Origin of the sequence: Cytobacillus sp. Bva_UNVM-123, assembly GCF_046351715.2 — a bacterium.
Taxonomy (GTDB): Bacteria; Bacillota; Bacilli; order Bacillales; family Cytobacillaceae; genus Cytobacillus.
The window spans coordinates 2,881,074-2,996,416 of the sequence record NZ_CM177772.1; the positions used below are offsets into that span (position 1 = coordinate 2,881,074).

At 35.8% G+C, this 115,343-nt stretch carries 122 protein-coding genes, 1 other RNA gene and 1 riboswitch (1 of these 124 only partly in view); of the genes, 25 read left to right on the forward strand and 98 right to left on the reverse strand.

Features of this window, described 5'->3' with window-relative positions:
* Positions 1-354 precede the first annotated feature (354 nt).
* The 10 genes from KDN24_RS14400 to KDN24_RS14445 all read right to left on the reverse strand — a co-directional run bounded on the left by KDN24_RS14400 (position 355) and on the right by KDN24_RS14445 (position 12,969).
* A complete protein-coding gene (locus KDN24_RS14400) occupies positions 355-1,164 on the reverse strand; it encodes a class I SAM-dependent methyltransferase (RefSeq protein WP_409973583.1) in 810 nt (269 codons plus the stop codon).
* 53 nt (positions 1,165-1,217) lie between these two features.
* Positions 1,218-1,652, reverse strand: coding sequence for a BrxA/BrxB family bacilliredoxin (locus KDN24_RS14405; protein WP_409973582.1), 435 nt, complete (start codon positions 1,650-1,652; stop codon positions 1,218-1,220).
* Between the two features lie 15 nt (positions 1,653-1,667).
* Positions 1,668-2,795: a conserved virulence factor C family protein gene (locus tag KDN24_RS14410; RefSeq protein WP_409973581.1), complete on the reverse strand. Its 1,128-nt coding sequence runs from the start codon at positions 2,793-2,795 to the stop codon at positions 1,668-1,670.
* A gap of 90 nt (positions 2,796-2,885) precedes the next feature.
* Positions 2,886-4,763, reverse strand: a complete 1,878-nt coding sequence (locus tag KDN24_RS14415) for an ABC-F family ATP-binding cassette domain-containing protein (RefSeq protein ID WP_491348056.1) — start codon at positions 4,761-4,763, stop codon at positions 2,886-2,888.
* Positions 4,763-5,407, reverse strand: a complete 645-nt coding sequence (locus tag KDN24_RS14420; protein ID WP_409973579.1) for an HD domain-containing protein — start codon at positions 5,405-5,407, stop codon at positions 4,763-4,765. Before KDN24_RS14420 ends, KDN24_RS14415 begins: the two co-directional genes overlap by 1 nt.
* Before the next feature lie 87 nt (positions 5,408-5,494).
* Positions 5,495-6,337: a fatty acid kinase binding subunit FakB gene (gene fakB, locus KDN24_RS14425; RefSeq protein ID WP_409973578.1), complete on the reverse strand. Its 843-nt coding sequence runs from the start codon at positions 6,335-6,337 to the stop codon at positions 5,495-5,497.
* A gap of 79 nt (positions 6,338-6,416) precedes the next feature.
* Positions 6,417-7,271, reverse strand: a complete 855-nt coding sequence (locus KDN24_RS14430; protein ID WP_409973577.1) for an amidohydrolase family protein — start codon at positions 7,269-7,271, stop codon at positions 6,417-6,419.
* Between the two features lie 16 nt (positions 7,272-7,287).
* Positions 7,288-10,362 (reverse strand): GNAT family N-acetyltransferase, encoded by a 3,075-nt coding sequence (locus KDN24_RS14435; protein ID WP_409973576.1) that lies wholly within the window; start codon positions 10,360-10,362, stop codon positions 7,288-7,290.
* A gap of 376 nt (positions 10,363-10,738) precedes the next feature.
* Positions 10,739-11,266 carry a hypothetical protein gene (locus tag KDN24_RS14440; RefSeq protein WP_409973575.1) on the reverse strand — a complete coding sequence of 176 codons (528 nt, stop codon included), beginning with the start codon at positions 11,264-11,266 and terminating at the stop codon, positions 10,739-10,741.
* 14 nt (positions 11,267-11,280) lie between these two features.
* The gene (locus KDN24_RS14445) at positions 11,281-12,969 is read right to left on the reverse strand and encodes a formate--tetrahydrofolate ligase (protein ID WP_409973574.1); all 1,689 of its coding nucleotides are present in this window, start codon (positions 12,967-12,969) and stop codon (positions 11,281-11,283) included.
* A gap of 180 nt (positions 12,970-13,149) precedes the next feature.
* Here KDN24_RS14445 and metA point away from each other — a divergent pair, with 180 nt between their 5' ends.
* Entirely contained in the window at positions 13,150-14,058 is a 909-nt protein-coding gene (gene metA / locus KDN24_RS14450; RefSeq protein ID WP_409973573.1) for a homoserine O-acetyltransferase MetA, read from the forward strand.
* Positions 14,059-14,094: 36 nt separating this feature from the next.
* Here metA and KDN24_RS14455 read toward each other — a convergent pair whose 3' ends face one another.
* From KDN24_RS14455 to KDN24_RS14495, 9 genes are all read right to left on the reverse strand, one after another.
* Entirely contained in the window at positions 14,095-14,787 is a 693-nt protein-coding gene (locus KDN24_RS14455; RefSeq protein WP_409973572.1) for an AIM24 family protein, read from the reverse strand.
* The gene (locus KDN24_RS14460) at positions 14,787-15,488 is read right to left on the reverse strand and encodes a class I SAM-dependent methyltransferase (RefSeq protein ID WP_409973571.1); all 702 of its coding nucleotides are present in this window, start codon (positions 15,486-15,488) and stop codon (positions 14,787-14,789) included. Before KDN24_RS14460 ends, KDN24_RS14455 begins: the two co-directional genes overlap by 1 nt.
* 135 nt (positions 15,489-15,623) lie before the next feature.
* Positions 15,624-16,052, reverse strand: a complete 429-nt coding sequence (gene mntR, locus KDN24_RS14465; protein WP_409973570.1) for a transcriptional regulator MntR — start codon at positions 16,050-16,052, stop codon at positions 15,624-15,626.
* A gap of 205 nt (positions 16,053-16,257) precedes the next feature.
* Positions 16,258-18,411, reverse strand: a complete 2,154-nt coding sequence (locus tag KDN24_RS14470) for a DNA topoisomerase III (RefSeq protein WP_409973890.1) — start codon at positions 18,409-18,411, stop codon at positions 16,258-16,260.
* Positions 18,412-18,651: 240 nt separating this feature from the next.
* The gene (locus KDN24_RS14475) at positions 18,652-19,272 is read right to left on the reverse strand and encodes a nitroreductase family protein (protein ID WP_409973569.1); all 621 of its coding nucleotides are present in this window, start codon (positions 19,270-19,272) and stop codon (positions 18,652-18,654) included.
* Positions 19,273-19,432: 160 nt separating this feature from the next.
* Positions 19,433-20,311, reverse strand: coding sequence for a metal ABC transporter permease (locus KDN24_RS14480; RefSeq protein WP_409973568.1), 879 nt, complete (start codon positions 20,309-20,311; stop codon positions 19,433-19,435).
* Positions 20,301-21,233, reverse strand: coding sequence for a metal ABC transporter permease (locus KDN24_RS14485; protein WP_409973889.1), 933 nt, complete (start codon positions 21,231-21,233; stop codon positions 20,301-20,303). Before KDN24_RS14485 ends, KDN24_RS14480 begins: the two co-directional genes overlap by 11 nt.
* Positions 21,234-21,252: 19 nt before the next feature.
* The gene (locus tag KDN24_RS14490) at positions 21,253-22,002 is read right to left on the reverse strand and encodes a metal ABC transporter ATP-binding protein (RefSeq protein ID WP_409973567.1); all 750 of its coding nucleotides are present in this window, start codon (positions 22,000-22,002) and stop codon (positions 21,253-21,255) included.
* A 9-nt stretch (positions 22,003-22,011) separates the two neighbouring features.
* Positions 22,012-22,935 carry a metal ABC transporter solute-binding protein, Zn/Mn family gene (locus KDN24_RS14495; protein ID WP_409973566.1) on the reverse strand — a complete coding sequence of 308 codons (924 nt, stop codon included), beginning with the start codon at positions 22,933-22,935 and terminating at the stop codon, positions 22,012-22,014.
* Between the two features lie 381 nt (positions 22,936-23,316).
* On the opposite strand from KDN24_RS14495, the gene cspD reads away from it, so the two are divergent.
* The gene (gene cspD / locus KDN24_RS14500) at positions 23,317-23,517 is read left to right on the forward strand and encodes a cold-shock protein CspD (protein WP_057771282.1); all 201 of its coding nucleotides are present in this window, start codon (positions 23,317-23,319) and stop codon (positions 23,515-23,517) included.
* Between the two features lie 56 nt (positions 23,518-23,573).
* Here cspD and KDN24_RS14505 read toward each other — a convergent pair whose 3' ends face one another.
* Positions 23,574-23,759 (reverse strand): zinc-finger domain-containing protein, encoded by a 186-nt coding sequence (locus tag KDN24_RS14505; RefSeq protein ID WP_409973565.1) that lies wholly within the window; start codon positions 23,757-23,759, stop codon positions 23,574-23,576.
* A 33-nt stretch (positions 23,760-23,792) separates the two neighbouring features.
* A complete protein-coding gene (locus tag KDN24_RS14510; RefSeq protein ID WP_409973564.1) occupies positions 23,793-24,449 on the reverse strand; it encodes a reverse transcriptase-like protein in 657 nt (218 codons plus the stop codon).
* Positions 24,450-24,572: 123 nt separating this feature from the next.
* Between KDN24_RS14510 and KDN24_RS14515 the strand changes: the two genes are divergently transcribed.
* Positions 24,573-24,977, forward strand: a complete 405-nt coding sequence (locus tag KDN24_RS14515; protein ID WP_409973563.1) for a reverse transcriptase-like protein — start codon at positions 24,573-24,575, stop codon at positions 24,975-24,977.
* Positions 24,978-24,979: 2 nt separating this feature from the next.
* Positions 24,980-25,912 (forward strand): DMT family transporter, encoded by a 933-nt coding sequence (locus tag KDN24_RS14520; RefSeq protein WP_409973562.1) that lies wholly within the window; start codon positions 24,980-24,982, stop codon positions 25,910-25,912.
* A 36-nt stretch (positions 25,913-25,948) separates the two neighbouring features.
* On the opposite strand, the gene KDN24_RS14525 is transcribed toward KDN24_RS14520, so the two are convergent.
* Positions 25,949-26,233: a DUF6123 family protein gene (locus KDN24_RS14525; protein WP_409973561.1), complete on the reverse strand. Its 285-nt coding sequence runs from the start codon at positions 26,231-26,233 to the stop codon at positions 25,949-25,951.
* 136 nt (positions 26,234-26,369) lie between these two features.
* Here KDN24_RS14525 and sspL point away from each other — a divergent pair, with 136 nt between their 5' ends.
* Positions 26,370-26,504 (forward strand): small, acid-soluble spore protein L, encoded by a 135-nt coding sequence (sspL, locus tag KDN24_RS14530; RefSeq protein WP_409973560.1) that lies wholly within the window; start codon positions 26,370-26,372, stop codon positions 26,502-26,504.
* A gap of 35 nt (positions 26,505-26,539) precedes the next feature.
* Here sspL and KDN24_RS14535 read toward each other — a convergent pair whose 3' ends face one another.
* From KDN24_RS14535 to KDN24_RS14555, 5 genes are all read right to left on the reverse strand, one after another.
* Positions 26,540-27,400 carry a 5'-3' exonuclease gene (locus KDN24_RS14535; RefSeq protein ID WP_409973888.1) on the reverse strand — a complete coding sequence of 287 codons (861 nt, stop codon included), beginning with the start codon at positions 27,398-27,400 and terminating at the stop codon, positions 26,540-26,542.
* A 53-nt stretch (positions 27,401-27,453) separates the two neighbouring features.
* Positions 27,454-28,290 (reverse strand): sulfurtransferase, encoded by an 837-nt coding sequence (locus tag KDN24_RS14540; RefSeq protein ID WP_409973559.1) that lies wholly within the window; start codon positions 28,288-28,290, stop codon positions 27,454-27,456.
* 22 nt (positions 28,291-28,312) lie between these two features.
* A complete protein-coding gene (locus tag KDN24_RS14545; protein ID WP_409973558.1) occupies positions 28,313-31,981 on the reverse strand; it encodes a dynamin family protein in 3,669 nt (1,222 codons plus the stop codon).
* Positions 31,982-32,507: 526 nt separating this feature from the next.
* Positions 32,508-33,059 (reverse strand): isoprenylcysteine carboxyl methyltransferase family protein, encoded by a 552-nt coding sequence (locus KDN24_RS14550; protein ID WP_491348057.1) that lies wholly within the window; start codon positions 33,057-33,059, stop codon positions 32,508-32,510.
* A gap of 3 nt (positions 33,060-33,062) precedes the next feature.
* Positions 33,063-34,151, reverse strand: coding sequence for a type III polyketide synthase (locus KDN24_RS14555; RefSeq protein WP_409973556.1), 1,089 nt, complete (start codon positions 34,149-34,151; stop codon positions 33,063-33,065).
* A gap of 160 nt (positions 34,152-34,311) precedes the next feature.
* Here KDN24_RS14555 and KDN24_RS14560 point away from each other — a divergent pair, with 160 nt between their 5' ends.
* Positions 34,312-34,767, forward strand: a complete 456-nt coding sequence (locus KDN24_RS14560; protein ID WP_409973555.1) for a chemotaxis protein CheX — start codon at positions 34,312-34,314, stop codon at positions 34,765-34,767.
* Positions 34,768-34,809: 42 nt separating this feature from the next.
* On the opposite strand, the gene KDN24_RS14565 is transcribed toward KDN24_RS14560, so the two are convergent.
* Positions 34,810-34,968, reverse strand: a complete 159-nt coding sequence (locus tag KDN24_RS14565; RefSeq protein WP_409973554.1) for a hypothetical protein — start codon at positions 34,966-34,968, stop codon at positions 34,810-34,812.
* A gap of 255 nt (positions 34,969-35,223) precedes the next feature.
* Here KDN24_RS14565 and KDN24_RS14570 point away from each other — a divergent pair, with 255 nt between their 5' ends.
* Both KDN24_RS14570 and KDN24_RS14575 read left to right on the forward strand, forming a co-directional pair.
* Complete coding sequence (locus tag KDN24_RS14570) at positions 35,224-35,403, forward strand: hypothetical protein (protein ID WP_409973553.1); 180 nt, start codon at positions 35,224-35,226, stop codon at positions 35,401-35,403.
* Between the two features lie 97 nt (positions 35,404-35,500).
* Complete coding sequence (locus KDN24_RS14575) at positions 35,501-35,704, forward strand: transcription initiation factor TFIIIB (RefSeq protein WP_409973552.1); 204 nt, start codon at positions 35,501-35,503, stop codon at positions 35,702-35,704.
* Between the two features lie 210 nt (positions 35,705-35,914).
* Here the strand turns inward: KDN24_RS14575 and KDN24_RS14580 are convergent, their stop codons facing one another.
* Positions 35,915-37,225: a nucleobase:cation symporter-2 family protein gene (locus tag KDN24_RS14580; protein WP_409973551.1), complete on the reverse strand. Its 1,311-nt coding sequence runs from the start codon at positions 37,223-37,225 to the stop codon at positions 35,915-35,917.
* On the reverse strand, positions 37,222-37,818 hold the full coding sequence (locus tag KDN24_RS14585) for a xanthine phosphoribosyltransferase (RefSeq protein WP_409973550.1): 597 nt from the start codon (positions 37,816-37,818) through the stop codon (positions 37,222-37,224). Before KDN24_RS14585 ends, KDN24_RS14580 begins: the two co-directional genes overlap by 4 nt.
* A 137-nt stretch (positions 37,819-37,955) precedes the next feature.
* Positions 37,956-38,057, reverse strand: a riboswitch (purine riboswitch).
* Between the two features lie 304 nt (positions 38,058-38,361).
* Between KDN24_RS14585 and KDN24_RS14590 the strand changes: the two genes are divergently transcribed.
* The 3 genes from KDN24_RS14590 to KDN24_RS14600 are packed head-to-tail and all read left to right on the forward strand — an operon-like array spanning position 38,362 to position 40,658.
* The gene (locus tag KDN24_RS14590) at positions 38,362-38,511 is read left to right on the forward strand and encodes a cytochrome c oxidase subunit 2A (RefSeq protein WP_409973549.1); all 150 of its coding nucleotides are present in this window, start codon (positions 38,362-38,364) and stop codon (positions 38,509-38,511) included.
* A 21-nt stretch (positions 38,512-38,532) separates the two neighbouring features.
* Positions 38,533-39,009, forward strand: coding sequence for a cytochrome c oxidase subunit II (locus KDN24_RS14595; RefSeq protein ID WP_409973548.1), 477 nt, complete (start codon positions 38,533-38,535; stop codon positions 39,007-39,009).
* On the forward strand, positions 39,009-40,658 hold the full coding sequence (locus tag KDN24_RS14600) for a b(o/a)3-type cytochrome-c oxidase subunit 1 (RefSeq protein ID WP_409973547.1): 1,650 nt from the start codon (positions 39,009-39,011) through the stop codon (positions 40,656-40,658). Before KDN24_RS14595 ends, KDN24_RS14600 begins: the two co-directional genes overlap by 1 nt.
* Positions 40,659-40,712: 54 nt before the next feature.
* On the opposite strand, the gene KDN24_RS14605 is transcribed toward KDN24_RS14600, so the two are convergent.
* Complete coding sequence (locus tag KDN24_RS14605) at positions 40,713-41,609, reverse strand: DMT family transporter (protein WP_409973546.1); 897 nt, start codon at positions 41,607-41,609, stop codon at positions 40,713-40,715.
* 113 nt (positions 41,610-41,722) lie between these two features.
* The gene (locus tag KDN24_RS14610) at positions 41,723-41,956 is read right to left on the reverse strand and encodes a DUF2249 domain-containing protein (protein WP_409973545.1); all 234 of its coding nucleotides are present in this window, start codon (positions 41,954-41,956) and stop codon (positions 41,723-41,725) included.
* A gap of 184 nt (positions 41,957-42,140) precedes the next feature.
* On the opposite strand from KDN24_RS14610, the gene KDN24_RS14615 reads away from it, so the two are divergent.
* From KDN24_RS14615 to KDN24_RS14645, 7 genes are all read left to right on the forward strand, one after another.
* Complete coding sequence (locus KDN24_RS14615) at positions 42,141-43,307, forward strand: MFS transporter (protein WP_409973544.1); 1,167 nt, start codon at positions 42,141-42,143, stop codon at positions 43,305-43,307.
* Entirely contained in the window at positions 43,304-43,450 is a 147-nt protein-coding gene (locus KDN24_RS14620; RefSeq protein ID WP_409973543.1) for a hypothetical protein, read from the forward strand. Before KDN24_RS14615 ends, KDN24_RS14620 begins: the two co-directional genes overlap by 4 nt.
* Positions 43,451-43,594: 144 nt before the next feature.
* Entirely contained in the window at positions 43,595-44,284 is a 690-nt protein-coding gene (locus KDN24_RS14625) for a Crp/Fnr family transcriptional regulator (protein ID WP_409973542.1), read from the forward strand.
* 25 nt (positions 44,285-44,309) lie between these two features.
* Positions 44,310-44,543: a DUF2249 domain-containing protein gene (locus KDN24_RS14630; RefSeq protein ID WP_409973541.1), complete on the forward strand. Its 234-nt coding sequence runs from the start codon at positions 44,310-44,312 to the stop codon at positions 44,541-44,543.
* 4 nt (positions 44,544-44,547) lie between these two features.
* Entirely contained in the window at positions 44,548-44,754 is a 207-nt protein-coding gene (locus tag KDN24_RS14635) for a DUF2249 domain-containing protein (RefSeq protein ID WP_409973540.1), read from the forward strand.
* A 14-nt stretch (positions 44,755-44,768) separates the two neighbouring features.
* Complete coding sequence (locus tag KDN24_RS14640; RefSeq protein ID WP_409973539.1) at positions 44,769-46,013, forward strand: hypothetical protein; 1,245 nt, start codon at positions 44,769-44,771, stop codon at positions 46,011-46,013.
* A gap of 12 nt (positions 46,014-46,025) precedes the next feature.
* Positions 46,026-46,325 carry a metal-sulfur cluster assembly factor gene (locus KDN24_RS14645; RefSeq protein WP_409973538.1) on the forward strand — a complete coding sequence of 100 codons (300 nt, stop codon included), beginning with the start codon at positions 46,026-46,028 and terminating at the stop codon, positions 46,323-46,325.
* Between the two features lie 107 nt (positions 46,326-46,432).
* Here KDN24_RS14645 and KDN24_RS14650 read toward each other — a convergent pair whose 3' ends face one another.
* From KDN24_RS14650 to KDN24_RS14695, 10 genes are all read right to left on the reverse strand, one after another.
* On the reverse strand, positions 46,433-48,358 hold the full coding sequence (locus KDN24_RS14650) for an ATP-dependent DNA helicase (protein ID WP_409973537.1): 1,926 nt from the start codon (positions 48,356-48,358) through the stop codon (positions 46,433-46,435).
* A gap of 235 nt (positions 48,359-48,593) precedes the next feature.
* Complete coding sequence (locus KDN24_RS14655) at positions 48,594-48,764, reverse strand: hypothetical protein (RefSeq protein WP_409973536.1); 171 nt, start codon at positions 48,762-48,764, stop codon at positions 48,594-48,596.
* 82 nt (positions 48,765-48,846) lie between these two features.
* The gene (locus KDN24_RS14660) at positions 48,847-49,986 is read right to left on the reverse strand and encodes a THUMP domain-containing class I SAM-dependent RNA methyltransferase (RefSeq protein ID WP_409973535.1); all 1,140 of its coding nucleotides are present in this window, start codon (positions 49,984-49,986) and stop codon (positions 48,847-48,849) included.
* A gap of 10 nt (positions 49,987-49,996) precedes the next feature.
* Positions 49,997-52,027, reverse strand: coding sequence for a sensor domain-containing protein (locus tag KDN24_RS14665; protein WP_409973534.1), 2,031 nt, complete (start codon positions 52,025-52,027; stop codon positions 49,997-49,999).
* Positions 52,028-52,266: 239 nt separating this feature from the next.
* An RNA gene (rnpB, locus tag KDN24_RS14670) (RNase P RNA component class B) lies at positions 52,267-52,659 on the reverse strand.
* Positions 52,660-52,737: 78 nt separating this feature from the next.
* The gene (gene gpsB, locus KDN24_RS14675) at positions 52,738-53,049 is read right to left on the reverse strand and encodes a cell division regulator GpsB (RefSeq protein WP_409973533.1); all 312 of its coding nucleotides are present in this window, start codon (positions 53,047-53,049) and stop codon (positions 52,738-52,740) included.
* 77 nt (positions 53,050-53,126) lie between these two features.
* Positions 53,127-53,699, reverse strand: a complete 573-nt coding sequence (locus tag KDN24_RS14680) for an SLOG family protein (protein ID WP_409973532.1) — start codon at positions 53,697-53,699, stop codon at positions 53,127-53,129.
* A 103-nt stretch (positions 53,700-53,802) separates the two neighbouring features.
* Positions 53,803-54,084: a CotD family spore coat protein gene (locus KDN24_RS14685; RefSeq protein WP_409973531.1), complete on the reverse strand. Its 282-nt coding sequence runs from the start codon at positions 54,082-54,084 to the stop codon at positions 53,803-53,805.
* 77 nt (positions 54,085-54,161) lie between these two features.
* A complete protein-coding gene (locus KDN24_RS14690; RefSeq protein ID WP_409973530.1) occupies positions 54,162-55,445 on the reverse strand; it encodes a ribonuclease H-like domain-containing protein in 1,284 nt (427 codons plus the stop codon).
* Positions 55,420-57,714 carry a DEAD/DEAH box helicase gene (locus KDN24_RS14695; protein ID WP_409973529.1) on the reverse strand — a complete coding sequence of 765 codons (2,295 nt, stop codon included), beginning with the start codon at positions 57,712-57,714 and terminating at the stop codon, positions 55,420-55,422. Before KDN24_RS14695 ends, KDN24_RS14690 begins: the two co-directional genes overlap by 26 nt.
* A gap of 166 nt (positions 57,715-57,880) precedes the next feature.
* On the opposite strand from KDN24_RS14695, the gene KDN24_RS14700 reads away from it, so the two are divergent.
* The gene (locus KDN24_RS14700; RefSeq protein ID WP_409973528.1) at positions 57,881-58,573 is read left to right on the forward strand and encodes a Crp/Fnr family transcriptional regulator; all 693 of its coding nucleotides are present in this window, start codon (positions 57,881-57,883) and stop codon (positions 58,571-58,573) included.
* Positions 58,574-58,706: 133 nt separating this feature from the next.
* Here KDN24_RS14700 and hcp read toward each other — a convergent pair whose 3' ends face one another.
* On the reverse strand, positions 58,707-60,005 hold the full coding sequence (gene hcp / locus KDN24_RS14705) for a hydroxylamine reductase (RefSeq protein WP_409973527.1): 1,299 nt from the start codon (positions 60,003-60,005) through the stop codon (positions 58,707-58,709).
* A gap of 204 nt (positions 60,006-60,209) precedes the next feature.
* Here hcp and KDN24_RS14710 point away from each other — a divergent pair, with 204 nt between their 5' ends.
* A complete protein-coding gene (locus KDN24_RS14710) occupies positions 60,210-60,683 on the forward strand; it encodes an Hsp20/alpha crystallin family protein (protein ID WP_491348058.1) in 474 nt (157 codons plus the stop codon).
* A 46-nt stretch (positions 60,684-60,729) separates the two neighbouring features.
* Here KDN24_RS14710 and KDN24_RS14715 read toward each other — a convergent pair whose 3' ends face one another.
* From KDN24_RS14715 to KDN24_RS14725, 3 genes are all read right to left on the reverse strand, one after another.
* A complete protein-coding gene (locus tag KDN24_RS14715) occupies positions 60,730-63,129 on the reverse strand; it encodes an ABC transporter permease subunit (protein WP_409973525.1) in 2,400 nt (799 codons plus the stop codon).
* Entirely contained in the window at positions 63,122-63,985 is an 864-nt protein-coding gene (locus KDN24_RS14720; protein WP_409973524.1) for an ABC transporter permease subunit, read from the reverse strand. Before KDN24_RS14720 ends, KDN24_RS14715 begins: the two co-directional genes overlap by 8 nt.
* 188 nt (positions 63,986-64,173) lie before the next feature.
* Entirely contained in the window at positions 64,174-64,788 is a 615-nt protein-coding gene (locus KDN24_RS14725) for a YppG family protein (RefSeq protein ID WP_491348059.1), read from the reverse strand.
* Positions 64,789-64,998: 210 nt separating this feature from the next.
* On the opposite strand from KDN24_RS14725, the gene yppF reads away from it, so the two are divergent.
* Entirely contained in the window at positions 64,999-65,181 is a 183-nt protein-coding gene (gene yppF, locus KDN24_RS14730; RefSeq protein ID WP_409973522.1) for a YppF family protein, read from the forward strand.
* 33 nt (positions 65,182-65,214) lie between these two features.
* Here the strand turns inward: yppF and KDN24_RS14735 are convergent, their stop codons facing one another.
* From KDN24_RS14735 to KDN24_RS14745, 3 genes are all read right to left on the reverse strand, one after another.
* The gene (locus tag KDN24_RS14735) at positions 65,215-65,592 is read right to left on the reverse strand and encodes a YppE family protein (RefSeq protein ID WP_409973521.1); all 378 of its coding nucleotides are present in this window, start codon (positions 65,590-65,592) and stop codon (positions 65,215-65,217) included.
* Between the two features lie 61 nt (positions 65,593-65,653).
* Positions 65,654-65,911, reverse strand: a complete 258-nt coding sequence (locus tag KDN24_RS14740; protein ID WP_409973520.1) for a hypothetical protein — start codon at positions 65,909-65,911, stop codon at positions 65,654-65,656.
* Positions 65,912-66,046: 135 nt separating this feature from the next.
* Entirely contained in the window at positions 66,047-67,036 is a 990-nt protein-coding gene (locus tag KDN24_RS14745; protein WP_409973519.1) for a DUF2515 domain-containing protein, read from the reverse strand.
* A gap of 111 nt (positions 67,037-67,147) precedes the next feature.
* Between KDN24_RS14745 and recU the strand changes: the two genes are divergently transcribed.
* Positions 67,148-67,759: a Holliday junction resolvase RecU gene (recU, locus tag KDN24_RS14750; protein ID WP_409973518.1), complete on the forward strand. Its 612-nt coding sequence runs from the start codon at positions 67,148-67,150 to the stop codon at positions 67,757-67,759.
* Between the two features lie 44 nt (positions 67,760-67,803).
* Positions 67,804-70,365: a PBP1A family penicillin-binding protein gene (locus tag KDN24_RS14755; RefSeq protein WP_409973517.1), complete on the forward strand. Its 2,562-nt coding sequence runs from the start codon at positions 67,804-67,806 to the stop codon at positions 70,363-70,365.
* Positions 70,366-70,388: 23 nt separating this feature from the next.
* Here KDN24_RS14755 and KDN24_RS14760 read toward each other — a convergent pair whose 3' ends face one another.
* From KDN24_RS14760 to KDN24_RS14845, 18 genes are all read right to left on the reverse strand, one after another.
* Positions 70,389-70,913 (reverse strand): YpoC family protein, encoded by a 525-nt coding sequence (locus KDN24_RS14760; RefSeq protein ID WP_409973516.1) that lies wholly within the window; start codon positions 70,911-70,913, stop codon positions 70,389-70,391.
* Positions 70,910-71,566, reverse strand: coding sequence for an endonuclease III (nth, locus tag KDN24_RS14765; RefSeq protein ID WP_409973515.1), 657 nt, complete (start codon positions 71,564-71,566; stop codon positions 70,910-70,912). Before nth ends, KDN24_RS14760 begins: the two co-directional genes overlap by 4 nt.
* Positions 71,567-71,587: 21 nt before the next feature.
* A complete protein-coding gene (locus KDN24_RS14770) occupies positions 71,588-72,298 on the reverse strand; it encodes a DnaD domain protein (protein ID WP_409973514.1) in 711 nt (236 codons plus the stop codon).
* Between the two features lie 79 nt (positions 72,299-72,377).
* The gene (gene asnS / locus KDN24_RS14775) at positions 72,378-73,673 is read right to left on the reverse strand and encodes an asparagine--tRNA ligase (protein ID WP_409973513.1); all 1,296 of its coding nucleotides are present in this window, start codon (positions 73,671-73,673) and stop codon (positions 72,378-72,380) included.
* A 125-nt stretch (positions 73,674-73,798) separates the two neighbouring features.
* Positions 73,799-74,989 carry a pyridoxal phosphate-dependent aminotransferase gene (locus KDN24_RS14780; protein WP_409973512.1) on the reverse strand — a complete coding sequence of 397 codons (1,191 nt, stop codon included), beginning with the start codon at positions 74,987-74,989 and terminating at the stop codon, positions 73,799-73,801.
* Positions 74,990-75,004: 15 nt separating this feature from the next.
* Positions 75,005-75,478, reverse strand: a complete 474-nt coding sequence (locus KDN24_RS14785; protein ID WP_409973511.1) for a cell wall elongation regulator TseB-like domain-containing protein — start codon at positions 75,476-75,478, stop codon at positions 75,005-75,007.
* A 14-nt stretch (positions 75,479-75,492) separates the two neighbouring features.
* On the reverse strand, positions 75,493-75,663 hold the full coding sequence (locus KDN24_RS14790) for a YpmA family protein (protein ID WP_491348060.1): 171 nt from the start codon (positions 75,661-75,663) through the stop codon (positions 75,493-75,495).
* Between the two features lie 278 nt (positions 75,664-75,941).
* The gene (gene dinG / locus KDN24_RS14795; RefSeq protein ID WP_409973510.1) at positions 75,942-78,749 is read right to left on the reverse strand and encodes an ATP-dependent DNA helicase DinG, 3'-5' exoribonuclease type; all 2,808 of its coding nucleotides are present in this window, start codon (positions 78,747-78,749) and stop codon (positions 75,942-75,944) included.
* Positions 78,750-78,904: 155 nt separating this feature from the next.
* Positions 78,905-79,288, reverse strand: coding sequence for an aspartate 1-decarboxylase (gene panD / locus KDN24_RS14800; RefSeq protein WP_409973509.1), 384 nt, complete (start codon positions 79,286-79,288; stop codon positions 78,905-78,907).
* A 12-nt stretch (positions 79,289-79,300) separates the two neighbouring features.
* Positions 79,301-80,152 carry a pantoate--beta-alanine ligase gene (gene panC, locus KDN24_RS14805; protein WP_491348061.1) on the reverse strand — a complete coding sequence of 284 codons (852 nt, stop codon included), beginning with the start codon at positions 80,150-80,152 and terminating at the stop codon, positions 79,301-79,303.
* Between the two features lie 39 nt (positions 80,153-80,191).
* The gene (gene panB / locus KDN24_RS14810) at positions 80,192-81,022 is read right to left on the reverse strand and encodes a 3-methyl-2-oxobutanoate hydroxymethyltransferase (RefSeq protein WP_409973507.1); all 831 of its coding nucleotides are present in this window, start codon (positions 81,020-81,022) and stop codon (positions 80,192-80,194) included.
* A 326-nt stretch (positions 81,023-81,348) separates the two neighbouring features.
* A complete protein-coding gene (locus KDN24_RS14815) occupies positions 81,349-82,329 on the reverse strand; it encodes a biotin--[acetyl-CoA-carboxylase] ligase (protein WP_409973506.1) in 981 nt (326 codons plus the stop codon).
* Positions 82,314-83,510, reverse strand: a complete 1,197-nt coding sequence (locus KDN24_RS14820) for a CCA tRNA nucleotidyltransferase (RefSeq protein WP_409973505.1) — start codon at positions 83,508-83,510, stop codon at positions 82,314-82,316. Before KDN24_RS14820 ends, KDN24_RS14815 begins: the two co-directional genes overlap by 16 nt.
* Positions 83,507-84,652 carry an N-acetyl-alpha-D-glucosaminyl L-malate synthase BshA gene (gene bshA, locus KDN24_RS14825; protein ID WP_409973504.1) on the reverse strand — a complete coding sequence of 382 codons (1,146 nt, stop codon included), beginning with the start codon at positions 84,650-84,652 and terminating at the stop codon, positions 83,507-83,509. The genes KDN24_RS14820 and bshA overlap by 4 nt, the downstream gene beginning before the upstream one ends.
* Complete coding sequence (gene bshB1 / locus KDN24_RS14830; RefSeq protein ID WP_409973503.1) at positions 84,652-85,386, reverse strand: bacillithiol biosynthesis deacetylase BshB1; 735 nt, start codon at positions 85,384-85,386, stop codon at positions 84,652-84,654. Before bshB1 ends, bshA begins: the two co-directional genes overlap by 1 nt.
* On the reverse strand, positions 85,346-85,777 hold the full coding sequence (mgsA, locus tag KDN24_RS14835) for a methylglyoxal synthase (RefSeq protein WP_409973502.1): 432 nt from the start codon (positions 85,775-85,777) through the stop codon (positions 85,346-85,348). The genes bshB1 and mgsA overlap by 41 nt, the downstream gene beginning before the upstream one ends.
* 76 nt (positions 85,778-85,853) lie before the next feature.
* Positions 85,854-86,654 carry a 4-hydroxy-tetrahydrodipicolinate reductase gene (gene dapB / locus KDN24_RS14840; protein WP_409973501.1) on the reverse strand — a complete coding sequence of 267 codons (801 nt, stop codon included), beginning with the start codon at positions 86,652-86,654 and terminating at the stop codon, positions 85,854-85,856.
* A gap of 13 nt (positions 86,655-86,667) precedes the next feature.
* The gene (locus KDN24_RS14845; protein ID WP_409973887.1) at positions 86,668-86,982 is read right to left on the reverse strand and encodes a nucleotide pyrophosphohydrolase; all 315 of its coding nucleotides are present in this window, start codon (positions 86,980-86,982) and stop codon (positions 86,668-86,670) included.
* 244 nt (positions 86,983-87,226) lie between these two features.
* Here KDN24_RS14845 and KDN24_RS14850 point away from each other — a divergent pair, with 244 nt between their 5' ends.
* Complete coding sequence (locus KDN24_RS14850; protein WP_409973500.1) at positions 87,227-88,096, forward strand: YitT family protein; 870 nt, start codon at positions 87,227-87,229, stop codon at positions 88,094-88,096.
* Positions 88,097-88,118: 22 nt separating this feature from the next.
* Here KDN24_RS14850 and KDN24_RS14855 read toward each other — a convergent pair whose 3' ends face one another.
* The 30 genes from KDN24_RS14855 to KDN24_RS15000 form a co-directional block, all read right to left on the reverse strand.
* Complete coding sequence (locus tag KDN24_RS14855) at positions 88,119-88,745, reverse strand: zinc metallopeptidase (protein WP_491348487.1); 627 nt, start codon at positions 88,743-88,745, stop codon at positions 88,119-88,121.
* Positions 88,746-88,877: 132 nt separating this feature from the next.
* Positions 88,878-89,672, reverse strand: a complete 795-nt coding sequence (gene ypjB, locus KDN24_RS14860; RefSeq protein ID WP_409973498.1) for a sporulation protein YpjB — start codon at positions 89,670-89,672, stop codon at positions 88,878-88,880.
* A gap of 110 nt (positions 89,673-89,782) precedes the next feature.
* Positions 89,783-90,376 (reverse strand): lipoprotein heptaprenylglyceryl N-acetyltransferase LhaT, encoded by a 594-nt coding sequence (lhaT, locus tag KDN24_RS14865; protein WP_409973497.1) that lies wholly within the window; start codon positions 90,374-90,376, stop codon positions 89,783-89,785.
* 72 nt (positions 90,377-90,448) lie between these two features.
* Positions 90,449-91,210: a menaquinol-cytochrome c reductase cytochrome b/c subunit gene (locus KDN24_RS14870; RefSeq protein WP_409973496.1), complete on the reverse strand. Its 762-nt coding sequence runs from the start codon at positions 91,208-91,210 to the stop codon at positions 90,449-90,451.
* Positions 91,211-91,251: 41 nt separating this feature from the next.
* On the reverse strand, positions 91,252-91,926 hold the full coding sequence (qcrB, locus tag KDN24_RS14875) for a menaquinol-cytochrome c reductase cytochrome b subunit (protein WP_409973495.1): 675 nt from the start codon (positions 91,924-91,926) through the stop codon (positions 91,252-91,254).
* A 3-nt stretch (positions 91,927-91,929) separates the two neighbouring features.
* Complete coding sequence (locus KDN24_RS14880; protein WP_409973494.1) at positions 91,930-92,436, reverse strand: Rieske (2Fe-2S) protein; 507 nt, start codon at positions 92,434-92,436, stop codon at positions 91,930-91,932.
* A 148-nt stretch (positions 92,437-92,584) separates the two neighbouring features.
* Positions 92,585-93,049 (reverse strand): YpiF family protein, encoded by a 465-nt coding sequence (locus KDN24_RS14885; RefSeq protein ID WP_491348062.1) that lies wholly within the window; start codon positions 93,047-93,049, stop codon positions 92,585-92,587.
* A 103-nt stretch (positions 93,050-93,152) separates the two neighbouring features.
* Entirely contained in the window at positions 93,153-93,698 is a 546-nt protein-coding gene (locus KDN24_RS14890) for a ReoY family proteolytic degradation factor (protein ID WP_409973492.1), read from the reverse strand.
* A gap of 32 nt (positions 93,699-93,730) precedes the next feature.
* On the reverse strand, positions 93,731-94,987 hold the full coding sequence (locus KDN24_RS14895; protein WP_409973491.1) for a tetratricopeptide repeat protein: 1,257 nt from the start codon (positions 94,985-94,987) through the stop codon (positions 93,731-93,733).
* An 18-nt stretch (positions 94,988-95,005) separates the two neighbouring features.
* Complete coding sequence (locus tag KDN24_RS14900; protein ID WP_409973490.1) at positions 95,006-95,911, reverse strand: hypothetical protein; 906 nt, start codon at positions 95,909-95,911, stop codon at positions 95,006-95,008.
* A gap of 102 nt (positions 95,912-96,013) precedes the next feature.
* Positions 96,014-97,297 carry a 3-phosphoshikimate 1-carboxyvinyltransferase gene (aroA, locus tag KDN24_RS14905; RefSeq protein WP_409973489.1) on the reverse strand — a complete coding sequence of 428 codons (1,284 nt, stop codon included), beginning with the start codon at positions 97,295-97,297 and terminating at the stop codon, positions 96,014-96,016.
* Positions 97,298-97,370: 73 nt separating this feature from the next.
* A complete protein-coding gene (locus KDN24_RS14910; protein ID WP_409973488.1) occupies positions 97,371-98,477 on the reverse strand; it encodes a prephenate dehydrogenase in 1,107 nt (368 codons plus the stop codon).
* Positions 98,478-98,560: 83 nt separating this feature from the next.
* Complete coding sequence (gene hisC / locus KDN24_RS14915; RefSeq protein WP_409973487.1) at positions 98,561-99,661, reverse strand: histidinol-phosphate transaminase; 1,101 nt, start codon at positions 99,659-99,661, stop codon at positions 98,561-98,563.
* 25 nt (positions 99,662-99,686) lie between these two features.
* Positions 99,687-100,061 carry a chorismate mutase gene (gene aroH, locus KDN24_RS14920; RefSeq protein WP_409973486.1) on the reverse strand — a complete coding sequence of 125 codons (375 nt, stop codon included), beginning with the start codon at positions 100,059-100,061 and terminating at the stop codon, positions 99,687-99,689.
* 33 nt (positions 100,062-100,094) lie between these two features.
* Complete coding sequence (gene aroB / locus KDN24_RS14925) at positions 100,095-101,159, reverse strand: 3-dehydroquinate synthase (RefSeq protein WP_409973485.1); 1,065 nt, start codon at positions 101,157-101,159, stop codon at positions 100,095-100,097.
* Complete coding sequence (aroC, locus tag KDN24_RS14930; RefSeq protein WP_409973484.1) at positions 101,160-102,332, reverse strand: chorismate synthase; 1,173 nt, start codon at positions 102,330-102,332, stop codon at positions 101,160-101,162.
* A gap of 85 nt (positions 102,333-102,417) precedes the next feature.
* The gene (locus tag KDN24_RS14935) at positions 102,418-103,191 is read right to left on the reverse strand and encodes a CheR family methyltransferase (RefSeq protein ID WP_409973483.1); all 774 of its coding nucleotides are present in this window, start codon (positions 103,189-103,191) and stop codon (positions 102,418-102,420) included.
* Positions 103,192-103,336: 145 nt separating this feature from the next.
* Positions 103,337-103,783 carry a nucleoside-diphosphate kinase gene (gene ndk / locus KDN24_RS14940; RefSeq protein ID WP_409973482.1) on the reverse strand — a complete coding sequence of 149 codons (447 nt, stop codon included), beginning with the start codon at positions 103,781-103,783 and terminating at the stop codon, positions 103,337-103,339.
* A 111-nt stretch (positions 103,784-103,894) separates the two neighbouring features.
* On the reverse strand, positions 103,895-104,857 hold the full coding sequence (gene hepT / locus KDN24_RS14945; protein ID WP_409973481.1) for a heptaprenyl diphosphate synthase component II: 963 nt from the start codon (positions 104,855-104,857) through the stop codon (positions 103,895-103,897).
* Positions 104,858-104,886: 29 nt separating this feature from the next.
* Positions 104,887-105,594: a demethylmenaquinone methyltransferase gene (locus tag KDN24_RS14950; protein WP_409973480.1), complete on the reverse strand. Its 708-nt coding sequence runs from the start codon at positions 105,592-105,594 to the stop codon at positions 104,887-104,889.
* A 4-nt stretch (positions 105,595-105,598) separates the two neighbouring features.
* Positions 105,599-106,420: a heptaprenyl diphosphate synthase component 1 gene (locus tag KDN24_RS14955; protein ID WP_409973479.1), complete on the reverse strand. Its 822-nt coding sequence runs from the start codon at positions 106,418-106,420 to the stop codon at positions 105,599-105,601.
* A 122-nt stretch (positions 106,421-106,542) separates the two neighbouring features.
* Positions 106,543-106,779, reverse strand: coding sequence for a trp RNA-binding attenuation protein MtrB (gene mtrB, locus KDN24_RS14960; RefSeq protein ID WP_409973478.1), 237 nt, complete (start codon positions 106,777-106,779; stop codon positions 106,543-106,545).
* 70 nt (positions 106,780-106,849) lie between these two features.
* The gene (gene folE / locus KDN24_RS14965) at positions 106,850-107,416 is read right to left on the reverse strand and encodes a GTP cyclohydrolase I FolE (protein WP_409973477.1); all 567 of its coding nucleotides are present in this window, start codon (positions 107,414-107,416) and stop codon (positions 106,850-106,852) included.
* A gap of 191 nt (positions 107,417-107,607) precedes the next feature.
* Complete coding sequence (hbs, locus tag KDN24_RS14970) at positions 107,608-107,880, reverse strand: non-specific DNA-binding protein Hbs (protein WP_409973476.1); 273 nt, start codon at positions 107,878-107,880, stop codon at positions 107,608-107,610.
* A 338-nt stretch (positions 107,881-108,218) separates the two neighbouring features.
* Positions 108,219-109,697 (reverse strand): stage IV sporulation protein A, encoded by a 1,479-nt coding sequence (gene spoIVA, locus KDN24_RS14975; protein WP_409973475.1) that lies wholly within the window; start codon positions 109,695-109,697, stop codon positions 108,219-108,221.
* 224 nt (positions 109,698-109,921) lie between these two features.
* A complete protein-coding gene (locus KDN24_RS14980) occupies positions 109,922-110,635 on the reverse strand; it encodes a YphF family lipoprotein (RefSeq protein ID WP_409973474.1) in 714 nt (237 codons plus the stop codon).
* Between the two features lie 44 nt (positions 110,636-110,679).
* Positions 110,680-110,883, reverse strand: a complete 204-nt coding sequence (locus KDN24_RS14985) for a DUF2768 domain-containing protein (RefSeq protein WP_409973473.1) — start codon at positions 110,881-110,883, stop codon at positions 110,680-110,682.
* A 224-nt stretch (positions 110,884-111,107) separates the two neighbouring features.
* Entirely contained in the window at positions 111,108-112,085 is a 978-nt protein-coding gene (locus KDN24_RS14990; protein WP_491348488.1) for an NAD(P)H-dependent glycerol-3-phosphate dehydrogenase, read from the reverse strand.
* Between the two features lie 92 nt (positions 112,086-112,177).
* Positions 112,178-113,488, reverse strand: coding sequence for a ribosome biogenesis GTPase Der (der, locus tag KDN24_RS14995; RefSeq protein ID WP_491348063.1), 1,311 nt, complete (start codon positions 113,486-113,488; stop codon positions 112,178-112,180).
* Positions 113,489-113,637: 149 nt separating this feature from the next.
* On the reverse strand, positions 113,638-114,246 hold the full coding sequence (locus tag KDN24_RS15000; protein WP_409973471.1) for a YphA family membrane protein: 609 nt from the start codon (positions 114,244-114,246) through the stop codon (positions 113,638-113,640).
* A 117-nt stretch (positions 114,247-114,363) separates the two neighbouring features.
* On the opposite strand from KDN24_RS15000, the gene KDN24_RS15005 reads away from it, so the two are divergent.
* On the forward strand, positions 114,364-114,504 hold the full coding sequence (locus tag KDN24_RS15005) for a YpzI family protein (protein ID WP_409973470.1): 141 nt from the start codon (positions 114,364-114,366) through the stop codon (positions 114,502-114,504).
* Positions 114,505-114,587: 83 nt separating this feature from the next.
* Here the strand turns inward: KDN24_RS15005 and fni are convergent, their stop codons facing one another.
* Positions 114,588-115,343, reverse strand: the 3' portion of a protein-coding gene (fni, locus tag KDN24_RS15010; RefSeq protein ID WP_409973469.1) for a type 2 isopentenyl-diphosphate Delta-isomerase. 303 nt of this gene lie beyond the right edge of the window; only the last 756 of its 1,059 coding nucleotides appear in the window; the start codon falls outside the window, past its right edge; the stop codon is at positions 114,588-114,590.

Consider the following 115,343-nt stretch of genomic DNA (forward strand, 5'->3'; position numbering starts at 1 on the left):
CATTTGTTTCATCACTTTTTAAAGCTTTTCTTCAGGATGAACGATATTGACTCTATTATACTTTTTATTACGATAAAATGGAAAAATAGATTCAACTTTTAATAAAAAAATAATATGATTTAACATTTTCAATAGATTTATCATTGCAAACCGATGAATAATATGATAAATATAACGTATAATCTAAATATGCAGAATAATCTTAATTATAAGTATATTAAATGAGGTGATTTATTCATGGATTGGTCTTTCATCATTGTTCTACTATCTTTATTTTTACTCGGATATTTTGTTTATCTCGCCATTGCAGATTAAATGAAGCTTTCGATAGGTTAAGGAAAAAGAGTACAATCTTCAATGAAACTTAAGCCCTTTTTCCTTAACATTATCCATTTTTTCAATAACTCCATAATGAAACTTCGCTGTTTTTCTCTTATAAACATTGAATTGAAACTTTTCAAAACGAGAACTGCGATAATGATCCTTTAGAACAACTCTTTCTTTTGCAACTCTTACCGCTTCATCCATCAACTCTTGTGTAATTTCTTCATAAACCGCAAACCTACTTAATGCTTTTATTCCATCTGATTCAAGAATATGTTCTTCAAACATCGGATCAAAATATACACAATCATAGCTATTATTAGGCAAACTTTTCAGCGTCGATAATGCCAGACCATTGATGACATTAATCCGAGTCATTGCTTGATTCATCAACTCTTCACTAGCATCCCATCGTTGCAAACCGTTTTGCACAATATAACTCAAATATTGATTTCCTTCTACACCAGTCACTTTCCCACTTTCCCCGACAATATAGCTTGCAACAATACTATCTGAAGCGAGACCTAAAGTACAGTCAAGAATAGTACTACCGGTTTTGAGACAGCCTGCTTGAATGAATGGATCATGTTCCCCTTTCATTAAGCGTTTTATGCGAAACATGGCAGAATTCGGATGAAAAAAGAATGGTTCCTTCTCGCCAAACGGATAAAGCTCAAGTCGCTCTTTTCCAACAACGATACAATCCTCACCCTCCGCAAGTTGTATTGCTTGAACAGACCGCTTTTTTCTCTCAATAAATCGGCCGTTTAATTGTTTGGCAATTTTTATGGCCTCTACTGTCATGTCAATATTTGTTCTTCCTGCTGTCGTAATAATCATTTAACTCATCAACCCCTATAATTGCCAAAAGAAAAGAACGCCATTAGACGTTCTTAGCAATTTACTTCAAAAGCAGCAAGTAGATTTTGCATAATTTCTTCCATTGAGTGATCTTCAATGTCATGGCGATGGATAAAATGTACAACTTTATTATCTTTTAATAATGCCATTGATGGTGAAGATGGCTCATAGCCCTCGAAGTAATCTCGCATTTTCGCTGTAGCTTCTTTCTCTTGACCTGCAAATACTGTCACAAGCTGATCTGGTTTCTTCTCTGCTCTCAATACTGCTTGAGTTGCAGCAGGTCGTGCTAAGCCTGCAGCACAACCACATACAGAGTTAATAAATACGAGTGAAGTACCTTTAACATCAACCATAAACTTCTCTACTTCTTCAGGCGTTAATAATTCACTAAAACCAGCTTGAGTTAGTTCCTTCCTCATTGGTTTAACCATTTCTCTCATATATTCTTCATATGCCATTGACATTCTCTTTCGCCTCCGTTAATTTTTTCTTGCTTCCGTCATTTGCTTCCAAACAGAGCCTTTCGCTTCTTTTCCTTGCTCTATTCTTTCAATTGCTAGCTTAATTTGCAAACTTACTTCAAACTCAGAATCCTCTTGAGCTGCTTTAAGTGCAGTTAAAGCATTTACATCTCCAATTTCATAGAGAAACATTGCAGCACGCCAACGGACTAGCTTACTGCTATCTTTTAACGCTTCCATCATCTCATTCATTGCTTCTTTAAATCCTAGATCAGATAAACAATCTCCAGCAGTTCTTCTTACTGTAACTGTTTTATCTTTTAAAGCTTTGTAGAGAAATGGCAATACCTCTTTATCTTCTATCATTCCAAGATAAACCGTTGCCAGTCTTCTGATTGACGTTTTTTCATCTTGTAAAGCTTTTTCTAAAACAGGTAGATCTTCAAGGGTCGGATCATCCATCTGTTCTAACAATTGATAGCGAACGCGCCAATCGGGATTTTCTAAATCATTTAGCTTGAGCTTCAAACGTTGACGAGCATGTTTTTCTAGTCCTTCTTTAGAAGACTTTGCTTGTTCAACGAGTCCTTGCAAGCGACTTTCAGGATAGGCGGCCACTAATTCTTCTACTACATCATTTCCAATTTGATCAAAATCCCCGTAACGAACTCCAACTTCGATCCATTTTCGAACGAGAATTACATTATCATCTTTGTTTTGAGCCTCAGACCTTGCCTGAATAAAAAAATCTGGTAACCCGAAACGCCGTTCTTCTGTGCCATCAGTTAGCTTTACTTGCATCGGAATTTCCTTGTACTTTTGGACGAAGACCTTAATTTCACCAAAGTGCTCATTTACACGACTTTGTGAATCGTGATCAGCCTCTGTCTCTTCCCCAAATGCGTTACGTACTTGAGGCAATAAATCTTTCCAATCATATTTTGCATTTCTTTCAACTGCTAAAAAATCTGCAACATGATATACACCTTTTACTCCTTCAATCGCTAAAATTGCTTGAATGACAGTTGGCGCCCCATCACTGTTCTCTTTTTTATAATTATTGCTTTTTCCCATTGGAAGCTCTTCGTCTAAAATAACCTTCATCGTATTCGGACTTGGCGTTGGTTCGATTGCATTTATCTTCATAAATCTCCCACCTCAGCTTAATAAACCTATAATTACTATGTTAACTTATATAATTTTAACATAAGTATATTTACTAATCACTTGTGGGGACTACTCAGCAAGCTCAGAAAGATATGTCCACCGTTCTATTAAGCCTTCTAGCTCAACATTTAGTTTCGTTTCTTCTTCCATTAACACTTGTGCTGTTTCAAAATCACTTCCTGTCTTAGCCATCTCAGAAGATATTTCTTCTAATCGAGCCTCAACTTTAGCAATATGATCCTCAATTCCTTCCCACTCTCGTTGTTCATTATAAGATAATTTTTTCTTTTTTGGCTTCTCTTGTTCTTTGACAACTTTATTCACTGTTTTCACTTGAATAACAGGCTTTTCACGTTCTTTTTCAAGAAAATCAGTATAGTTTCCGTAAAATGTGTCAATTTTTCCTTGGCCTTGAAGAATAAACAGCTGTTCAGCAAGCTTATCTAAAAAATAGCGATCATGGGAAACAGTAATGACGACACCAGAAAATTCCTCCAAATAATCTTCAAGCACTGTTAATGTTTGTGTATCAAGATTATTTGTCGGTTCATCAAGCAGGAGGACATTTGGTTCTGACATTAATATTTTCAATAAATACAGTCTCCGCTTTTCGCCACCAGAAAGCTTGCGAATCGGTGTGCCATGAGTAAAGGATGGAAAGAGAAATCGTTCGAGCATTTGAGCAGCAGAAATTGTCTTCCCATCAGACGTTTCCACTATTTGCGCAGTTTCTTTTAAATACTCAATCATTCTCTTATTCTCGTCCATATCCTCACTTTCCTGTGTATAATATGCGAGCTTAACCGTTTGTCCAACTATTCTTTCCCCATCATCTAACGGAATTTTACCTGCTAGAATATTAAGTAACGTAGATTTTCCAGTTCCATTATTGCCAATAATGCCAATTCGATCTCCTGGCTTCACAAGCAAATCAAAAGAATTCAAAATGATTTGCTCTCCATATTTCTTCGATGCAGATTTTAATTCAAAAACTTGTTTGCCAAGTCTGCTCCCATTTAAAGACATATCAAGCTTTTCGACAGCCTTTACTGAAGCAAGCTGATGATCGAGATTTTCGAAGCGATCAATTCTCGCTTTTTGCTTCGTTGTTCTTGCTTTTGCTCCCCTTCTCATCCATTCAAGTTCTCTACGATAAAGATTTTTTCTTTTTTCGATGGTTGCAGCTTCGTTTTCCTCTCGTATTGCTTTCGCTTCTAAGAATGCCCCATAGTTTCCCTTATAACTATAAAGTTTACCTCCATCAAGTTCAAACATCCGATTCGTAACACGATCTAGGAAATAACGATCATGAGTTACAAGTAATAGTGCACCTTGATAGCGACTTAAATATTCTTCAAGCCATTTCACCGATTCGAAATCAAGATGATTTGTCGGCTCATCTAAAATAAGTAAATCAGCTGATTGAATTAAGCTTTGGGCAAGGGCTACTCTTTTCTTTTGCCCACCTGAGAGCTCTCCGATTTTTTTGTCAAAATCCTCAATTCCGAGCTTTGTCAAAATTGTTTTTGCGTTTGTACTTGCTTCCCACGCGTGTAAAGCATCCATTTTCTTTTGTAATTGAAAAAGTTTATCTTGAATAGTATGATCGTTCGGTGATCGATCTAATTCAATTAATGTCTGTTCGTATTGCCTTAGTAGTACAAGTACTGGGGCATCGCCAGCAAATACTTGTGCGAGAACAGTTAAACTAGAATCTAAATCAGGCTGCTGAGCTGAGTAAGAGATCGTGTAATCCTTCGCACAAATTATTTCTCCAGAATCAGGAAGGTCAACCCCAGCCACAATTTTGAGTAAGGAGGACTTGCCTGTTCCGTTTACACCAATTAACCCAACCCGTTCCTTTTCCGCAATCGAAAACGAAATACTGGAAAAAAGCTCTTTTTCACCATATGTTTTTGTGATATTTTCAACTGAAATCATTTTCATTACTGACCATTCCATTCATAAAAAAATTGTTCAAGGAACTTTTCCATCCATTGATGACGTTCTTCAGCCATTTTCTTAGCTGTATTCGTATTTAATTTATCTTTAAGCTTTAATAGCTTTTCATAAAAATGGTGGACAGAAGTTGATTTTCCATTGCGATACTCATCCTCTGTCATCATGTCTCTAACAGCAATATTCGGATCATAGAGTGCTTGACCCTTACTGCCGCCGTAAGCAAATGTTCGCGCGATTCCAATTGCTCCTATCGCATCTAATCGATCGGCATCTTGAACAATTTCTGCCTCAATACTCATTGCCTTTGTATTATTTCCACCTTTAAATGAAATAGAACTGATAATGCCGGCAATCTCATTACTTCTTCTCTGATCTAGCTGGATAAGTTCCAAAAACTCAGCTAGTTTTCTTTCTCCAGCTTCCTTGGAAGGATTCAACTTTTCATCTGGTATATCGTGGAGTAAGGCAGCCATTTCGATAATAAAATGATCCCCTTTATTTTCTCTTTCTGCTATGTAAAGAGCATTGCTGCGTACACGTTTAATATGATACCAATCATGGCCCGTACTATCATTTCCAAGTGTCCTTTGTACAAAATGCTCCGTTCTCTTAATCATTTCTTTATTCATCTAAAACGCCACCTTCATGTTTCACTTCATTATCATTTTAACACGAAGGAAGCTTTTCTAAAAAAATATCGGCATAATCTATTTACATTAGCTGTTAAACCAGCTAATTCCTAACGTATTCTCACCTGCGTGAACACCGATTGCTGCACCAAGTGGATAGATGCTAAATTGAATAGTAGGAAATTGCATGAGTAGCTCTTCCTTCCATTTCAATGCTTCAATCTCATGTAGTCCATACAGTATATACGCTTCTTTTACGCTTTCTCGATTGTTTGCCTCTTGTAGAAGCTTAATAATTTTATCCTTCGCTTTTCGTTCACTTCTCACTTTTTCTTTAATGAGTAATGTTCCATCTTCAATTGAAATAATTGGTTTTATATTCATCATGCTTCCAAGATAAAATTGCAATCCTGATAAACGACCACTTCGATGAAGCTGTTCCAAACTCCCAATTAGGACGTACGTTTCGTTTGTTTCACGAAAATCTTCTAGCTCTCTTTTAATTTGCTCAACATTTAATCCAGATTCTGCCCATTCGATTCCCTTTTTTAATATTTTTGTCAATGGATAGGTAAGGATTTTTGAATCAATCGTTAAAATGGGCATATCAATTAATTGTGATGCCTGTTCACTAGAAGAAACCGTTCCACTCAGTTTACTAGAAATGAGAACTGCAATAATTACATCATAACGATCTTTTAAGCTTTCATATAGGAAACGGAATGCTCCGATTGAAGGCTGGGATGTTTTTGGAGGAGTTTTTAATTCTTTTAGCTGTTCATAAAGTTGGACTGGGGTTAAATCTACACCATCCGTATATTCTTGTTCATCAAGTAATATTGTAATTGGAATACTGTAGACATCAGGATGATTCAAGAGCTCTTCATCTTTAAATGCAGTACTATCAATTACCCATGCTATTTTAGTCATGTTTTATACCTACTTTCCAGCTCGAAAAAGAATCCGGAGGTTAGCATATAAAATGCCAACCTCCAGTCTAACAAAAGCATTATAAAATAAAATTTTTAATTTTTGGAAATACCTTTAATGCATTATGGAAAAAAACTTCCTCATAATACTGCTTTGGAATAAGATTTTTAATAAATTTAATATAGGGGCCAACTGGCACAAGCGGCCAGTCAGTTCCAAATAATAATTTATCATAAGAATTAGCAAACTCAAGTGCATGTCTTAAATGATCTAAAAATCTACCTTCGCTATATTTGTTAAGTTCTTTTTCAGTTCCGACGATGATTCCTGATAAATCAGCAAAAACATTGCGATTTTTGTAAATAATTTCGGCTGCCGTTAAAGTCCAAGGATCCCCAAAATGGGCCATCATAAAATTTACATTTCGATGCTTTACAGCAACCTCATCAATTGTGAGCGGATGGGAATATTTTAATAATCCCCTTTCTGAATAGGTATCACCAGTATGAAATACGACTGGAAGACCGTATTTTTCAGCTAATTGATAAACAGGCTCATACACTTCATCATACGCATAAAAAGGATAATAGCCTAAATAGATTTTCAAACCAACTACATTTGGCTTCTGAACTTCTAATTCAAGCTTTTCTAAAGCAGCTGCATTCATATCATAAGGATTGATCCCTGGACAATAGACTATTTGATTAGGTAACTCAGTGGCTAAATCCAGTCCCATTGGCGTAGCTACTTCGTCATCAGGGAAACCTATATTTTTTGTTTCTGTTAATCCCATAGCAATACTGAGTACGACATTTACTTCATTATATTCCTTCATAAAACCATTTGCCGAATAATCAACGAATGAAAGTTCCTTTGCTGTTTGATGAAAGGATTGAATATCTGAAAAATGAATATGTGCGTCAATAATTTTCATATTTTCTCCTTTAAAACTAAAATTCAATTTGTTGAAGATTTTGCAGCACGGTAGTAGACAGCTCTCTCTGATCAAATAATATAAAGCTTGGTTTAATACTCGCTTTCGCTGTCTGCGTATTTACAAATTGAAATATTTCTTTATTCATATAGCCCTCTAACAAATGACTATCTGCCCCTTTTATCATATACATTTTTTCATCCCTTGATTGAGATTGTATAAGACTAGCTATATTCATCGTTAGCAATTGTTCTTCTTTTCCAACATGGAATTGTTTATCTTCGCCATTTTCTAATGGGACTACAGTTAAATCTTGTAAAGGGTTTCCTTTTATAAACAAATCAGTATTCCAAACCTCATCTATAAGAGATTTCCCACCAGAATCAATAATTTTTACAAAATACGCTAAAACCGGTACACCTGGAAGAAGTGCAAAATATTGAGTATATTGTAGTCCCTTCCATTTCGGATGATTGCTTATCATTGTCGTTAACGCAATACTTTTCCATCTATTACCTTTCACATCAGTTAATTCAATAATTTCGTGCGTTGTTTTTTCTTTCATTAGAGAAAAAGCATTTAATTGTGAAGGCATTGATTTCATTCCACCAGCCCACGGATTCCACCAGCCCTTTGCTGTAAGCTTTGGAAAGGAAGTATCAAACCATTCATTTTTGTTATATGCAAGTGAGTAGAGTCCTGGAAAAAACGTTGGTGCTGTTTTAATTGTGATAATTCCGTTATTTAGTACATAAGAAGTAATATTGTCTGTTTCCTCGATATACGACTTGACTTCTCCTTTTGTTTTGATAAGTAAATGTTCTAAATAAGTGTTTCTGCTCTCACTTTTCAATGAACATGACAGCACTGAGATAGGAGTGGCATGTTCGAGTGGTATTCGATCACAATAAATGGTTTTCGCTTCTTCCTCAACTATTTCATTCATGCTCATGCTTTCATTATTTAAGGAAACCTCAAACTGGCCCTTCAAGTAGTTTGTGCGATAAGACTTAAACTGAAAGGAAACATGATCTGAATCAGATAAAATCATGTTAGCCCCTTCTATAGTTAGAGACTGCTCTACCTTTGTGAGAGTCCGATTTACTCTTGGGTTCTGTTCAGCAAATGCCTCCAGCTCCTGCCAAGTTCTAAATGCCCCAACTGATAGGAAACTAGGATCTGTTACATGCTTATCCCCAGGATTCAGTAATCCAAGTTTAAATTCTAAATATAATTGCCAGCTTTCAAAATTCGCTTTACACTTTTTTGACCAGCAAAAACCTATTGCTTCCCCATCATCCTCTGAAAAATACCAATTGCTTGATACACTGTTTGAGTGAATATCACCAAATTCAAGCTGTTTTGTATTTGAGAATTCGATTACCTCATTTTCAAGCGGGATATATGGATGTTTCTTATCATGATAAATGGATTCATTTAAAAATAACTCACTATATGTCTGCTCACCAATGTTTTCAACCTCAGCCCATCGCTTTACAAGCCCTTCACCAAAAAGAGCAATATATAATGTCAGTGATATTCCTTTAAAATCTTTCGAATAAAATACCATCTTAAAGGTTACAGCAGTCTCATCACAGTGCCATTCAACCTTATTCGGTTTTTGCTTCGAAAATTCAGTCGAATAAGGCTTTCCTAGTTTCGGAACAAAAAAAGCAAAGGTTTGATCGAAAAGTTGATTTCTCCCTGCAGTCATCAAGTAGTCCATTTTTCGAATATTTACTTGATAAATACCATTATAAATATGCCAATAATCCTTTGATTCCCCTCCAAATTTTTCTCCGCAGCCCTTTAAAGCGATTCCGACATTTTTATTTTGAAAGCTTAACTCTGTCCCGTCAGCTTTCATTGCTTTAACATTTACCTCAGGTTGATAAAAACCAAATTGATTAACGATGACCGGAATTTTCACTAGCTTTCGTTCATTTTTCTTAATGAAAATAGAATGAACATTACTGTTTAATTGAAGAAATTCTGTTTCAGAAAAGCAAATTTCAAATTCGGCATCTTCTTTTAAGCTATTTTCCATTTCAAGCTCTATCACTGAATCTTGACCAAGAAAACTAAGATTTCCATCCATTTTTGCTGAAATTTTTGCAGGTTGTTTCGGGAATACCCCTAGCCTTAATTCACATTCTTGCCCATCGATGGCTACACATACAGATAAATAAGGGTGTGTTTTCCATACACTCGGTTCATCTCCCTTTAGGAAAATAACCTCGTTTGTAATCGTCACATTGTTATCGACTTGCATTTCTTCTTGTAGTGACAAATTAACCCGTTCGTGTTGCTTTCCCCTCACCTTTAAGGATACCGGTTTATTTAACTTGTTGATAAATTTAATTTCAAACTTCTGAACTTCTTCTTCAATCACTTCATGTTCGGCTAGACGAAGCTCAAGAAAGAATTCATCGGTATCTATTAAACTAATTCCTCTCCCTGTCCGTTCAAAACGCACCCTTGCCTTCGCCTGTTCATTTTTCCATTCATATTCATAGAAAGAAAATCCATTTTCTTTAAAACCATCAGGCTTAACTTCTATTTCTCGAACACTATTATCATACCAATTTAGCTTCGAAAATAGCGGCTTTAATAGCGGCGTATTTATGACTGCAGGGATGAAATTCATTAAATGTGTTGTGTCATCTCTATCTTCCCAGAAAAATCCACATTTTTTATAAAGGGGAACCGCTTTTACATTTCCTGGCCAAGTGTATAAATCAAGACGTGGCCATCCGAGTTCAATTGTTTTTTCTATTGCTTTCATGAGAAGCATTTTGCCAATTTTCTTTCCATGATAATCAGGTCTTACATTGAGAAGAGGAATATATAATGAACCAGTATCTTCCTTATATTCCGATAAACCACAATAACCAACAACCTCTTCCCCATCTAGTGCAAGATACAAACTAATATTGCCTGAGTTCTCTTCCTTCGTTAATACTTGTTCTTCTGTATGCACTTTTGTATCTCCGCCCCAACTATCACGGCTGAGATTCCACATTCTAGCAATTCCACGTGCCAATCCTTTATGATATTCCTTAATTACGATCGTATTTGTCATCTGACCCATTATGTTTTCCTCCCTAACTAGGTTACATCCTGTCTATCTTTATCGATACCTTCACCTTTTAAAATTATTGTCATCATTTTACATCTCCTCCTTATATTATTTGAATGTTTTCCACATTCTTCTATATCGTATTAGCTGGACGCTTGAATGTAAAGATAGTTTTGAAATTTATCATCTTTTTTATTTTTCAATAAAAAAGGGTGTCCCAATATTTTTTTTTCTATGCTCTTATGAATCTGTCCGTTGATTTCCGTTCCAGACGCTTCGCTTTCCTTGGAGCAAGCGGTGGGCCTTTAACAAGTAAATCATTCTTAAGAAAAAGACTGGCTCTAAAAAGTCGTTTTTAACGACCTTTTGGGTCAGCCTCTTCATATTTTTATATGGCAGCTCTTAATTTAGCTATACTATCGATCATGTAATCGACCATTGCAGTTAGATCATCCACTTGATCCTCATAAATTAAACGATTAAATGTGACAGCAGCCTCATATGTGACTTCATTTTTTTCAGAAAATGGTGCTCGTTTAGTCATCATGTTAATTATTCGATCTTGGCCCCATATTTCTTTAAGGACACGTTCGATAGTTTGAGCAAATGAAATGTTTTCTTTATGTACAAAGGAAAACTCAATTTGGATTTGGCAGCCTGCAAGCTTGGCGGAATGAGCAATGGGCAATAATTCTGCTGCTAAGTTTGCTAATCCTGCCTCCAATATAAATGTACACCATACATCAACTTTCATATCTTTCAGATCAGAAAAGGTAATATCGTACCTTCTTGAAAGCTTTGCTGAATTAAAGATATCATTTCTGTCCTTAATTCGAATCTCACCAGTTAAGTCACGATCATAAAGCTCGCCTTCTATAACGACCTTCATGTTTTCAAATGCTGTTGGATCAAACATGTTCGATAAACCTATTAAAATAATCCGATCGCATTTCCATTTTCATCTACGTCCATTTTTAACGCAGCTGGTGCTTTTGGCAGACCTGGCATCGTCATAACATCACCTGTTAATGCGACGATAAATCCAGCACCAATAGACGGCTTTAACTCTCTTATCGAAAGCGTGAACCCTGTTGGACGTCCAAGCTTCGTCGGATCATCTGATAGTGAATACTGTGTTTTTGCCATACATATTGGCAAATGGCTCCAACCAAATTGATCGAATTCTTGCAGTTGTTTTTTTGCTTTCGATGAAAACTCAACTTTATCAGCCCCATAAACCTTTTGCGCAATTGTTAATATTTTCTCTTCAAGCGACTCAGAAAGATCATATAATGGCTGGAAGTTTGACTCCTGTTTCTCGATTACTTCAAGAAGCTTATTTGCAAGGTCTACTCCACCTGCCCCACCTTTTTCCCATACTTCTGTTAAGGAAACTGGAATATTTGCTTGACCACAAAGCTCTATTAAGGTATTAACTTCTTGTTCAGTATCTGAAACAAAACGGTTTACAGCGACAACGAATGGTAATCCGAAGCTTTCAATTGTTTCAATATGCTTCTGTAAATTTGCAAAGCCTTTTGTTAAAGCCTGTATATTTTCTTGACTAAGTTCATTTTTTGGAACGCCGCCGTGCATTTTTAATGCTCTAATTGTTGCAACGATTACAACCGCCTCAGGCTTAATTCCAGCACTTCTAGCTTTAATATGTAAAAATTTCTCTGCACCAAGGTCAGCTCCAAAGCCACCCTCTGTTACAACGTAATCAGCAAGTTTTGAGGCTGCATTTGTAGCAATCACACTATTGCAGCCATGTGCAATATTTGCGAAAGGGCCACCATGGATAAACGCAGGTGTATGTTCAATTGTTTGTACTAAATTAGGCTTTACTGCCTCTTTTAAAAACATTGTTAATGCGCCTTCAACACCTAAATCAGCTACAGTAACAGGCTGTTTATCGAAATTGTACGCAATGACCATTTGACCTAATCTTTGCTTTAGATTTTGCAAATCAGTAGATAAACATAAGACGGCCATGATTTCTGAAGCGACAGTAATGTCAAAGCCATCTTCACGAGGTACACCTTGAACAGGTCCACCTAAACCAATAATAACTTTTCTTAGTGCACGATCATTCATATCTAGAGCTCGTTTCCAAACAATCCTTCTTTGATCAATCTTCAGCTGATTTCCTTGTTGAAGATGATTATCAATAAATGCTGCTAACGCATTATTTGCAGTTGTAATGGCATGTAAATCACCCGTAAAATGCAAGTTAATATCTTCCATTGGCAAAACTTGCGAATATCCTCCTCCTGTTGCCCCACCTTTTACCCCCATCGTTGGTCCAAGCGAAGGTTCACGCATCGCGATTATTGCTTTTTTACCAATTTGAGTCAATGCATCTCCAAGCCCTACTGTGACAGTCGATTTCCCTTCACCCGCAGGAGTTGGATTAATAGAAGTAACGAGAATGATTTTTCCGCTTTTCTTTGTTTGTAATTTCTTTAAAGCTCCTGTTGTTAATTTTGCCTTATACTTTCCAAATAATTCAAGATCATTTTCATGGAGGCCGATTTTTCCAGCAATATCCACGATTGGTTTCATTGGTGATTGTTGAGCGATTTCAATGTCTGATTTGTAAACAGGTAATACATTCATTTCTAATCCCCCTTGCATCCAATTTTAGAAAACGTTTACTACGTTTATTATTGTAACATTCATTCCGATTTAAGTAGATATGAATTTTAAGATTTTTTGTCAAAGCAAATAAGCATTGATACAGGAACCAATCGTCTTTATAATAGATTTAATTGAATTTTCACACAGGGGGATGATGATTTGCCTATTAAAATTCCTAAACTCCTTCCCGCAAGAGAGATTTTAGAGGAAGAAAATATATTCATAATGGATGAGGGTCGGGCCGAAACTCAAGATATACGCCCATTAAATATACTAATTCTGAACTTAATGCCTCAAAAAGAAAAAACGGAAGCACAACTATTAAGACTTTTAGGAAACACACCTTTACAAGTTAATATTTCTTTTTTAAAAATGGCAACACATGAATCGAAAAATACAAGCCAAATGCATTTAGACCAGTTCTACACTACTTTTCCAAAAATCAAAGACCGAAAATTTGATGGAATGATTATTACGGGGGCGCCCATTGAGCTGCTTCCTTTTGAGAAAGTTGATTATTGGGATGAATTAAAAGAGATTATGAAGTGGACAAATACGAATGTAACTTCCACACTTCATATTTGTTGGGGAGCACAAGCTGCACTATACTACCATTTCAATATTGATAAATATGAACTGCCTCGAAAATGCTCAGGTGTTTATAGGCATTATGTAAGTGATCGGTCTGAAAAATTATTAAGAGGATTTGATGATCTATTTCTCGCCCCTCACTCAAGATATACAGATATTTACTTAGATGAGCTTCAACATCATTCTGACATAAAATTACTTGCTGTTTCAGAAGAAGCTGGACCATTTATTATAAGTGCTAATAATGGTAAACAAATTATGTTAACTGGACATTTTGAATATGAAGCCCATACTTTAGCCGAGGAATATAGAAGAGATACCTCTAAAGGTTTGGATGTTCAAGTCCCCGAACATTATTTTCCAAATGATGACCCAGAAAAACAGCCATTAAATCAATGGCGCTCACATGCCCATTTGCTTTTCTCGAATTGGCTAAATTATTATGTTTACCAAGAAACTCCTTTTGAATGGAAATAAATAAGAAAGTTAATAAAGCCCAGCAGATGCCGGGCTTTACTTTTGTTCAGAAAAATATACTTCTTCAAATGGCTGAACCACGACAAAACCATTTCCAGAAAACTTCATTTGGATAGATTCACCACTGCCTCTACCGATAAAAGTTTTAAAAGACACGTCCGTTACAAATTCTGGCTGTAATGTTCCAGACCAAGCGACTGTTGCATTTGGGTCTGTAAAAACTGGATTATTCGGACTGACAAGCAAAGTTAACGGCTCATAATGAGATGTAATTGCGACCATGCCCGTTCCTTCTAAACGTACATTAAAAAGACCGCCTGCCATCATCCCTGCAACCCTTCTCATCAATTTAATATCCCAATTAATGGATGGCTCAAATGCTAACAGATCATTGCCATTTACAAAGATGGAATCGCCTTGTAAATTTAAAATTGAAATTTTCTTCCCTTGGTCAGCAACATAAAGTTTTCCTTGACCAGTTGCCTTCATTAATGAAGTTCCTTCACCAGTTAATGCCTTTTTGAATAATTTTCCTATGCCATGTTCAAAAATACCTTCTCTTTCAAATTTTATATTTCCACGATAGGAAATCATCGCACCTGCCTTTGCCCATATTTGATTGGTTAAATTTATTTCAAGTATTCTCGGTGATTCAAGTTCAAATAAACCTTCTCCCTTATCTTGTTGCTGAGTTTTGCTCACAAATTCCTCGATCGAATAACGACTCATCAATCATTCACCCTTTCTTGTTTATCATTTCTTAAAATAAATAGCCACATAAATGAGAGTGATTGTCTTAATTCAATAGACAATGAGCCAATTGGCATTCCATCTACTCCTCGTTTATAAACACCTTTGCCATCGATTATTTTCCAATTATTTTCAGAAGCCAGCCTTGCAAACTCCCAAGGCATCATCGTATTACAAATAACTTTTTCATCATACAAACGATGGTAGCTATTTGTCCTCGGACCCGCAGTTGGGCCAAGAATCCCTATACAGGCGAACCCACATGGCTTTACAACCCTTTGCATTTCCTTAAGTACTTTAAGTGGCTTCTCAGTCCATTCTAATGAATTAATTGCAAGCGCTGCGTCAAACAAATTACTTGAAAATGGCAGCTCTGCGATATCTCCCTTTTTAAATTTGGCATTTGTTTCACTATTTACAAGTTCAGCCTTATGGATCATCTCCTCTGAAATATCTACACCCATTACTTTATAACCTAGTTTTGCTAATTTAAAAGAACCGTATCCATCTCCACACCCTACATCACAAACTACACTACCCGTATGGATATATTTTGAGAAATAAGGGATAATTTCCTTCCTGCTTCCTGTCTCCCACATTTCTTGGCTTTTTGAATTCCAACTACTCGATCTTTCATCCCATTGCTTTTCTGCCTCTTCTATCCAATTAAACCGATTCATTCTATCCCTCTTTAACTTTAAATTAGCAAGTCTGACTATACATTTCCTTGATTTTACCATATTTAAGGCATTCGCTATAGAAAAATGTTGACATAAAAAAAGTGATATCTCTGATACCACTTTTAGAAAAAAATATTAATTTTCTTGTTCCTCATTTTTCTTCTGGATTTCTCTTAATAAATTGACTCGTGACTCGTCTTCTTCAAAATATTCAACTAAATCACCAATTCGATCAATGGCATCCCAGCTTAAATGATGCTCGATTCCTTCAACATCTTCATAAATATTTTCTTCTTTTACTCCGATTAAGCGTAAAAGCTGTTCAAGTAAGTCATGACGATATACAAGTCTCTTCCCAATTTTCTTACCTTTTGATGTTAATATTAGCCCTCTGTATTTTTCATATACTAGATATTCATCTTTATCAAGTTTCTGAACCATTTTTGTTACAGAGGAGGGATGAACAGAAAGGGCTTCCGCAATATCGGAAACACGGGCATACCCTTTCTCATCAATTAATATATAAATTTGTTCAATATAGTCTTCCATACTTGGTGTTGGCATCCTATACCCTCCTATAAGAACTAGCAACTTTGTCCCACTATTAGTCACTTATTACACTATATGATATTAGCTTTATATCGTGATGAATCTTTATTTAAATGTACATTTTTTTATTATGTCTTGCATTTTATTCATTTCAGCCTCTAAAAAGTTTACTACACTTACTTATTAGAGACAAGGCGCACCTTCACAAATAAATGACATTTTAGTCATTTTGAAACACAAATTTCACTTTTTGTTCTGCTATATCCCATGCTAGTTTTGCAGAAAATGTCTTTTCCTTCCCCGTAAAACCTTCAATTAATTCAGTCATCTCATCATTTAACAGCTGTTTTACTAATTTTTGGGTGAGCGCTTTACCTGCAATTATTTTTGAAAGTGTAAAATCACACTTTGTTTTTTGATAATTCGAACACCCATAAAAATTTCCTTTGTCTATTATTTTCCCATCACACAGCTTACAATTGCCGAGAGAGGTGGTCGTTTTTTGCTTAAATTGTCTAGGAGTGAAAGCGTCTTTGTCTTTTTCTGTAAAAATCCAAGTCTCAGTATTTTTTATTGCGGCATCAATAATATGGGAAACCATTTTATTCGTTTGTTCCATAAATTGTTTTGGGGAAGCTTCCCCATCGGAAATATCTTTTAATCGCTGTTCCCATTTTGCTGTCATTTCAGGAGAAGCTAAAATTTCAGATCCAATTGCACTTACTAATATTTTTGCTTTTGAAGTAGCGTAAACAAGATTTCTTGAAATATTAATATAGTTGCGATCTTTTAGCATCGTAATAATTCCTGCTCTTGTAGCTTCTGTACCAAGTCCCTCTGTTTTCATAAGAACCTTCTCTAGCTCTTTATCTTCAATATGTTTTCCTGCCGTCTTCATTAACGTAATTAACTGACCTTCTGTATACCTTTTTGGGGGCTGGGTTTTACTTTCTTTCACTTCAACTTTTGTTACCTTGCCTTTTTCATGACTCTCTAAATAGGGAAGTTCAGTTTCTTTATCCTTTTCATATGGAGGGATAACTTTTCTCCAACCTTCCTCTAGCTGAACCTTTCCTTTTGACTGAAACTCTGCTCTACCATCAACCAGCGTTTTGACAGTTGTATACTCTATGATGGATTTCCCGTAATGGGCGGCAATCACGCTTTTAACAATTAAGTCGTAAAGTTTTTTTTCATCTGGAGGAAGCTTTTCTATATTTGGCACTTGCTCAGTTGGAATAATCGCATAGTGATCCGTAACCTTCTTTTCATCAACATACCGTTTATTATTAAGAAGTGAATGTACAGGCAACGGAAAAAATGGTGTATAGTCCTCATAAGCTGCTAGTTTGTTTAAAATCTCAGGGAAAAGTTCTGCTTCTCCATGTGTAACATGTCTTGAATCTGAACGAGGATAAGAAACATTCCCTTTTTGATAAAGCTTTTGCAGCACGTCTAACGTTTTTTTCGGTGGAAACTTAAATCGACGATTCGCCTCTGCCTGCAAAGAAGATAAATTATAAAGAAATGGTGGAAGAAATTCTTTTTTTTCTGCTTGAACTTCAGCAATTACAGCTTCCTTTTTCTCACAAAAGCTCATAATTTTCTCAGCCATTCCTTTCGATTTAATTCTCGTTTCCCCTTCCTTCGTCCACTTTCCATTGTATTTTTTTCCATTTATATTAAACTGAGCTTGAACTTCCCAAAATGGTTCTGAGACAAAGTTCTCAATTTCAGTTTCTTTTTTAACGATTAAGGCAAGTGTTGGAGTTTGTACTCTTCCCACTGAAAACACATCTGAAAAGCCTCGCTGCTGTAAAAGTAAACTATACAAACGAGAAGCGTTCATCCCAACAATCCAATCTGCACAGGCTCTCGTATAAGCTTCATAAAAAAGATTCCTTGTTTCTGATTCATCTAATAATGAGCGAAATCCTTCTTTAATTGCTTTAGGAGTTAAAGATGAAATCCATAGCCTTTTTATGGGCAGTCTTGATTTCGTAAGGCGGAGAATGTTTCTAATGATTAGTTCACCTTCACGCCCAGCATCTCCTGCATGAATAACTTCTGTTAAAGCTGAGTTAGAAAGAAGATTTTTAATAATATTAAATTGTTTTACTTTATCCTTTGTCACTTCATATTCAAATTGTCCTGGAATAATTGGTAAAGTAGATAAAGACCATTTTTTCCATTGTGGGTTGTATTTTTCAGGTGCAGAAAGCTGACAAAGATGCCCAATTGCCCATGTTACATAAGCACCATCTGGAAAGACATCATTAGGGAAAATTTCAATATACCCTTGGTGCTTTTTCATTTTAAAAACAGAAGCCAATGTCACTCCTTGGTCAGGTTTTTCCGCAATAACGAGTTTCATACTTGTGTTCACTTCCACTTTCCTAAGAAAATTCTCGAGTTACTATATTTAATATTACTTAATTGTCATGAAAAGGACTAGCACAAACTTTTTTCTAAATATAAAAAGGTTACAAAATAACAACAGTTATGAATGCCCGTTGTTATTTTGTAACCTAGAAATGACGTTCACTAGTTACTGTTTTGCTTTTTTCACCCATTCAGCAACTGTCACCGTTCTTTTTGCTTGGTGCTTTGGTTTCTAAATAAAAGTGACAAATTCATCCACTGGCTTACGATAACCTCTTGGATTTCTGCTGGAGGTTTTCTCCTTTCCAAGTGTTATCATTAATACAGGCTCATATTGATCTTCTATGTTCAACGCCTCTTTCACAGCATGAGGGTCAAATCCAATCATTGGGCATGTGTCCCAGCCCTTTTCTTTAGCAGCAAGCATAAAAAGCATAGCTGAAAGGGAAGCATTTCGAATGGCCTCATCGTGTTGAAAGCTTTCTCCTCTCATTTCATACATCGAAACTGTATCTTCGACCATATGGTCATATTCTTGTTTATTAATAATACCGAGCATCAGTAAGCCTTCATATATTTTCCCAGCATTTTTATAAGCTTTTTTATCACCTAATACGAGAATTACAGCTGATGATGTCTTTACTTTATATTGACCATATGCTGCACTTCTTATTTTCTCTTTCGTTTCAGGTTCCGTAACGACAATATACTTAGTATGCTGCAAATTAAATGCAGATGGAGCAAGCTTTACAAGCTCAAAGATTTTCGTCAATTCTTCTTTTGAAATCGGGTTATTCTCCAAAAAATTACTTGCAGAGCGCCTTTCTTTAATTAACTGTTCAAATTCAGACATTATTTATTCTCCCCTAAAATTTTTTATCCATTTATCTCTAAATAAAATATCTTTAATTCGAGATAATAATAAGACAATCACATTTATTTGTCAACATCATTTCTTCATTTAACAAAATAATATTAAAAAAGGCCCTTCACAAAAGTGAAAGAGCCTTTCATTATTCTATCTTCAATTTTTTTAAAGATAACTTTTTAAATAAGAATCCTTTCGTTGGCGAGAGAAAGAAAACAAGTGCAAATATGATTCCGTTTACTGTCGCCATACTTCCTGAAATCGAAACATCCTGCCAGCTTGCCAAATAGTACCCGATAATTGCTGCTGCCACTCCGAATATAGCACTGAGCAGAAGCATTATACTTAATTTATCTGTTAATAAATATGCACTTGCCCCTGGAGCAATAAGCATAGCTACAACCAAGATTGCTCCCACACTGTCAAAGGAAGCGACAGTTGTGATCGATACCATCCCCATAAGCAGATAATGAATAAGCAGAACTGGAATTCCAATCGCCGCTGCCATTGCAGGATCAAAAGATGTAATTTTTAATTCTTTATAAAATAACCAGATGACCAAAAGATCGATCACTAAAACAGTTGATAACATGAGAAATGCTTTTGGCAGCTCCGGTAGAAATCCCCATTTTACTAAATCCCATGGCACAAAAGTGATTTCCCCCATTAAGGCATGGTCAACATCTAAATGGACATCATTAGCAAATAATGTAATGAGGATGACACCTACTGCAAATAAAAATGTAAAAACAACACCAATTGAGGCATCCTCTTGGATTCCCGAACTATGAAAAACTTGCACAAGAAATGCGGTCAGCAAACCGACTGCTGCTGCACCTATAAGCATATAAACACCGCTCATACTTTGACTAATAATAAATGCGAGTACAATTCCGAGAAGTACAGTATGGCTAATCGCATCTGCAAGCATCGAAAGCTTTCTTAGTATTAAAAAACAGCCAGTAATTCCACATGTTATTCCTGCTAATGAGCCGACAATTAATATCCATCCTTCATAGCTCATTAAAACCGCCCCTTTTTTCCTTATGAATTAACAAATCCTTTCTTATTTCTTTATGGAATTTAATTCTTTTCAACCATTTTGTCACGATACCCCTTTGAGGGGCAAAGAGCATCGAAAGTAAGAAAAGGAATGTTGCCGCAACGACAATGAGCGGTCCAGTTGCTAATCCTTCACGAAGTGTACTAATGAATGTTCCAGTCATTCCAGCAATCGCGCCAAATACTCCTGAAATAACGACCATTTTACCTAGTGATTCTGTCCAATAGCGCGCTGCAATCGATGGGGTGATTAAGAGCGCAGCCATTAAGATGACACCCACTGCTTGTATTCCAATCACAACAGCAGCGACTAAAAGTGTAAGAAACAAGAAATTTAAAAAACTTGTTGGCAAACCCAGCCCTTTTGCAAATTCTGGATCAAATGTCAAAACCTTTAACTCTTTAAAAATCAAGGCAGTTACAATGATTAAAACGATTGCAGTTCCAGCCATTAACTTGACATCATTCCCAACAAGTGAAGCCGCCTGCCCAAAAATAAAGTCATTTAATCCACTTTTATTCCCTGAGGGAGATTGTGCAACTTTCGTTAATAGCACAATTCCAAATCCAAAAAAGACAGATAATACTAAACCTATCGCTGCATCCTCTTTCAAAATGGATGTTGAAGTGATAAATTGGATACAATACGCAGCCAATAGTCCAGTAATAGTAGCCCCTATTAAAAGGGCTATTAGCGATTTTTCACCAATAAATAAAAAGGCGATACATATCCCTGGTAAAGCTGCATGAGCAACCGCGTCTCCTATTAAACTCTGTTTTCTTAATAGAGCTATACTCCCAAGAACACCACTTGCAATCCCTAAAAGCATCGTACCGAGCATTACCCATTGAGTGTTCGCATCATATATAATCATTCTTAACATCTCATTCAAATGAATCACCTCATCTCTTCTCAACTACAAGCTGATCTTTTTCAAGAAAAGCTAGCTTCCCACCATATGTTTTATGCAAATTTTCAATTGTAAATGTTTCTTCGGTCGGACCTGAAGCAATCATCTCAACATTTAATAAAATGACATGATCAAAATAATCCTTAACCGTCTGTAAATCATGATGTACGACAAGCACTGTTTTTCCTTGATTTTTCAATTCATTTAAAAGTTTAATAATTGCCCGCTCTGTAGCCGCATCGACACCGACAAATGGTTCATCCATGAAATAAATCTTCGAATCCTGTGCTAATGCTCTAGCTAAGAATACTCTTTGCTGTTGCCCACCGGAAAGCTGGCTTATTTGCCGTTTCGCAAAAGCTTCCATTCCAACTTTGCGCAAGCATTCATTTGCGAATGCAACATCTTTTTTCCCTGGCCTTTTAAACCAGCCAATGTGTCCATATCTTCCCATTAACACAACATCCAATGCATTTGTCGGAAAGTCCCAGTCGACTGACCCACGCTGTGGTACATACCCAACTACTCTGTCTTTAGGAAAGTAGTCCTTTCCATAAATTTCAACTTCACCTGCAGCCCTTGGAATTAACCCTAATACTGCTTTTATTAATGTTGATTTCCCAGCTCCGTTCGGGCCGATAATACCAATTAACTGACCCTCTGGCACTTCGAAACTAACATCCGTTAATACAGGCTTCTTTTGATATGCAACAGTTAAATTTTTCACCTTTAATGGATTCATTCTATTCACCTACTTTAGTGCTTCCACAATTGTTTTTACATTATATTTATACATCCCAATATAGGTACCTTCTTCAGTTCCTTCTTCACCCATTGCATCTGAGAAGAGCTCGCCTCCAATAACGACATTATGGCCTTTTTTCTTTGCCCCTTCTATAACCGCATTAATTGAACGTTCAGAAATGCTTGACTCAATAAATACTGCTTTTATCTTGCGATCAACTAGAGTATCGACTAATTTTTGCACATCTCCTAGACCATATTCAGAATCTGTACTTAAACCTTGCAGCCCCAATACTTCCATCCTATATGCTCTTCCAAAATAACTAAAGGCGTCATGAGCTGTAACGAGCACCTTTTGCTCGGACGGAATCTTCTCCATTTCTTCAGTCGCAAATTGATTTAAATCATCCAACTTCTGAAAATAGGTTTCTGCGTTTTTTTCATAGTAAGACTTATTATCTGGGTCTACTTTTATTAATCCAAGCTCAACTTGTTTCACAGCTAATTTCCATAAATCAATATCAAACCATATATGTGGATCAATCGCATTATTCCCATCTAGATCTGTTAATAACATTTCCATATCTATGGAGTCACCAATCGCGATTGTTGGTTTTTCTTTATTCATTTTCTCTAATACATCAAGCATTTTCCCTTCAAGATAAAGACCGTTATAAAAAATAATGTCTGCTTTTTGAAGCTTTGAAATATCACCTTGAGTGGCTTTATAAAGATGAGGATCTGTTCCCGGTCCCATTAAACTTTGAACTTCTACTTTTTCTCCGCCAATATTCACAACTGCATCAGCAATTTGGCTAGTTGTTGTTGTCACAGTAAGTTTTTCACTTTGCTCTGTACTTGATGATTGCTTCCCACATGCGCTTAGGAATAATAACGTAATAACTAAGTAAATTCCTAGCATTCTCTTCATATTAAAACCTCTCCCTCTTCGTTCAAAATCCACTCTATTAATGAGTGTATGCATATATTTTCCGTTCGTGCATGATATTTTGATACGATCCTATTTATTTTATTAAACCATAAATGTTTCCCTTATGCAACATTTTAACCATACCACAAACTTTGTCAATATAAAAGATTATTATTTTAATATTTAAAATATTAAATCGTTTTTTGTGAATTTTTCCCTGTTTTCCTTGACGACAGTCGTGCATTCGTGTATATTAAAGTCATCATTTAACAGAATATATTTCCGTTATTTCAAAAATTATCTGTTTGTATTTTGTTAGGTGATAATATTTATCTTAGGTACACTTATTGTGCCTTGAATGGCTTAGGAGGAAACGTTAATATGCAAAACGGTAAAGTAAAATGGTTTAACAATGAAAAAGGTTTCGGTTTTATCGAAGTTGAAGGTGGAGACGATGTATTCGTACACTTCACAGCAATTACAGGAGATGGCTTCAAATCTTTAGAAGAAGGCCAAGAAGTTTCTTTTGAAATCGTTGAAGGAAACCGTGGACCTCAAGCTGCAAACGTTGTAAAACTTTAATCCTTAATTAAACAGGCTGGCAATTATGCCAGCCTTTATTTATTGTTTGAATGTATTCACGATAATTTGCTTCCAATCGTTTTAATTTTTTCTCCAATTGTGCATTTGGAAATGCAAAATTGATGGGCATAACATCGTCCATTCTCTTCCTTATGATGCTTATACAAAAAACATTCACTACAATAGTGTACAAACAGCTCTTCGATTTCATTAAAAATTTGTTTTCGTTCCAACCTATTCACACCTTTCTTCTTCAAACTAGCTTAAGGATAAAATTAAATAATTTGCATCTTACTATTGATCTTTTTTCCTTCCAGCGCCTGAGAAGCTAATTTATCAGCCTCTTTATTATCCATTCTCGTAATAGGGCTAAATCTTGCATCAAGAGACAGTGTTTTAATTTTTTCTTCAATTCGGTCTAGCCAGCGATTTAACTCTTCGTCATAGCATGGCCATTCTCCTTTAAGCTGCATTAACACACCTTGAGAATCCCCCTTAAATTCACATGTCATATGATTAGCCCCTAAATCATCAAGTAAATTAACAGAATAATGCATTGCAGCATATTCTGCTTCATTATTGTTTTCAATCCCATCCAAAAGTTCATTCACACGGAGACGAAATTTCTTTTTCCCTTGTTTATAATAAATGACAACCCCAATTCCGGCTTGTTTTGTATATTTATTAAACCCACCATCGAAATAAATGATTACATCATGTGGCTCATCTTCAATTTCAATAAGCAGCTTTTTCAATTCTTTCGTCTTCCATGATATCCCTTTTTCATCATAGTAAAACAATTCTACAGCTTTTTCGCTTTTCTCAATATCCTCGCCAACTAATAACGCAAGCTCATCTTCAAGCCAGTCAGATGTAAAATGGACAGCATCTTTTCCTTTAAGTTTATATTTCCACTCCAATTTATATTTCATATTTTTTCAGCCTTTCTAAATTTTCACTTTGTGTTACACTAATTTTATCTTATTTTTATCTTACCCACTGTGCATTTATATAAAAATAGATGAATACAATTGCATTTATTGGAGGAATTAGGATTGATTGAAGTATACATAGACGGAGCAAGTGCAGGCAACCCTGGTCCAAGCGGAGCCGGCATTTTTATAAAAAACAACGGTCATGTCGAAAGATTTTCAATCCCCCTTGGTGAGATGGAAAACCATCAAGCAGAATATTGGGCATTAATTAAAGCTTTAGAAATTTGTCTTGAAAAAAAATATCAAATTGTCTCATTCCGAACGGACTCCCAAGCTGTAAACCGAGCAATTGAAAAGGAATTCGTTAAAAACAAAACGTATGAACCTCTTCTGGAAAGAATATTGTCTTTAAGCAGGCAATTTGATTTATTCTTTATAAAATGGATTCCTAGCTCCGAAAACAAAGTAGCTGATGAATTGGCAAAAACCGCTATCCAGAAAAACAAACAGAAAGGATGTTTATAGCCTTGAAAAAAAAATCAAGTTTATTTGCTGATTCAAGCTTACTAATTGTTGCATTCATTTGGGGTGCCACTTTCGTTCTTGTACAAAATGCAATCGCTTTTCTTGAACCATTTTCGTTCAATGGTGTTCGTTTTACAATTGCTGCTATACTACTTGGTGGATGGCTGCTTATTTTTGAGAAAAGTCAACTTAAACAATTAAATAGGCAATTAATTTTTTCTGGAATAATAATTGGTTTTTGGTTATTTATTGGTTATGCTTTTCAAACACTTGGTTTATTATATACCTCGTCTTCCAAAGCTGGATTTATTACAGGTTTAAGTGTCGTTATGGTTCCACTCTTTTCATTTCTTCTTTTGAAAATAAAGCCAGGGAGGAATGCGATAATAGGAGTATCTATAGCTACATTTGGTCTTTATTTATTAACGATGACTGATAAAGTTTCATTAAATATTGGAGATGGTTTCGTTTTTATTGGAGCAGTCGGCTTCGCCTTGCAAATTATTTTCACTGGCAAATATAGCAGTCGATTTCCTTCGCTGTTACTAACCGTTATTCAAATTTTAACTGTTGCTATACTTTCGATAATATTTGCATTATTAACTGAGAATTGGAAACAAGCAATCCAACCTGATATTCTCCTTCAAGGTGATGTTTTGATTGCATTAATTATTACGGCTGTTTTTGCAACCGCCATTGCTTTTTTTGCGCAAACAAATTTTCAAAAGTACACATCTCCGACTAGAGTCTCATTAATCTTTGCAACAGAGCCAGTATTTGCTGCTGGTACTGCATTTCTCTGGGCAAACGAGCGTCTTTCCTCAAGTGCCATGATTGGTTGTCTACTTATTTTTGCTGGGATGATTTTTGCAGAAATCAAAGGGAAAACGAAAAAAACCGCTCCTATTAAAAAGAAATATGAGAAAGCAGTGTAAAAGAAAGAAATCGGCGAAGTTGCCGATTTCTTTCTTTTAAATGGACAGTAATTCTTTTTCTCTTACATATTGAATTGCTTCAACTCGTGTCTTTATATTATTTTCTACGAGCATTTCAAGTAATGAAACATAAAAGCTTCCATCAAATCTTTTCTGTGCCTTTAATGTTAATTCTATCGCTGTATTTGTTAATTCATCAGTAGCACTTGTATATTGTTTCCCAAAATAAATGAACCCAATCGCGTCCTCTTGAAACTGAAAGCCTTTGCTTTGTAAAAAGCACAAATAATCATCCACAGTTTTCTCAGACAATTCATCCATTCCCCCTTACAGCCAAACCCTCCTAAATTCTACCCTATAATCAAAAGATAATCTATCTATTATTAAAAAATTAAAGAGTGTATCGCTTCTAAATGGTCATACTATAGATGAATTCATCTTAAGAGGAGGACATGACATGGGTAAAAGAGAGCGAAATCGCGGTAAAAATGCTTCTGGGGTAAATCCACAAGGCTATGGTCAAGATGTTGAGTTTTCAGAGGAGCCAAAAAGCAAATTAGAGAATGCAGCTAAAAAGAAAAATACGAAATAAGAAAAGCGCAAGCCAGTGGAGCTTGCGCAAAATATTTAAGCATATTCCTTAAGATCAAGGAAACGCTCAAGACCTCTTAGTTCAATATCTGTGAATTTCTTTAATACTTTATCACGACTCATATTAAAAAGAGCATGATCAATTGTATATTCGATTGGAACATCACATTTTATTTCTGCAAGCTGTCTACTTAAATGGAGCATATCAAGATCATTTTCTATTTTTGCACGCTGTCCTTTTGTTAAATAATCAAGATTCGCTAATACACCTTCTACATCGTTATATTGCTGCAGGAGCTTTAATGCTGTCTTTTCACCAATTCCTTTTACACCTGGATAATTATCACTTGAATCTCCCATAAATGCCTTTAAATCAATCATTTGTTTAGGAGTAATTCCTTTCTCGGCAAAAAAAGTCCCTTCATTATGAACAACATAATTGCCATATCCCTTTTGCAATAGCGCAACTGAAATATTTTCATCGATAAGCTGTAAAATATCTTGATCTCCAGTCAGGATTTTAATTTTAGCGTCTTGGGTACTTTTGGCGATTGTTCCAATGCAATCGTCTGCTTCATAGCCAACTAACCCGATATTCGGAATGTCAAATGCGTCAACTACTTCTTTAACGAGATCAAATTGCGGTACTAGCTCAATAGGTGCATCAGGGCGATTCGATTTATACCCATCATACATGTTTGTCCGGAATGTTTTACTTCCCATATCCCAGCAGACTGCAACATATGTTGGTCTAAATGAAGATATGGCTGTCAAAAAGTGTTTGACGAAGCCATTTATTCCATTCGTAGGAATTCCTTTTGAATTAATCATAAATTGCCCTGTAACGGCTGTTGCGTAATACGCTCTAAATAGAAGAGCCATCCCATCAATTAGCATGAATAAAGGTTTTTTTTCGTTAGTCACACTCTTCTCTCCAATTCTAATCCTTTTTATTCTCCTGTTTCGATTTCATTTTCATCATAAGAAATCCAGTCACTAAAGCTTCCTGCATATAATTTTATTCGTTGATAGCCAGCAGACTTTAATGCCATAAAATTTGGCGTTGCAGTTACTCCGGAGCCACAGTAAACAATAATCTCCTTATTTTTATCGATGTCAGTAAATCTCTTTTCCTGTTGCTCGCTTGTTTTAAAATAACCATTTTCATAGCCTTCCGTCCAAACTTTGTTCATAGCCCCAGGAATATGACCAGCTTTTTTATCAATCGCTTCTTCAATTCCTAAGTAGCGATTTTTATCCCGTGAATCAATTAAGATTGTCTTATTATTCTTGTCCAACACAATTTTCTTTACATCTTCAATTGAGGCAAAAATAGCTTCATTCTTCTTTAGCTCAAACTCAGTTACCTCATATGTTGGAACTTCACTATTTACAGGGTAACAAGCTTCCTTCCAAGCTTTGTACCCACCATTTAATACAAATGTTTTTTCATGGCCGACATAATTTAATAGCCACCAAAGACGAGTTGCATAGGAACCCTCTCCACCATCATATGCAATCACAATTGTATCTTTATGAATACCAGCTGACTGCAATGTTTGCTTAAATTGTTCCAGCTCTGGAAGAGGGTGTCTTCCTCCATGAGTTGAAACGGGACTAGCTAAATCCTTACTTAAATGAAAGTAAACAGCTCCAGGGATATGATCCTGTAAATACAAAGAATTACCTTCTTCAGAATCCCCTAGATTATAGCGACAATCTACGATTCTTATATTTTCATCTTTTAAATGATCGTGCAGCCATTGGATATCAACAACTAAATTCAACCCTTTCCTCTCCCTTCTTTTTTCAGTTTGCCTTTATATCTAGACTTGCAATCGCCTTTTCTTTTGCTTGCAGCTGCTCAATTGGATAGTCATCACTTAAAATAGCGGCGATTCCATCATAATACTCATCTACCTGCTCGATAAGAACTGTAAGCATAGATTCGAATTCCTTCTCAAACTGATGAAGATAATGATTCTTCAACCGAATGTTTTCAGATTGCAAATAATTATCTGTAGGAATTTGCATATTTTGTTTAAGCTCTTCACTTAATAATCTTCTTTCATTTTTTTCAAAAAATGATTTTGGATTTTTAAAATAGGCTAACGCCTTTTTAAATTGAGCTCTATCCTCATTTTCGAATGCTGTTTCAAATTCGAGACTTTGTAAGCTCTTTATCTCATATGGACTGAAACTCAGCTCCTGATTAATTTCTGCAGTAGCTTTACTCACAGTCATGTTTGCTTCTTTTATTAATTTTCCCATAAACACTTCTAATCTTAACGTTGTTGCTCTAAGTTCCTGTGCAAAATCGTAGCCAATATTTTGCAAATAGTCATCTAAAGCTGTTTCTATTACTTTCTTCAAATTACGTCCATCATCTTTTAACAGGGCAGGATTAAATGCTTCCTTAACAAAATCATTATGTCGGAAAAACACTCTTTGTTTCAAATAGAACACAAGCTCATCTGCTTCTTGTACTAATCTTTGCGTTAAGATTTTCACTTCTTGGTTTTTAATAAGTTCATAAATAGATTTTTGTTCTAACTCTAATTGACTGCGTTTCTCAGCTTTTAATTCCTTATGTTCAAGCGAGGTTTGAATAAATTTTCGGAGCTGTTCCATTACTCTCTGCCATTCTAGTTGTGCTGCAGCTATTGATATCTCCATCAAATCTTGTGAAATAAATGAATAAAAGCTCTCTTCAAATGGCTGAATATTCGATTGTTGTTCCAGCCTATTTTCAAGCTTCTCCGTTAACGCTGCTAAGCTTGAAATCCCAAACAGACTCGGTTTGCGGATTCCATATTGAAGTAGCTGTTCACTAACATATTCCATGACGGCTCGCTTTTCTTCATCATTATTCGCAAGGTCAATAGCATTAACGATAAAAAACATTTTATCTAATTCAAATGCATCTTTTACACGACCTAATTGAATGAGAAACTCTCGATCTGCTTTCGAAAAGGCATGATTATAGTAAGTCACAAATAAAATTGCGTCTGCATTTTTAATATAATCAAATGCGACCCCGGTATGTCTTGCATTTATTGAGTCAGCACCAGGAGTATCTACAAGGGTAATTCCCTTTTGTGTTAATTCACAGTCAAAATACACGTCAATCATTTCTACAAAACATGATTTCTCTTCAATCGCGACATAATCCTTTAATTCCTCAAGATCTGTTTTAACTATTTTTCCTAATAACGTTCGGAAAGAGTCATACCCAAGTAGAAAGGCTTGAAGGAAAGCAAAATGTGTCTTTTCGTTCGCTTCGAAGTCTGTTTTACTGCTAATAACTTTCTTTATTTTTACAACGGCATCCTCAAAGCTAGTCGCAACCATGTCAAAAGCATTTAATGAATGATTCACATCTGCAAATAAACTTTCTGATGCCTTCACTTTAACTAACACTGTACCATGTGGATATTCGTCTGTAACGGGCATGATTTTATTAATCGCTGCTGTCGTTGGATTTGGTGAAACAGGAAGAACCTTGTCACCAATTAGTGCATTGGCAAAGGAGGATTTCCCTGCACTAAAAGCTCCGAAAAGCGCAACTGTAAATTGTTTTGAGATTAAAGTATCTGCTTTTTGTAATAGCTGTTCAGACATTTTTTTGAAGCCTGGAATATCATGAACAGCATTAGCTGTGAATGTTAATTTATCTACTAATTGTGAGATTAATTCTGCTGTAGATTTTTTTGTTTGTTCTTCACTTTGTTGAACATGTACTTGTTCAACGAAGGAATCATTGTTATTCGCAGTTAACTCATTCGATTGGTAAATAATTTCAGCATCTTCTATTTCCTCTGTCAGCAGATCATGAATCTTTTCGTTATAGTGACTCAGTGGATAGTCCCCTACAAGTAATTTCTCCATCTCCTCTTTACAGAAACGAAGACCTTCTTTATGCTTCTCTAAGCCAAGGAAAGCATTTACATATTCTTTTAGCTCTTTTACATCTGCGTCAATGCGGCTTTCCTTATCATGATTTTTTCGTTTGAGTGCATTCATACATAATTCCTTTAGCTCAACAATACTTTTTTTAGCTAATTTTTTGATGCCCTCAGCAACATCATTCGTAAAATTAAGAACATAGTCCCCTGATAAGAGTGCCCCTTCTTTAACCGCGTTTTCAAGTAACCCATTGTCAAAAGTAAATGTATAATCCTGTATTTTTACTAAAATAACAGAGTCATGAATTTCTTGCTCATTCAATACTCGTAAGAATAACTCTCGTAAATGCCATTCAAGCTGTGTCTTAGCCTTTTCCGATAAATCATCGTAAAGAAGTTTCAAACGTACCCGTCTTTCATCTTCTGTTTTCTGCCGCGAAAAGAAGAGCCCAACCTTAAAGTTTTTTTGACGAGACTCAATATAAGCCTTCGCTAAATCTCTTGTTTGAAAAGGCATTAAGTAAGCATTTTTTAAAATATCATCGATTTGATTGTTTATTGAATTTTCAAGCAGATGTAAAGAAGCTTGAATATTGGTTCTTTCTTTTTCAAGAGCTTTCATTCTTTCTGGTAGTATTTCACGTTCTTCACTCGTGAGAGCCATTAGCTTCTCTTCAAATTTTACAACCTGCTCCCCATGCTTCTCTTCTTGAAAAACGAAATGCTCGGTTACAAGCTTTTTTAAAGATTGAAAAATCGACGTTGGAATTAGCTCTTTTCGATTTACAATTACACTTCCAATAAATTTTTGTAACTCTGAAAACTCATTTTCAACATGTTGATTATTTTTTAATGAAGTGTAAAAAATTCTTGCTGGTTTAACACCCCATGAAGCAAATGAACTTCGGACACTTTCCTTAAATTGTTCAAAACTTAATTCATCTTCACGATGTTTATCAATTTGGTTAATAATTAAATAGACTTGCTTCCCAGCCGCAGTTAATTCTCTCGTGAATAAAAAATTTAATTCGGATTGAACATGATTGTAATCCATTACATAAAAAACGAGATCAGCTAAATGCAATGCGGATTCTGTTGCAATTCGGTGTGCATCATCTGTAGAATCAATCCCTGGAGTATCCATGATGGTTACACCACTCGGTAAGCTCGAATTAGAGTAGCTGATCTCAATCGAATGAATTTGATCGCCATCCTTGCAATATGATTTAACTTGATCGTAATCATAAGGTGACGGATACAGCCTAGGCGCCCCTTCTTTAAATATCACCTTAGCGTAATCCTCACCTGTCTTGATTTTGACGAGATTAGCACTCGTCGGAATCGGACTAGACGGCAATAAATCATCTCCAACGATTTTGTTAATCATACTTGATTTACCTGCTGAAAAATGACCGCAAAAACCGATGGAATACTCTTGTTTCTGTAATTTTAGAGCCAAGTCCCGAGCTCTTTCAGCCGTTTGGCTATCCCCTTGTAAAGTAAAAAATTCGTATAAAGCCGCGATTTTACTCATTAAATCCGCAGTATCTTGTTGTAATACTGTTTGACCCATGAATGCTTATCCCCTTGTTTATATAATTGTCGAGTAACAGTTTCATATTTACATCTATTTTAAATGACTTTTCGACTAATTCCAATGGAAAGTGATTCTGTAGTGCCAAAAGGATAAGATTAATCCTGTTCAGAAGAAAAAGCCAAACGAGCTCGCTAACGATTCTCAAATTATTTTAATTAATAAAGCGTAAAATGAAATAAAAAAAACTAAGGTATTTGCTAAATCTTTTCTGCAAATACCTTAGTTTTTTCAGCAATTATTTAATTGTTCATAAAAAAAGTAACATAGAACGTCTATTAGGTTAATTATCTCGTTTGCGGTTTAGCAATATTCTTTAAAACATATTTCATTATAAATGCATAAGCTGTTACTGTACCAGCAATAAAAACGGCTACCATATGTAACAACACCTTCCTAATTGGAATGATATTGAGAATAATTTTCAAACTCAATTAGAGTTTATCATGCGTGATAATCATTTTCAATAAACTTTTTACTTTATTCAAAAAAAGTTCACCATTTCTTACACTTTTTTTACATTCTCTGAAGTGGGTCGAAATGCTTCTTCATATGCGGTTAATTGCTTTAATGCTTTTTCTTCAGCTGGAATACGAATGGCTAAAATGACTGCATTCAACAAGGAAAATAACACTGCTGTTATATATGCTTGAAAAAAAAGTGGGATAATTAAAAATTCAATCGTGACAATTAAATAATTTGGGTGTTTTACAAATCGATACGGCCCTTTTTTTACGACATCAGCATTAGGCAAAACGAGAATTTTTGTATTCCAAAACATTCCCAGTGAATAGAGAGCCCATAGCCTACCTGCTTGAGTAATTAAAAATAAGAAGAGCAAAAACAACCAATTTGTGGATAAATCTTTATTTAAAGTTATGACTTCAACAATGAAAGCGACAAAGAATAAACTATGTGTCATTACGATAAATGAGTAATGATCTTGTCCAAATTCTATCGCTCCTTTCTGCTTCAAGTAACGCTCATTTCTTTTTGCAATAATAAGTTCAGTAAGTCGCTGCATAATGATTAGTGTTATAAAGAACAAGAAAATCACGAACTATTCCTCCCATTTTATAAGGAGTAATTCAGAGCTAAATCCAGGTCCTAGCGCCGTAGCTAAGCCATATTCCCCTGCTTCTCCGAGCTCCATAAATCGTTTCATCACATATAGAATGGTTGCTGAAGACATATTGCCGAATTCCCTTAAAACATTAAGTGAGATACTCGTCATTTCTTCACCTATCTTTAAAGAATTTACGTAAGCATCAATTACCTTCCTTCCCCCTGGATGGGCAATAAAATGTTTGATCCTATTCATGTCCAAATTTTCTTCCTGTAAAAACTCATTTACGTTTGGCTTCAACCAGCTCTCAATAATAGAAGGAATGTCTTTTGAAAAAACAACGTAAAGCCCATCATCTTTCACTTCCCATCCCATTACATCTAATGAATGAGGAAAAAGTGTTGATTGTGTCGCTTTAATTACTGGTGCAGCTAATCGCTTTTGAAATACATCTCGATTTACTTGAGCTCCTGACACGAGTGCACAGGCCACGCCATCCGCAAATAGTGATGTACCAATTAAATTGCTTTTCGAGTGATCATTCCGTTGGAATGTAAGACTGCATAATTCTATTGATAGAACTAAAACACTTGCTTGAGGGAAAGCAAGGCAATGTTCATATGCGCGTGCCAATCCTGAAGCTCCTCCTGCACAACCAAGCCCCCATATAGGAATCCTTTTCGTATGAGGAGAGAATGGAAGCCTATTCATAATACGTGCTTCAATACTAGGAGTTGCGATACCAGAGCTTGAAATGAAATAGATAGCATCAATTTCTTGAAGCGAAAATTCGTTTTTTAGAAAAAGTTCATTTGTTATGCAGTTTTTTATTGCTTGCACCCCTAATTCAACTGCACATTCAATATAAGCATCATTTCTTTCCTGAAATGATCGATCAGTTTTATACCATTCAAGTTCCTTTGCTAAATGCCGTTTATCAATTTGTCCATTGCTAAACACTTTCAGCAACCGGTCAATATCATAAAATGAATCTGAAAATAAATCTTTTGCAAATTGCCTTACTTCTTCTTGTCCTAATACATAGGCTGGCAAGGCCTCCGAAATTGAAACAATATATGACATATTGACTCTCTCCTTTAGTATTTATATCATTTACCAAAATATTGAAGAGTATGCGATCGTCTATAAATTATAAAAATATTTAAAAAATCAATAAATTGATATTCTCGTCCCTATTTATTGTGTTAAAATAGTCCTAGTTAAAAAGTTGGGGGAATAGAGTGTGACATTAACAAAAAGTGTAACAGACATCTTAAATGGGACTATTGAATCAGTAAAGACTGTTTTACCATTAGAAATCATCGTTGAGAAACCATCTTTATTTACTGAATCTTATACACAGCATTCAATTGGTGTCTTGATTGGAATGACCGGTGACGCCAAAGGCCGAATTATCATTGATGGGAATGAAATAGTATTCGGGAAAATTGGAGAAGCGATGTTTGGGATGGTCCTTGAAGGAGAAATGCTTGAATCCTTTGCTGGTGAGCTAGGGAATATGATAGCAGGCTCGCTATCAACATTTATTTCCCAAAAAGGATTTGAAATGGATATTACACCTCCAACCGTATTAGTAGGTCAAACAAAGGTCAATGGTTTCACGAAAGCTTTTCGACTACCTATCACCATTACAAATGTAGGTACTTTATTAATAATATTAATGGTCGAAATAAATTAAACGGCACAATGATTTGTGCCGTTTTTTTAGTAGGAAAATGATTCACATATCCCAATCCTGCTCAGTTATGTCATTTTTAAATGGATTTTTCTGTTTTTGGACTTCGATAATAATTTTTTTCTTCGCAATAATATCACATACCTGGCATAATTCTTCCTTATTATAAAGAAGACAGCAACGCTCACAATAATATTTCTCCATTCCATCCACATCCTCATATCAGTTAAATCATTATATTTTTTAACTCATCACCTTGTGATTAGAAATGCTTGACATTCCATGCCCTTTTAGCGAATGCTTTGCTTTTTTTATGCGATATGATAAATTGTAAAGCTATGATAGAAAAGAGAAAAAATTAAAATGAACCAACATTACTAATCCATGATAAAATGGATGAAATCTATAGAGAATCCAGTGAAAAAAGATTTGATTTATATGAACAGAAGAGGTTTATCAATGAAGATCTATAAGTTAAAATCACCATTTAAAGGATATGAAAAGGAAACGAAATTTTTTCTTATTGCTGAATCAGAGTTTATTGGTGTAAAAGAGTATGTATTACGAACACGGGATTTAACCGATAGAATTGTTGTTAATGAAAAGGAATTAATAAATCATTTTCTTGAAGTGAAATAAAGAATGGCGAAACTAATCATTCCTTCGGTTCGTACATATAGATAATAGCAAAATATTAAAAATTCATCACGAAAGTTTGAAAAGGAGGAAGTTTCAATTGGTAAATTCAATAAAAATAAAAGAGTGCTCGAAATGTGGCGGAACTGAACTAGGAAAGGGACTGCTTAATGGTTATGCAAATATGATTCCTAAGGGTAAAATTTTAGGTTCATCTATAGAATCTATTATTTGTACAGATTGTGGATATATAATCGAAAGCTATGTAACAAAACCAAGTAGATTTAAAGATACTATATATTGAGTAGACATCAAAAATAAAAAATTAAAATTAAATCAGTATCTTGTACTGTAAACATAATACTCGTTTACGGTTTCATAACAAAAAACGTCACCCCCCAAAATCTTATCTATATCGTAAATAGATAAGAAAGGTTGATGACGTTCTAACATATTTTTACTTAAAATAAGTCGGGGATGTTAAGCATATTTCTTTACTTGTTCAATCTTACTATCATTGATGAATATTCGATTCCTTCATTTTAATAGGCTGTTTATGCTTAATTTTTATTTCATTGAATAAAATATTCATAAAGATCGCTGTTAAGCTTCCTGCAACAATTCCATTTTCAGTTAAAATGCGAATGTTTTCTGGTACTTGAGCGAATAATCCTGGAACAACAGATACTCCTAGACCCATTCCGACTGAACATGCGATTATTAACAAGTTTTCCTGTGAGGCAAATTCAACTTTGCTTAACATTTTAATTCCAGATGCAACAACCATTCCGAACATGGCAATCATTGCACCACCTAGAACTGAAGCAGGGATGACTGTTGTGACCGCCCCAATTTTCGGAATAAATCCTAAAAGAATTAACATGGCTGCGGCAGTATAGATAACATTGTTTGTTCGCACACCTGATATTTGAATAAGCCCAACGTTTTGGGAGTACGTCGTATATGGAAAAGAATTGAAAAGTGCACCGAAAATACTCGCTAACCCTTCTGCACGATATCCATTTACGAGATCTTTCTCCTCTATTTTCTTTTCACAAATATCGCCAAGTGCAAAGTATACACCTGAAGATTCAACTAAGCTTACTAGTGCAACTAGTATCATCGTAATAATCGGTGTAATTTCAAATGTCGGCAGCCCGAAGTAAAATGGAACTGGTAAGTGTCCCCATGATGCATCACTAACAGCACTAAAATCCACTTTCCCCATAAAATAAGCAACAATCGTTCCAGCAATTAACCCAATTAAAATGGAGATCGAGCGAATAAATCCTTTTGAAAAGCGAAATAATAGGATGATAAATAATAAAGTTCCAAATGCAAGTGCAATATTTGACAATGAACCAAAATCTGCGCTGTCTTGCCCCCCTGCCATATTAGTCATTGCTACAGGCACGAGCGTAATTCCAATGATCGTTACAACAGATCCCGTAACGACTGGAGGGAAGAATCTTACAAGCTTCCCAAAATATTTAGCAATGATTACGACAAATATACCTGAAACAAGGATCGCCCCATAAATAGAGGAGATTCCATATTGATTACCGATTGCGATAATCGGACCGACAGCGGTAAAAGTACAACCTAGCACAATCGGCAATCCAATCCCGAAAAATTTATTTCGCCAAACTTGAAGAATGGTTGCTAAACCACTAGTCATAATATCAATTGACACTAAATATGTTAGCTGCTCTTTTGTTAATCCGAGGGAGCCGCCAATAATAAGCGGCACAATAACAGCTCCAGCGTACATCGCTAATACGTGTTGAATCCCTAACGAGGCAATTTTAAAGGAATTTTGTTTCATCGTATTGGCTCCTCCGTTTTATCCTGAATGAAAGCGACCTCTCCATTACTTAAAGAAGCAATTCTTGCTAGTGACTTCACTCTAAACCCTTTTTCTCGAAGCTCTTCTCCCCCACTTTGGAAACTTTTTTCAATTACAATCCCGATACCAGCCACCTCAGCATTTGCTTGTCTTGCGATTTCTACTAATCCTAAAGCAGCTTGTCCATTCGCAAGAAAGTCATCAATAATTAACACACGATCATGTTCGTTAATAAATTTTTTTGAAACAGATATTTCATTTGCTTCTTGCTTTGTAAATGAATAAACGGTCGATGTATAAAGTTCATTTATTAAGGTTAAAGATTTTCTTTTTCTAGCAAAAATAACGGGAACATTTAATTTTAATCCTGCCATTACAGAAGGAGCGATACCTGATGATTCAATTGTCAATATTTTTGTAATTCCATCTTTTTCAAAAAGCTGTGCAAATTCTTGTCCGATCGCTAACATTAAATGTGGGTCAATTTGATGATTCAAAAATGAATCTACTTTTAATACTGAATCTGAAAGAATGATACCTTCTTTTTTAATTGTGTTCAAAAGCAATTCCATGCTTTTCCTCCCCTAGTTGTTATTTTTTTAAAAACAAAAAGCCTAAAGACAATTGCATTCACGCCATAATAGAGTGAATCAATGACCTTTAGGCTTTAATAAATAAAGACGACGGTATATAGAGAGGCTACTCACCTCTCTATTCATTGTTCACACATAGTCAGGTCATTTACGGCAACCCGGTAGAAACTTGCAGGCCATATCCCTGCGATTATATGAGTGAAAGCTTATTTAATTTAACAATAAAGGTATTATACCACCCCTTTTTAAGAAATCAACTATATTTTATTTTATGAATTATCAAAATCCACACCACATTCTTTGTCAAGTTTTAATTTAAACTTCACATTTTATTCACAATTACATAGTTGTTTTTGTGACATACATCACTGAAACATCAATTTTCCACTGTTATTATAGTGTTAACATACATTATGAATAATTTGTGAACTCAAAAAAACAATCTAGATTCTTCTAGATAGTCTTGTATTATGAAATTGTAATCATTTACTTTTTCCAATTATTCGAAGGGAGGGAAAGAAAATGGCAAATCCAGAACTCAATCGAAAAACTGAAACAGAAATTGAAGACCAATCATCTTTAAAGGGGACGTTAGCTTCCGTACTTATACTAGGAGTCATCCTAATTGTAACGTGGGCTGGGGTATATTCACTATTTTTAGATCGTTCTTAAAATTGAAAGGGGAAAAAAGCCATGCATATGCATAAGTTTGAGAAAATTTGGCTTATTTTTGGTATAGGATCGCTCTTAGTATTCCTTACAGTTATCGGTGTTAGCGCTTTCTATCTTGGAAACCAGCCACCAAGCTGTTTAGCAACAATCGATCCTGAAAAGGTTGATACACAAGAACCATTTAATGAGCCAGGACTTAAAAAAGTAGAGGGTAAGGAATGGGATTATGAATTAGTTTTCGTTGCTTCTGCTTTCCATTATGAGCCTGGTGAAGTTCAAGTACCTCTTGGTGCAAAAGTAAAAGTTATTGCTACGACAAAAGATGTCATTCATGGATTTGAAGTAGCTGGAACAAACGTTAACATGATGTTGGAGCCTGGCTACATAAGTGAACTTATTTATACGTTTAATAAACCAGGTGAATTTTTAGTTCTTTGTAATGAATACTGTGGTGTCGGGCATCACATGATGACGTCGAAAATCGAGGTGGTTGAATAATGTTAAACGAAAAATTTAAAGTTGACCCTCGTGATGCAAAACTATCGATGGCACACCTCCATGTTGCTTTCGTTGCTCTAGCAATCGGCGGACTTGCAGGATTATTACAAGTTTTGGTGCGCTCAGGAAAGTTTACTCTGCCTTTTGGCATTGGATATTATCAAGTTTTAACTGTTCATGGTGTTGTTTTAGGACTCGTACTTACAACTTTCTTTATTATTGGATTTATGATGGCTTCCGTTAGTAAAACTTCTGGTACCTTTACAAATCGCCAACGTTCTATAGGTTGGGTCGGTTTTTGGCTAAAATTAGTTGGTACTGCAATGGCAGCAACTATGGTTCTATTAAATGAGGCTACTGTTCTATTTACATTCTATGTACCTCTTAAAGCACATTATTTATTTTATATCGGATTGACACTTGTCGTTGTTGGGACATGGCTTGACAGTGCAACCATTTATATGAAATATAGCCAATGGAAAAAAGCCAATCGTGGACAACCAAGTCCATTGCTTACTTTTATGTCAGTCATCACATTAATTATGTGGAATGTAGCAACAATTGGCGTAGCAACAACTATGTTATTCCAAATTATTCCTTGGTCTTTAGGATTAGTAGATACAATCAACGTTGGTGTCAGCCGTACACTATTCTGGTATTTCGGTCACCCACTTGTTTATTTCTGGTTATTGCCTGCCTATATGGCATGGTATGTAATCGTTCCAAAAATCATTGGCGGAAAAATCTTCTCAGATTCATTAGCACGTATGTCTTTCGTTCTATTACTATTATTCTCAATTCCAGTTGGTTTCCACCATCAATTGTTAGAGCCAGGAATTGACCCAGCTTGGAAATTCTTACAAGTTGTCCTAACATTCTTAGTTGTTATCCCTTCTATGATGACAGCATTCTCACTATTCGCTACTTTCGAAAGCTTCGGCCGCTCGAAAGGTGCAAAAGGACTTTTCGGTTGGCTTAAAAAGCTTCCATGGAAAGATGCTAGATTTACAGTACCATTCATTGGAATGCTTGCCTTTATCCCAGGCGGAGCTGGTGGTATCGTTAACGCATCCCACCAAATGAACCAAGTAGTTCATAATACTATTTGGGTAACTGGACACTTCCATTTAACTGTAGCAACGGCTGTTATATTAACTTTCTTTGGGATTTCATACTGGTTAATCCCACATTTAACAGGCAGAAAATTCACGAAGAAAATGAATAAGCTTGCTTTAATTCAAGGTTATACATGGGCAATAGGAATGTTCTTTATGTCAGGTGCTATGCATGCTGCAGGGCTTTTAGGAGCTCCACGTCGTTCTGCATTCTCTGATTATGGTGGAGCTGCACAAGCGGCAGAATGGGTACCATACCAAATCGCTCAGGCAGTTGGTGGATCAATTCTATTCTTCTCGATTATTATTATGCTTTATATTGTCGTAAATCTTGCGTTCTTTGCACCAAAAGGTGATGAAGAATTCCCAGTGGCTGAAGTTTCAAATGAAGCTGAAAAAACGCCAATGGTTTTCGACAACTGGAAATTATGGCTTGGGATTACAGCTGCTTTAATCTTATTTGCTTACACCTTGCCACTTATCGATTTATTCCAAAATGCACCTCCAGGAGCTAAAGGATTTAAGCTCTGGTAATGATCGTTCAAAACACTCCTATCTTTCAAGATAGGAGTGTTTTTTAATTATTCCCTATGCTGAACTGACTTGCTTTTTCTTTATTGAGATATTAACGATGACTACCGAGAAAAGGATGAATAATGCACCAACTATTTGAATAAACCCAAGCCTCTCTCCATAAAGCAACAACCCTAACAAAGTTGCGATTACAGGCTCTATCGTTGCAATAATAGCAGCCCTACTCCCCTCTGTTTGTTCAAGACCCCAAGTATATAGCAAAAAGGCGAGAACGGTTGGCAAAAGCGCTAATCCAATTCCATAAAACAAAGCATGTACATTCAATAGCAGTTCAGAGTTTCTCCAAAGCTGAGTAGTGGGAATTAATACAATGGCTGCAATACTGAACGTATATAAGGTAATTGTAAATGGCTCATACTTCTTAAGTGCGAACTTTCCAAAAATTGTATATAAGGCATATCCTAAGCCAGAGCATAATCCTGTAATAATGCCAAAAAGTGTAATTGCGCTCTCTCCTATTGTCACCCCTGCAATTAATATACAGCCAATAATCGTTCCCACTACAGCAACTATCTTGTTTACAGTTAAACTCTCCTTTAAGAAAAAAAAGGATAAAATTGTTACAAATGCTGGAGCAGTATATAAAAGAATGACTGCTATTGAAATATTCATTTGACTTATCGTTGTAAAATAGCAGAAATTAAAAAAGGCTATGCTTAATATACCTGTTCCGATAAAGTAACGAATATCGACCACCTTCTGCAGCTTCAATTCATTTCTAAAACAGACTAAACCAATTATTAGTAGGATAAGGGCAGAATATGTAACCCGAATGGCTACTATTTCCATAGGAGAAAACCCAAGATCACTTAAGCCTTTTACAAAAAAAGCAATAATTCCCCATAAGCTTGCTCCTAAAGCAATCGATAAATAAGGAAGAATCTTCTTCATTCATTTACAAGCCCCCTTTAATCCAAAGATTCTTCTATTCTACCATATTCTTCTGAATAATTGGTTTTCGAGCAAAAAAAGGACAATTCAATTGCCCTTTTTTAAGTAATCATTTACTTTTTACCGATTGCTACTCTCCAAGTATCCGGACCTTGTTCAAGATATTCCCATGTAAAGAGATTTTCTCTTTCCATCATAAATTGATATTGTAATGGTCTTGGATCATGATCATTAATTAGCTGCATAGCTTCACCTGACCGCAATGAATCAAATGTCCGAAATATGGTCGGATGCTTTTCCCGAGGGGGGTAATCTGGTGCGATAATTGTTTTCGCAAATTCCTGCATTTTTTACTCCTCCTTTATTAATTGTGATGAACAATTATATTGTAAATAAATGATTCATAAAGTTTAGTGAGGGGGCTCACATTCTTATTATGATTTTGATCGTACCTATATAATTCGATTAGTAGCCGATAACTGATTTCTCCTAGTATAATGAAATAGAAAGAATATTACATTGGGAGATGCTATGAAACAATTTATTTTATTTATCGTATTAATATCTTTTATTGATATGTTTTCACAATTGCCTATCATGAGTCCGTTTGCGAAGAGCCTAGGGGCAACACCTGCATTAATTGGATTGACTGTAGGAATGTATTCGTTCACCAATATGTTTGGAAATATTATTGCAGGGCTTTGGATTGACAAGCAAGGAGCAAAAAAAGTTCTCATCTATGGACTTCTTTGGACAGGTGGAATTCTGCTTCTTTATACGATAGTGACAACAGCAAATCAACTAGTAGCTGTCCGTTTTATTCATGGTTTATTTAGCGGACTTCTTGTGCCTGCTGCCTTTACGCTCATTTCTAATTATGGAAAACAGAATAGGCAAGGAAAATCAATGGCTATTTCTGGTGTGGCTGTCGGCATTTCGGCTATTATTGGCCCTGCATTCGGGGGAATTATTGCTTCAAAATACAGTATCGAATGGGTATTTATCATTATTGCCATTACGATGCTTGCCACAGCACTTATTGCTTTATTTGTCCTGCAAAATAAAAAAACAGTTGTGACAAGAAAAATCGAACCACCCGTTAAAACATTATTCACTATTTTAAACTCCCCGATGCTGTTAATAAGCTATACAGGTGCTTTTTCACTCATGTTTGCCCAAGGTGTATTAGCTTATATGCTTCCTTTACAGGTGGAATCATTACAATTCGAGAGCCATTTCAGTGGGATTCTATTAAGTACTTTCGGAATTACGGCCATTTTAATTTTTGGGTTACCAACGAACAAAATGTTTGATCTTTACAAACAACAAAATATGATGATGATCGGAATGAGCATCATTGGGATTGCCCTCATTCTGCTAAGTTTCGCCACATCCCTTTTATTTTTGTTTATTTGCATGATTCTTTATGGTACTGGCTTTGCATTTTTGTTTCCTTCAATATCAGCTATGCTAGTTAAGCATACAAATGAAGAAACAAGAGGAAAAGCTTTCGGACTTTTTTATGCCTTTTTTTCACTTGGTGTTGTAGTAGGTTCTGCCTTAACAGGTGTTTTAGCCGTATCATTCGGAACAGGCTTCATTATGGCGGCATGCATTTTATTTATGACTACATTTAGCACCTTCTATTATTTAAAAAGAAAAGCATTTGTTAAAGAAAGCTTGGAGGAGTACGAATGAAAGAACTTGTTGCTAAATGTGTCATTTGTGAAAAGGAGCTATATTGCTTGGATGGCTTTTTCAATGGAACATTTTCAAATGAACATCAACCTTTATGTTTTGAATGTGCCAATCAAAAAGAAATGGAAAAATCCGCAGATTAGATTAATCTGCGGATTTTTTAATAAGCATAATTGAGAATGAGAATCAAAAAAATAAATGTATGATCCAGGTCACATAATTACTTCATTTAAGGTGATAAACTACCATTATAAAAGCAATTATTTCCTGTTAGAAGGTGATACTAATTGAGAATAGCCGATGTTCAGAGAAGACTAAAAGCGGTTCCACTCTTTAGAGAATTAGAGCAAGAAGAACTGAAACATATTGTTGAAATTGCGCAATCACGGCTATATAAGCAAAAACTATATGTGTTTATGCAAGAAGATCCACTCGATCGCGTTTTTTTCATTAATAGTGGGAAAGTAAAAATTTTCAAAACAGACTCCTCTGGCAGAGAGCAAATTATTTCTGTTCTAGAGGCTGGCGAAATGTTTCCACACGCAGGTTTTTTCAGACGCGGCCATTATCCTGCACATGCGGCAGTCATTGAAGATGCTCAGTTAATCGTCATACCGATCGATCATTTCGAGCAAATTCTTCTCTCCTATCCGGAATTATGTATAAAAATATTTAATGTTTTAGGGGGAAAAATTGTCGACTTACAAGACCGCCTTGAAGAGCAAATTCTTTATAATACGTATGAACAATTTATAAGGCTGCTCTTAAGACTTAGCAAAACAAATGGTGCAAAAGTAAATGATATTTATAAAATCACGACTCATTTTACGAATAGAGAACTTGCAAACATGATCGGCACTTCTAGAGAAACCGTTAGCAGGACAATTAGTCAATTAAAGAAAAAGAAATTCCTTTTTATCGATGGAGAGGGCTTTTATTTAATTAATCGAGAACTTCTAAAACAGGAACTTTTATAAAAATAAGAATGAAGGAGCGCTAAAAATGGATAGTAGAATAGTAGAATTGGATGTTAGAGAGGACATAAAAAATAAGCTGGAACCATTCCAAAAAATTATGCAAGCGATCACTTCTTTGGAAAAGGATGATGTTTTTATCCTTCATGCCCCTTTTAAACCAGTTCCTCTGTTGCCCATCATGAAAGGAAAAGGTTTTGTTTACGAATTAGAAGAGCTTGAAAAGAAACATTGGAAAATCACTTTTACGAAAAGAGGTTAGTCAAATGAAATTAGATAATCGTGGGCTCGAACCACCTCAACCAATGATGAGAACACTCGCTGCACTTGAGACGTTAGCTTCAGGTGAAACGCTATCTATTATTAATGACCGTCGCCCTATGTTTCTGTATGAACAGCTTGAGGAAATGGGTCTAAAGCATATCACAACCGAACAAGAAGATGGAAGCTTCCTCATTGAAATTACGAAATAAAGCAGGTGATGAAGATGATTTCTTCACAGTCAGGCAATGAAACAAATATTAAACTTCCTTTTTCCTTTATTTTTACGAGTATTGTTGCCCTAATGGGATCACAAATTTTACTATTCTTTCAGAGTGATTTCATTATTCATGGACAGTTCCGAGTACCTGGGATCTGGTCTGCAGCCCATTTATTCATTCTTGGCTGGGCTTTAATGATTGCGATGGGGGCAATGTATCAGCTTGTTCCTGTTGCTTTTCTAACACCGATATGGAATGAAAAATTCGGATTTATTCAATTTGGTGTTACAGCTATTGGAATTTTTTCATTTGCGCATTATTTATTTTATAATCCACAAAAAGCATTATTACCAGGAATTATCACCGTAGCAGGAATTCTCATGTTTCTCTTTCAAATGTTTATGACATTGCGGAAACAAGCGAAGCCTAATATTTTAACCTTATATGTTGGCACCGCACTTATTGCCTTGCTAGCGACTATCTTTCTAGGGATAACATTACTATTAAGCATGAAAACTGGTTTCATGGCACATCACTATCAGGGCTTATTTAAGAGTCATTTACTGCTTGGTACAGCTGGTTGGTTCACTATGCTAATCTTTGGATTCTCATATAAAATGGTGCCGATGTTCTCGCTATCACATGGCTATAGCATGAAACTAGCAAACTTTGTTTATCCCATTTATATTGGCGGATTAGTCATTGCAATGATTTCGTTTTTCATGGGTAAATCGGGTTTATTCACTATGGCTATATTCCTTCTATTCGTCGGATTTTCATGTTTTATGTACCATATTTCACTAATATTAAAAAAACGTGTTAAAAAGAAGCTTGATCGCTCCTTTACATTTGCGCTTATCGCAATTGCAAGTGGTTGGATTATTCACTTATCTGCATTTCTAACGGCCATTTTTGGGGTTTTTCATAAAACAGTTGGGGCTTTATTATATTTGTACTTATTTCTTTGGATTGCCTTTAGTATTATTGGTTATTTATACAAAATTGTCCCTTTCCTTTGGTGGACAGCTAAATATAGTAAAGAAATCGGCAAAAAAGAAGTACCTGCATTAAAGGATATGATTAATGAACGTGCAGCCATCCCTGTTTTTGCTGGATTGATGGCTGCTACTATCGGGATCGCTCTTTCCGTCTTCTTAGAAAGCAAACTCATATTTTTAACTAGTCAAACTTTATTTACACTTGCATGCTTCACGTTTTGTTTCACCATTGCCAAAATAGTTACAAAATAGGAGGAGTTCATTATGACAGTAAAAGAAAAAGTATTAGAGAATTTAAAAAGAGTTATGGATCCGGAATTAAACATAAATGTAGTTGATTTAGGATTAATATATGAGGTTAACCTACCAGATGAAGATACCGTACATGTGACAATGACTTTAACGACACCAGGCTGCCCACTCCATGACAGTATTGTAAGTGGAGTAAAACATTGCCTATTAGAAATGGAAGGGATCACAGCTGTTGATGTAGATCTTGTTTGGGAGCCATCATGGACACCGGAAAAAATGACACCAGAAGGATTAAAACAGCTAGGGAGATGAATTTGGATCATGGCGCAAATGAACTGAACTTGCTTCAATTGAGACTAATAAAAGCGAATTGGATTGAGCCCTCTATCAATTGATAGAGGGCGCTTGTGCTTTTCGATCTATCCTACTTCGACCGTTGTTGGAAGAACATTTTTCACTAAGTCAATTACTTCCTGCTGTTCATTATGATTAAGCAAAATATGAATAGTCCCCTTATCCTCATGCGTTCTAATTAGTCTTCCGATCCCTTGCCGTAAACGTAAAATCATATATGGAAGGTCAACTTGATAAAAAGGATTCTTCACACTTTCACGTTTTGCGGTAAATACTGGATCATGTGGTGGAAATGGGAGCGAGAAAAGAAAAACATTTTCAAGCGCTTTGCCTGGAATATCGAGACCTTCCCATAAATGAACTGCACAAAGTATAGAATTCTCTTCATTTTGAAAATAAGAGACAAGTGTACTAATTTCTGCATCTCCTTCAAAATAGATCGGAAGTGTTGTTTTTCCATGTAAATATTCTTTAAAGCGAATAAGTTCAGTCTTATTGGCAAATAAAACTAAAGCCTTTCCTTCTGTTTTTTCCATTTGTTCATGTATATATTGCATTTTCGAAATATAATCATTCTCTTGGAATGTTGGCGTATAAATGACCATATTTTCTTCATAGTCAAATGGAGAAGCGACAGAGAAGCTTAAATAACTTTCAATTCCAAGACCACTTGCCATATAATCAAAGGATTGATTTTCTGCTAAAGTTGCCGAGGAGAAAATAAAAGGCTTCTTCTGTGAAAAGACCTCTTCCCTCATAATATCTTTAACCATTCTTGGCATGATGACAAGAGTTCGTTCACCATTATTCTCTTCGAACCAATTAATCCCTTTTAATTCTTTAAGAAAGAGTGACAATGAATAAGTTATTTGTTCTAAATATTCTTCAACAATTTTTAAATCATAGTCATTTATCACATACATTTCACTTTCAAAGACGAGCTCTTCCTCTAATGAACTGATTAATTCAAATAGTTTTTTTCCTTCAGCCAAAACTTGAGGTGTTTTTGTGATTGTTTTTTTATCTGAGCCGTCAGGTGCTGAAGATGCTTTCGTTAATGTATTAAAAAATTGTTCATTTTGAATAATAACATGTTCAATGATATGTAAGGTTTTTTCCCTTACATCATTTTCCATTAATCTAGTCAAAAGCGATTCAAGTATTTGTTCGGTTAGTCGATATGTTAATGCTTTTTGTGAAGCGTACTCTAATAAATGTCCCTCATCGAAAACAACACATGAACTTTCTGGTAATAATGGCAGCTGACCTTCACGTTTTCTCGAATCCTTTGTCCAAATATGCTCCATGTAAAAATCATGGGAACAAATGATTATATCCTTCGCATTGCGGTAATAATCTCGATTTAATGTTTGACCACACCGATGCCGTTTCTCACAAGAAAAGCAATCTTGAAAAGGGTCCCAGGCAATATTAGCCCATTTTTCATCATTAAGTTCTGGGTAATCCTTTCGATCGCCATATCTCTCAAATATTTGCATGGACGAACCTGAATGAACGAAATCTGGTAGACCATCGTAAATCGAATTATAGGCTTCAAAATCCTCACTTGCGACATGTGTATCAAGCTTATTTAAACATAAATATTGATCTCTTGACTTCGCCAGTCTCACATCAATATTTAATGATAATGCTTTTTCGATTTTAGCAATATCACCTTCTTTTTTAACAAGCTGCTCGATCAAAGTTTCATCAGCACAAGCGATTATTGCCGGCTTGTTCGTATAGCGAGCATATGCGATTGCATAAAGTAAATAAACGATTGTTTTTCCTGTGCCGACACCAGCTTCTGCAAAAATAACCTTCTTTTCTTTAAACGCCTTTTCTAATTGAAATGCCATAAAAATCTGTTCATCACGTATTTCAAAGCCATTTTCTGGCAAAATATCATAAAAAACATCCCCGATCCATTCGCTTAATTTATCATAAAATGAATCACTTTTTGATAAGGCAAATGGCAATCTGTTTTGCATAGTACCCCTCCATAAAAAAATATTATTCTACATACTCTATTTGAAAACTGGAGGCGCCTATGCGTCAGCCGAGCTATTCGATAGAGAATCTTCATGACATCCCTGTATCATTATTACTTAAATGTTCCTTTATTAAACAAAAAGGCCATTCAATCATTCTATCGTATAATCAAAAAGTGTCAAGAAAAAAAGACCTGACAAATTTAGTCAGATCTGATCAATAAGAATCACATCTCTATTTATATTTTAACAAGAATGAAAAGGACATTGCCTGCTGGAGTTCATTTTGCGCATTCTCTAGCTGCGTAAGCGCGATAGCCGACGAACTTGCTTCAGCCTTAACCAATTCAAGCGTATTTGTTAATACTTGGGATATTCTATTAAAATCAATCATAGAGTGATTCAACAGGAGCCCTCCTATCCATTTTTATGATATGTATATCATATTCAGAAGGAGCAGCTTATATGTGTTTAAAGATTTAGCGCTGTTATTTAACTTTTGGAGGACGTTTTCCCCAATATTGATAATAATCTGTTCGGATAAAACCATTAAATAATTTCCGTTTTTTTGTAGCCTGTTTGCCATAAAATTCTTCAAAATTTTCATTTGATGTAAGAATGTAAATGGACCATGTTTCTAAAGGTAAAAAAGCTTTTCCCATCTCGAAATACATTTTTTGTACGGCTTCTTTGTCACCAAGTCTTTCACCATAAGGAGGATTCCCCACAATGACTCCGTATTCCTTCATTGTTGTAAAATCACGAACTTGCATTTGTTTAAACTTCACTAAATCACCAAGACCTGCTTCAAAAGCATTTTCCTCTGCTATTTTTACCATTCGATGATCAATATCAGCTCCAATAATATCTAAAGGCTGATCATAATTTGCAAGGTCCTCAGCTTCTATTCTCGCTTCATCCCATACTTTTTCAGAAATCCATTTCCATGTTTCTGAGACAAATTCTCGATTAAATCCTGGTGCAATGTTTTGACCGATTAAAGCCGCTTCAATTGGAATGGTTCCAGAGCCGCAAAAAGGGTCGACAAATGGTTTATCTGGTGTCCAATTAGTAAGCATAACAAGTGCTGCAGCAAGCGTTTCTTTTAGTGGCGCCTCCCCTTGGCCTGTTCGATAACCTCGTTTATGCAAACCACTACCGGTTGCATCGATAGTCAATAAAGCAACATCCTTTAAAAGAGAAACTTCAATTTTATAGAGAGGTCCATTTTCATCAAACCATCCTGTTTTTTTGTAATGTTTCCTCAGTCTTTCGACAATCGCCTTTTTAACAATTGCTTGACAATCAGACACACTAAAAAGTGTTGATTTTACAGATTTTCCTGTTACCGGAAATTCAGCATCCTCAGATAAAAATTGTTCCCATGGAAGAGCTTTTGTTTTTTCGAAAAGCTCATCAAAAGTCGTTGCTTTAAATTCGCCAATTTTTATTTTAATTCTATCTGCCGTGCGAAGCCACATATTCGCACGAGCAATGGCTAATTCATCACCTTTAAATGAAATACGGCCATTTTCGACCTCACACTCGTATCCTAACCCACGCACTTCTTTCGCAACAAGGGCTTCAAGGCCCATTGCAGATGTTGCTATAATATTAAAGCTTGTCATATTTTCACCCTTATAATAATTCTGGTTCCCACATTTTCAAAAACTCCAAAAGCTTCGTTAATTTGAGAGGCTTCGTAATATAAAAGCCTTGAATGCTGTTACAATTTTCTTTTTTTAAATACTCATACTGCCGCTTATTCTCAACCCCTTCAGCCACAACGGATAAATGCAATCGATGTGCCATCCTTATGATAGCTTCAACAATTGAACTGTCATCCTTGTAGACAGTTAGACCGCGAACAAAGCTTTGATCAATTTTCAACGTATCAATCGGAAAACGATTTAAATAGCTTAATGAGGAGTAGCCTGTACCAAAATCATCAATAGATAATTTTATCCCAAGCTGCTTAAGCTTTACAAGTTTATCAACCGTTTCGACTGCTTTTGGCATAATCATGCTTTCTGTTAGTTCTAATTCGATACAATATGGATTCACATTCGTATGACGGAAAATATCAGAAATCCCTTTCACAAAACTATCTTGATTGAAATAGATAGCCGAGATATTTAGACTCATTCTTAAGAGAGGGTAACCATTTAAATGAAGTAAGTTTAAATCTTCACATGCTTTTTGAATAATCCAATTACTTATTTGGATAATTAAACCTGTTTCCTCTGCTAAAGGAATAAACTCTGCTGGTGAAATCATCCCTAGGTCTTGTTGATTCCACCGCACAAGCGCTTCTACACTCACAATTTCACTTGTTTCCATATCAACAATCGGATGATATTCAAGAAAAAATTCGTCCCTCTCAAGCGCTTTACGCAAATAATTTTCTGTTATCCTCTGGATCGATTCATTACTATGCATTTCCTCATGATATAGTTCATAATGATTTCTGCCACCTGCTTTTGCGGTATACATCGCTTTATCAGCATTTCGCAGCAATGTCTCCATATCAGTCCCGTCCATAGGGTATATGCTAATGCCAATACTTGTAGAAACATATACTTCCTGTGTATTTAGAAAAAAAGATTTTGAAAACGCCTCAATAATCCGTTTTGCGATATGTATAGCTTCTTTTGGGTGTTTAATATTTGGCAAAACGATGACAAATTCATCACCCCCAAGCCGTGCAATCATATCTTTGTTTTTTATTAAGCCTTTAAGTCTTGAGGATACATTTTTTAAAAGTAAATCCCCATAATTATGTCCAAGTGTATCATTGATTTGCTTAAAGCGATCTAAATCAAGAAAGAGAATCGCAAGCTGTTGACCATATTTTTCAGCCGTTTGGATTAATCCCTCTAACCGCTTATTCAAACTATAACGATTTGCAACACCTGTCAAGGAATCATAATGAGCTAAATATCTAAGTTGCTCCTCTGCATATTTACGATCGGTAATATCGCTAAACACAGCAACATAATTTATAAGATTTCCGAAATCATCTTTAATTGCACTAATCGTCAGCCATTCTGGATAAATCTCTTCATTTTTTCGTTTATTCCAAATTTCTCCTTTCCAATAGCCTTGTTCGTGAACATGTTTCCACATTGTCTTATAAAATTGCTTATCATGTACCCCAGATTGCAGTATGTTTGGATTTTTACCGACCACTTCCTCTGAACTATATCCAGTTACAATTTCAAATGCGGGATTTACTGAAATAATTCTTCCACGAGGATTCGTCACCATAATCCCTTCACTTGTATTTTCCAGAACTTTTGTAGCAAGTTTAATGGCATTTTTTGAACTTTGCTCGTTTGTTATTTCACGTATAACAACAAGATAATTAATTATATACTTATTTTCGTCGATAATCTGTTTAATATTTAACCACGCATGAAAAAACTCTCCGTTTTTCCTTCTTTTCCAAACCTCTCCTTCCCATTTTTCGTTTGCTCGAAGTTCAGAAAGAAGAATATGAAAATTGTTAACATCTTTAAATAAAGTAGAAAAGCTGGCACCCTTTGCTTCTTCGTCTGAATAATGAATTATTTTTTGTGCCCAAGGATTTACGGAGATGATGGATAAATCATTATTCAAAACAATGATTCCCTCTTGTATATGATTAAAGACAAATTCTGACAATATCATTGTTTTTCCATCCTTATTCATTTCCTATTCTACCTATTTCTCCTATTATCATGTTGCAAATAGCAATAATATTCGATAAAAACATTAAACGCATATTTTAAATATATTTCAAGTATGTTTGGACTTATTTTTACTAGATATATTCTTTAATGATATATTTTTTTTCTCGAGAATACAAGAAAGCTCCCCTTAAAAAGGAGAGCTTATCAAAATTATTCAAAATTTGCTCACTAATAACGTTCTATAAGCCATGTTTTGTTCCTTTGTACTACAAACGACCTTAGTCTCGTACACAGGTGGTAATCATCTATCTACAGGTAAATAAAACCTGTCTTTCTCCTCGTTCATTTCCTTAGAGAAAGTGCCCCTACCATAATTTGGGTTTCTCGCTCGTGGGGTTTACCTCGTTCCACCCTCTTCATTTCTAAAGAGGCTTCGTCACTGTGGCACTTTCAAGGTATTCATACCATATCAATTAAGACTTAGGTATTTTCCCTGCCGTCAGCTAATTATATTAGCTGCCCTAGCTTATGATTTGGCTAGGCACGAACACTACGGACATCTCAGCCCGTGCGAGCATGGACTTTCCTCTACAATTCACTTGTAGCTCATTGCAGCGATTACCCGAACGCTATTAATGACAACATTTATTATATGTGACTTCTACTTGAATAGCAAATGTTTTCAGTAAGAAATTGAGAGAATACATGTCAATCGTACAATTTATTACCAAAAACGTGTTTTTCTAAATTGGACAAACGCTTTAATATATCAAAATTTGTTGTTCCAGCAGTTTGAGCAGCTGGAGCTGGAGCTGGACGTCTAGAAGCTTCTTCAAGCTGCTTCTTTAATCTCATGTTTTCTTGCTGTAAATCTTCAATCTCCTGATGGAACGTTTCATAATCTTTAATAATCCAGTCTAAAAACTTATCGACTTCCTCAGGTTTATACCCACGCATCGCCGTTTTAAATTCTTTTTCCAAAATATCTTTCGCTGTTAATTTTACTTTATCAGAAAGCACGCAAATCACCTCTAAGTATCACGATCATCATTACTATTTTTTCAAAGATATGCATTTTTGTCAATTTTTCTTTCGGATTAATTTTCTACATCATCGTTTTGATTCATTTGCTCTTCCTCTACGAGTAACTGCAATTCATAAAAATCAATTAATCGAATATCATATTCACCTTGTTCTTGATGACTTCTGGCAGTCTCATAAAGATATTTTGGACTCCCCTCTTTCTCAGGATCATAGAACATAAGAAGTGCATTGCTTTTCTCAAGAAAAAATTGATTTTTCAACCGAAACTGTGAAGGATTTTCATATCGTTTGTGGGATACTGAATCGATAAAATCCGCTTGAGCAAGAATGGATTCATACCATTCCTTATTCACCTCATTCCAAGACTCCTCTTGGTCCAAAAAAGGAGTAATTACGGCAAGCTGCAGATCCGCATAGCCTTCTAATTGTAAGTCAAACACGACTTCAGCAGCCCATAGTTCTGTTCCAAGCTGACCGCTGATTAATACCCATTCTAATCCATTTTCTAATAAGGCTAAAAGATTGTTTTTCAATGCCTTTTTTATGTATACGACTGCAGGGTCATTATTCTTAAATATTCCGATTTCATATGGTTTATATCCTGAAATTATTGCGACCTTCGCCATATTAAATGCTCCTCAATTAAAAACTTTAGCATTTAGAAAATGCCTTTATTTATCTTATATGATAGGAGAAAACAAGGGCAATATGCCCTTGTTCTCATCCTTATTATCCAAAAAAAGGTCCGGGGCCAAATCCTGGTCTAGGAACACCAAATCCTCCAGGGACTGGGCCAGGTACTGCAGCAAATTGCTGGTTTGTTACTTCATTCACGACCGACTGCGTATGCGGGAAGTAATGCTGGTGTTGAAAATGAATGTGATTAACTGTTGTCGTATGGGACGGATGAATGTGTGGCACGATATTATTTTGGAAAGTATGGTTTACACAGCATTTTGTCGGACTTACGGTAGCAGGAAAAACATTAGTTGGTCTTGGTCCGCAATACATTTAAAGATCCCCTTTCATCAAAATTATTTACACTACAACCTATGATGAATAAGGGAATCTTGTACTAATGAATATACCTATTTTTCTTGCTTTGATAATTTCTTTATGAGTCTCATCTTTCTTTTGTGTATGTCCGTTTGAAAAGCATGAAATTTAGGGCTTTTGTCAGTGAAAGCTTCTCGACATTTTTTTTCCGCCTTTTCCGTAAAGAACAGGGATTGAGTCAAGTCTATTTCTCGATGTTCATATAATTTAGCAAGCTCAATACAAGCCTCTAGTCCAAGTTTTTGTTCTCCCTTTTCAGCAACTTCTATCCATAATTCAGCGCATTTTTTCCACATTTTTTGTTTCTTGTATTCGAAAGCAAGAGCATGTTTTGCATATTGTGCATGACTATCATTACTATCAGTTATCGTAGAAAAGGCTTTTTTGGCTACAGTTGAATCTCCTAATTGGGAAAACCAACGGCCAATTTCATATACTTCTCTTGTTGATTGATTATTATCGAGCCCTAGTAGCTGATAGGAAATATGGGTATACAAACTAATTAAAGACAATATATCTTGTTCGTTATGCTTTAAAACCCCTATCATTCCTTCAGGGTCCTTCCTTTCTACAAAATCGAAATAGATCATCGGTGCAAGAAAGCCAGGTATATCATCCTTTCGTTCGATTCCTAATACTTCTTTTTCAACAATAGATAATTTCAAACGCTCTAATTTATGTTTCCACATTCTTCTTGAAGCATGGTAGAGATCAAAATGTCCAAACGGAGGAAGCTTCGGTACATTTTCTCTTATTAACGTATGACGTGTTTTTACTTGCGGCCAATCAAAGGCTTTGCCATTATACGTAATCATCGTATGATAATTAATGCTCTCAAGAAAGCTTTGATATAACGGAATTTCTGCCCCAGGATGCGGCAGTATGTGCTGCTTTAATTTTATTTTATTTTCCGTTAAGCTTGCATGACCAAGAATAAAGATAGAATTCCCAACCCCACCACCTAATCCTGTCGTTTCGGTATCAAAGAAAAAAAGACTTTCAGGCTGATACCCTTTCGTTGAAAGAGGATGAGAGATAGTAGAGTTATTCCACGCATTAACAGCTGATTGAAAATGTGAAAAAGAATAAAGTCCATTTTTAAATTGAAGAGAATACTCCTTCTCTCTTACGAGACAAAAACTGTTATCAAAAAAATATGGGTATACATTCTCTTTTTCCCACTTATCGAGAAATGGGATTTCAAACGAATTCGCTGAAATATTTTCAAGAAGCTGCTCTTTCTTATTCTGATTAGGTGTAAGATGAGGTTTTAACCTGTTTAGTTTATTTTTAATGGACATGACTATCACCATCATGACCGATTTCCGCCACAAATTTTCCTAATATCGTTAATACATCTTCTTTCGCACTTTGGGACGCAACATCTGTTCCGATGCACGATGGACATCCACTTTCACATGGACATTTTCGAACCATCATCCTTGCTTCTCTTAAGACATATTCGAAATTCTCATATATTTTCTCACTTAATCCTACCCCACCAGGATAACGATCATAGAAGAAAATAGTAGGTTTTTCATTATGAGCAGCTTTCACTTGTGGTACGACATGAATATCCTGTGGATCACACATCACAAAGAGCGGTGCTATATGTCGTAATACATGTGCTGTCCCAATTATTCCTTGTTCCGCTCGACTTTGTTTCAATATATCCTCATTTAACGAGACCCAAGCAGAGCTTGTATGTAATTCTTCTTCAGGCAGACTAATTGGTCCAGAGCCGATATTTTCATGGGTCTCAAACTTTATTTTTTTAAAAATAGTTGCCATCGCCGTAACACATACATCCCCATATCCTATTTCTCCACTTAGTGTATTGCGATGTTTATCCACTTCTAACACTTTTAGTCCGACTGCAAGATTTGCATCTGTATAATAATCTACGTCCACTTCACGAACAAAAGCTTTTTTTTCTTCCCAGTCTAGCAGCTCGACTTGATATTGGATTCCTTGATGTAGATAAATTGCCTCATCATGCAAAAGTGTCATCGCAGAAAATCGATCCATTTCACCAATTACTTTCACCTTTGCAATATTCGAACGATCTATAATGACAATATTCTCTTGGGAAGCTGAACGAAGACTAATATTGTGCGCTGGGAACGCATCATTCATCCAGTAATATTTTTCACCATTTTGATATAGGACTCTTTCTTCAACTAAATATTCAAGTACTTCCTCGGTTTCAAAAGTACCGAATTTCTCGCCTTCTGAAAACGGTAGCTCATACGCCGCACATTTAATATGATCAATAACAATGATTAAATTATCAGGATTAATTCGAGCTGTCTCAGGACTTTTATTGAAAAAATAATCAGGGTTTTGAATCACATATTGGTCAAGCGGACTGCTACTTGCCACAAGGATGACAAGTGATTCACTATGCCTTCTTCCAGCTCGCCCCGCCTGTTGCCAAGTACTTGCAATCGACCCGGGGTAGCCAGTCATCACACATACTTGCAGCTGTCCAATATCAACTCCTAATTCAAGCGCATTCGTACTAACAACACCATATATTTCACCTGTTCGAAGACCGCGTTCTATCTCTCTTCTTTCTTTAGGTAAATAACCGCCCCGATAGCCTCGAATTGCTTTTGGGCCTAATTGATGTTTAATTAGCTCCTGTAAATATGATAGCAATATTTCTACCCTAACTCTACTTCTTGCAAAAACAATCGTTTGAATTTTATTTTTTAATAAATGCCCTGCAAGCATTCTTGCCTCTAGAATAGCACTTCTTCTAATATTTAATGGTATATTAACTACTGGAGGATTATAAAAAGCAAAATGCTTCCTCCCGCTTGGTGCCCCATTATTATCAATAAGTTCAACCGATTTTTCGATGAGCTTTTCTGCTAGCTCACGAGGATTTGCAATTGTTGCAGAAGTACAAATAAAAATAGGGTCACTCCCATAAAAACGACAGATTCTTCGAAGGCGGCGGATCACATTTCCCACATGACTACCAAAAACACCCCGATAAATATGAAGTTCATCAATGACAACAAATTTCAAGTTCTCAAATAATGACACCCATTTCGTATGATGGGGCAAAATAGCAGAATGAAGCATATCAGGATTTGTCATGACTACATGACCCGCTCTTCGTATCTTTTGACGTATATTTGTTGATGTATCCCCATCATAAGTATAGCTGTTAATATTCAACCCAGTTTCTTCAATGATTTCATTAAGTTCACTTTTTTGGTCTGAAGCAAGCGCCTTTGTCGGAAACAGGTAAAGTGCTCTTGCATTATCATCATTAATAATTGTTTGCAGAACAGGGAGATTATAGCATAGTGTTTTTCCTGAAGCCGTCGGCGTTACAGCAACAATACTTTTCCCTTCCATTGTCCTTTCATAAGCAGACTTTTGATGCGAATATAAAGATGTAACACCTCGTTTTTGTAAAGCAGCTTTAAGCGATGAATTAATATTTAATGGCAGGTCTTTCATCTTCGCCTCTTTTTCTTCCACAGTGTGCCAATGTACAATATTATCTTTATATTGAGCCGTAGCTTTCAATTCATCAATAATCTCCTGCAAATTTCTCCGAACTTTCATCTCATTCACCTCATACCTATTATTCTAGCGAATAAGCGTTCGTAATTAAAGGTATATTGATCATATTCTTTCATATAATGTTCATAAACTTAAAGTTCATATCGCTTATGATAGGTATTTTTTTGTTACAATAGTGTTAACAATGGAATACCACTGAGGTGAGATGATGGAATTAGCAGAAATAAAAAGAGTCCTTTCGCAATTTTCGCTCTTTAAAGAGCTAAATGATTCGGAAATGGATAAAATCGTTGATATTTCAATCACAAGGGAATGGAAAAAGGGCAGCCATGTCTTCATGCAGGATGACCCGCTTGAAAATGTGTATTTCATAAATAGTGGTAGAATTAAAATATATAAAAGTGATATTAACGGCAGAGAACAAATTGTTACAATTGCCAAAAAAGGGGAAATGTTTCCCCATGTTGGTTTTTTCCGTAAAGGTGGCTATCCTGCTTTTTCAGAGGTTCTAGAAAACTCAACTTTAATTGTTGTGCCTATTGATCATTTTGAGAAAGTTTTGATTGATAATCCCGAGCTTTGTATTAAAGTTTTTAAAGTACTCGGAGAGAAAATTATCGATCTACAAGACCGACTAGAAGAAAAAATTCTTAATAACACATACGAACAAATTATTAAACTTCTTGTCCGCTTAGCAAGAAGTCACGGACAAAAACTGAATGATGAAACATATCTTTTAAAAGCCGAATTTACGAATAAAGATCTTGCCAACATGATCGGAACGACAAGAGAAACGGTTAGCAGAACTTTAACTAAGCTGAAAAAAGACAAATTGATTGAAGCAGACAAAGCTGGGAATTTTATCATTAATCCTGATAAACTATTCGAAGAAATTATATAGCTTGAGATGAACAAGACATTGTGGCTATCAGGTTATCCAAAAAAGATTAATAAGGTGCAAAAAGCAGGTAGATAAAAACATTCCGTTTTATCCACCTGCTTTAATTTTGAGAATTTAGAAATAGCTTTATTTATTATACATGTGATAGTTGAAGCATCTCTGCCATATCTTCTTGTGCAGTGCCGATAAGCTTTAAATTAAATGTTTCTTGAAGAACAGACAATACTCCTTCTGAAATAAATTCTGGTGGCTTTGGCCCAATGCGAATATCTTGAATTCCTAAGCTAAATAATCCGAGAAGAATGGCAACCGCTTTTTGCTCGAACCATGAAAGTACAATACTGACAGGTAGTTCGTTAATCTCACATTCAAATGCGTCAGCTAATGCTTTTGCAATTTTTACTGTTGAGCCTGAATTGTTACATTGACCTAAGTCAATATAACGTGGAATTTCTGTACCTGGTACAACGCCATAGTCAACATCATTAAAGCGGAATTTACCACAAGAGGTCGTTAGTATGACTGTTTCTGGAGGTAATGACGTCGCTAGCTCACGATAGTAGTCTCCACCCTTCCCTGGTGCATCACAGCCTGCGATAACGAAGAAACGCTTAATCTTCCCTTCTTTAACAGCTGCAATTACTTCAGGAGCTAATCCTAATACTGTTTCATGATGGAAACCTGTAAGAAGTGTCTCCTCAGATTCAATATTCGCTTCAGGCAATTCAAGTGCTCGATTAATTAATGGACTGAAATCATCATTTACAATTTTTATGACATTTTCAAGACCAGCAACTTCATAAGTGAACATTCGATCTGCGTATGACCCTTTAATTGGCATTACACAGTTCGTAGTGGCTAATATGGCCCCTGGGAATTTTTCAAATAATCGACGTTGATCATACCATGCTTTCCCAATGTTCCCTTTTAAATGGGCATATTTCTTTAGTTGTGGATACCCATGTGCAGGCAGCATTTCAGAATGCGTATAAATATTAATTCCTTTACCTTCAGTTTGTTTCAACAGCTCCTCTAAAGCGAATAAATTATGTCCAGTAACGACGATGCATTTACCTTCAATTTTGTTTTGAGAAACACGAATAGGCTCAGGTATTCCTAATCTTTTCGTATGTGCCTCATCCAACATTTCCATCACTCTAACAGCTGAACTGCCCACTTTCATTGCCATATCAATATGCTCTTGAACATTAAAGTTGGAGTTTGTTAATGTCATATATAAAGCTTCATGTGTTGTCGCATCAACAAATGGATCTGTGTAGCCTAATTGGTTAGCGTGAGTGCGATATGCTGCAATTCCTTTTAATGCAAAAATGATCGTATCTTGTAGACTCGCAATCGTTTCATCTTTTCCACATACACCAACTACTTTACATCCCCCTGTTGGTGTTTGTTCACATTGGTAGCAAAACATTATGTATCTCCTTCTTTCCATCGCTTTTTACATTGTTCAGCTTACATTCCAAATCACGCATTAAGTGTGATTCAGATCACTCCTGCAATAGTTGTCAAAAATCGTTCAAAAAATTATGTCGAAATTTTAACAACGAACAAACGCCTAATAACCTTCATATAATGGAATGAAATAAATACTCAATAGAAGTGTCAGAAAGGAGCAATGACAGTGAATAAACGAAGTAAAGGTGAAAATAGTGAGTCATTTGGAGATCTAATGAAGTCAATGAATCAATTATTCCATGAAAAGCCTGTAAAAGGTTTTTTGCAATCAATAGATGAATTTTTTAAAAATCCTTTCCCCATGTCAGCACCATTTCAAGTAAACACGCAAGAAACAGTAAATGAATATGTCATAACTGCAGAGCTTCCAGGTGTAAATCGTGAACAAATTCAAATAGATGTATTGGAAAATTACATGACGATTTCTGTACATGCAATTGAATCATTCACCGAGGAAGATGATAACAAAAACATCGTCAAGAGAAGACAATCCATGCATAAATCATCACGAACAATTGCGCTTCCACAACCGATTTTAGAAAACAAAGTAAAAGCCTCTTACAAAAATGGGCTGTTGAAAATTCGAGTTCCGAAGCAAAAAGGGAAGCAAATTTCTATCGGTGGTACTGAATAAAAAATAGGGGCTGACCACTATACAAGTGTCAGACCCCACATAATCTTTATTTTGAAGTATTCAGCCAGCCACTAAAATAGCCTGTCGGAACATTGAAATAGGATTTCGCGAAGCGAATGAATTCTTGTGTATCCACTTCCTTATAACGAAAATGCTCATAATAGTCAGAAAGAAATTGCATACTTACTGTTTTTACATCATCTCCCTTTTCTCTGTATTTATCCTTCATGATCTTTAGCAATTCAACGGCAGGCTGTCCATATACATAGCCGGAATTTTTCAATTGATCCAATGATACATTTGAATGTTGTCTTCCTAGCTCTAGCTCTCTAATAATTTGTAGTCGCCGATTCGACATTCTGAATGCCATATATTCCGATTCATTTTTATCGATATAAAAATACAATGAGGTCGCAAATTCTGTAATCCCTTCGTCTATCCATGCTTCATGATATTGATCATTTATAACGACCCCGTAAAAATATTGATGTGCAATTTCATGAACGATCGAAATATTATAAAAATGAGTATCCTGGATATAAGGATTTATTGTGACGATCCCGGGGTATTCCATAAAGACTCCATTATCAAGGATAATATCTAATTGTTTATGAGGGTATTCTCCGATATTTTCCTGATAAAATATCAAGGCGCTTTTAGCTAAATCTATTGTATCATCAATATTTTTATCATGATCTTTTTTTGTAAATAAGCGGATATTTACTCCATCATTTGCATTTGTCTCATACATGTCCATGTTTTTCATAATCGCGATGAAAAAGTCCCTAACTTTGTTTATTTTTACTGTTCCTTCTGTTTTGCCAATTTCTGCATCTCGAGCAGCCGTCGAAACGAAGGAATAGCCTTTCGGAATCTTATAAGACACTTTAAAATTAGAAAAATCTGTGTGATACGTTTCTAAACGATCTGAATAATCTTCCTTATTCCATTTGCCATTTTGAAATGTAGCAAGCATTGGATACCATTGAGCTAAATAATAATTATCTTTCTCCTTAGAAAACCTGACTCCACCTTCTGGAACGGTGAAAGAATAATCAATTTTCACTTTATATTTTGTTTTGTTTTTCAGTTCATCTGGGATATGTATTGTTAATGTATCATGGTTTAAATCGTACTGAACTTTCTGATTATTAATGTTAATTTCTTTCATTTCTATTTCTGAAAAGCCTTTCACATCTGAAAATTGATGACCTTTTATAAAAGCGTTCGGGATAAAATAAAATACGAGTTCATTCCACGCTACGTCTGACTTATTTTTTACATGAATTGTTGCTGCTGTTTCAAAATGACCGCTCTCATCCATTGATAATTTCAAATCATAATTCGCTTTATTATTATTTTTTACACCTATGTCTGCATCTCTAGTTAGATATACATAAGAGCCAGCTCCAATAAAAATAAAAATGAGCAAGACAAAAGCAAGCTTTTCTCCACTAAAAGTCCAAAATCTCCTATTACTGCCAAATTGTTTTCTTACCGGATTAAAATTTGCAGATTGACCTGTTTTAATCCAAGGTGTCTTCGCATAATTTGATTGAAAACGATTTTTCAAGCCGTTTGCCAGCATGCTAAATGAAATCGTTGTAAATAATAGAACAATTAATGGGACAATCAAAATATGAGTATTTCCATAAATGTTTCCCCGCGCTTGCCCAACTAAACCAGATAGCTCTTTTGTAACGGAAAGATATATTAGTGGATCAAAACGGACAGTTGTCCCTCCAATAAAAATATTCATTAATGCAAGTTGACCCATAATCGTAATGACATAAACAATTTCTAAAATAAACGTAACTAATAAAGACTCTTTCAATAAAGGGAAGATATGCTTCCAAATAAGTCGATTTCTTCTCGCTCCTAATACTTTAGCAGCTTCTATATAATCAGATTTGTAAAGCTCAGCCGTTTTTAATCTGATAGATGAAACAATACTTGGGATACTTATGACAGAAGCAATAATAATAAAATAGCTTACTAAAGTGCTAACTTGTAAATGACTATTAAAACTAATCGGTCTCATGAAGAAATAAAGGATTAAAAATAATGGAACATAGCTCCAAGCATTTTCAAATGCAATGATCCAGGTTGGCGTCTTTTTCCAAGTCCCGATATACAAGCCCAATATTGTGCCAAAGAGCATTTTTATTATCGTTACACATAATGCGATAAACACTGTATACCTTATCCCATACAAGATCATCGTTAATAAATCATAGCCCCATTTATCTGTCCCCAATGAATAGCTTTCATCCTTAAACGGCGCTAATGGAGGTGAGAGAACTTTACCATTTGTATACTGTGTCTCAAGCATCTCTGTTAAAGTGTGAGGTGCCATCATCGGTCCAAATAAACAAAGAAATAGTAACGCGGAAACGAATACAATTCCGATATAGAATGGATAATTTAGCTTGAATAGTTTATTCATATATAAATCCTCGTTTAAAAAGATAAAATAGTATTCTTACTGATAAATAGACAATTGCTGATATAATGAGCAACGAAAATAATCCAATAGCAATTGGCTGAATTTCATTACTTTGAAAGATAAATTTTGTAATACCTGAAACATTCATTATGTATTCAATAATAAAGAGATTTCCGATTGCTAAAGAGATTACTTTTACGAGCTCTGCTTTAATAAACGGTTCAATATTTTTATAAACATGTTGAAAATTAATATAATTCAAACGCAGTCCTTTCGCGACAGCTGTACGAATATAATCTTCCCCACTCGTTTGATAATATTTTACCGCAATAAGTTTAAATAAATATAAGGTTGGCGCAATACTAACTTGCAGGGTAGGAAACCATATGTTTAATACTCCTGCATCAGGACGTAGTGACATGATACGAACGCCTGTTAATTTATAAAATTTTACCGCCAAGATTAAAGAAATAATAATGATAATGAAGTCCGGAATCGTCGATAGAATATTCAATATGTAATTAAACACCCTTGTTAGTCGGAAGCGGCTAATAAATATCCCAAAGATTAAACTCACCACAACTGCCACATTTACTCCCACCAACATGAGCTTTAGACTCATAAAAAAATTATCCGCAATATCTGAAGCAATTTCTCTCCTTTGCATTCCTAATTGATAAGTACCAAGATTTCCATGGCTTAATTCACTTATAAAGCTTGTATAAACATCAGGCAGCTTCTCAAAATTCCACTTCAATTGCTTTTCTGTTTGGTCGATTTCGATCATCATTGGCAGAGAAGCTAGAGTAAGGATTAAGAGGATGATTATCACAATTTGTTGTAAAATTCTTAGCATATAAGCTCCTCCTTTTGAATCATTTTTTCATTCTCATTCTAAACTGTCAATAATTTTTCGAAAATTTTCCATAAAAATACCTGTGGGAAGAAGTCACAGTCAACGAGTTGATCCAAAAAAGTCAGATCTAAATGACACCCTCTTCACCACAGGCGATCCCAAAATCGCTATTTTCATTTTAATTAAAATTAAAGTTTAATCATTCCTCCTAAACCTTTAACCATTGAAGAGACTTGATTTACGGCACTCATCATTGACCCAGCAGTATTCATCATTTTATTAAAATCCAATGACCCATCTTGAGATTTAAATGAGTTAATAATGGATTGAACACCAGAAGGTTGTTTTGGAATAAATGATTGTTTCGGATAAGGGTTCATATATGGATTAGGTGAAAAAGATTGCTGAGAATTCATGGAAAATTGATCATGTTCAGGTTCTAAAGGATTTTGAAAAACATTTTGAGCATAATTATTTGGTGCATTTTGATGTTGTTGTTGAATTTGATGTTGTTGTTGAATTTGATGTTGTTGTTGAAAATGATAGTTAGGTGTTGGATATTGATTGTACATTGGCATTGGAGAAGGCTGATATGGATGATTACTTAAATGGGACCCTCCGAAAGCTTGATTTCCCTGAATATATGGATTCCAATTTCCTAACTCATTCCCATACATAGGATAAGGATATTGACGCAAATGATGTTCGGGATACATCCTCATCAAATAAGGATTCATGCTTGGTAAGTGTGCAAATGGTACTTGATTATGAAAGGTGGCTCTCTGTTTCCTTTTGCCAAACATAGGTTACACCCTCTTTATAAATATATTTCTATACTTCAATTTATGTTCCTATCGCCCATTTTGTGAATGCTTTGCAATCATACATTATGTCTAACTATGAAAAAAAATGTCGGAAGTCTAAAAATTTCAAAAACAAAAAAAGTTCACGTCTTTATGTTAATATAAAAAAAAGAAATTAACGCTCTACCAATTTTTGAGGAGGGAATTAGCATGAATGTTCACGAACTAGCAATGGAGTTTTTTCAAAAGCGAAAACACAATCCAGAAAATGTAAATGAATTACTAGACTTTACTAAAAAGTCGTATATTCACAATGATATTTCGATTTCGGTTTATCGGAATCTTGTTCGTGAGCTTGAAGCACAAGGAGCAGAAGTTCCTGATTCTTTTTAAGCTTTGCCATCATGTAAAAAGGGAGCCCATATTTCAAGGCTCCCTTTCCTCTTTAGATACTAACGCAATTATGTTATTCAAAATATACTTTATTGATGTCACTATATTCGTAAATCTCGTACGACTTGTTTCGGGAAAAAAGGCTTGAACAGCTATAGCCTCAATTTGGTCATATGTGGAATCAATTTGCGCAACATGCATGTTTTTTGGCTTTCTCGTCTCAATCCAGTTTAAAGCTACTATTCTCCATTGGTCATTAATATGTTTTACTTTATCTGCAAAAGGCTTTACTTCAGTATAAAAGTCTCCAGCCTTCCCTGTCTTTTTTACATCCTCAAACTTTTCTGCGACTGTATTAACCAAAGATAATAATTGAATGGTTAATTTTTTTAACTCGTTTTTCTCTTTCATCAAACTCAACTCCATACTTGATAACCCGATTACTGTGACATAATCTTATCGTATATTTGCTTTAATAGCCAAGTTTGAGTTTGAGATTTTTTGAATGCTCGATTTTTATTGAATGACAAACACCGGGGAGAAGGGTTTCATTTTTTTCCAACTTTTCTACTTTTGCACTTAAATCACGAAGTTTAGCTAAATAGCTATTTTCCCAGTTAACCTTTGAAGAAATACTGGATTCTAGCAAGTTTTCCGCAGCTTCTATTTGAGCATATATTTCCGTTAACTTCATCATCACTGTCTCTTTATCCACGACCTGAACATTCATTATTACCCCTCCTTACTTAAATAGTATGACTACCTATTCTCTATCATTTTATTCTTTCCTTCACGAGTGACAAAACTAGAAATGATTCGCCAAAGATAGTATATTTTTGCATTCTCAGCCTTTCAATTCGACAGGTCATTTCATCATACTTAGAATATAAATGGCTTTGTTCATTTGTCTTTGCTTATTTAAATACCAATCCGTCATTTCAATTGGATATTTTTGCAATCCAGCAAACTTCAACCATCTTCGTTTTATCGGTGTTTTTGCTGACCAATCTTTCATATATTGTTTGCGATGCTTTATAGCGGGGTATGTACATCTTAAAAATGGCGTTGTTCTTTTTGTACCATTATTAAAATAATACTCATAATCATATCTCGAACCTGTATGAACGGTTCTGCACGCAAATTCAAAGAAGTTTGGAAATAGCTCTTTTTTAAATAAAATATGTGCTAGTCTTTTTCCTAAATTAATCCGTTCTGTTACTGATTTAAACCCATGAACACTCGCACCATATAATTCACCATGACAAGTTGGAAAAATAACCGCACTAAAATGAAACCAATCTTGAAATAAAAAAATCGGTGAATAAAATACTTTCATTTTATAATGTGGATGTTTAATGACTGGCTGTTGAATAACATTTTGCTCATTGATAATTAATGAATACAATAACCTCTTTACATTCTTTTCTTTCCAAAAACAGTTCCATTCTTGTTCCATAAATGAAGATACATGGAAAAAGCTTAATAAATGAAACATAGGTCGCTTTATTTTCGTCGAATATTGATAGAGCAGTAGTTGAGGATAAGCATCTTGGAAAATTAACCAATTTGCCCGTTCATATGTTAAGAAAAGTTTAGTTCGAAATTTTTTCTTTATTATTTTCGGAAGTGATAGTCCTTCAAGGTCGCACATGTTCCAACCGGCATTACGGGACACCATACTTGCAAGAAACGACCAGCATATTTCAGGGAATTTAATATAGTAATCAAAATAGGCTTCTGTCCGTGAAATATTATCAACATTACAGGCTTTTGTCATATGTTTAATTTTTTGTATGAGTTCTGCTTCATCTTTATCAAGTGTACTCGAACATGTCTTTTTATTTAGTGGAAACATGATTATCCTCCAATAGCTGCATATCTTTTACCTTTTACAGAACAGAAATTTTTATTCAACCAAAATTTCTCGAGATTTGGTATGATAAGTGTAGCTTGTGAGGTGACAACAATGAATTTCCATTATCCGAATGGCAAAAGATATGTTCCGGTAAAAAAGGAAGCGATAAAATTAAAGCAAGAGAAAAAATGGTCATTTGGTAATCGTGGTATGACTTTGGAGGAAGATATTAATGAAACAAATGATTATTATTTAGTACACGAGATTGCTGTCATTCATAAAAAGCCTACACCTGTTCAAATTGTCCAAGTTGACTATCCAAAAAGAAGTGCAGCAGTCATTAAAGAAGCCTATTTCAAACTAGCATCAACAACTGATTATAATGGTGTCTATAAAGGTCGCTACATTGATTTTGAGGCAAAAGAAACACAAAATAAAACATCATTCCCATTAAAAAACTTCCATGAGCACCAAATAAAACATATGGAAGCAGTTGTGAAACAAAAAGGAATATGTTTTGTTCTTTTACGATTTTCGAGTACTGAAGAAATTTTTCTCTTAGAAGCGAACTATTTGCTTAAATTTTGGCAAAGGATGAAAGAAGGCGGAAGAAAATCGATAACGAAAGAAGAAATAATCGAAAACGGTCATTTAATTCCACTAGGCTATCAGCCTAGAATTGACTATATAAAAAAAATCGATTATCTTTATAACTTAAAATAAACTGTAGAAAAACAGAGCAATCATTCTAGAAAGGATGAACATATATGGCAGAAAAATACCAATCAAGAGAGGAGCGCCGAAAACAACATGCCACAAAGCCGAAAAATAATCGGAAGAAACAGCCAAAAGGAATCTTTAAGAAGATTTTCTTGACTCTAATCGCTCTTGGCATTGTAGGTATTATTGCTGGCGCTGGAACCTTTGCTTATATGGTAAAGGATGCACCTAAACTAGATGAAAAACAATTAAAGGATCCCATTCCTTCAAAGATTTTAGATAAAGATCAAAATGTTATCACAGAAGTTGGGTCAGAACGACGAGACTATGTTAATTATGAGGATATTCCGAAATTAGTCGAAAATGCATTCCTTGCAACAGAAGATGTTCGCTTTTATAAGCATCACGGGATGGATTTAAAACGACTAGCGGGAGCAGTCGTAGCCAATTTCACAAGAGGTTTTGGGGCAGAAGGAGCAAGTACGATTACACAGCAAGTTGTGAAAAACTCCTTTCTTAACAATAACAAAACCTTAAGTAGAAAAGCCCAAGAGGCTTGGCTATCCTTCCAGTTGGAAAGAAAATATACAAAAGAAGAAATTTTCGAAATGTATGTTAATAAAATATGGATGGCTGAACGTAGTCATGGAGTATTAACTGCTTCTCATATTTATTTTGGTAAAGATCTTGATCAATTAGAGTTGCATGAAGCTGCATTGCTCGCAGGAATGCCGCAAAGCCCTGAAAATTATAATCCTTTTAAGCATCCTGATAGAGCAGAAAAGAGGAGAAATATTGTACTTTCATTGATGAATCAGCATGGGTTCATCACAAAGGAAGAGATGGAAGCTGCAAAGGCAATTCCTGTTGAATCTAGCCTTGTTAAGGAAGAAGATCGTAAACATAATGATGCTCCATATGATTCCTTTGTCGATATTGTAATAGACGAAATTAGTAATAAATATCCTGATTTAGATATTTCTTCAGACGGATTAACCATCTATACAACATTGGATACAAATGCACAAGATTATGTTGAAAAAATGTTGAATTCAAATGATATCGTTCAATTTCCAGATGATGAATTTCAAGCTGGGATTACCCTGCTTGATACGAAAACAGGAGAAATTAGAGCAATTGGAGGCGGTCGAAACTTAAAAGTTAAACGCGGTTTCAACTTTGCCCAAGACACGAGAAGACAAGCAGGTTCTACCTTTAAACCGATTGCCGATTATGGCCCTGCGATTGAATATTTAAAATGGGGTACTTATTATACACTTGATGATAAGCCGTACACTTACTCTAATGGAGTAAAAATCAATAACTGGGATCGAAAACATATGGGCGTTATGTCAATGCGGGAAGCGTTAGCTCGTTCACGTAATATTCCAGCACTGCAAACATTGCAAAAAGTTGGCCTAGATAAGGCTAAAGATTTTGCTAATGGATTAGGATTTTCAATAGATGAGATGGTTGAATCTCATTCCATTGGAACGTTTCCAGTATCGCCAATCCAAATGGCTGGAGCATACAGTGCATTCGGTAATAATGGATTTTACACAGAGCCGCATTCTATTACCGCTATTGAAATGCGAGACGGCTCAAAAATAAATGTCTCTCCAGACACGAAGCCTGTTATGAAGGATTATACAGCTTTTATGGTTACAGATATGCTGAAAAGTGTTGTGAAAGACTCTTACGGTACAGGGAAATTAGCAAATGTTTCTGGGCTTCATTTGGCTGGAAAAACGGGGACAACAAACTATGACGCTAAGCAAATTCAAGATTGGAATATCCAAAAAGGTGGAATCCCTGATGCTTGGTTTGCCGGCTATACAACTAATTACACCGCTGCAGTATGGACTGGCTATAAAGATATGAAAAATTCAATTGCACCAGGTAAAGATCAACAAATTGCTCAGCGCCTATTCAAAAACTTAATGCAGCATGTATCGCAAGGGATCGATACGCCTGATTTTACTGTACCGAATAGTGTTGAGAAGGTTGCCATTGAGAAAGGGTCAAATCCTGCAAAACTGGCTAGTGATTTTACACCTGATAACGAAATTATCCGTGAGTATGCCGTAAAAGGCTATGCTCCAACAGACGTTTCGGAAAAATACGATAAATTAGAGGCGCCTAGTCAACTTAAAGCTGCATATGACGCTGAGATGAATCAAATTTTATTAACATGGGATTATCCTAAGGAATTAGAAAATGTTCAATTCGAAGTTTCCGTCGCTCTCGACGATGGGTCTGAACAAGTTTTACAAGTAATTTCAGAAAATGGATTGAAAGTTGCTAATCCGATTCCAGGAGGTATATATCAATTTAAAGTTGTGGCCATGAGAGAGGATCAACGAAGTGATCCGGCAGTTGTGAAAGTAGAAATTCCATTGCAAGATGCGGATCATGATAATGACTGGGGCGATGATCAAGGTTCAGGAGACGATAATAGCACCCCTGGAAACGGGAATGGAAACGGGAATGGAAATGGGAACGGAAACGGGAATGGAAATGGGAACGGGTCAGATGATCATATCGATAACCCTGATAATACACAAGATCCCCCTTCTGACGATACTTCTCCGGATTCGGGAAATAGTTAATTTCAGTAAAAAAAGCGTCAAGCTCATTGCTTAGACGCTTTTTTTACTGCTAATTTTTTAACATATTGTTTCTCCATTTCAACCATTAATTCACTTAACTGTATAAAGGAATGATAAAAAGCAGGACGTTCAATAATGAAGGATAATCTTTCTCCTATATTGACTGGGCGAAAAGCTAGTTTATTTATGAAATCAGCTTCAAAAAACTGAACCGGAGATTCATTTGCCCAATATATAAATTCCAACAGGAGGCTAATTCCTTTTTTCATTGGTTCTAAAGCTTGTTTATAGTTCCTATTTAAAAATAATTCATCGAGAGTACTTTTTATTTTCTTCCATTCTGACATAAGAAGTGAAATGCACTCCTCTTTCATTTCCCATGGCCTCATTGCATCAATTCCAGAATAATAGGCAGCTTCATATAGAAATGGAATATTTACATTCATTGTTTGCAATGCCTTCCGCTCAACTATTAACTTTTCTTTTGCTAAAAAAAAGAATGGATGCTCTAATTCATGCGGAATGTTTATTGTAATCTCCTCTGTCACTGTCCATTCTTCTCCTTTATCCTTTTCTTTCCTTCTCTACATACGTTAAGCAAAGGGCAAATTGTACATTGAGGATTTTGTGCTTTACAATGATATCTGCCAAAAAAGATCATGCGATGATGGGTAACAGACCACTCTTCAAGTGGGATCTTTTTCATTAATGTTTTTTCAACTTCTAGAACAGAATCCTTCCAACGACAAAAGGCTAATCTTTTGCTAACACGTTCCACATGAGTGTCAACTGCAATTGCAGGTACGCCAAATGCGACAGAAACGACAACATTTGCTGTCTTTCTTCCAACACCTGGAAGCTTCATTAATTCATCTCGGTCTCGTGGAACCTCTCCATCATAATCAGTTAATATTAATTGACATAGTTTTTGAATATTTTTCGCCTTATTGCGGAATAAACCAATAGAACGAATATCTTGCTGTAATTCCTCTAGTGAAACATTTAAATAATCTTGAGGAGTTTTATATTTTTGGAAGAGCTGTTCAGTTACTTTATTAACGAGAACATCTGTACATTGTGCCGAAAGGGCAACTGCGATGACAAGCTCAAATGGATTTGTATGATTCAATTCACAATGGGCATTCGGAAACATTTCCCCCATTTTATCAAGGCAAAATCGAATTTGACTCTTATTTAACAATTTCTCTCACCACTTACTAATTTATTGCTCTAACCAATTATAAAACGGAATTGTCTTCACTGCTTGTGATGTTCCTTCAGATTGTTTCGAGCGCTGTTGTATTTGATTCTGCCTAAATTTTTTCCCATAACTTTTCGCTTGCTCAATTGTTTTAATTCCATTTTTCTTCCATTCAAATAAGATTCTATCAATATAACGGAAGTTTAATTTACCTGACATAACAGCCTCTCTGAGTGCTGCTTTAATAATATGTGGATCATGATGATCATCGTCCATCCATAATGCAAGTGTTTCACATTCAAAAGGTGATAACGGTCGACCGAATTCTTGTTCAAAGCATGTATATAAATCAGTCTCATTTTTTTGATTCATCATTACCGCTTCTTGTTTGTTTTTCATGAGGAATTGATCAATTAACTTTTCCCATAATGGTTCAATCTCGTATTTTTCATATCGAATTCCATCTGCTAAGTAACCTTCTTTTATTTCTATAAACCCTTTCTGAATTAATTTACGCAAAATTTCCGTACATTCGGAGACAGAGATTGTCATGCGGGATGATAATTCGGTAGGAGTAGGAAATTCATTTCCGTTTTCAATAAAGGAGATTACATGCAATATGAGTATTAGTTCATGCTCATTTAAATTCATTTCTTTATATTGAGATAATAAAACTCCAGGGATCGTAACATGTCCTTCTCGAAGCCATTTCATCATATTTGTTTTAGCCATTCCTGACACCTCAATTTAAGTATAGCATGAATTATATTCACTAGTAAGATGAAAAAAATCCGCCGAAGCGGATTATAGCTTATGGATATAGACGGTTTAATAAACGTGGGAATGGGATTGTTTCCCTTACATGCTCAACTCCACTAATCCAAGCAACCGTTCTTTCAAGTCCAAGACCGAAACCAGAATGTGGAACAGAACCGTATTGACGAAGCTCTAAATACCATTTATAAGCGTCCATTTCTAAATGATGCTCTTCCAAACGTTTCTTTAATAGCTCAAAGTCGTGAATCCGTTCTGAACCACCAATAATTTCACCATAGCCTTCAGGAGCAATTAAGTCCGCACATAATACTACATCATCACGTTCTGGATGAGGCTGCATATAAAACGGCTTTAACGAAGTAGGATAATGTGTAATAAATACTGGCTTATCAAAGCTTTCAGCAATAGCAGTTTCATGTGGCGCGCCGAAATCATCGCCCCATACAATATCATCAAATCCTTTTTCTTGGAGAAACTTAACAGCATCATCATATGTGATTCGAGGGAAAGGCGCTTTTACTTGTTCAAGTTTTGCCGTATCACGACCTAATGTTTTAAGTTCAATACTGCAATTTTTTAAGACAGATTGAACAATATAAGAAACATAATCCTCTTGGAGCTTTAAGCTTTCCTCATGCTCATAAAACGCCATTTCAGGCTCAATCATCCAAAATTCGATTAAATGACGGCGGGTTTTTGATTTTTCTGCACGGAAAGTTGGACCAAATGAAAATACTTTCCCAAGTGCCATAGCTGCAGCTTCCATATATAACTGGCCGCTTTGAGAAAGATAAGCATCTTCATCAAAATATTTCGTATGGAATAATTCAGACGTTCCTTCAGGTGCACTTCCTGTTAAAATAGGTGGGTCTACCTTAACAAAACCTTGTTCATTGTAGAACTCATAAGTAGCTCTAATAATTTCATTACGAATTTTCATCACTGCATGCTGACGACGAGAACGGAGCCATAAGTGACGATTATCCATTAAAAACTCAGTTCCGTGTTCTTTTGGTGTAATTGGATAATCTACTGCAGCGTGGATAACCTCAATGCCAGTAACAAGTAGTTCATATCCTAGTGGAGAACGTTCATCTTTCTGAATCTTACCCGTAACATATAAAGAAGACTCTTGTGTTATTGATTTAGCTGCTTGAAATACTTCTTCAGCCACTTCTGTCTTAACGACGACTCCTTGGATAAATCCTGTTCCATCACGCAATTGCAGAAAAGCAATTTTTCCGCTAGAACGTTTATTCGCAATCCATGCACCGATTACGACTTCTTGATCTACATATTTGTAAACTTCAGATATTGTTGTTTTAACCACAAATATTCCCTCCAAAAACTAGTAAATCTTTCGCTATGTATCCTTTATATTATACTCTTCGAAGTTCAGACAAGCAATATTGCTTAAAAAAACAGCAGCTGAAAATACTCAGCTGCCATTTTCAATTATTTCATTTTACTTTTGACAAATTGCTGTATCCGTACTAGAGCATTCTCCAATAGCTCTAAAGATGTTGCATATGATAGACGAATATTATTCGGTGCACCAAAGCCTGTTCCTGGAATTACAGCTACCATCGCTTCTTCCAACAATGCAGTTGAGAACGCATCAACATCTTCGTAACCAGTTAATTCTAAAGCTTGTTTAACATTAGGAAATAAATAAAATGCACCTTGCGGCTTAATACAAGTAAAGCCTGGGATATTAATTAATTTGTCGTAAATCGTGTTTAATCTTACTTCAAAGGCAGCACTCATTTCTAAAACCATTTCCTTTGGACCTGCGTATGCTGCAATTGCTCCATATTGAGCGTTTGTCGTTGGATTCGATGTGCTATGGCTAGCTAGGTTTGTCATCGCTTTAATAAGCTTTGAGTTACCAGCTGCATAACCGATTCTCCAACCTGTCATTGAGTGTGATTTTGACACTCCATTAATAATTATGGTTTGTTCTTTTAATTGCGATGAAAGCTCTGCAATTGATACGTGCTTAAAACTGCCATAAACTAATTTCTCATAAATCTCGTCTGATACAATAAGAATATTATGCTTTAAGCATACTTCACCTAATGCTACTAATTCTTCTTCCGAGTAAAGCATTCCAGTAGGATTGCTTGGGGAATTAATAATAATCGCTTTCGTTTTGTTTGTAATGGAGGCAGTTAACTGCTCGGGTGTAATCTTGTATTCATTTTCTTCTTTCCCCTCAACATAAACAGGAACACCATCAGCTAATTTTACTTGTTCAGGATAACTTACCCAATATGGAGTTGGAATAATGACTTCATCACCTTCATTCAAAAGTGATTGAAACAAAGTATAAAGGACGTGCTTTGCACCGCTTCCGACAATAATTTGGCTTAGGTCATATTCGATTCCTTGATCCCGCTTAAATTTATTGATAATTTCTTTTTTCAAAGCTGGAAGACCTGCAGAAGGCGTATACTTAGTATGACCTTCAAGCATTGATTTGTGGGCAGCCTCGATTATATGCTGAGGGGTATTAAAGTCAGGTTCCCCTGCCCCTAACCCAATCACATCGAATCCTTGTGCTTTAAGCTCTTTTGCCTTTGCAGTAATAGCGAGCGTTGAAGAAGGTGTTAATGCCGTAACTCTATGTGCAAGCTCTAAATCCAATTCCTTTCCCTCCACTTATAAGTTCTCAATTTTTTTAAGCCAATCTCCACTTTTGAAATCAACATAATAATAATTTATTAAGTCCCCATTTGAACGATAATAAATTTCCCATACAGGGAAATCTTTTAACATGCCTAGGCGAACGGAAATAATTTCTTGAGGATCTTTTTCTTCTTTTAGTTTATTTATTGCTTCTTGTTTTGTAATCCCATCCGCCTGTTTTCGTACAATAATTTTTCCTTCTTTTTCTGGTACCCATACATAAATGCCTGTCCCACTGTCATCCTTGCCCTTTATGACATAATAGGTGTCTTGACCGTTATATAAAGTAAAGTCCTCAGCTTCTACTAACTCTGTTTTTTCAAGTGCAGTCTGAATGGCTTTTTGCTTAGCTTCCTTGACAGGATTTACAGCATTTACATAAATAATTGAAGCTACTCCAATACAAGCAACAATGGTAATAATGCTAATTATAATAAATTTCTTCACATTTTTCACTCTACTTATGTTCGATAAATTGTAAAAACAGCTTTATTTTGATCCTCTTTATCAAGTGCTAACCCGAACATTAAATCCTTTTCTTTTAATGTCCTATTTAAGATATCGACAATCTTATACAAATCTGAACTGTGCATGATTTTTACTGTCGATAAAACCTCAATCTTGCTTTCCATTCTGGAATTCCTCCTCAAGGACTTTCAATATTTGTTACTAATATGCTTGTTCGTTCAGGACATGCTATAAGTACGTAACAAGAAATACGTATGTATGCTTAGCTTAGCCAGTATATCCTGTTTAGCGGAGCTAGACACTTACCTAACTCATAAAAGCCCATACTTTATTTTTCTATAGTACAGTATAACAGCTTAGAGTTAACCCTTAAATATATCATCAAAAATTTTTTCTTCTAATCCACAACTTCGTTTTGCTGCGCTCAAAAGCGCAGCATTTTTTATAGCCATTTCTTAATCATTTCCACAATCTCTCCAATTTTCCTTTTTTCAACTGGAATAGAAGGAATGGATTCCAAGAAGGATTTTCCATATTTTGTTGTTATGACCCTACGGTCAAAAATGAATATAAATCCACGATCCGTTTTCGTTCTAATTAGTCTGCCAAAACCTTGTTTAAACCTAATGATGGCCTCAGGTAATGAATAATTAGAAAATGGATTCCCTCCATTGTTTTTAATTTCCTCACACTTTGCTTCCATAATTGGGTCATCCGGTGGTGAAAATGGCAGTCGCACAATGATTAAACAACTTAAATCTTCTCCCGGAATATCTATCCCTTCCCAAAAGCTACTCGTACCCAATAAGATTGCTTTATCAAAGCGTTGGAAATTCCGTGTTAGTCTTGAACGGCTACCACTCGATATTCCTTGGGCTATTATGGCATAATCATCAAGAAAACCGGATTCCTTTATTAAGTCATACGTCTTTCTCAACATGTCATGAGAAGTAAATAATATGAGCATCCTTCCCTTTGTCGCTTCTGCAATTGATATAATGTGCTCACTAATGGCTGCCACATATTCTTCAAGTGAAACAGCATTTACTTCGGGCAAATCATCTGGAACAATTAGTTTTACCTGTTTATCATAGTTGAAAGGGGATTGAATTTGCATAGTTGAACAATCAGATGATTGAAGTCCTAGCTGCTCTCCCATATAGTTAAAAGAATTTTTAACTGACAATGTAGCCGAGGTAATCACGACACTATTCTTATTTTTGAAAAATTGCTCTTTTAAATATTCAGCAACTGAAATAGGCTGCGTAAAAAGAGTTGTTGCATTTTGTGTTGATCTCACATCTATTTCAATCCATTTTACATATTCACGTAATGATTGTAAAAATAATTTTCTAATGATGAGTATTTCTTCTGAAAGTTCATCTAATAGTGAGGATAATTCTTCTAGGCTTGATTTATCTCGTGCCGTTAACAAATCTTTCACTTCACTATTCCGAATTGCTTTTAGCCGCTTCGTTAATTCGTTTACAACATCGACTAACTGGAATAAAAATCTTTCAGCACTTGTCTGTACTGCTTCCCACTCTTTGCTCGACTCATCATTAGAAATACGGCAATTAACCCGATTAAACCCTTTTATCGCCCTCGATTTTTTTTTCGCAAAAATAGAAATGATTTTAAATAATTCAGCAAGTTCAAAATCTAGTTGGATAAGCATTTGATTTACTTCAAAAGAATGAAGTAAATCAAGGTCATCAAGGTTCAGCTTTTCAACTATTTGTTCGAGTTTAAATAGTAAATGCTTTTGTTCCATAAATCCTATTTGACTAAGCTGATAACGAATTTTTAAATAATCAAACGTATAGCCAAAATGCTTGCTTGCAACTTGACCAAAATGATGACCTTCATCAATGACAATATATTTATAATCAGGAAGTATTTTTGATTCAGCAATAAGATCAGTAAGAATAAGCGAATGATTTGTAATAATGAGATCTGCATTGGAGGCTTTTCTTCGCGCACGTAAATAAAAATCTCTTGAAAGCCAAGATTTATTTTCTAGAAAAACCGTTTCATCATTTTTTATTTTATTCCAGAAAATAATGCCACCGCTTGATAAATTTACATCGTCAATATCACCGGATTCCGTCTCTGTTAACCAAACGAGAATTTGCATTTTCGTAAGAATGGTATCGTAATTATCATCATAATCTATCAACGATTGCTCGAATTTTGTCAAGCTTAAATAATGACTTCTTCCTTTTATTAAAGCGGCATTAATAGAAAACGGAAGCATTTTTTTTAGCTTCGGGATATCATTTGTAAGTAATTGATCTTGTAGCTGTGTCGTATAGGTGCTAATAACAACCGGTTGTTGTTTTTCTTTTCCAAAAAGCACAGCAGGAATTAAATAGGCTAATGATTTGCCAACACCTGTACCAGCTTCGATCATTGCATCGGTATTATCTGAAAAAGCATTATATATACAATCCATCATTGTAAATTGACCCATTCTTTGTTCATAAGAAGGAAACACTTTTTGGAAAAGTGTTATTTTTTCTTTATGCTCAGATGGATACCCTGACAAATCAGTTGTCGAACACTGATATCCTTCTTGCATTTTCTTTAATGCAATTCCATGATAAATCTCAAGATCATCGCGAACATTTTCAATGGTCGCTTCTCTTTGTGAAATGATTTCATCTAATAATAAACTAAAATCACTTTTTAATCCGCTAGCTAGCTTCTGAAGCTGTTTAACGGTTTGCAAAGGTAATTTCTCTATTCGCTCGAACAAAAGTAATAGCAGCTCTGCAGTCACATATGCATCACTATCTGCCTGATGAGGGCGCTCATGATTTAACCCTTCTCTTAAGGCAAGTTCAGACAATTGAAAGCTATCTGCTGTCGGCATTAGAATTCTTGCTAATTCAACAGTATCAATAATCGGACCATAATAACCGTTATACCCTGCTTCCACTAATTCTTCCTGTAAAAACGTCAGATCAAAAAGAACGTTATGGGCAACAAAGTATCCGCCTTCTAAAAGCGTTAATACTTTTGGAGCAATTTCGGAGAATTTTGGTGCATCCTTGACCATTTCATCATTTAGTCCCGTTAATTCTTCAATGAAGGGCGGAATTGATTGCCCGGGATTAACAAGCGAGCTATATTCTTCCGTAATTTTACCGTTTTCGATTACAGCCGCAGCAAATTGAATAATTTTATCACCCTTTTTTGGGGCGTTCCCTGTTGTTTCTAAATCAATCACAACAAATTTATTACCCATACTACACACCTCTAACATTCAGTCAATCAAACGGTATCATAAAAACAGAAAAAGAAAAAGGTTAATGACATAATTGCTTCATGTGATCATAGAAAAAGCCTGTGGGCTATAGGCTAAAAAACAGCTCCTCACAGGCGATTTCCCAAATATCATTTTTAAAGAATTGTACTTTCAGGCTCGAAATCGATGATTTCTTTAATCTGATTATGTTCGTCCATAAGTGCAACTTTTGGTTTATGTGTTAACACCTTTTCTTCCTGTACGAGTGCATATGAAATGATGATCACAATATCTCCTACTTGCACAAGCCGAGCTGCAGCTCCATTCAGGCAAATAACACCGCTCCCTCTTGTACCAGGAATAATATACGTTTCAAGTCTAGCACCGTTATTATTATTCACAATTTGCACCTTTTCATTTGCAACCATCCCAACTGCATCAAGGATATCTTCATCAATTGTGATGCTGCCTACGTAATTTAAATTTGCTTCTGTTACAACTGCACGGTGAATTTTTCCATTCATCATGGTGCGAAACATGATGATTCCCCCTTAGTCCTCGTCAATGTTTATAATTAAATTATCAATTAGTCGCGCTTTCGAAAATTTCACCGCTAATGCAATGATCATTTTTTTATTTAAAACCGGTTGTTTTTCGAGGCTTGGATAAGCAAGAATTTCAACATAATCAATCACGCCATCCATTTTTTCAAGCTTTTCCTTTATTATTGTCATGATTTTCTCAGAATCTTTTTCACCGTCATCAATGTGCTTCTTTGCCAGTAACAGGCTTTCGTAAAGTGATGAAGCCTGCTCCCTTTCAGAAGGTAGCAAACGAATATTTCTAGAACTTTTTGCTAGCCCATCCTTTTCTCGAACAATTTCTACAGCAATGATTTCTATCGGAAAATTAAAATCCTCAACTAACCCTTCAACAACTGCAACTTGCTGTGCATCCTTTTTCCCAAAATAAGCTTTGTCAGGCTGTATAATGTGAAAGAGCTTTGTAAGCACAGTTGCTACACCATCAAAATGGCCTGGACGAGATTTGCCGCATAATACATCTGTTCTCTTTTTTACATGAACAATTACGGAAGATTCAGATGGATACATTTCATCTACAGAAGGGTAAAAAATATAGTCTGCTCCTTCTTTTTCGGCAAGTTGCTTATCCCGTTCAAAATCTCGAGGATAGGAACTAAAATCTTCATTTGGGCCGAATTGAATCGGATTAACGAATATACTTAATACGACGATTTCATTATTTGCTCTAGCCTTTTTAATTAGCTCTAAATGCCCTTCATGTAAAAATCCCATCGTTGGAACAAAACCAACTGATTTTCCTTGCTTTTTTTCGCGAGAAATAGTTGTTTGCATTTCTTTTATTGTTGTTACTACCTGCATGTCTATCCTCCATCATTACAATAGCATTTCGAATTTACCTTAACGTCCATATAACGATAGCAATTCTTCTTCCTTCATCGAAAAGCTATGCTCTTCTTGTGGAAACTTTCCTTGCTTAACTTCTGCCGTAAAAGAAGCTATCCCTTGTTTAATCACATGATTTAAATCGGAATATTGCTTCACAAATTTCGGGACTCGTTCAACCCCGTAAGAAAGCACATCATGATAGACAAGAACTTGTCCATCAGTATCAACTCCAGCACCAATTCCAATCGTCGGAATTTCTAGTGTTTCCGAAACTTCTTTTGCCAACTGTTTCGGTACACATTCCAACACAATCATAAATGCTCCTGCTTGCTCACATTTTTTCGCATCTTCAATGAGCTTTCTAGCAGCTTCAGCGTCTTTTCCTTGTACTTTATAACCACCTAGAACACCAACCGATTGTGGAGTCAGACCTAAGTGAGCACAAACAGGAATACCAGCCTTTGTTAAAGCTTCAATACTATGAAGCACTTCATCTGCCCCTTCAATTTTAACAGCATGTGCACCCGTTTCTTGAATTAGTTTTGCAGCATTGATAAGTGTGTCTCGAATCGATAAATGATAGCTCATAAAGGGCATATCAATTACGATAAATGTATTATTTGCTCCCCGTTTTACAGCTTTTCCATGGTGAATCATGTCATCAAGCGTTACTGGCACAGTTGAATCATAGCCTAATACGACCATTCCAAGTGAATCCCCAACTAAAATCACATCAACTTCTGCTTGTTCAGCCTGTTTGGCACTCGGATAATCATAAGCGGTTAGCATTACGATTTTCTCCCCAGCCTGTTTCATCGTCTGAAAATCGAGTGTTTTCTTCATTTCTATTCCTCCTCTTAGTTTCGCTTCAGCTTTCGCTAAAGCCTTTCATTTCTTGTAAGGAAGAGGGCGATAAAAATTCACCTAAAGTCTAGGTGGAGCAAAGTAAAAATCCCCCTGCTAGCAGAAGGATCTAAAAATAAGCTCAAAATTGCATTTCATCCCTCTGTCCCGGTCCACTTACGGATCTAGGCAGAAATTCTTCAATTTGTTTGAAAACAACGGTGCAGTTCAACAAAGGATACTGCCCAAATAAAAAGATGGTAACGCCTTAACTTTAGCATTCCAAATAAATTATAACAAATCCAACGTCTCATTGACTAGAAAAATCATTTAAGTTCTATATCCGCAGAATAAACATGATGAATCTTCCCTAAATCGTCTTCAATCATAAGGACACCATCTTCAGTAATCCCAAGTGCTTTTCCATTTATATTGCCTAATAATGTCCTCGCTGTAATATTCTTTCCAATACTAACTGCATAGCTTTCCCAAAGAAGCTTTATTGGATAGAAACCTTTATCTAAGTAAAGCGTATACAATTGTTCCAATTTTAGAAGAAGGCTTTTTATAATGTCTGCCCGCTTTAGCTGCTCGCCTAATTCAATTGATAAAGAAGTGGCAGTTGCTCTTAAGTCTTCTGGATAGTCTTCCATTTGCTGATTAACGTTTATTCCGATCCCAATAATGATCGCATTAATTCGATCTGGTTCAGCAAGAAGCTCTGTTAAAATCCCTGTTACTTTTTTGCCATTTAGTAAGATATCATTCGGCCATTTAATTTGTGGAGAAAGGCTTGTTAAAGCTTCGAGCGCTTGAACAACAGCAACAGCGGTAAGTAAAGTTAGCTGTGGTGCTTTAGGAGGCGGGATATTAGGCCGCAAAATCAAGCTCATCCATATTCCTGTATATTTAGATGAATGCCATACTCGATCCATTCTACCTTTTCCAGATAATTGTTCCTCAGCAATAACAATTGTTCCTTCAGGAGCAGCTTCATATGCAAGGCGATGGGCAATTTTTTGAGTAGAATCCACACTTTCTTCATAATGAATTTGTCTGCCAAGAAATTCTGTCATCAATCCTAATCTAATTTCATCTGCAGTCACTTTCTCTGGCGTTTTCAAAATTCGATAGCCTTTTCTTCGTACAGCCTCAAGTTGAAATCCCTCCTTCCTTAACTCTTCAATATGCTTCCAAACCGCCGTTCTTGAACAACCAATTACATTAGCTAAATGCTGGCCAGATAAATAATCATCTTTATTATTTGTAAATGCCTCAAGCATTTTCTTCCTTACCTCTGATTGCACCCGAATAACCACTCCCTAATAGAATCAGTCTCATTTTTCACTTCATGATTAATGACCGCTATTTCAACTTTATCTAATGTTTCTTTTATCCATGGCCCTTGCTTTCGTTGAAACCAAGCTTGCAGATCATTTCCTGTCACTTGGAGCTCACTTCGTTGTTTGATCGGCAACAATTCATATCTTTCTAGTAAGAAGCTTTCATCATCCTTATTTTGTTTTTTTATTACATTAAGAATGTTCTCTGCGCTTTTTACATTTTCAAGTCCAGCAGTATATAGAGCCACATCAGTCCAATTTTTTTCTAATCGATAATGTAGCCAATTCCCAATTGAAGAAATGGATTTTATTTTTTTCGTTGGCATTTTCCAGCTTTTCAAAAAGGCGATTCGATCATTTCCATGCATATCGAATTGATATAACAAAAAACACCACATTTCTTCAAGTGAAAGAGAATGATAATCATAGTTCAACATGCTGTATATTGATTGTTGAAAACTAGATAAGTTTGGCAAATATTTATATAATCCCGTTTCAGTTAAACTTAAAAGAGCTTTTTTGCGATTTTTTCCAATAAGAAGCTTTTCAAATTCAACTAGTTTTCGTTCGACAGAAATATTTTCTAATAAATGAGCTAGTGATGCTAATGCTGCATAAGTTTCCTTCTCAATCACAAAATCTAACTGACTAAAAAATCGGAGTGCTCTCATCATTCTTAATGCATCTTCTGAAAAACGCTCCTCCGCTTTTCCTACTGTTTGAATAACCTTATCCTCAATAGCTTTCCTTCCATTAAACGGGTCAATAAAGTTTCCATCTTTATTCATTGCTATCGCATTCATTGTGAAATCCCTGCGCTGCAAATCTTCTTCTAATGAACGAATAAACTGAACTTCACTAGGTTTCCTGAAATCTATATATTCTGCTTCCGAACGAAATGTTGTCACCTCGTACGGGATTCCATTGAATAATACAATAACTGTGCCATGTTCAATCCCAACATCAATTGTTTTAGGAAAAATACGTTTCATTTCTGCAGGTGTTGCCGATGTAGCAATATCTACATCTTCAATCTTTTTTCCGAGCAGACAATCTCTTACCGCCCCACCGACAAAATATGCTTCGAAACCAGCAGACTCGATTTTTGATAGTAATGGAATTGCTGCAAGAAAGGGGTTCTTCATTGTTCCTCACCAATCTTTAAAAGCTCATAATATATATTTTCGTATTGACTTACAATTAGCTCTCCTCGGAAATGATGATAAGCAGAATTAATTGCTTCGGTTGAAAATTGTTTATGTAATTCTTCATTCTTTAATAAAGCGATTCCTTTTTCAGCAATTGTTTCAATATCTCCAAGTTCACACAAATATCCGTTTTTTTCATTTGTAATTAATTCGGGAATTCCCCCAACAAGAGTTCCTATACATGGCACACCGCATGCCATTGCTTCTAATGCTACTAATCCGAAACTTTCTTTCTCTGAAAGTAATAACATTAGATCACTGATTGAATATAACTCTTCTAGATTATCCTGCTTACCGAGGAATAATACTTTTTCACTAAGATTCAATTGATTCACTAATCGGCAAATGACGGTCATTTCTGGCCCATCACCTACTAGTAGGAGTTTAGCTGATACTTGTTCTGAAATACGAGCAAATGCTTTAACGACGTCCTGAACTCGTTTTACCGCTCGGAAGTTAGAAACATGAATCACAATTTTTTCATCCTTGTTTATCCCATAATCATTACGTAAATGAGAGGAGTTTGTTAATCTAAATACCTCCTCATCAATAAAATTATAAACAAGCTCAATTGATTTATTTGGGTTAATGACATCATATGTTTGAGCTATAAGTGAATTTGAAACAGCTGTCACGATATCTGATTGTTCAATGGCAAACTTAATTGAAGCAGTAAGTGAAGGATCATATCCAAGTACTGTAATATCTGTCCCATGTAAAGTCGTCACAATTTTAATATCTTTTCCACTCATTTGTTTTGCGAGAATAGCACATACAGCGTGAGGGATAGCATAATGAACATGAAGTAGATCAAGACCCTCACGATTTATGACCTCTGCCATCTTGCTTGCGAGTGCAATATCATATGGTGGGTATTGAAAAACCGAATATTGATTAACCTCCACTTGGTGGTAATAAATATTCGGATACATTTTATTCAGCCGAAAAGGGAGACTGGAGGAAATAAAGTGAATTTCATGTCCTTTCTCAGCTAGCTTTTTACCTAATTCGGTCGCAATTGCCCCAGATCCGCCAACCGATGGATAGCATGTAATGCCAATTTTTAATTTCTTTATCATCATTCTTCTCCAAATAAATCAAAATTTATGATTAATGGCCGTTTTTTCATAAAACCTTCTGCATAAACAACATTAACTTCTTTCCCAAACAGTCTCTCTCTAGCTTCAATCGTTTCAATATAACCATTTACTAGAGGTGTATCAACTGCATCACTTGTTTTCACAAATTGGCTTTTATAGGCATTGAGGCTCGCTATTTTTTTATCCATATAATTTGAAACATCTATAACAAAATCAGGTTTATGAAAACCATTAATCATATAATAATAAATATTTTTCACACGATGTGGCGATAAGCCTGATTCTTGCGCATATTTCTTTATACCAGCAGAAAAGACAGCCTCTTCTACCAGTTTGGAACAATGTCCATGGTCTGGGTGACGATCTTCAAAATAGGGTGAAAAAACAAGCTGTGGCTTATATGTACGGATTACATCTACAATCTTTTTTATGTAAACATCATTTCGGTATATGCCTCGATCAGGTATATGAAGAGTTTCCCTTACATCAACATTTAGTATAGAAGCTGCTGCTTTTGCTTCAATCATTCGCGTTTCAACATTCCCATTAGATGACAGCTCAGCTTTTGTTAGATCACAAATACCTACTTTTTTTCCCAGAGCTGTATATTTCGCAATTGTTGCTCCCATGCCAATTTCGACATCATCTGCATGGGCACCAAAAGCTAAAATATCAAGCTTTAGTTCCCGCATTTTCCCCACCGCTTTTCCCATTCACAAATGTTCTCCAGGATAAATCTCCTCGTTCAAGGCCTTTAATTAAGATTTCTGCTGTCCCCATATTTGTTGCTAAAGGAACAGAATACACATCACATAATCGAATAAGTGCAGATACATCAGGCTCATGGGGCTGTGCTGTTAAAGGATCACGAAAAAAAATAACAATGTCCATTTTATTATTCGCTACATAAGAACCAACCTCTTGGTCCCCACCTAATGGACCTGATTGGAATCGATGTATATCAAGCCCTGTTTCATTAATAATTCTCGATCCAGTTGTCCCGGTCGCAAAGAGGTTATGATTAGCAAATATATTTTTGTAGGCGGTGACAAAGCTAACGAGATCATTTTTCTTTTTATCATGTGCAATTAAGGCAATATTCATAATGACACTCCTCTGCCAAGCGAAAGCGACATAGTCGAAGTTCCTATGAAGCTAAGCCAACTTTCGCTTTGTATTATTATTCTAGAATATTTTCAAGGCCGTACACTAATGTATCGATTTTAAGTACAGTATCAACTGCCAACTTTATACCAGACATAAAAGAACTACGATTATAGGAATCATGACGAATTGTTAAGGATTGTCCTTCTGAACCAAAAATAACTTGCTGATGAGCGATTAATCCTGGTAAGCGAACAGAATGAATGTGCATCCCTTCGTACTCCGCTCCTCTAGCTCCTGCTAATGTTTCTTTCTCCTCTGGGTGTCCTTGTTTCTTCATCAGACGAACATCGGCAATCATTTCCGCTGTTTTCACAGCTGTCCCTGATGGTGCATCAAGTTTTTGATCATGGTGAAGTTCAATAATTTCTACATCTTGAAAATACCTTCCTGCCATTTGAGCAAACTTCATCATTAATACAGCGCCAATCGCAAAATTTGGAGCGATGATACAGCCAAGTTCTTTCTCTTCACAAATTTGTTTAAGCTCAATTAAGTTATCCCTCGTAAAGCCTGTCGTCCCAACGACTGGCCTGACACCATGTTCCAATGCTATTTTCGTGTGGTACATGCCAAATTTAGGTGTCGTTAAATCAATGATTACATCTACTTTCGTATTTCGAAAACATTGTGAAACATCACTGTAAACAGGAATATGTAATCCGAAAAACCCGTCTGAATCACTTAAGAGTCCACCATCATTTTTATGATCGATGACAGCTACTAGATTGTAATTTTCGATTCCCATTACGAGCTGAACTGCTTCCCTTCCCATTCGTCCGCGTGGACCGGCGATTACAATATTTATGTTATCCATATCTTCTTCCCCTTCAGCCCTCTATTCTTGTCCAACGGTCTTTATCGCGCATATTAAACTTTTCCATGACAATATTATGAGCTTCCTCTAAATCAATGTTTAAGGCATTTGCAAAGCAGATAAGGACAAATAACATATCCCCTAATTCCTCTTCGATCGCTTTCTCCGTTTCTGTCGACTTCTTTGGTTTTTCACCAAATTGATGGTTTACTTCTCTTGCAAGCTCCCCTAATTCTTCTGTCATTCTTGCTAATAGGGCAAGTGGACTAAAATAGCCTTCTTTAAACTGACTTATGTAACTATCGACTTCCTTTTGAAGCTCCTTCATCGTTTTATTCGTCAAGCTATTTTCACCTCAATTCATTTTCTAAGACAAGTTTACATGATTCTCTCACTTTTAGATGAGAGAGAATTATGCACGCTAAAGATGAATTTCCTCCTTTTATGTTAGCTAAACAAATGCGCTTTTACAAATATTTTTTACAATCTATGCTTTCATTGCTCTAATAATAATGATCTTATATAATTAAAGACGCATCTGTTGTAGAAATTTCGGGAATTGGAGGATTTTTATGATATTTGGACTAAAAATTAAAAATATCGTTTTTATTATAATTGGAGCAGCAATTTTTTCTTTTGGCCTCGTACATTTTAATATGCAAAATAATTTAGCAGAAGGTGGTTTTACTGGAATCACATTGCTATTATATTTTCTCTTTCAACTTGATCCTTCTTATACAAACTTAATATTAAATATTCCAGTTTTTATTATTGGATGGAAACTACTAGGAAGAAACGCTTTTCTTTATACATTGCTTGGAACTGTTAGTGTTTCTGTTTTTTTATGGATTTTTCAACGTAATCAATTCAATATACCACTTAAAGAGGATTTAACATTAGCAGCGTTATTCGCAGGTGTATTCATTGGAGTAGGGCTGGGAATTATTTTTCGATTTGGAGGAACAACAGGCGGCGTTGATATTATTGCACGACTAGTGAATAAATTCACTGGTATTAGCATGGGGAAAACAATGTTCACATTTGATGCGGTAGTCATTACTTTATCCCTGATTTTTTATTTGTCATATAAAGAGGCCATGTATACACTTGTAGCTGTATTCATTGGAGCACGGGTGATCGATTTCATGCTAGAAGGAGCTTATGCTGCAAGAGGGGCAATGATTATATCTGATTTGAATGACGAAATTGCCAAAAAAATTATGAATGAAATGGAACGAGGGGTAACGATTTTAAGCGGAAGAGGCTCTTTTACTAAGAAAGAACGTGATGTCCTTTATTGCGTCGTTCCTAAAAATGAAATTATTCGCTTAAAGAATGTCATCACATCTGTTGATCCACATGCATTTGTTTCTGTAAGTTCTGTCAATGATGTACTCGGTGAAGGCTTTACACTTGATGAGAATAAAAAGCCTATTGAATAAAAAAACCAGCCCTTTGGCTGGTTTAATCATTTTGTCTTCCCATTCCTGTGTAAATTAAAATGAGACGTAATAATTCTAATACTGCAATAGCCGCTGCGGCAACATATGTTAATGCAGCTGCACTCAAAACCTTTTTTGTTTCTCTTTCTTCATCGTTCCGAATAATTCCGAGGGATACAACTTCATCCATCGCACGACTCGAAGCATTGAACTCTACAGGAAGTGTTACGAGCTGAAAAACAACTGCAAGAGCCATAAAGAGAATTCCTATTAATACAAAATTGCTCAAACCAGCAATTAAACCAATCAAGATTAATATCCACGAAAAATTAGAACCGATATTGGCAACTGGAACGAGCGAATGACGGAAGCGCAAAAATGCATAATCCTGCTGATCTTGAATCGCATGCCCACATTCGTGTGCAGCAATCGCTGCTGCTGCAACTGAATGTCCATGATAATTTGCTGTTGATAATCGAACTGTTTTTGAGCGTGGATCATAGTGATCAGACAAATGTCCTTGTGTCTCTTCAACTGATACTTCATATAATCCATGAGAATCCAAAATTCTTCTTGCTACTTCAGCACCACGCATATGTGAGGAAGCCGGAACTTTTGAATATTTGGCGTATGCACCTTTAACCTTCATTTGTGCCCACAGAGGAACGATGATGATGATCGCAAAGTAAATGAGATATGCTCCCAAAATTGTACCTCCATATTTTTAAAATTTTTAGTGTATATATATTTATTGTATTTTTAATACTTAATAAAGTCAACGTTAATGCCTTCTTGAGCGATCTTTCTCTTTTTCTTTCTCTCCTTGATATTTTCTCCAGCCAGCATACGTTAATGTAGCAACAATGATACTACCCGTTGAAATAATGACCCACCATAAAGAAGGATCGGCTTCATCTTCCTCTAAATCAGCAAATATTCGCTGTAAATCAGCTTCTAATGCTTCAAGTTCTTGTAAGCTTGCAGACTCTGATAAAATTTCTGGACGGAATCGGTCTATATAATTAATTCGTGTATCTAATTGCTGAATTCGTCCAACCTCAACACTAAGCTTCAAACTTGGGTAAATCATGTCATATAAAGATAAAAAAGCATTCAATTTTGAATGGAAATGTTCTTTATCCCCATTATATGCAGCAGCTTTCATCTCGCTTAAAATCGACATAATGGGTGACTCCATTTCTGTCCAAAGCGGTTCATATTTCGAAGTTATTGTATCAACGACAAGACGAAATTTCGTAACTCGATTGATTCTCTCATCATGGTTCATTGTTAGATTTGCAGTTGCCTCAACAGCCTCATTAAATGAAACTGTGACAATTCGCAGCTCATCTTCTGACAATGATCGCTCATGTTTTGAAACAGATGTAAACTGCCTCGAAAAATAATCAAGCAGTTTTTTTGCATCCCCATATCGTTGAAGCTTCACCATTTGCAAGGCTTCATCAGAAAGTTTGTCCAATTGATCCACAGACGTCTTTACTTCAGCATGTATTGGTATTGACATCGGAATGAAAAGAAATATTATTATAGCTGCGATCATGATCCTTGCTCTCATACTTGTCCCTCCCACAAATCACTAATAAATATGTATGTGAGATTGGACAAGGTTAGACCAATAATTAAGAGAGGCTATAGGGGGACTTCGAATATAGCCAAATTGAAAGCTTATTTAATTGTTAATGTAAAACGATTTTTTCTTACTGTTAAGTAAGCTGTAATAGCGATAGAAGCCATGCTTAACCAAAAAGTGAAATAGCCAATCTGAGGAATATACATATCTAAAATATCGTAGCGCGGCAGCATTAAAAATACATAATCAATGACATCGTTATGCAATGTCCAAATTGCTGCAACTATAATATGCCATGTTTTTATTCGATAAAAAGGCGCAAAGAGCATTCCTTGAATGGCCATAGCTCCATGAGAAAAAATTAACATTAAAGCAATAAGGTCGAGCTCTCCTGTCACTTTAAGCACTAATAAATTCATCACAACAGCCCAAACACCGTATTTAATAAGCGTAATAATTGCTAATGCTTCAAAAAGCGGCCAATTTGTCCGAAGCAAAAAAGCAATTAAGACAATTACAAAAAATAAGCTTGCTGTCGGACTATCTGGAACAAATGGTAGAAATATTGGTGGTGTGTCTTTTAATTGTGGCCCATACCAAAGATATCCGTATATCGTCCCTGCGATATTAATGATTAACAGCAGCCAAAGGATTGTCCGATTAGCTAATAAAGGATAGATCCATTTCATATTTGCCCTCATTTCTTTAAATAAACGATATAGAAAAAACTGACGAATGGATCGTCAGTTTTTATTATTATACTATTTGCTCGTAAGTGTTGAAATATATTCGGCTAATTTGTCTAACTCTTCTTCAGTTCCTTTAAACATACCAGGAGGCATTGCTCCTACCCCATTTACAGCAATATCCTTCGCCTCTTCAGGCGTTAATCCTGTATCAATAAGTGATGGTGCACCTCCACCGCCTTCAAGAGCGGCACCATGACAGCTTAAGCAATTATTAGCCTCTAGAATTTTATAACCTTCAGCACTTGTGTCAAATTCAACAATTTGACCTTGCTTTGCAGCTGCTTCCCAGTCATGAGTAGCAACTGATTGCCAAGTTAAAAACGTAATCGCTGCTAATGCTAAAAGCATAAAGCCTGTCGCAAATGGTCGTTTAGAAGGACGACGCTCTGGGCCACGGTCAATAAACGGAGCTAGTAATAATGCTCCAAAAGCTAGACCAGGAATAATAAATGCTCCTACAGCATTGTATGGACCAGATGCGTAAGTGTATTTAAGTAATTGGTATAAGAATAAGAAATACCAGTCTGGCATTGGGATATAAGCTGTGTCACTCGGATCAGCAATTTTTTCAAGCGGTGGCTCATGTGCAATCGTTAAACATAAAAAACCTACTAAGAAAACTGCGCCTATCATCCATTCCTTTAACAGGAAGTTAGGCCAAAAAGCCTCCGTTTTCCCGGGATATTCAGAATAATCTTTCGGAATATTCTTCATACGTCCAGTAGCTGGTACACGAGAGTCACCAACGAATTTCATACCTTTTCCACGATGCATTGGGCGATTCCCCCTCCTTTATCAAAAAATCATCTACTTTTTTACAATGGTCCAGAAATACCTTGTTTACGAATCATCACAAAGTGAGCAGCCATTAATCCAAACAATGCCGCTGGCAAGAAGAATACATGAATCGCAAAGAATCGTGTAATCGTTTGTGCCCCAACAATATCTGCATCACCAGCAATAAGAACTTTTAGATAATCCCCAATTAATGGTGTAGACTCAATAATTTGCATTGTAACTTTAGTAGCAAATAATGCCTTCATATCCCAAGGTAATAAATAACCTGTTAAACCAAGCGCAAGCATGACGAAGAAAATAAGTACTCCGACAATCCAGTTTAATTCACGAGGTTTTTTATACGCACCTTGGAAGAAAACGCGCAAAGTATGTAAAAACATCATGACAATAACTAAACTCGCACCCCAATGGTGCATACCGCGGACGATCTGTCCAAATGCAACATGGTTTTGCAAGTAGTATACAGATTCCCAAGCATTTTTAATATCTGGAACATAATACATCGTTAAGAACATTCCAGAAAGAATTTGAATAACGGTAACGAAGAACGTTAATCCACCGAAGCAGTATACGAATGCAGAAAAATGATGCGCGGGGTTAACATGCTCTGGCACTTCATGATCTGCGATATCGCGCCACAAAGGGGTAATATCTAAACGTTCATCTACCCAATCATAAATCTTGTTTAGCAATGATTACGCCCCCTTTCTTGGCTTAGCCTTACCTAAATACAAATAACCGTCTTTTTCAATGTAAGGGTATACATCTAATGGTGCAAATGGAGGTGTTCCCGGCACATTCGTACCATCTTTCGTGTAAAGTCCTCCATGACAAGGACAGTAAAAATGATCTTGGTTAGCTTTGTCAGTATTCCAGTCAACCATACAGCCTAAATGTTTACAAACTGGTGATAGTGCAACAATTTCTCCTTTGTCATCTCTATACACCCATGCAGTACCTGTAACTTCAGATTCATACCATGCATCTTGTTGATCGAATTTAAAATCAACACGCGTAGGTACATCCGTGATATCCGCCATTTTTTTTGTAGTTGGGATAAAATCACTTGTAGCCTTCGCTTGAAGCACTGGATCGATAGCAAATCGAACCATTGGCATTAAAATACCTGCAGCCATGAAACCGCCTACACCAGTGAGTGTGTAGTTTAAAAATTGACGTCTTGAAACCCGGTTTTTGCTCATATTTTTCCCCCCTCTGTTATAAAGTGAAGTCCAACGGACAAAAATAACACAATATAAAACTAGGACATAACCATGATATATCAATCTGAATTGAAGGTCAATATAATCCTGTGTCCAAACGGTGGCAACTGTATGACTTATATTGCTTTTAGTCTTCTTTTTGCCATTTTTGCATAAATAAATTTACTAATTGCTTAACTTGATCCTCCATAATGGAATTTCGTTGACTTTCATCAAATTGTTCAAGCGGCAAGGATGGCAGCCAAAGTACATCTCCTTTTAGCTGATTTTCATGAGACTTCCATAGACTATCTGATGTGAAATAAAATATATATTTAAATCCCTCAGAAAGTAATTTTTCCTCCCATATTGACAAATTGCGAACTAATTCTTCTTCTGCCAATGATGTTAAATATGTATGACTAGGCAGCATAAGCAATCTGCCGTGAAATTGTCTTTCTACCTGAACGCTTAACATCGAAATAAATTCATGACTACATGCTGTATTTTTCATATCATCTGCAAAGGATATTGGCAATAGTGGGATAACAGCCGTATCAATATACTCCTTTGATTTCATAAACATTTCAATATCTTGAGTTACCCATCTCATCTAATCATTCACTCCGTTTACAACTATTTATTCCTCCTAATCATATCATTATCTTTAATCGATTACACAAAAATATTCGCCTGCTTATATCAGCAAGCGAATGTCATGTTTTTTTCATAGCTTTTAGTTTTGCTGTTAAATGTAAAAATGCTTTTTCATCATGATGATCCAATGCTTCATCAATTTTTTTCATCAATAATTCTTTTTGAAATTTTTCAATGCTTTCAGCAAGAAATCTTTCGGCAATTAGACGCTCTTTCTCACTAATTTGCAGGTTTTTAGGCATGTATGGATTCTCTTCAAGAACAGCTGCATATTGATGAGCTTTATTTGATGCATGAAAGTTTAATTGAATAAAAATATCCTCTTCTCGATTTAGGCGAATATCATGAAACGATTTTTCTGCATCTGTTGTCATTACATTCTCCTTGTAAAAACGAAATGGGACATCATCAACACAATGAGTAGACATGACTAAACCTTTTGGGCTATATTGCGCTTGTTCAACAAAATGGACTTTTTCCATCAACTGGTCATGACTCATTAAATAATTCAATATCCAGACACATTCACGTCTTTTTAATTGATAATGATTAAGAAACCAGCGAATAAAATCTTTTTTCTCGTTGACAGAAACAGGGGCTGACATGTTAGAATCCCTCCTCTGTGTATTCATTAAGATCATTCTAAAAGTCTTCCGAGAACATCTCGATATTCTAAGTTATTCGGTTCCATAATTACTAGCTTATTAAAAACTTCGATGGCCTTATCTCTTTTTCCTTCTTCAATTAGAAAATATCCATAGTCAGAAAGAAAATCAGGTTCTTCTTTAAAGAAAGTATATGCTGAGTCATATTTGTTTAATGCCAAAGAATATTGTTCAAGTTGTTGATAAGCGATTGCCGCATCCCAAAACAGCCTCGGTTCTTCCTCTTCAAAATCCTTCAACATCCCTACAATTTCTAAGATGTCCTCATATCTTTCTTGTCTTATTAATAATTTATTCAAAGTAACAGCAGCTTCAGTGTATTCAGGATCAAGTGCGAGTGCTTCCCTAAATAATTTTTCTGCTTCCTCTTCATTGCTTATTTTAAGTCCAAGCTTTCCACCGTAATAATAAAGCTCTTTATTATATTCATCTTGTTTAATACCCATTTTGACAGCACGAAAACTATTTTCTAGCTCTTCCTCACGCTCATATGCCTTTGCTAAGTTCAAATACAAAGAATGATATTCTGGATCAAGCTTCATTAGTTCAGTGAACTTTTCAATGGCGGTACGATTATAGCCAGCCTGTAATGCGGTAAACGCATAACTAAAAAGCGTATTAATTTCCATTTTATCTTTCATTGCTTTTTCGTAATATGGCAAAGCTACTTCAAAGGCTCCACCAACACTTAACACTTCTGCCATTCGTTGATTGATATTTACACCAGCAATCATATCTTCTGTTTCTAATACCTTCTCGTAGGCTTTTGCTGCTTCAAGAAATTTCCCTTGCTCAGCATACAATTCACCAAGGGCAAAATCAATAATAACTTCATTTGGTAAAATCAACTTTGCTTGTTGGAGCTTTTGTTCACTTACTTCAAACAATCCTTCCATTTGATAAAGATCAGCTAGCAGTAAAAGTGATTGTGGATAACTCGAATCATCATGATTTACTCGTTCTAGCACGAGAATCGCCTCATCCTCTTCCCCAAGCTCTATATGTGACTCAGCTAAAAGAACAAGTATTTCCCCCTCCTCTGGATACGATTCAAGCAGTCTTGAAAATAATAGCTTTGCTTCCTCAATAAATCCCATTTGAAAAAGCTCTTCGCCTAACATAAATCTTTCTTCATGTGATCCTTTTAATAAGATATGTTTGAATTTCTGCATTGCCTCTTCATGCTGACCACTTTCTAGAAGCGCAATAATTGTATTAATTTTATCCATCATCTGTTCCTTTCGGCACTAAGCTTCAATCTTTAAATATGAGGGTGTGTTTATTTTAACATGTTCGCCAAAACCAGGGCGAAAAAATACAAAATCGTTCGCTCGAATTACTTCTCCTTTATGGACCGTAACAACAAGCTTACTATTATGATAATGAAACAGCTCCAATTCTTCAATATTTCTGATTTCGTCACTACTTTCATACAAATTATATGATAGTTCATGACCTTGCTGAATATTCGATTTAAAAGGAAAAATGCCTATTTTCGCAAGAGCATGATTCGACAATGGGGCATCTTCAGTTAATTCATGCTTAATAAATGGAATTCTCTCTTCTTCCATTAAGCAGATCCAATCGTGATGGACTTGTTTCTGTTCCTTCATATTGTTTGCTTTAAAAACTGGAATGAGCGGACTGTTGTATGGGAACATCGCCTCGCGTATCCATCCCCATGGGAGTTGATAAAGCTCATCCATTTGCTCTATTTCAATGAAAATGGCGGGAACTTTTTCTCGTTTACATTTACGTAAAAAGGTTTGTGTAACTAAACGAACCGGGATTTGCACACCAATAATATAATCGATTGGACAATTAAATAACTGTGTTTTAAGCCGCTTTATTTTTGTCGTGAGCTCATGCTCTTGGCTGATATGAGCAACCGTCAAAAAAGCTGTACTTCCTTTTAAAATAAATTCATCCATAAAATATTTTTTGAACTCTGAGAAGGATTTTTCTATTGGAAGATGTTTTTTGAAAAGAGTTGGTGTTGGCGTCATAATAAAAGGCTCAGCATTCATCTTCATAAACTTGTATTTTTGAAAGCTTTGTTTCATCGCTGAAATTCGCCCATTATCAACGAGGAGTGAGGCTGTGTTAAGTTGTTTACCTTTGAGAATATTCGCATTTTCAATAATATAAGTCATAAAACCACCCTTTTATTGGTCTTAAGACAAGCTATGAATGTTTTCCCACTTTTATAACTAAGAAAAAATGAGAGCTGCAATTTAAAAACTGCAGCCCTGTATCTATGAAAGTAAATGAAGATGTTCAAAAAACGATGGATAGGAGACATAAATGGACTCTTCCTTTTCAAGAAAAACATCTGCTTTACAAATAGCGGCAGAAATAGCTAACATCATGCCAATCCTATGATCTCCATGACTTGAAACATTCCCACCAGTTAGAGTAGTTTTTCCGCGAATAATCATCCCATCGTCTGTTGGTTCAATATTGGCCCCAAGTTTCTTTAATTCAGCTACTACAGTATCTATTCGATTCGTTTCCTTCACTTTTAATTCTTCCGCATCTTTTATGACCGTTACACCTTCTGCTTGTGTTGCTAATAAAGCTATGATCGGAATCTCATCAATTAAACGTGGAATTAAATTGCCTTCTATCGTTATCCCTTTCAGTGAGGAGGTTTTAATCCTGATATCCCCATAAGGCTCAAAGGAATCTTGTTTATTTATGATTGTAAGATCGGCGCCCATTCGTTCCATAACATCAAGAATGCCCGTTCTCGTTGGATTTAAACCAACATTGCGCAAAATAATCTCACTGTCTTGTACAATAGCACCTGCAACTAAAAAGAAAGCTGCAGAAGAAATATCTCCTGGCACATGAATGTCTGTTCCTACTAAATGCTGATTACCCGAGATTCTCAAAGTTAGACCATCGACTTCAATGTGACCACCAAACTTCCTTATCATTCTTTCCGTGTGATCTCTTGTCTTAGCTGGCTCGATAACCGTCGTTATACCATTTGCCTGAATACCCGCGAATAATATCGAAGATTTCACTTGTGCACTTGCAACCGGAAGCTCGTATTCAATACTCTTTAAGTCTCCACCTTGAATGGATAATGGTGTATATTCACCATTTCTTCTTCCATGAATCGTGGCTCCCATTTGTTGTAAAGGTTTTGTCACTCTAGTCATCGGTCTCTTTCCAATGGATTCATCTCCAATAAGCACATTATGAAATGCTCGTCCTGCAAGGATTCCTAACAGTAATCGAATGGTTGTACCAGAATTGCCAACGTCCAATATTTCCTGAGGTTCATGTAAACCTTCTAAACCATTTCCATATATAATAACCTTTTCTTCATCTCGGTCGATCATTACCCCTAATTTTCTGAAGCAATCAATTGTGCTTAAACAATCCTCACCTAATAGAAAATTCGATACTGTCGTTTTCCCATTCGCGATCGCACCAAACATTATGGAACGATGTGAAATAGATTTATCTCCTGGAATCGCAATTTCTCCCTTTAAACTTGAAATATTAGTTTTTAGCTTAATTGGTTTCATCACGTTCACTCCTTACCATCATTTCGCTCTTCCCTTCTTCGCTTTCCACCAAACTTGTGCTTAGTTATTTACTTTAAGACCCAAGTGACGTGCGATATGTTGTATTGTTCTGGATACAAATTGCAGCTTTACTTCGATCCTCTTCCGTTTGAAAACTAATGACGAGGATTCCATTTATATCTTCGCGTGTTTCTAAAATTCGTATATTTGTTATACTAATTTCATCTTCTGCCAGTATTCCAGTCACTTCAGAAATTACACCTGGATAGTCTGGAACATCAAGAAATAAATCGTAAAAATTTGGAATAGCACCGCGTTCTTTTTGCGGCAGCTCATCACGAAACTGTTTTGCTTTTAGAAAATACTCATATATTTCTTGACTATTTTCAGTTTGTAGCATAGTCGAAACTTTTGCCATTTCCTCTTGCCATTCTTGAAGAAGTTGAAGCAACACCGTTTTATTATGAAGTAATATATCTCTCCACATTGTTGGACTACTTGAAGCAATTCTTGTGACATCACGGAAGCCGCCTGCAGCTAAACGAGGAATGAGCTTCTCTCTCTCACTTGTCTTTTCAGCTTGATGAACAAGGGAAGCCGCAATGATATGAGGAAAATGACTAATAACACCTGTTAAATAATCATGTTCATCTGGAGTCATTGTAAGAAATTTTGCTTTTGTTCCAATAAGCCATTGTTGCAAACGTCCAATTTCTTCATCTTTAACATGCTTTTCTGGTGTTAATAAGTAAAAAGCATTTTCAAATAAAATGGATTTAGCTGCAGCTACTCCGCTCTTATGTGAACCTGCCATCGGATGCCCTCCGATAAACGTAATCTCCTTCTTTTGAAGAATGAGAGATTTATCGACAATTTCCTTTTTCGTACTACCTGCATCCGTAATGATGACATCTTTCTTAAGTGGAAGTTCTGCTAAAATATTTAGAATATTTTCTGCTTCTTTTACAGGTGTAGCAATAATAATTAAATCTGCACGAACTGCTCCATCTTCAATACAATCGACTGTTTCATCAACAGCATGTAGCAGCTTCGCTATCTTTGCTTGTTCTATATTTACATCAAAACCGATCATATGCGTATTTTGATGAGCTTTTTTTATACATAATGCTAATGAGCCCCCAATTAAACCGAGCCCAATGACAAATACACGCCCTTCCAAAGCTGTACACCGACCTTTAAAATAATTCAGAGGCTTTATTAGGAGCCTCTGAATCAAGTGAATTTTAATTTAGTTTAATCGTTTTAGGAAACAACTACCTTTTCAGTAAGATATTGGCTCATCGCCTTCATCAGGCCTTCATTTTGTTCCTTTGTGCCAACTGTTACCCGAATAGAAGTTGGAAACCCTAAGGCAACTCCTGAGCGAACAATATAACCTCGTTCCATGAGATACTGGAATACTTCATTCCCATCCGTTTTAAAATCAATTAAAATAAAATTTGCCTGAGATGGATAATATTCCAGATCCTTTTCCATACAAAACTGATAAAATTGTTCTAATCCATCACGGTTTTTCTTTTTACAAGAGGCTACAAATTGTTGGTCTTTTATAGCTGATTTTGCTGCAGCCTGTGCTAGAGTATTCACATTAAAAGGCTCTCTTGCAGGCTCTAGAGCTTGAATTATTTCAGGATGGCTTATACCATAGCCGACACGCAAACTAGCAAGACCATATATTTTAGAAAATGTTCGTAAAATGATTATATTTGGAAACTGATCAAGTAATGTAATAGAGTTGCCATAATCTTCAGCTACGACATAATCGAAATAAGCCTCATCAAGAACGACTAATATATCCTTCGGAACTTTATTTAAAAAAGACTTTAAACGATTTTCCGAAATATAAGTGCCTGTGGGATTATTTGGATTGCAAACCCAAATGAGAGCAGTGTTTTCATCCATTGCCTTTAACATTCCATCAAGATCATGTTGCCCATCTATTTGTGGGATTTCTCTTATTTCAGCACCATCTAAAATTGCATTATGCTTATACTGTGAAAACGTTTGAGTAGCCATAACAGTGTTTGCTCCAGGCTGTAGTAGCGCTCTTGAAATAATTTGAATAAGATTGTCTGCACCATTCCCGAAAATAAGCTGTGAAGGACTTAAATGAAAATGGATTGCTAAAGCTTCTCTTAAATCTGTAGCGTTTCCATCAGGATATAACGGAGTGGATTTTTCATTGCATTGAAGTGCAGCAATCACTTTTTCTGAACAACCGAATGGATTTTCATTTGAAGCAAGTTTAACAATCTTGTCTAAACCAAACTGTCTTCTTACCTCGTCAATTGATCTCCCAGGCTGGTAAGGAGTTAATTGCAGCAGCTGCTCTTTCCATTTCATATTTTTTCACCTTTTTTCGTTCAAATTATTGTTTACCAGCATTTTGTAAATCAGGTCTAAGAATAACTGCACCATCTAAATAAATGTGATTGATTTCCTGTTGCGGTACATTCGTATTTACATGCATCATAATGCGAATACAATAGGCTAATGAGGAAGGAACAGGTATTTCAGTCATACACATTACTGGTACGTAAGTCCATCCATCAATTAATCGCAATGCTTTTGCTGGAAATGCAGCTGTTATCTCTCCGGTTACTGAAATAAAAACGGAAGCGACTGACTCAGGGTCAATCGTATTATCATCAATCATTTTCCTCAGTAAACGTTCTGTTGCATTAATAATTTCCATTTCTTCGTTACCATTAACTGTAATGGCACCCCTAACACCCCGAATCATCTTCTTCCCTCCTTACGAAAATCGCTTGTTTCCCTAAAACACACATAGCTCTTGTAATAATTCATCATCTGAAATTTCGACTAAAACCGGGTGACCGATTTCCTCTAATAAAACAAAATTTACTTTTTGACTTATTGTTTTTTTATCTTGCTTCATTCGCTCTAGTAAATGGTTTGCAGTTAAATGCTGTGGCATTTTCGTCTCATAGCCTAAAAAAGCTAGCCAATCTTGAAATTCGTCCATTTCAAATGAGAGCCCATATTTTTTTTGACTTAATTTCAACGCGAATAATATTCCAATGATCACCGCTTCACCATGAGTCCATTTCCCATAGCCCATCTCAGCTTCAATAGCATGCCCTAGCGTATGCCCAAAATTTAAATACGCGCGAACTCCATTTTCCTTTTCATCTTCAGAGACAAATTTATTTTTTATTTCTATTCCTTTCGTTAAGAAATAGCTTATTTGCTCATTCGTTAGTTTATCTAAGGAATGAATATGGTTCTTTAACCACTTATAAAAAGAATAATCATGAATAAGCCCATGTTTAATAACTTCAGCAAAGCCTGATCTTCTCTCATGGATCGGGAGCGAAGATAAGAAGGATAAATCATAAAACACGGCTTCAGGCTGATGAAACGCCCCTATCATATTTTTTCCTAACGGATGATTAATTGCGACTTTCCCACCTACAGCACTATCATGAGCTAAAATGGTTGTTGGCACTTGAATAAATGGAATACCCCGCATATATGTAGCGGCCACAAAACCGCCAAGATCTCCAACAGCCCCACCACCGAAAGCGATTAGAAGCGACTTTCGATCAAGTTTATTTTGAAGTGCAAAACTTAAACACTCGTAATAAACATCAAATGTTTTCGCCTTCTCCCCACTTGGAACAATACAAGGCTTTATTCGAGGAAATACAGCTTGAATCGTCGCCAAATAAAGACTCGCAACCGTTTCATCAGTAACAAGCATAATGTTTGTTACTGATGGGAAATTTTCACTTAAAAAGACTTTAAGCTCATAAATGGCTCCTTCACCAACATATACAGGGTATTTTTTCGAAGGGGTATCAATCGATCGTACATTCATTTAGAAATCCCTCGCATACACTCTTTGCTCGTCTACTATTTTCTTTAATGTTTCAAACCTGTCTGAATAAAATTGCTCCACTATCGCCGAAGCCAGTTCCCATGCGATTACATTTTCTGCAACTACGGCTGCCGCAGGAACTGCACAGCTATCTGAACGTTCAATACTTGCAGAAAATGGTTCCTTCGTTTCAATATCTACACTTTGAAGAGGTTTATAAAGAGTTGGAATTGGCTTCATAACACCTCTAATAACAATCGGCATCCCTGTAGTCATTCCACCTTCAAGTCCACCTAATCGATTTGTGCTTCGATAATAGCCCTGCTCTTTACTCCAATGAATCTCATCATGTACTTCACTACCAGGTTTACTTGCGGCTTCAAACCCAATCCCAATCTCCACACCTTTAAATGCGTTAATGCTCATCATTCCGAATGCTAATTTTGCATCGAGTTTGCGGTCATAATGAACATAGCTCCCAACTCCTGGTGGCATGCCTTCGATGATAACTTCGACAACTCCACCAATCGAGTCTCCTTGTTCTTTTGCTTCATCAATAGCATTCATCATTTTCTTCTCAGCATCACGGTCAAGACAGCGTACAGGTGAGAGCTCTGTTATTTCTTTTAATTTATCGAGCGATTCATATTGTGTAACAGCTGACTTTACTCCACCAATTTCAATTACATGTGAAGCTACCTCAATTCCAAGCTCAGCTAAAAGTTTTTTTGCAACAGCACCTGCTGCAACTCGTACAGTAGTTTCTCGCGCAGAAGAGCGTTCAAGCACATTTCTCATATCCCTATGCCCATATTTAATTGCACCATTTAAGTCAGCATGACCAGGACGTGGACGGGAAATTTTGCGTTTCATTTCTTCCTCATCTTCAAGAGATATAGGCTCTTGCCCCATTATTTTTGTCCAGTGCTTCCAATCATTATTTTCCACGACTAAACCTACTGGTGATCCGAGTGTAATTCCATGCCTTACTCCGCCGACAATTTGCACTGTATCTTTTTCAATTTGCATTCTTCTGCCTCTACCATGGCCTTTTTGACGTCTAGCTAGTTCATCATTAATATCAGTCGCAAGCAATGGCAGTCCAGCAGGAAGGCCTTCTATAATCGTTGTTAATTGTGGTCCATGTGATTCTCCAGAAGTTAAATATCTCAAAACTCTTTCCCCCTTCAACTCATTAAAGGATTATGTATCAATATAACATATGGATAAAAATAAAAATAGTAAAAAACGAAAATTTCTATTTTCTTCTATAAAAAAAAGTATCCTCTGTTTCAAAATTATATTTTCCAGGATTAAAAATTTGCTCTGTACTCCCAACAAAAAAAATGCCATCCTTATCTAAAGCAGCACTGAATTTATCATATAAAACATCTTTTGCTTCTTCAGTAAAATAAATAAGAACGTTGCGGCATACGATTAAATCAAACGGCCCCCCGAAAGAATCAGCTAGCAAGTTTTGCTTCCGAAATGTAACTGTTTTCTTCACTTCATCTGAAACGTTAAAAAAACTTCCGTCCTTCGTAAAATACTTTCGCTTCATCTCTTCCGGAACCTCATTTAAAGATCTTTCCGGGTAGACGCCAACTTTTGCTCGCGCAATAATATTTTCGTCAATATCAGTCGCTAATATTTGTACTTGTTGTAAAGGCATAAATCTAGACATAATCATAGCAATGGTATATGGCTCTTCACCAGTTGAACAAGCAGCACTCCATATTTTCAAACGTTTTTTTCTAGAAAGTAATTTCGGCAAAATCTTTTTCTCTAGAACTTCCCATCGTTTTGCATTTCGATAAAACTCCGAAACATTAATGGTCATCCTGTCCAAAAATTCATTTAATAGATCTGCATCCTTACTAATCGCATTGAAGAAGTCACTAAAATTTTTAAAGCCTCTCTTTTCATACAATGACATAAGCCGTCGCTTCATTTGAGCCTCTTTGTATAAGCTTAAGTCAATCCCTGTTTTCTTTTTTATATTTCCAATAAACTCTTCGTAATCACGCGACATACCTTCTTCTCCTCTAAATAAACGTTATAATTTTATGTATATTCCAATTATAGCCGATAAAAGGTAATAAGAACTATTTTTTTCAATATTACGTAAATTCCACGTATAGAAAAAGCACTCGTTAAACGAGTGCTCCCATTATAAATTAGTTAATCCATTCATTCATAAGCTTTGAATAATCAACAAGTTCCTCTTTTTTAAAGAATAAATTAATTTCACGTTCCGCGCTTGCTGGTGAATCAGAACCGTGGATAATATTTTTTCCAACAGTTACAGCAAAATCACCGCGAACAGTTCCAGGAGCTGCGTCTTTCGGATTTGTAGAACCCATCATTTGACGTGCAGTTGCGATTACATTTTCACCTTCCCAAACCATTGCAAAAATTGGCCCAGAAGTGATAAAATCAACTAATTCCCCAAAGAATGGACGCTCTTTATGTTCACCATAATGCTCTTCTGCAAGCTCTTTTGGAATGCTCATAAGCTTTCCACCAACAAGTTGGAAGCCTTTCTTCTCAAAACGAGCAACAATTTCTCCAATTAAATTACGTTGAACGCCATCAGGCTTAACCATTAAAAATGTTTTTTCCATTACATTTCACTCCTAATACATATGTATATTGATGAATTACCTTCACTCGTAAGACAATCCACGAAAATACTATCATTGTTTTTAAAATTTATCAAGCGGCAGAAGCTGTTACTAATTTTTCCTTTTCCCGATAAATTTAGCAATATCACGCAACGTTTTCTTCGCTCGATTTTGAGGAAGTTCACTTAAAGTTGCAAGCGCTTTACTTAAATACTGCTCACTTACTTGAAGTGACTTTTCGATTGCACCTGATCCTTTTATTAGGCCAATGATTCGTTCAATCTCTTCACGCTTCGTATGTTCATTAACTTTTACTATTTCCTGGCGTATTTGATCATCTTTCATTGCAAATAATACAGGCAATGTAATATTACCTTGATGAAGATCTCCACCTGCAGGTTTGCCTAATTCTTTTTCTGTACTCGTAAAGTCTAAAACATCATCAATGATTTGATAAGACATTCCAACATAATAACCAAATCGGTAAAGCTTATTATGAATATTCTCATCAACATCAGCTGCTATTGCACCGAGCTGACAACTAACAGCAATTAAAATCGCTGTCTTCCGCTTAATACGACGAAAATAATTCCGAACATTTTGTTCATAATTATATTTATCTTTTATTTGCTCGATCTCTCCAATACATAATTCAACTAAAGTGTCTGATAATATTTTATGAGCAAACGGTTTTTCTATTTTTGTAATTAATTCAAGTGCGCGAGCAAAAATATAATCCCCTGTATACATAGCAGTTCGATTATCCCATTTTGCTTTAATCGTTGGTTTCCCCCGGCGCAACTCGGCATCATCTATTACATCATCATGGACAAGAGAGGCCATATGAATAAGTTCGAGTGAAACAGCCACATTTTTAATCATATTTATGTCATAATTCCCAAATTTCCCTGCAAGCAAAACAAAAACTGGGCGGATTCTTTTCCCCCCGGCTTGTAATAAATGCAAAGAGGCTTGCTGTAGTATTGGCGACTCAGCTTGTACTGTTTTCTCAAGTGCCTCTTCAATAATCGATAAATCTGAATTCAAAAATGAATACATCATTTTTAACTTCATAAACATTCACCCAACTTACTAATGCTGTTTTATTTTTCTTTTCTTCCTATATGAACTGCAGCTGCTCCCCCACTATATCCTTTGTATGTTACCTCCGTAAATCCTGCCTGCTCAAACATACGAGCAAGTTCCTTCATTCCTGGAAAATCACGAGCCGATTCCTGTAACCAAGAATATTCATCATAGCTTTTTGCAAAAACTTTCCCAAACAAAGGCATAATGAATCGGAAGTAAAAATTAAATGCTTGTTTATAACCAAACAAAGTTGGGTGTGAAGTTTCAAGACAAACAGCCATTCCCTCCGGCTTTACTACTCTCTTCATCTCCTTAAGTACTTGTAAGTAATCAGGGACATTTCGTAAGCCAAAGCCAATTGTTACATAGTCAAACGAATTATCTGGAAATGGGAGCTCCATCGCATTTCCATGAACAAGTTTAGCCTGTTCTAGTTGCAAGTCTTTTAACTTTTGTTCACCTATTTTTAGCATGTTTTTACTGAAATCAAGACCAAACACTTCTCCGTTAACACCTACAGCTTCTGCTAGTGCAATCGTCCAATCAGCCGTCCCACAACAAACATCTAAGGCTTTTTTACCTTGTTGAACATTCATCCGTTTCATCGTATCTTTTCGCCATTTAATATGCTGCTGAAAGCTAATAACAGAATTCATTTTGTCATAGTTATCAGATATTGTCTCAAAAACGTGGTGCACTCGTTCTTCCTTCGATTGTTGCATGACACTACCCTTCTTCCACAAATGTATTAGCAGCATGCTGATGCTGGTTTAAGATAGCCTCAATTCTTTGTTCTAACAACTTATTAGTAAATGGTAGCTTCTTTAAACATTGTTCAATTAAATGTTTTGAAAAATCAATGTATCGTTCACATATATGGAGTAAATAATTTTGTTGTTCAAGTGATAAAGCTGCTCCAGCCTGTCCGTTTTTTTGAAAGGAGATTTTTTTTAGCGATTCAAACACAACTGATTTTTCACCTTGTAAAAATAATTTCTTTTCAGCAATTAACCGTTTTATTAGCAAGAAGTTAGAAGCAAGATCATTCCAAATAGAATTATCTAAAAAAAGTGTGATTTTCTCAAACAAGGAGGATTCTATTTTTTTAACATCGTTCATTAATACTTCTATCCCAACTGATGATTTTTGGTATACGGAAATTTTATGCTCGTTAACTTCTTTAATCCCTTCAGCTAACGACCTAATCATCGTAACCTCATCAATATCAGCGAGAATTTTATAATATAAACCACTATAATAAACACCAGCTAACACAGTAAGCTGCCTATCTTTATTATCATCTTCCTCTAATTCATTATTGGAAACTAGCTCATGAGTATCAAGGGCAATTTGGATAAGCATTGTTGTTAATGCATAATTTTCAGCTATCTTCTCAGGTAAATCTGCTTTATCAAGCAAAGAAAGTAACAGTAAGAGCTTATCTTCATCGATTTCCGGAGAATCAATATACTTATGCAAATAAGGGTGCTTAATCTTTTTAAATATTTGTTCTTTCATATCCGTTAATTTTATCTTCATGTCCTGCATGTAATCACCCTTGTTTCCCCTAAGTTTTCTTCGCTCTCTTTTTCAATAAGCAGAGACAATTATATCATATCTTACAAATACGTAACAGGAGAATTTCAGGAAATAAGCCTATAGATAAAATCCTATTTTTTTGCTTCGCTTTCCACTTCACCATAACTTGTAATAATTTTTGCACTCCCTCTTATTTTTATCGCAGAAGTATGTTCCGTAAACTGCGCAATTAATACTTCGCCATGATCAAGCTTCTCAGAATGATGAAATCTAGTATCTGAACCTCTAGTCAAGCCGATGACATTAACTCCATCTTCATTCGCTTTAATCACGATATAATCATTATTTGTAGGATTTCTCTTTTCCATAAAAAACACCCTTTTTCTTGTTTATCAAAATCGTCTTAAGAATTTAGCACAAATTTTCTAAAGAATAAAGTTAGAATTTTATGAGTGAAAGTACTTCAGTTCGGGCTTTATCATCTTTTGCAAAAATGCCTCTAACTGCTGAAGTTACTGTTTTCGATCCTGGTTTTTTTACTCCGCGCATAGTCATACACATATGTTCAGCTTCAACAACGACCATAACTCCATGTGGCTCTAGGGTTTCATTTATCGAATCAGCAACTGTTGCTGTAATACGCTCTTGTAGTTGCGGTCTTTTTGCAACCGCTTCAACGGCTCTTGCAAGTTTACTTAACCCAGCAACCCTTCCATTTTTCGGAATATAAGCTACATGTGCCTTACCGAAGAAAGGGACAAGATGGTGTTCACACATTGAATAAAATGGAATGTCTTTTACTAAAACTAATTCTTCATGCTCCTCATTAAAAATAGTTTCAAAATATTCCTTCGGATCTTGATTTAACCCCATAAACACTTCTTCGTACATTTTTGCCACTCGCTTTGGCGTATCAAGCAAACCTTCACGATCAGGGTCTTCCCCAATTGCTTCTAATATTAAACGTACCGCATCTTCAATTTGCTCGCGATTTACAGTTGCCATAATCTAAATTCCTCCTCAGTCACACATGTCTAATCCAATATGTTCATATTAGCATAACCATTTCAACCCGCGCAAAGAAGAAATGCTAAAGTGGCTTGTTCAGGGGCGACAAGCAGATGACGAGCAGAAAAAAACCGCGAAAAAAATTCGCGGTTTTTAGCTCAAAGCTTTCTTTAAGCACCTATATGTACTTATTTAACTGCGTCTTTTAATGCTTTACCTGGTTTAAAAGCAGGAACTTTGCTTGCAGCGATTTCGATTTCTTCACCTGTTTGTGGGTTGCGACCTTTACGAGCAGCACGCTCACGTACTTCAAAGTTTCCGAAACCAATTAATTGTACTTTATCGCCATTTTTTAGAGCTTCTAAAATTGAATCAAATACAGCATCAACTGCTTTCGTAGCATCCTTTTTAGAAAGTTCGCTAGCTTCAGCAACTGCGTTAATTAGTTCTGTCTTGTTCATGCCTTTCACCTCCTCCCAAAAATAAGCTAAACCCAATAATATTAAGCTTTTACTTACATTTGTAAACAAAATTACCAAATTCTAAACATTGTAACGTATTTTTGTTTAACAAGCCCAATAATAAATCAAAAATGGAAATATATCAATCCATTTTCAAGAAAAAAACCTTTATTATTAAGGGTTTGAGGCGTTACAACGGTAATTCTGTTTAAAAGATTATCATAATCATTTGCTGTTATCAAGAATAATTCATCAATTAAAGGGAAACTTTTCATAAAATTATCTGATTGTGACTAGATTCGTCGTTAAAATAAGAAAAAAGACCCCTTTCGGAGTCATTATAAAATAATTGCTATTAGTCCTCCAGAGCCTTCGTTTATGATTCTTTCTAAAGTCTCCTTCAGTTTGTATCTTGCATTTTCTGGCATCATGAGCAGCTTTGCTTGAATTCCTTCTCTTACAATTGAACTTAAGCTACGACCGAAAATATCAGAATTCCAAATGGATAGCGGATCATCTTCAAAATCTTGCATTAAATAACGAACCAATTCCTCACTTTGTTTTTCGGTTCCAATAATTGGTGAAAACTCTGATTCCACATCCACTTTGATCATGTGGATGGATGGAGCAACCGCCTTTAACCTGACACCAAATCTTGAACCATGGCGTGTGATTTCCGGTTCATCCAAACTCATATCTGCTAACGATGGAGCTGCAATTCCATAGCCCGTCTGCTTCACCATTTTTAGTGCGTCAGATATGTGATCGTATTCCGCCTTTGCATGAGCAAAATCTTGCATAAGCTCAAGCAAATGATCTTTTCCGCGAATTTCTACTCCAACGATTTCTTTCAAAACTTGATCATACAAGTCATCTGGAGCATATAAATCTATTTCAGCAACCCCCTGCCCCATTTCAATACCCGCTAAGCCTGCACGGTCTATGAATTCAAAATCGCTGAATTGATTAACAACACGGTCTACGTCTCGCAATCTTTTAATATCTTTAACTGTTTCTTTAACAGCTTCCTGATAGCTTTCTCTTAACCAATGGTCTTCGTGCAGCACCATCACCCAACTTGGTAAGTTAACATTTACTTCAAGTACAGGGAACTCATAAAGAGCTTCACGCATTACATTCAATACATCTGTTTCACGCATTCCCTCGACACTCATGGCCAAAACTGGAATATCGTATTTTTCAGTTAATTCCTCTCTTAATGCTGCTGTATTCGGATGATGTGGTTGTACACTATTTATGATCATAATAAATGGTTTTCCAACTTCTTTTAATTCATTAATTACTCTTTCCTCAGCTTCAAGATAGTTATTGCGTGAAATTTCTCCGATCGATCCATCCGTCGTTATGACAACTCCAATTGTTGAATGCTCCTGAATAACTTTTCTCGTCCCAATTTCAGCAGCCTCATGAAAAGGGATTGGTTCTTCATACCAAGGAGTATTAATCATTCTAGGTCCATTTTCATCCTCATAGCCTTTTGCACCTGGTACCGTGTAGCCAACGCAATCAACTAAACGAATATTTACGTCTAAGCCTTCATCAACATGAATAGTCGCTGCTTGATTTGGCACAAATTTCGGTTCTGTCGTCATAATTGTTTTTCCGGCAGCACTTTGTGGAAGTTCATCCTGAGTTCGAGCGCGATCAGCTTCATTCGCCATATTCGGCAAAACTACTAATTCCATAAATTTTTTTATAAAAGTTGACTTACCTGTACGAACAGCACCAACTACTCCAAGATATATATCGCCGCCCGTCCTTTCGGCAATATCTTTAAAAATATCTACCTTTTCCAAGTGATCCCCTCCTAAAATCTGCGGGATAATATTATCCTATCAATTGCGCATGGACATTATAAGTTTATGATGTTGTCCTATCTCGTTATGACAGTTTTTAAAATTAATTACCCCATATTTGAAAAAACATTTTTATACATAATGAATTAAATTTCAATTTAATATAAAAATAAAAATAAAAAACCCTTCTCCTACAGTATATTTTTGTAGAAGAAGAGTTATGACTAGTTCAATAAAAAGATTGGTTCATTTGTCTTTTCATCCATTGTATATGGCAATGAATAAGCAGGTACAAAAGGAGAATCGAGTACAAGAATATTTCTTATGTCATCTCCTTGTTTATAATTAAACTCCTTATTCTGCATTGCTCTAGCTAGATCAGTTCGGTAGTCTACATAGATTTCAGCCTCACCAGTGACGACAAAAGGTAGATTATGACCACTATACGGGCTTAACACTACAGGAGCTTCCTTATAACCAATTTTTTCATAATCCAATGTAAATACATGCTCAGCAATCTGCTCTTTATATGGAGGATATCCTTGGGATTTAATTCGGAATTTAATTTCTCGAATCGTTTCAGCAATTCTTAAATCAAAAATTTTTACTTTCGGCTCTGTCTCCACATCGACAAGGACGTACTGAAAAACCCCTCCTGACTCAAATGCGTTTCCAGGTGGCTCAGCCATATATTTAGGTGCAAGCTTTTTAAAATCAATTGGATATTTTTGATAGATAGGGGTTGTTTGATCCTTTGTTTTTATTGGCAGAAGCCCCCCATTGTCCTCTTTGAATTTATCTACTGCAGCTTGTACAGCTACAATTTGATCTTCATAAGGAACTTGATTTTTTGCTAAGTTTTCTTTAGGGTACATACATCCAGTAAGTACTGAAATGATGACGAGCAGCAACAAGATGAGCCGCAAACCTTTCTTCATTAAACTCAACCCTTTAACAAACAATTTTAGTGTATGTATTTCGATTAATCACTTGTTGGTCCACCAAATACAATTAGAAAAATAATAATGCCCGACACAATCATTAAAATGTATGCAATGAAAGCAGTTATGAACTTTAGCATACGATTGCCTATTTTATAACGACTCAAATAGATGAGCACGATCGAAATGAACATGAATCCCATTGAAGATAACGATATCCACATTTTCATTAAAGATGGCGACATAATATCAACTCCTTTTACCGAGATGTATTATATCATACAAGCCTTAGAAATTGGAAAAATTCTGTTTTTCTTGCAATAAAAAAAGCTGAGATAAAGAAGGGGCAATTCTTTACCTCAGCCGCGTGACTAAAAAACCCAAACACCCTGTTCATGTCACCAGTTTGCTTCGTTGCATTGTATGCATGAGGTGACTAACTCGCATCCTCGAATGCCTATATTTTCAATTATTCATCAAGAACATTCATTAGCTCATCCATTTCATATGTTTTTCCACGTGCCATTAAAATGTCTACACCTGTTTTAGCGTCAACATTATTGAAAAGTACATCATAAAGAACATCTGTAATCGGCATATTTACACCATATTTTTCTGCCAATTGTTTAGCAGCCTTAGTAGTACGCACACCTTCGACAACCATGCCCATATTATCAAGAACTTCCTGTAAATTATGGCCTTTTCCAAGCAAATTCCCTGCTTTCCAGTTCCGTGAATGCACACTTGTACAAGTTACAATTAAATCACCAATTCCTGTTAATCCTGAAAATGTAAGAGGACTTGCCCCCATCTTCACACCAAGTCTGGCAATTTCAGCCAAGCCCCTTGTAATCAAAGCAGCTTTGGCATTATCACCATAGCCCAAACCATCTGTAATTCCTGCTGCAAGGGCAATAATATTTTTAAGTGCTCCACCAATTTCAACACCGATAATATCAGGGTTCGTATAAACACGAAAATTATGATTAATAAATAAATCTTGAATTTTTTCAGCAGCTTCCATGTTTTTAGAGGAAACTGTTACGGTCGTTGGATGACGAAGACTCACTTCCTCTGCATGACTCGGTCCAGAAAGGACAACGACACTATCTAATAGATGAGCCGGAATTTCTTCTTCGATCATTTCAGAAATTCTAAGCAATGTATCTGGTTCAATTCCTTTGCTAACATGAACAACGGTAATTGGCTCTTTTCTAATCATGCTAATTTTATTCATTACTTCTCGAATTGCTTTCGTTGGCACAGCAAGAATGATTGAATCAACACCTAATAATGCTTCATGAAGTGATATGTACCCAGTAATCTCTTTAGGCAATTGAATACCTGGCAAATATTTTTTATTCGTATGGTATTCATTAATTTCATGAATTTGTTCAGGATTATGTCCCCAAAGCCGAACATCATGATTATTATCTGCCAACACCATTGCTAATGCTGTACCCCAGCTACCGGCTCCAATTACAGCAATGCTTTCTTGTTTTTGTCCCAAGAGAACACCTCCTTTTTTCTCTGTCTAGCCTACTTTCTTTCCCGTGCGAGAATCTTAATCGGAGTGCCTTCAAATCCGAAAGCATCACGAATTCTATTTTCTAAAAAGCGCTCATATGAAAAATGAAGTAATTCTGGATCATTTACAAAAACAACAAATGTAGGCGGCTTCACAGCTACTTGTGTCGTATAGTAAATTCTTAATCGCTTCCCTTTATCTGTTGGTGTTGGATTCATTGCCACTGCATCCATAATAACATCGTTTAATACACTTGTTTCCACGCGCAATGAATGATTTTCACTAACTGTATTGATCATAGGAATTAGTGTATGAATCCGTTTTTTTGTTTTGGCCGAAAGGAAAACGATAGGTGCATAACTAAGGAATAAGAAGTGCTCACGAATTCTTTCTTCAAATTCTTTCATCGTTTTTTCATCTTTCTCAACTGCATCCCATTTATTCACTACGATAACAACGGCCCTGCCTGCCTCATGAGCATAGCCAGCTATACGCTTGTCCTGCTCAATTATGCCTTCTTCTCCATCGATGACAACGAGTACAACATCTGAACGTTCTATCGCTCTTAATGCTCTAAGAACACTGTATTTCTCTGTCGTTTCATATACCTTGCCTTTTTTGCGCATTCCTGCCGTATCAATGATGACATATTTTTGACCATTATAAGTAAGCTGGGAGTCAATCGCATCCCTAGTTGTACCTGCAATATTACTGACAATAACTCTTTCTTCACCTAGGATTGCATTAACAAGTGATGATTTACCAACATTAGGCCTGCCAATTAAAGAAAATTTAATTGTATCATCTTCATAATCCTTTTGACTTGATTTTGGAAAGTGCTTCGCAGCTTCATCAAGTAAATCTCCCAACCCTAAACCGTGAGAACCAGAGATCGGAAATGGCTCTCCAAATCCTAACGCATAAAAATCATAAATATGCTCTCGCATTTCCGGGTTGTCAATTTTATTTACACCAAGTACAACAGGCTTCTTTGCCTTATAGAGAATTTTTGCTACTTCTTCATCTGCTGATGTTACGCCTTCCCTCCCATTCGTTAAGAAGATAATGACGTCTGCTTCATCAATCGCGATCTCTGCTTGTTGACGGATTTGTTCAAGGAAAGGCTCATCCCCAATATCAATTCCGCCAGTATCAATAATATTGAAATCATAGTTTAACCATTCTGCTGAACTATATATTCGATCTCTCGTTACTCCTGGAATATCTTCTACAATCGAGATTCGCTGCCCGACAATTCTGTTAAAAATTGTTGATTTTCCTACATTTGGGCGTCCGACAATTGCCACAACTGGTTTTGCCACGAATATCACCCTTTCATATCAATTCGAAAAACTCGGCGTTCTGTCCGCTTTAGCTAAAATAAACCCTTCTTTCACAATAGAAGGGTCCAACCTAATTATCTTATCAAAGCAATACCATTCAAGCAAGAAGAAAAGTGCAGCCTTGAACATCACGTGAGTTTTTGTTTCTCCTTCTCAGATTGACTATAGTATTTAGCAAACAAATCTGCGATTAATTCAAACCCGTTCCAGATGGCTAGTAAACAAGCAGAAATGGCTGCTACATCCAAATAGACAAAAGATCCTATCAAATAGGGAAAGGAATATTTCGTTAAAATAATAGCATAAAGAAAGTCACCTTGGATCGAACCTAGCAGCATGATAAAAAACCTTAAAAATTTTTTCTTTTGCAATACAATGGACAATACAACAAGAATAACAGAAAGCATCCAATAGCGTGGGAAAATGAGCCAGACTGGATCAAATAATTCAAATATATGAAAACTCGCATATGCAAGCATAATAATAAAAGTGCATAAGAATAGATATAATGTCACTTTTCTATTTACCTTAGCTAAATAAAAGAAACAAGTAGTAAAAAGAAAAATACTCGCATACGAAATACGTAATCCGAAAACAGATAGACTATTTGAAGAAATAATGATGAACAAAAGCAACCAAATTGACAGGAGCAATCGCTCGTTTCCACTTCTTTTCATAAAAAAAGTAGCAAGTATCCAAAATGCCCACGAAATCCAAAAAAACAATAATCCTTCCATTCTCTCCACCTCTATCATTCCCATTATGTCTCTTGACAATGTAATTTAATCTTTTTCTTACAATTTTGTATAAAAATAAAGGAATTATTCCATCTTAAGGAGTGGGAGGTGGTTTCAATGGAAAAGGATCGACAAGAAAAAAAACTTAAACAAAGCAGAAGAACTGAATCTGATCGAGACCAAGCACTCCATTATCCTGGAGCTACTAAATTGCAAAGTCCAGAGGAAGCTAGAGAAATGAATAACAATAAGATTTGAACAATACATGAGGAAAATTAGAGGTCAAAATTACATGTTTACCATCCAAATCAAAAAAGCTCTCGCTAGTTGCAAGAGCTTTTTTATTGGATTTTTCTTTGGCTAAATTTCTTCGTATCAATACTTCTTTCACTTAACCAATGGTGAGTTTTGCCAGAAATAATCATTGGGACTTGCTGTAAATCGGCAATACTTTTTGCACCTAAAGCTGTCATAATCAAGGCTAATTCATGCTGAATGGTTTTGATTTCTTCAATTAAAGCTTCAATTCCTTCTTTGATAAGTATTTTAAGAAAAAAACCAGCAACACCAGCAGCATCAGCACCAAGAGCTATTGATTTGGCAATATCAAGGCTTGATTGAATACCACCTGATGCGAATACACTCATGTTTGTACTCGCCTCTTTCGCTTCAACAATCGCAATTGGCGTCGGAATTCCCCATTCATCAAAAAATGGCAATGAACTTGCTCGTCTTTCATTCTCGATTTTCGCAAAATTCGTCCCACCATATCCACCAATATCTACAGCGGCAACCCCTACCGATTGAAGTTTTGCAACAGTATCCATACTCATCCCAAAGCCAACTTCTTTCACGATAATTGGGGTATTGACACAGCTTGCAATTTTCTCAATACGCTTAAGAGCAAAGCGAAAATCACGATCACCTTCCGGCATCGCCAATTCCTGAACAACATTTAAATGAATTTGGAGCGCATCAGCTTCGATCATTTCGATAGCTGCTTTTGCTTGATCTACGTTTGCTTCACTGCCTAAATTGCCAATAATGAGCCCTTTCGGATATACTTTGCGAACGATGTCATATGTTTTTCTTTCGGA

Coding starts and splice junctions, on each gene's coding strand:
- KDN24_RS14400 (WP_409973583.1), bottom strand. CDS start 1,164: ATGATTATTACGACAGCAGGAAGAACAAATATTGACATGACAGTAGAG.
- KDN24_RS14405 (WP_409973582.1), bottom strand. CDS start 1,652: ATGTCAATGGCATATGAAGAATATATGAGAGAAATGGTTAAACCAATG.
- KDN24_RS14410 (WP_409973581.1), bottom strand. CDS start 2,795: ATGAAGATAAATGCAATCGAACCAACGCCAAGTCCGAATACGATGAAG.
- KDN24_RS14415 (WP_491348056.1), bottom strand. CDS start 4,763: ATGAAAATGATTTCAGTTGAAAATATCACAAAAACATATGGTGAAAAA.
- KDN24_RS14420 (WP_409973579.1), bottom strand. CDS start 5,407: ATGAATAAAGAAATGATTAAGAGAACGGAGCATTTTGTACAAAGGACA.
- fakB (WP_409973578.1), bottom strand. CDS start 6,337: ATGACTAAAATAGCATGGGTAATTGATAGTACTGCATTTAAAGATGAA.
- KDN24_RS14430 (WP_409973577.1), bottom strand. CDS start 7,271: ATGAAAATTATTGACGCACATATTCATTTTTCAGATATTCAATCCTTT.
- KDN24_RS14435 (WP_409973576.1), bottom strand. CDS start 10,362: ATGGGTCAGATGACAAATACGATCGTAATTAAGGAATATCATAAAGGA.
- KDN24_RS14440 (WP_409973575.1), bottom strand. CDS start 11,266: ATGTTTGATCCAACAGCATTTGAAAACATGAAGGTCGTTATAGAAGGC.
- KDN24_RS14445 (WP_409973574.1), bottom strand. CDS start 12,969: ATGAATGTATTACCTGTTTACAAATCAGACATTGAAATCGCTCAACAA.
- KDN24_RS14455 (WP_409973572.1), bottom strand. CDS start 14,787: ATGAGTCGTTATTCGATCGAGGAATTTGTGAGCAAAACTCAGCAACAA.
- KDN24_RS14460 (WP_409973571.1), bottom strand. CDS start 15,488: ATGAATCGGTTTAATTGGATAGAAGAGGCAGAAAAGCAATGGGATGAA.
- mntR (WP_409973570.1), bottom strand. CDS start 16,052: ATGCCAACACCAAGTATGGAAGACTATATTGAACAAATTTATATATTA.
- KDN24_RS14470 (WP_409973890.1), bottom strand. CDS start 18,411: ATGAAACTCGTTATTGCGGAAAAACCTGACCAAGGAGTGACATTGGCT.
- KDN24_RS14475 (WP_409973569.1), bottom strand. CDS start 19,272: ATGTCTGAATTTGAACAGTTAATTAAAGAAAGGCGCTCTGCAAGTAAT.
- KDN24_RS14480 (WP_409973568.1), bottom strand. CDS start 20,311: ATGAGCTATGAAGGATGGATATTAATTGTCGGCTCATTAGCAGGAATA.
- KDN24_RS14485 (WP_409973889.1), bottom strand. CDS start 21,233: ATGTTAAGAATGATTATATATGATGCGAACACTCAATGGGTAATGCTC.
- KDN24_RS14490 (WP_409973567.1), bottom strand. CDS start 22,002: ATGAATCCATTAAAGGTGAAAAATTTAACTGTTGCATATCAAAAGAAG.
- KDN24_RS14495 (WP_409973566.1), bottom strand. CDS start 22,935: ATGAAGAGAATGCTAGGAATTTACTTAGTTATTACGTTATTATTCCTA.
- cspD (WP_057771282.1), top strand. CDS start 23,317: ATGCAAAACGGTAAAGTAAAATGGTTTAACAATGAAAAAGGTTTCGGT.
- KDN24_RS14510 (WP_409973564.1), bottom strand. CDS start 24,449: ATGAAATATAAATTGGAGTGGAAATATAAACTTAAAGGAAAAGATGCT.
- KDN24_RS14525 (WP_409973561.1), bottom strand. CDS start 26,233: ATGGATGAATTGTCTGAGAAAACTGTGGATGATTATTTGTGCTTTTTA.
- sspL (WP_409973560.1), top strand. CDS start 26,370: ATGGGTAAAAGAGAGCGAAATCGCGGTAAAAATGCTTCTGGGGTAAAT.
- KDN24_RS14535 (WP_409973888.1), bottom strand. CDS start 27,400: ATGCTAATTGATGGGATGGCTCTTCTATTTAGAGCGTATTACGCAACA.
- KDN24_RS14545 (WP_409973558.1), bottom strand. CDS start 31,981: ATGGGTCAAACAGTATTACAACAAGATACTGCGGATTTAATGAGTAAA.
- KDN24_RS14555 (WP_409973556.1), bottom strand. CDS start 34,151: ATGTCATATATTGTTTCAATTTCGGAGGCCTTGCCAGCCTATGTATTA.
- KDN24_RS14565 (WP_409973554.1), bottom strand. CDS start 34,968: ATGGAGAAATATTATTGTGAGCGTTGCTGTCTTCTTTATAATAAGGAA.
- KDN24_RS14570 (WP_409973553.1), top strand. CDS start 35,224: ATGAAGATCTATAAGTTAAAATCACCATTTAAAGGATATGAAAAGGAA.
- KDN24_RS14580 (WP_409973551.1), bottom strand. CDS start 37,225: ATGAAACAAAATTCCTTTAAAATTGCCTCGTTAGGGATTCAACACGTA.
- KDN24_RS14585 (WP_409973550.1), bottom strand. CDS start 37,818: ATGGAATTGCTTTTGAACACAATTAAAAAAGAAGGTATCATTCTTTCA.
- KDN24_RS14590 (WP_409973549.1), top strand. CDS start 38,362: ATGGCAAATCCAGAACTCAATCGAAAAACTGAAACAGAAATTGAAGAC.
- KDN24_RS14595 (WP_409973548.1), top strand. CDS start 38,533: ATGCATATGCATAAGTTTGAGAAAATTTGGCTTATTTTTGGTATAGGA.
- KDN24_RS14600 (WP_409973547.1), top strand. CDS start 39,009: ATGTTAAACGAAAAATTTAAAGTTGACCCTCGTGATGCAAAACTATCG.
- KDN24_RS14605 (WP_409973546.1), bottom strand. CDS start 41,609: ATGAAGAAGATTCTTCCTTATTTATCGATTGCTTTAGGAGCAAGCTTA.
- KDN24_RS14610 (WP_409973545.1), bottom strand. CDS start 41,956: ATGCAGGAATTTGCGAAAACAATTATCGCACCAGATTACCCCCCTCGG.
- KDN24_RS14615 (WP_409973544.1), top strand. CDS start 42,141: ATGAAACAATTTATTTTATTTATCGTATTAATATCTTTTATTGATATG.
- KDN24_RS14620 (WP_409973543.1), top strand. CDS start 43,304: ATGAAAGAACTTGTTGCTAAATGTGTCATTTGTGAAAAGGAGCTATAT.
- KDN24_RS14630 (WP_409973541.1), top strand. CDS start 44,310: ATGGATAGTAGAATAGTAGAATTGGATGTTAGAGAGGACATAAAAAAT.
- KDN24_RS14635 (WP_409973540.1), top strand. CDS start 44,548: ATGAAATTAGATAATCGTGGGCTCGAACCACCTCAACCAATGATGAGA.
- KDN24_RS14640 (WP_409973539.1), top strand. CDS start 44,769: ATGATTTCTTCACAGTCAGGCAATGAAACAAATATTAAACTTCCTTTT.
- KDN24_RS14645 (WP_409973538.1), top strand. CDS start 46,026: ATGACAGTAAAAGAAAAAGTATTAGAGAATTTAAAAAGAGTTATGGAT.
- KDN24_RS14650 (WP_409973537.1), bottom strand. CDS start 48,358: ATGCAAAACAGATTGCCATTTGCCTTATCAAAAAGTGATTCATTTTAT.
- KDN24_RS14660 (WP_409973535.1), bottom strand. CDS start 49,986: ATGACAAGCTTTAATATTATAGCAACATCTGCAATGGGCCTTGAAGCC.
- KDN24_RS14665 (WP_409973534.1), bottom strand. CDS start 52,027: ATGATATTGTCAGAATTTGTCTTTAATCATATACAAGAGGGAATCATT.
- KDN24_RS14680 (WP_409973532.1), bottom strand. CDS start 53,699: ATGGCGAAGGTCGCAATAATTTCAGGATATAAACCATATGAAATCGGA.
- KDN24_RS14685 (WP_409973531.1), bottom strand. CDS start 54,084: ATGTATTGCGGACCAAGACCAACTAATGTTTTTCCTGCTACCGTAAGT.
- KDN24_RS14690 (WP_409973530.1), bottom strand. CDS start 55,445: ATGATGGTGATAGTCATGTCCATTAAAAATAAACTAAACAGGTTAAAA.
- KDN24_RS14695 (WP_409973529.1), bottom strand. CDS start 57,714: ATGAAAGTTCGGAGAAATTTGCAGGAGATTATTGATGAATTGAAAGCT.
- KDN24_RS14700 (WP_409973528.1), top strand. CDS start 57,881: ATGGAATTAGCAGAAATAAAAAGAGTCCTTTCGCAATTTTCGCTCTTT.
- hcp (WP_409973527.1), bottom strand. CDS start 60,005: ATGTTTTGCTACCAATGTGAACAAACACCAACAGGGGGATGTAAAGTA.
- KDN24_RS14710 (WP_491348058.1), top strand. CDS start 60,210: ATGACAGTGAATAAACGAAGTAAAGGTGAAAATAGTGAGTCATTTGGA.
- KDN24_RS14715 (WP_409973525.1), bottom strand. CDS start 63,129: ATGAATAAACTATTCAAGCTAAATTATCCATTCTATATCGGAATTGTA.
- KDN24_RS14720 (WP_409973524.1), bottom strand. CDS start 63,985: ATGCTAAGAATTTTACAACAAATTGTGATAATCATCCTCTTAATCCTT.
- KDN24_RS14725 (WP_491348059.1), bottom strand. CDS start 64,788: ATGTTTGGCAAAAGGAAACAGAGAGCCACCTTTCATAATCAAGTACCA.
- yppF (WP_409973522.1), top strand. CDS start 64,999: ATGAATGTTCACGAACTAGCAATGGAGTTTTTTCAAAAGCGAAAACAC.
- KDN24_RS14735 (WP_409973521.1), bottom strand. CDS start 65,592: ATGAAAGAGAAAAACGAGTTAAAAAAATTAACCATTCAATTATTATCT.
- KDN24_RS14740 (WP_409973520.1), bottom strand. CDS start 65,911: ATGAATGTTCAGGTCGTGGATAAAGAGACAGTGATGATGAAGTTAACG.
- KDN24_RS14745 (WP_409973519.1), bottom strand. CDS start 67,036: ATGTTTCCACTAAATAAAAAGACATGTTCGAGTACACTTGATAAAGAT.
- recU (WP_409973518.1), top strand. CDS start 67,148: ATGAATTTCCATTATCCGAATGGCAAAAGATATGTTCCGGTAAAAAAG.
- KDN24_RS14755 (WP_409973517.1), top strand. CDS start 67,804: ATGGCAGAAAAATACCAATCAAGAGAGGAGCGCCGAAAACAACATGCC.
- KDN24_RS14770 (WP_409973514.1), bottom strand. CDS start 72,298: ATGGCTAAAACAAATATGATGAAATGGCTTCGAGAAGGACATGTTACG.
- KDN24_RS14790 (WP_491348060.1), bottom strand. CDS start 75,663: ATGGAAAGCAAGATTGAGGTTTTATCGACAGTAAAAATCATGCACAGT.
- dinG (WP_409973510.1), bottom strand. CDS start 78,749: ATGGGTAATAAATTTGTTGTGATTGATTTAGAAACAACAGGGAACGCC.
- panD (WP_409973509.1), bottom strand. CDS start 79,288: ATGTTTCGCACCATGATGAATGGAAAAATTCACCGTGCAGTTGTAACA.
- panC (WP_491348061.1), bottom strand. CDS start 80,152: ATGCAGGTAGTAACAACAATAAAAGAAATGCAAACAACTATTTCTCGC.
- panB (WP_409973507.1), bottom strand. CDS start 81,022: ATGAAGAAAACACTCGATTTTCAGACGATGAAACAGGCTGGGGAGAAA.
- KDN24_RS14820 (WP_409973505.1), bottom strand. CDS start 83,510: ATGAAGAACCCCTTTCTTGCAGCAATTCCATTACTATCAAAAATCGAG.
- bshA (WP_409973504.1), bottom strand. CDS start 84,652: ATGATAAAGAAATTAAAAATTGGCATTACATGCTATCCATCGGTTGGC.
- bshB1 (WP_409973503.1), bottom strand. CDS start 85,386: ATGGGAAAAGCGGTGGGGAAAATGCGGGAACTAAAGCTTGATATTTTA.
- mgsA (WP_409973502.1), bottom strand. CDS start 85,777: ATGAATATTGCCTTAATTGCACATGATAAAAAGAAAAATGATCTCGTT.
- dapB (WP_409973501.1), bottom strand. CDS start 86,654: ATGGATAACATAAATATTGTAATCGCCGGTCCACGCGGACGAATGGGA.
- KDN24_RS14845 (WP_409973887.1), bottom strand. CDS start 86,982: ATGAAGGAGCTTCAAAAGGAAGTCGATAGTTACATAAGTCAGTTTAAA.
- KDN24_RS14850 (WP_409973500.1), top strand. CDS start 87,227: ATGATATTTGGACTAAAAATTAAAAATATCGTTTTTATTATAATTGGA.
- KDN24_RS14855 (WP_491348487.1), bottom strand. CDS start 88,745: ATGAAGGTTAAAGGTGCATACGCCAAATATTCAAAAGTTCCGGCTTCC.
- ypjB (WP_409973498.1), bottom strand. CDS start 89,672: ATGAGAGCAAGGATCATGATCGCAGCTATAATAATATTTCTTTTCATT.
- lhaT (WP_409973497.1), bottom strand. CDS start 90,376: ATGAAATGGATCTATCCTTTATTAGCTAATCGGACAATCCTTTGGCTG.
- KDN24_RS14870 (WP_409973496.1), bottom strand. CDS start 91,210: ATGCATCGTGGAAAAGGTATGAAATTCGTTGGTGACTCTCGTGTACCA.
- KDN24_RS14880 (WP_409973494.1), bottom strand. CDS start 92,436: ATGAGCAAAAACCGGGTTTCAAGACGTCAATTTTTAAACTACACACTC.
- KDN24_RS14885 (WP_491348062.1), bottom strand. CDS start 93,049: ATGAGATGGGTAACTCAAGATATTGAAATGTTTATGAAATCAAAGGAG.
- KDN24_RS14890 (WP_409973492.1), bottom strand. CDS start 93,698: ATGTCAGCCCCTGTTTCTGTCAACGAGAAAAAAGATTTTATTCGCTGG.
- KDN24_RS14895 (WP_409973491.1), bottom strand. CDS start 94,987: ATGGATAAAATTAATACAATTATTGCGCTTCTAGAAAGTGGTCAGCAT.
- KDN24_RS14900 (WP_409973490.1), bottom strand. CDS start 95,911: ATGACTTATATTATTGAAAATGCGAATATTCTCAAAGGTAAACAACTT.
- aroA (WP_409973489.1), bottom strand. CDS start 97,297: ATGAAACCAATTAAGCTAAAAACTAATATTTCAAGTTTAAAGGGAGAA.
- hisC (WP_409973487.1), bottom strand. CDS start 99,661: ATGAAATGGAAAGAGCAGCTGCTGCAATTAACTCCTTACCAGCCTGGG.
- aroH (WP_409973486.1), bottom strand. CDS start 100,061: ATGATTCGGGGTGTTAGGGGTGCCATTACAGTTAATGGTAACGAAGAA.
- aroB (WP_409973485.1), bottom strand. CDS start 101,159: ATGAATGTACGATCGATTGATACCCCTTCGAAAAAATACCCTGTATAT.
- KDN24_RS14935 (WP_409973483.1), bottom strand. CDS start 103,191: ATGTCGCGTGATTACGAAGAGTTTATTGGAAATATAAAAAAGAAAACA.
- ndk (WP_409973482.1), bottom strand. CDS start 103,783: ATGGAAAAAACATTTTTAATGGTTAAGCCTGATGGCGTTCAACGTAAT.
- hepT (WP_409973481.1), bottom strand. CDS start 104,857: ATGAAGTTAAAAATGATGTATTCATTTTTGAATTCAGATTTATCGATT.
- KDN24_RS14950 (WP_409973480.1), bottom strand. CDS start 105,594: ATGCAACAATCGAAGGAAGAACGAGTGCACCACGTTTTTGAGACAATA.
- KDN24_RS14955 (WP_409973479.1), bottom strand. CDS start 106,420: ATGCAGGACATGAAGATAAAATTAACGGATATGAAAGAACAAATATTT.
- mtrB (WP_409973478.1), bottom strand. CDS start 106,779: ATGGAAAAGAGAAATCCTACAAATAATGATTATATCGTGATTAAAGCG.
- folE (WP_409973477.1), bottom strand. CDS start 107,416: ATGGCAACTGTAAATCGCGAGCAAATTGAAGATGCGGTACGTTTAATA.
- hbs (WP_409973476.1), bottom strand. CDS start 107,880: ATGAACAAGACAGAACTAATTAACGCAGTTGCTGAAGCTAGCGAACTT.
- KDN24_RS14980 (WP_409973474.1), bottom strand. CDS start 110,635: ATGAAGAAAGGTTTGCGGCTCATCTTGTTGCTGCTCGTCATCATTTCA.
- KDN24_RS14985 (WP_409973473.1), bottom strand. CDS start 110,883: ATGTCGCCATCTTTAATGAAAATGTGGATATCGTTATCTTCAATGGGA.
- KDN24_RS14990 (WP_491348488.1), bottom strand. CDS start 112,085: ATGGTGTTGGCAGATAATAATCATGATGTTCGGCTTTGGGGACATAAT.
- KDN24_RS15000 (WP_409973471.1), bottom strand. CDS start 114,246: ATGGAAGGATTATTGTTTTTTTGGATTTCGTGGGCATTTTGGATACTT.
- KDN24_RS15005 (WP_409973470.1), top strand. CDS start 114,364: ATGGAAAAGGATCGACAAGAAAAAAAACTTAAACAAAGCAGAAGAACT.